The sequence below is a fragment of the Gordonia sp. NPDC003422 genome, assembly GCF_053588675.1.
Window position 1 is genome coordinate 1 of record NZ_JBSFQL010000025.1, and the last position, 91,472, is coordinate 91,472.

Genomic DNA, 91,472 nt, shown 5'->3' on the forward strand with positions numbered 1-91,472 from the left:
TACTCGGCAGGCACAGCAGACGGTTCAGTAGGGTTGTAGCGCGCACGGGTCAGCTCCCAAGGTTGGTTGTGTAGGAGCTTTCAACCCTACGAGCGCCCGTGCGCCCACCCGCCCACACCCGGCCCGTACGCCTAACTAACCATCCACATTCAGAGCAGAAGGGCCAAAATATGTGATGGCCGCCGGGCTGACGCTCATTGCGGTAGGCCTGCTGTGGATTTCGCGCTTGCACGTGGACTCCGGGTACGGCCCCTTTCTGGGCGGCCTGATCGTCGCCGGTCTCGGCATCGGTTTGGCCGGCTCCACTGGAACCAGCGCAATCGTCGGTTCCCTCTCGCGTAATCATCAAGGCGTCGCCTCGGCCATGAACGACACCACGCGCGAGGTTGGCTCGGCCGTCGGGATCGCGATCATGGGCTCGGTGTTCTCCAGCCAGTACAGCCAGCACCTGCCCGACCTCACCAGGCTCCCCGCCCAAGCTGCCGATGCAGTCCGCGACTCGGCCGCCGGCGGCCTGGCCGCCGCCGACCAGCTCGGCGGTCCACTTGGCGCCCAACTCGGCGCCGCGGTCCGCGGCGCCTTCATCGATGGCATGTCCGCGTCGATGATCTCGGTCGCTGTCGTTCTCCTCGTCGCTGCGATCGGATGCGCTCTCAAAGCTCCTCGACAACAACCCGACAGCGACGCCGCCGACAACCGGTGACTCACGCCGAGCCATCTGATACCCGAATCCAGCCGAGATTGTTCGATCTCGCCCTCGCCACACCACTTCACCCCCGAAAGGTCCAGAGTTGATGACTACAACCCCGAATCCATCCTCTCCCAGCAACATTGAGTCTCCGTCGGCCCTGAGCCGTCGATCACTACTCATCGGTGCCGGCGCGGTGGCTGCCGGGGCCGCAGTTGCGACGAGCGCTGCACCAGCGGGTGCTGCGCCTGCACCCTCGGGGCGGTACCGGATCGACCTCCACGCCCATTTCCTCCCACCGGAGTACCGTGCCGCACTGCTCGAACACGGCCACTTCACCATCGGTGGCTATCCCACCCCGCAGTGGTCGCCGGAATCAGCGATCGACTTCATGGACCGCTGGGGCATTCAATCCCAGGCACTCTCGGTGTCCGACCCGGGCGTGTCCTTCCTGCACGGCAAGGATGCCCGTGACCTCGCCCGCTACTGCAACACCTACGCCGCCCGACTGTTCCGAACACACCGCACCCGCTTCGGCGCGTTCGCCGTGCTCCCCATGCCCGACGTCGCAGCCTCGATCGCCGAACTCGAGTACGCACTCGACACCCTCCACCTCGACGGCGTGGTGCTGTTGTCCGCGTACGACGGCGTCTACCTCGGCGACCCACGATTCGAACCGCTCATGGCAGCGCTCAATCGCCGCAAGGCGTTCGTCTTCGTCCACCCCGCCGCCATCCCGGACAACGCCAAACCCTCACTCCCACTTCCGGACTTCCTCGAAGAATTCACCTTCGACACAACCCGTGCGGCAACCCTGATGCTCGCGGGCGGCACTCTGCGCCGCTACCCCGGCATCCGGTTCCAGCTGTCCCATGCCGGCGGCACGCTGCCATTCCTGTCGTGGCGCATCGGTGTACTTGCCGAAACGCCCGTCGGCAACCATTGGCCTGGCGGCGCTCCGCGTCCCTCGGCCCTCGATGTGCAACAACTGATCCGCACGTTCTACTTCGACACCGCCCTGAGCGCGTCCGAAGCCGCCATGCGGTCGGTACTGGCCGTCGCACCGCGCTCGCACATCGTCTTCGGCTCCGACTGGCCCTTCAGCCAGACCGTTTTCCTCGAAGGCGGCGGCGACCCCGCCCCCGGACTGAGTGACGTCTTCAACGCCCGCCAACGCTACGAGATCGAACACATCAACCCGTTGCAGCAACTCCCCCGCTTGCGCGCCGCCGTGAGCTGACGGGCTCGATCCGCACCCGGATCAGCCTGGACCAGCGCGGTCGTCGGCGCCCATTTACGCAGCGTCTCCGGCGTGGTGATGCCCAGCAACTCCGCGGCATGCCGGATCGCCCCTACTCCGTGGAATGCTCACCACGAACATTGGCGACCATCGTCACCGCCGGCTCCCGCACATGAGGCTCGTGTTGGCCGGGCGGCTTGCACCACCACGGAGGAAATCGTCGGCCTTCCGGTCACGATGGTGTCCCACAACCCACGACAGCCCTTTTCGTCACCGTGACGAACCCGGTAAGTGGCCGCCGAATCACAATCTTTCAGAGAACTTTCCGATCTCGATCAGTACCCGCCTGAAGGCGGCATAGTCGTCGGAACCCACGAGCCCGGTCCATTCGTCTTCGATGTCGGCAATTCTGCGGAGGCCGCGCATCAGCATGGACGAGCCTTTGCGCGTGAGCCGTAGCTTGCGGTTTCGGCGATCGCCGCTGTCCTCAGAGGCGACCAGGTAGCCGTCGTCGGTCAGCTTTGCGATGTGTTGTCCGGCACCCTGTTTCGTCATCCCCAATACACGGGCGACATCGACGCTGCGCGCAGATCCGCGGTCGATGGCCTCCAGGATCCGGAACTGCGACGGGCGCAGACCCCGCCACACCTCGTCGTCGAAGCTGTCGGCAATTCGTTCGATCGCCCGTCCCATCAGCGTCGCGATGTGTTCGTCGTCCGCTGATACTCTATTGACAAAACTGGACAAGTAACTTACCTTTCTTGGTAAAGCTGATTGTCTAAGGATAGCTCATGACGACCCCGACCTGGCCAGAAGAACTCGCGATCCAACCTCGCGAACTCGCCCAACTGCTGGGCGTCTCCGAGGTATCAGCCATCGAGGTGACCGAGCTCCCGTATGCGTTCCTTGCGCTCACCACCGGATCGCGATGGTGCGTGGACGTGACCACGCCAACGGGTCCACTCGCGCTTGTCGTCAAGGTCGCACGGGATGTCCGGCGCTCCCCCGTCTTCAGCCTGATCCCCGCCGAACTCGCCGAGGCCGCGGCGCGGGGCCTTCCCTGGGAGATCGAGCCCAATGTGTATCGATCAGAGTTGGGAAGTTCTCTGCCGCAAGGTATGTCGCTCCCCTGCTGCTATCACGTCCACCCGATCGACGACGCCTCGTCGGCAATCTGGATGGAGCGAATAGCTCACACCGAGACCTGGACACCACAGATCTACGCCGACGCCGCACTCATGCTCGGCCGCTTCGCGGCATCCTCGGAGGTCGGGCAGGTCGCCGACACGATCGGACACCCCTCGGGCCCACAGCAAGCTCGGGTCTACTACGAAGGCCGCCTGCGTCCCCAGTTCGTCGACGCGTTCACGGCAGGCGAGATCTGGGCGCATCCCGTCGTGTCACGCCACGTCGACTCGGCGCTGCGGGCGCGCCTGTTCGCACTCGTCGACCTCATGCCGACACTGATCGACGAGATCGAGGCGCTGCCGCTACTGAGCGCCCACGGCGACGCCTGTCCGAGCAATCTCCTCAGCACAGGCGAGGGAACGTTCACGGTGATCGACTGGGCATTCTTCGGTCGCGCGCGAATCGGCTTCGACCTCACCCAATTGGTCATCAGTGCCATCGACCTCGGCCAGATGTCCGCCGACCGGCTCCCCCAGTTGCAAGACGTGTGCGTGAGCCGGTATCGCAGCGGCTTGGCCGGCAACGGTTTTCACATCGATCGTGACAGTCTGGCGCGCGCCCACCGGATCCAGCTCGCCGCGTTCAGCGCGCTGTCGGCGATTCCACTGGAACAGCTTCCGCCGGGCGACTCTGCAGATCCGAGCCTTCATTCCTTGGTACACGAGCGAATGCGCGCGCTGGACCACATCCTGCGCGGCATAGGCATCTGACAAACACAAGACAGGAGACCACCATGACCTCGCCTACCCTCACCACCCGCATCGAAGCCGGCACGTGGATGATCGACCCCACCGACTGGCGCATCGGTTTCTCGGTGAGAGAACTCGGACTCGTCACCGTCAACGGAGAATTCACCAACTTTCGCGGGACTTTCACCCTCGACGACGATGGAAACCCTGCGATTCGCGTCGAGATCGACATCGACTCGATCGCCACTGGGAACGACCGACGCGATCGAGACCTGCGGTCGGGGACCTTCTTCGACACCGGCACCTACCCCACCGCCACATTTGTCAGCACTCAAGCAGCGGCGTGGGATGGGGACGACGACCTCGGGCAGACGCTCACTGGTGACCTGACGATCAAGGGCATCACTCGACCGGTGATGCTCACCGTCGCACCGATCTCCGACCTCCGACTCGGCCGCGACCTCGGCGACGTCGACCTTCGGGCGCGAACCACTGTGCGCCGCAGAGAGTTCAGGGTGGGACCTCGCAGTACCCTGATCATCGGCGACACAGTCACCGTCGCCCTTTCGGTTCGGCTGCAGCGAACCTGAGCGGAGGACCGCTCATTCGTGACCGAGCTGCACCTCTGCCGCGCTCATACAGGCGCTGGAGTGGATTCTTGCCTCGGGCGGCGGCGGTATCGTCAGAGGTCACGACCGTACGCGGGCGGCTGATGAACAAACCAGCGTGATACCACCGGTGGTACCATGTATGGCATGGCCAAGACCACGCTTTACCTCCCCGACGACCTGAAGCGGGCCATCGAACTCGAGGCGCGCCGACGCTCACTTCCCGAGGCCGAGATCGTGCGGCAAGCATTGCGAAAGGCTCTGAGCGACAACACACCTCGACCTCGTGGTGCATTGTTTTCGGGCAACGAACCCATTGCCGAGCGGGTCGACGAACTGCTCGAGGGCTTCGGCGAGTGATCGTCGACACCAGCGCACTTCTGGCCTACTTTGACGCAGCTGAGCCGCAGCATGAAGCCGTCGCGGAAGTGATCGATGCATCCAATGAACCCTTGGTCGTATCGCCCTACATCGTCGCTGAACTCGACTACCTCGTTCTGAGTCGCCATGGCTCTCACATCGAGCGCATCGTGCTCGACGAATTGAGTTCGGGTGCATGGGAACTCGCTGCCATGTCGCGCGAGCGGCTATCAGCCGCTTCGGTGATCGTTCGACAGTATTCCGATGTGCCGGTCGGTGTCGCCGACGCGTCGAACATCGTCTTGGCCGATGCATATCGGACCAGAACGATCGCCACTCTCGATCACCGACACTTCTCTGTCCTCCGGCTCGGCGACGGTTCTGCACCGTCCATCATCCCGTGAACCGGGCTGCCGAACGTCCACCATCGTCACGGGCAGCCTGGCCCGTCAGCTCCTCATCGACCGCCGTGCGACATCTGGCCGACGTCGTGCATTGCCTCCAAAGCACCCAGCATCCCGAATCTCATCCGAGATGGCGCGTCCGAGGTCAGCGTGCGTGGTCGCCTCAGATCGCGTCGACCTGAGGCATGATGTCGTTCTTCAGCCGCTTCATGTCGTCCATCGTCTTCGGGGTGGGCACATCCGCGAACGGTGGCCAGACCAGTAGCTTTGTCAGCCCCGCCTCGCGGTAGCGCTTGAGCATGTCCGTCACCTGACGTTCCGAGCCGACGAGCAGGTTTGAGGCCTTGCCGGCCGGCGTCTGGTCCATGGCGACGTCGGTGATCACGGTCCAGATCATGGTCGCGATGTCGAGGTCGTCGATCGTGCGAGCGGTGTCGAGCTCGGCGAGTTCGGTGGCGATCTCCGCGCGCCAGGTGGCGATCTCCTCGGGCGAATCCTGAATGCCGATCCACCCGTCAAGGCCGTACTTCGCAACGCGTTTCGCTGCTCGCTTCGCGTCTTTCAGGCCACTGAAGTACATGGGAGGTCGCGGCTGCTGCAGGGGCTTCATCCCGAACCCGCTCGGCCCGAAATCAGCGAACTCCCCGTGGTATTCAAAAGTGTCGTTCGCCCAGATACCTTGCATGATCTCGATGGATTCGCGCAGGTGCTGGTGACGCCGAGGGAAGATCTGGCTCGCGCTCGCAGCCGCGAACTCCTCGGGCATCCATCCCGATCCGACGGCGACGTTGAGCCGACCACCGCTGAGATGGTCGATGGTGGCGAGTTCGGCGGCGAGAACCCCCGGTGAGCGGTACGGCGTGTCGATGATGCTCATCCCGATCCGTACCTTCGAGGTCTTCGCGGCCAGCCATGGGAGCAGCGGAAAGCCCTGCAGGAAATCACCTTTCGACGAAACCGGCAGCTGCTTCGGGAGCTCGTGCATCATGCCGAACGCGTATTCCATCTCGGCACGGTCAGACGCCTCGGGGACGATGATGCGGTCGAGCGTCCAGACCGATTCGTAGTCCAGCTCCTCTGCGAGCTGTGTGAGGTCCTCGAGTTCGGCGACCGTGATCTTCTCGCGGAAGTTGGGGAGATACAGGGCGAGTTCGAGCATGGGTTCCTCCTCGGTGGGTTGGCAATGATTCAGTTGTCGGTGAGCGTCGCGCGGATGTCGGTCTTCAGGATCTTTCCGACGGTCGATCGCGGGAGGTCGTCCCAGGTCTCGATCTGTTTGGGGGCCTTGACGCTTCCGATCTTCTGCTTCACGAAGCGGATGAGGTCGTCGGGGTCGACGGACGTTTCGTCATGCAGCAGGACGACGGCGGTGACACGCTCGCCCCACTTGTCGTCGGGCAATCCGACGACGGCACAGTCGCGCACGGCCTCGTGCGCGATGAGCGCCTGCTCGACCTCAGCGGAGTAGACGTTGAATCCGCCGGTGATGATCATGTCCTTGGCTCGGTCGACGATGTACAGGAACCCGTCCTCGTCGAGGTAGCCGACGTCGCCGGTGTGATGCCACCCGTGTGCCGACGCCTCGGCGGTGGCTTCGGGGTTCCGGTAGTAGCCCGCCATGACGAGCGGCCCTCGGCCGTTGTATCGAGACGATGTCGGGCAATAGGTGTCGTCGTAAGTGCGGTGGCCATCGCAATCGCAGGCTGTTCGTCGTCATCGAGCTCACCTACGACCCCCTCGTCGGCGGTGTCCACCGCGATGGACGCGGCCACCACCGCAGCGCTGCAGAAGGTGCTCGACGACACCCGGGTCCGAACGGGGGCGCCCGGGGCGCTGGCCCGCATCATCTCGACGAACGGCACCTGGACCGGCGCATCGGGGACCACCGCGGCGAGCGGCACATCGAAGCCCGGTGCGACCGATCACACCCGCGTCGGGTCGCTGACCAAGACAATGACGGCGACGGTGCTGCTGCAGTTGGTGCAGGAAAGCAAGGTCTCGCTGGCCGACCCAATCGGCAAGTACGTGCCGGGCGCCCCGAACCCGTCGGCGACACTGCAGCAAGTCGCCGACATGAGCAGCGGCATCCCGTCCTACACCGCATCGAACGCCTTCACCGATACCTACTTCGCGCACCCCGAGAAACCTTGGCAGCCTCAACAACTCGTCGACATCGCCAAGTCCATGCCCGCGGTGTTCGCGCCCGGGCAGGGGTGGCAGTACTCCAACACCAATTACGGGCTGTTGGGCATGGTGATCGAGAAGGTGCTCGGCCAGCCGATCGGCGAGGTCTTCGGCAAACGGCTGTTCGGTCCATTGGGCATGGACAACACCAGCTTTCCCGGTGATTCGACCGCCATCCCGGCGCCATATCTATCTGGCCTGACCAACCAGGGCCAGCCGGCGGGGAGCAACGTCGACTCCACGCATTGGAATCCGTCGATGGCGTTCACCGCGGGCGCGGTGATCTCCACCCTCGACGACCCGCAGAAGTGGGGTGCCGCCCTGTTCACCGGCGCGGGCATCCTCGACGCGAGAACCCAACAGCTGCGCCGGGATTCGATCCTGCACTCGCCGCCACCGAACAGCCCGACGGCGGGTTACGGAATCGGCCTCGGCGACCGCGACGGGTGGTGGGGCCACGACGGCGACCTCCCCGGCTACAACAGTGTGCTGTTCCACAACTACACAACCAACACCACCGTCATCGTGCTGACCAACACCGACAACAGCACCACGATCGACGGCCGGCCGACACCGGCCGCGCAGGCAATCTTCGCGGGACTGGCAGCGGCGTTGCCGCAGTAGGCACTGACCTGACTTCAGCGAATCACTCGCTGTCAGTCGCGGGCCCCTCGTCGGTTGCACCGCCCTCGCCTGTCCAGTCGCCGGACTCGTCACCTGCGGCCGGGTCGGACTGAACGTCCGAGGCTGCGTCGTCTGGGCCGACGTCCGTCTCTTCGGTGTGCGGTTCGGACTCCCTTGACGTCATAAATCCTTGATACCAGGCGCGCAGCACACAGTTGCGGTTCCGGCAATTATGGTGGCGCTATGAGCAAGGCAACGCAGCTGAACAGCCCATCAGATCTGACCGTCGCCGACAGTGGCGTCGACATGAAGCCCCGCAGTCGGGACGTGACCGACGGCCTGGAGAAGACGGCGGCCCGAGGGATGCTTCGCGCCGTCGGAATGGGCGACGACGACTGGGCGAAACCGCAGATCGGCGTCGGATCGTCGTGGAACGAGATCACTCCCTGCAACCTCTCCTTGGACCGTCTCGCCAAGGCGGTCAAGGAAGGGGTGCACGCCGCCGGCGGCTACCCCCTCGAGTTCGGCACCATCTCAGTGTCCGACGGGATCTCCATGGGTCACGAAGGCATGCACTTTTCGCTGGTCTCCCGAGAGGTCATCGCCGACAGCGTTGAGACGGTGATGAGTGCCGAGCGACTCGACGGATCGGTTCTGCTCGCCGGCTGTGACAAGTCCCTGCCGGGGATGTTGATGGCGGCTGCGCGCCTTGACCTTTCCAACGTCTTTCTCTATGCCGGTTCGACGCTGCCCGGGTATGCGACATTGTCGGACGGGCAAGAGCGCCAAGTGACGATCATCGATGCGTTCGAAGCCGTCGGCGCGTGTTCGCGTGGCTTGATGAGTCGCGAGGACGTCGACACGATTGAACGTGCCATCTGTCCCGGCGAAGGTGCGTGCGGCGGGATGTACACGGCCAACACGATGGCCAGCGCGGCCGAGGCGATCGGGATGTCGTTGCCCGGTAGCGCGGCGCCGCCGGCGCCGGATCGTCGCCGGGACCGGTACGCCCACCAGAGCGGCGAAGCCGTCGTCGAACTCCTCCGACGTGGAATCACGGCACGCGACATCATGACCAAAGAGGCCTTCGAGAACGCGATCGCCGTGGTCATGGCGTTCGGCGGCTCCACCAACGCCGTACTGCATCTGCTCGCGATCGCGCACGAGGCCGAGGTGGAACTGTCCCTCGACGACTTCTCACGAGTCGGCGCTCGTGTTCCGCACCTGGCCGACGTCAAACCATTCGGCAGTCACGTGATGACCGACGTCGACCAGATCGGTGGGGTCCCGGTTGTGATGAAGGCATTGCTCGACGCCGGGTTGCTCCACGGCGACTGCCTGACCGTCACCGGGCGCACGGTCGCCGAGAACCTGTCCACCATCGCGCCGCCGGATCCCGACGGCAAGGTGCTGCGGGCAATCTCCGAACCGATCCATCCGACCGGGGGGATCACGATCCTCAAGGGCTCACTCGCGCCGGAAGGTGCGGTGGTGAAGTCTGCCGGATTCGACTCGGATGTGTTCGACGGTGTGGCAAGGGTTTTCGATCGAGAACGCGCTGCCATGGATGCGCTGGCCGATGGCACGATCACCGCCGGAGACGTGGTCGTGATCCGCTACGAGGGACCCAAGGGCGGGCCGGGGATGCGCGAGATGCTCGCGATCACCGGCGCCATCAAGGGTGCCGGTCTGGGCAAAGATGTCCTGCTGATGACCGATGGCAGATTCTCCGGCGGCACCACCGGACTCTGCGTCGGACACATCGCGCCCGAAGCGGTGGACGGCGGGCCGATCGCCCACGTCCGCGATGGTGATCGGATACGGCTCGACGTTGGTCGGGGCAGGCTCGACCTGTTGGTCGACGACGCCGAACTCGCCTCGCGCGCAGAGGGTTTTGTTCCGCTCCCCCCGCGCTACACCCGCGGGGTACTGGCCAAGTACTCCAAACTGGTCACCTCGGCGTCTCGTGGCGCCGTGTGCGGCTGACAGACGACATCCGCGATCGAGTCGCGCGGCTACGCTGGACGCGTGCCAGCAGTACCTGACTCCCCCACTCGTGCCAGTTCGGCGATTTCCGGCTTCGAACGAACGTTTGCCGACGCATTGGCACCGCTGACCGTTCCATGGCGCGGGGCGGATGCGCCCGAACCCACGCTCCTGGCGGTCAATCCGCAGCTCGCCGAGTCATTGGGTCTGGATATGGACACGCTCCGGTCCGACGACGGCCTCGCGCTGTTGTCCGGTGCCGCAACACCCGTCGACGCCACACCCGTTGCGACGGCCTACTCCGGACACCAGTTCGGCGGCTACGCACCACTCCTGGGCGACGGGCGAGCTTTGCTGATCGGTGAACTCGTCGACTCGACCGGATCTCGAGTCGACTTGCAGCTCAAGGGGTCCGGGCCGACGCCGTTCTCCCGCGGCGGCGATGGTTTCGCGGTAGTCGGCCCGATGCTTCGCGAGTACCTGGTGAGTGAGGCCATGTTCGCGCTGGGTATCCCGACGACGCGTTCGCTGTCTGTCGTCGCCACCGGGCGCGGTGTGCACCGCACCGAGGTCGAACGCGGCGCAGTGCTGGCCCGAGTCGCGGCGAGCCACCTTCGTGTCGGGACTTTTGAACTCGCCGCCCGCAATCCGGAATTGCTGCAGCCGCTCGCCGACTACGCGATCGCCCGCCATTTTCCCGAGCTCGTCGAACTCCCGGAGAACGGAAACGACAACAGGTACATAGGTTTCTTCGAGGCAGTGCTCGATCGGCAGGCCGCCCTGGTCGCCAAGTGGATGCTTGTCGGATTCGTCCACGGCGTCATGAACACCGACAACACCACGATCTCCGGCGAGACCATCGACTACGGCCCCTGTGCCTTCATCGACGCCTTTGATCCCTCGGCGGTGTTCAGTTCCATCGATCACGGCGGACGTTATGCATTCGGCAACCAGCCGACCGTCCTGAAATGGAATCTCGCACGCTTCGCCGAGACGCTGTTGACTCTCGTGAGCGATCAACCGCGGGCGGCGATCGACGCGGTGACCGAGGTACTCACCACCTTCGACGCTCGATACAACCGGTACTTCGACGAAGGGTTTCGGGCCAAGGTCGGGCTCCTGGGTGCCAGCGACGAGCACGAGTTGATCGACGATCTGCTGACCCTGATGAACGCCCACCGGTCCGATTGGACCGGGACCTTCCGCGCTCTGGCGGCTGAGTTGCGCGGTGAGAGCACACCGTTGGCGACGCTGATCCCCGCCGACGACAGGAACTCGTGGCTGAAGCGGTGGCGTGGCGCACTCGACCGTCTCGGCCACGACCATCAGCGGACCGCGGACCGGATGGACCGCATCAACCCGCTCTATATCCCACGCAACCACCACCTCGACGCCGCGTTGGCGGCAGCGGCCGACGCGGATCTGGCGCCCTTCGAGCAACTCCTGGCAGCGGTGACACAGCCGTTCGACCAGCTCGACGAGCGGGACCACTACGCCATGCCCGCCCCCGAATCATTCACAGCCTCATTCCAGACCTTCTGCGGCACATGAGCCTGATCAGAACGCGACTGTGTTCTCATCGGGTCACCGCGTGGTGGACATGCCCCCATCGACAGGGATCACGGCTCCGGTGAGGTAGCTACCCGCCCGACTGCTGAGGAAAACCACTGTGCCGACCACATCGTCGGCACGTCCGATCCGCCCCAACGGTGAACTCGCCTCGATCTCGTCGCGGAACTCATTGAGCATGTGTGCCATCATCTTTGATTCGAACGGACCCGGCGCAATCGCGTTGACCGTGACGTGACGTGGGCCGAGATCGCGAGCGAGGTGTCGGGTCATCTGATGAACGGCCGCCTTACTCGCCGAATAGGAGTACGACGCAGTACTCGGCACCCGAATTCCGTCGATGCTGCCGATCATGATCACGCGCGACGGATCGTCCTCGGTGGCCTTGGCCAACAACTATGGGAGCAACGCCTGTGTCAGGGTGAACGGCGCCTGCACGTTGAGATCGAGAACTCGATCCCACGCGGAGTCGGGAAACTCCTCCAAGGGCGCGCCCCAGGTGGCCCCGGCGTTGTTGACCAGAATGTCGAGGTGATCGAACTCCTCGGCGACCTGCGCCGCCAATGCTCGGCATGCATCAGGCGTCGACAAATTCGCTTGTAGCGCAACGAGACCCGCGTTACAGGCCTCCTCCAGCGCCTTCTCGTTTCGGCCTGTGATCACGACGTGGGCCCCGCGATCGGCGAGACCCCGCGCCAGCATCGCGCCGATCCCGCTTGTCCCACCGGTCACCAACGCGGTCTTGCCCTCCACGTCGAACAAGTTGGTTGTCATTGCCCTTGCCCCTCCGCCCGTCTGAACGAAGTGCACTCTACCGGCGCGGGACCGCCACGATCCCGAAATCCGACCGGCCGCCCGTCAGGTGATCCGCCCATCGCATAATGTGAGGCGAGCTGCGAAATTGACCTCTGTGACCCGGTGTGGTCACAATCGGCAGACAATCGTCCCCGACGCCTACTTGCGGAACCGGCCAACCCGGCACTGCGGGACGTACGCCCTACCTTCGCGGGAGTGACGATGGTGAGCAGCGAATACAAGTTTCTCGATCTGCATGGGGATCAGGTCGCGTATCGAGACGCCGGCAGCGGCGACACGCTGCTTCTCATTCATGGGATGGCAGGCAGTGCGCTCACCTGGGACGCAGTCTTTCCGGCGCTCTCCCGCACGCACAGGGTCATCGCGCCCGACCTCCCGGGTCACGGCGCGTCGGACAAGCCGCGCGGGGACTATTCGCTCGGCGCGTTCGCCGCCTTCCTGCGCGATCTTCTCGACGAACTGGGAATCGACAAGGTGACCGTGGTGGGTCAGTCACTCGGTGGCGGTATCGCGATGCAGTTCACCTACCAACATCCCGACCGCTGCGAACGGCTCGTACTGATGAGCAGCGGCGGTCTGGGCCCCGACGTCAGCTGGATCCTTCGACTGCTGGCCGCTCCCGGCGCCGAGTTCGTGTTGCCGCTGATCGCGCCGAATCCGATTCTGCGGGCCGGTGAGAAAGTGCGGTCCTGGGCGTCGTCGGCGGGCATTCATTCTCCGCGTGCCGATCAGACATGGCGTGCGTATTCGTCGCTCGCCGAGGCCGATACGCGCCGCGCATTCTTGCGGACGCTGCGCTCAGTGGTGGATCACCGTGGGCAGGCGGTCAGCGCACTCAACCGCTTGTACCTCAATGAAGAGTTGCCGACGCTACTGATCTGGGGCGACAAAGACGACATCATCCCGGTTGCGCACGGCATCGCCGCGCACGAGGCGATGCCCGGGAGCCGCCTCGAAATACTGCCCGGTGTGGGCCACTACCCGCACGCCGAGTCGCCGGAGGCTGTTGTCGGGATCCTTGACGAATTCCTCAGCACCGAACCAGCGCTCGCCCGCAAATCGGGGTGACCATCGGACGACGGCGCAGATTTGCCCTGACCACCAACTCTCGACGACGCATGTAACTCGGTCGAGATCTACTGTGACGGAAGGGAAAGGAAGTCCCTCAGCCACTGGTCGACTTCATCCATGGTCTCCCGGTCGACGGCGCCGATGACGTCGTGCAGTCGTTGGCGTGTGACTGTTCGTGGTTGCTCGGTCATTGCGAATGTGGGTCGCGTCGGTGTGAAGGCAGGCCCGCGAAGGCGTACATGGTTTGGCCATCCCCGCTCAATTGTCGTAGCGGGCAGGATGATTGCGAGTGTATCGGCTTGCTCTAGATACAGGTCGCTGGCAATGATGAGCGCGGGACGCCGGCCTGCCTGCTCGCGGCCACGAGTGGGATCCAACTCGGCCCATACGACCGTCCCCCGCCGCAGATCAGGCGGCATCGTCGCCGGGACTCAGGGTGGTGTCCCAGTCCCGGAACTCGTCCCAGTAGTCCGCGTCGGCCGCCCGCAATGCGTTGCCGAATGCTTCCATGCGTTGTCGGCGCTCGTATCCATCGAGCAGCTTCTCGATGAGTCCCGCTGCAGTGACGCCATGTGCTTCGGCATCGCGGTTGATGCGATCCCGAAGTTCGACGGACACCTTGATTGTCGTCGTCCCCATGGGTCGAGGCTACCTTAGGGTATACTGAACCGTCTACACGACTGGTGAGAATTCGGAGAGCCAGTTTCGACTCCCAGAGGGTGAGAGGAGCGACGTCGAGGTTGACGGGCCAACCCCAATCCACCGCGAAAAGCGCTGTGGCGTAGTCTGATCGCCCGTGCCTTCATCGACTGCCGACGCCCCTGTAACTGACGTCACTCTCCGTGAATGTGTGTGGTGCTCGTCGACCGACGACCTCGCGTATTTCCGCAATGAACCGCGCTGTGTGCGTTGCCGGACCGCGGAACAGACCATCGCTGAGGCTCGCGAGTTCGTTGACTTCTATGGGCTGCGGCCCTTGGGTGGGTCGTTGGAGTCCGACGACGAAGAGGAACGCGAGCACCGTGTTGCGGCTCGCGCGGCGCGGGCGGAGCTGAACCGTACCCGCACCGAGCCGTCGCAGCGTGAGAAATCCCGATCCGGGAAGCGTGGCGTCGTCGCGACCGCCCAGGCGGGTCGTACGCAGGCGGAGCGAGCAACGCCCACAGGCCAGTCGCGGACCGGCAGGTCGGCGATGACTCGGCCGTCAGATGTTTCCCAGCCGGACCATGCAGAACTCGCGCACCGGGCCGAGCAATTGCTGGCGCAACTTGCTGAGCTCGACGAGCGCCTCGCTGTCGCGCAGGACGACTCGGGTCTCAGCGGCAAGGCCAAGGTGTCGGACTTGAGTGCCAAACGTGAGTCTGTCCTGCGAACTCTGGCTGCGTTGGCGAAGGCCGCCCGGTCCTTGGAACCTGCCTGACGCCGTTCCTCCGCGGTCACGAACAGAATCGGCGGGTTGCTTCAGACGGAGACACGGTCGAGCATGCCGCCGAGACGATCGGTGATCAGATTCTCGGCCGCGGTGATGATACGTTCCACCAGTTCGCCGGCGGTGGGGATGTCGTGGATGAGGCCCTGGCAGGTGCCGGCACTCCAGATTCCCGCCTCAGGGTCGCCGAGTTCGAACACCTTCCGGCCTCTGGCACCGGCCACCAGTTCACGCACGTCCTCGAACTGTCCGCCGTTGTTGAGGATGTCGACCACTTCCCTGCTGATGCTGTTGCTCGCCACCCGAGCGGTGTTGCGCAGTGGCCGAAAGATGAGCTCGGTCTGGGTTTCGTCGGCAGCGACGATCTCTTCCTTGATCCGCTGGTGAATCGGCGACTCGACCGTGCACATGAATCGGGTGCCCATGTTGATGCCGTCGGCGCCGAGGGCGAGCGCTGCGAGGAGCCCGCGGGCGTCGGCGAAACCGCCGGAGGCGATCATCGGGATCGTGACCTTGTCGGCAGCGGCCGGTATCAGCACCAGTCCTGGGATGTCGTCCTCTCCGGGATGTCCGGCGCATTCGAATCCGTCGATGCTGATCCCGTCGACGCCGAGCTTCTGCGCTTTCACCGCATGCCGCACGCTGGTGCATTTGTGTAGGACTTTCACACCGGCATCGTGGAACATCGGCAGGTGTGGACCGGGGTTGGAGCCGGCCGTCTCCACGATCTTGACCCCTGATTCGACGATCACCTGTCGATACTCGTCATAGGGCGGCGGTGTGATGGACGGAAGGATCGTGAGGTTCACGCCAAACGGCTGGTCGGTCAGCTCTCGGCACCTGGCGATCTCGCGATCGAGATCCTCCGGCGTGGGCTGCGTCAGGGCGGTGATGAAACCCAGAGCACCAGCGTTGGCGACCGCCGCGACGAGCTCGGCCCGCCCGACCCACTGCATACCTCCCTGCACGATGGGGTGGCGAACTCCGAAGGTCTCGGTGAACCGGGTGGAAATCATGCGGATGCACTCCTCTGCTCGGTGACCATGCGCGGACGCCGACGACCCGTCTCGACCAACCGCGACGCAGTGCGCATAGTGTTGCGCGGCATCGAGTTCCGGCCACAACTCCATCGGTCGCGCGATCACCGTCATACGGACGATCGTCCGCAGCCCCGTGCAGCGCACCTTGTCGAAGGGTATCGACGCCCCCATATTTCATATATGTGAAGGCGATCGCGGCAAAGCTTGCCATGGAGGGCTGAGGCCCACGGCGGTTTTCGCCGTTTTCGCAGGCCGAGTTCGTTGCGGCTACTCATCTGCGCGGCGGGGCGCTCAACATGGCCAACCGGGCAGAATGGGGACATGACGACAGACGCATTCGATCGCGACTTCGACGCCGAGGTCACCATCAACGCAACCCCGGACCGGGTGTGGCAGTTGCTGAGCGATCCGCGCACCATGCCAGAGGCCAGCCCTGAGTTGTTCGCGCTGACCCGTCGCCGCAAGGGTCCGTTCGAGGCAGGTGAAACCTACATCGGATGGAACCGGCGCGGTTTCATCATCTGGCCGACCATCAACAACGTCGTCTCGGTTGTGCCAGGGCGAGAACTGTCCTGGCACACCAAGACCAGCGGTGCGATCTGGACGTACAGCGTGACGTCGGACGGCAGGTCGACGGTGTTGCGCGAACAACGTCACATGCCCGATGGGATGCCCCGGATCGCCCGCATGTTCGGCGGCCTACTCGGCGGCCCCGCGGCGCATGCCGACGAGCTCGAGTCGCATGTCTCCGACACCCTGCAGCACCTCAAGAATCGAGCCGAATCTGAGCGCTGAGGCCCGACCGTCAGACCAGAGCCCATAGATCCTCTCGCTCCCATACGCGTGGAAAGTGAAGCGGCACAGCACTATCGGCAGATAGTTCGCTGAGAACGCGCATCGTCGCGTTGAGGTCGTCCCCGGCGTATGCGGTAGCTCGTAGTGGTCGATCCAGTGAGCGGAAGAAGTCGTCCCAGTGAGTCAGCACGACGTGCCCGGCTCCGACGGCACGAACTGTGTGCGTCCAATAGTCGGCGATGTATTCGTGTGGGCGATGACCGAGCATCCCGACGCCCAGGTATGCGCAGGCAGCCGACCACCCGTCGAGTGCGCCGGGCACGAATCCAGCGCTCCCCTGCACCAGTGCCGACCGGCCGCCCACATGCTCGACCAGCACCGACCACGCTTCGCCACAGCGGTACGCCGACGCCCTGGCCGGCGGCACCAACGGCTCGGTGATCGCCCCGGGAAACCGATCGGGCGGACAGTGTTCGGACTCGGCGAACCGGAGCGTCCAGTTGCCGAAACTGACGGTATCGGCGTGGCCAACCACCTGAATCCGCTCCTCGGAAAGCCCGGCGCCGCGTCCGATGTTGGCGACGGACTCACCGCCGACCAACGTCGCGCCGGTACGTTCGGCTATGTGTGCCGAGTCGAGAGCATGGTCGAAGTGAGTGTGCACCGGCACCACCGCCGCAGGCCCCCGCCCGCCGAGCCCTAATCGATCCAACGCGTTCGAAATACGTTGACGGTTCGGGGCAATCTTGCCGAGCGCGACCGCAGCCAGCGAGGGCCTCGAGAAGAAGCCGTCGAAGAGTACTGCCGACTCACCGTCGTCGAAGAGCAGCGTCGAAACCCCTGCGAACGTGACGCTGCAGCGCCCGTCGGCGGCCCGTGGCAGGTGGAACTTGTGCCGATACGGCTCCAACGATGGACGACCGAGCTTGAGGTGCACGGCCACAGGAGGCCAACTGATAAACATGGTTGATTGTCGCAAGCCCGATGAGTTCTCCGCACTCGGCGAGTCCGTATCACCATGACCGCGCACATCCTCGAACTTCCCGACGTGGACCTCGCTTACGACGTCCACGGTCCACTCCCGACCGCCGACGGTCGTCCGCCGCTCCTCATGGTCGCCCAGCCCATGGATGCCAGCGGCTTCAGTGCGTTGGTGCCGTTGTTCGGCGACCGCACCGTCGTCACCTACGACCCACGTGGGTTCGCCCGCAGTACCCGCAAGGACGGACGCGTCCAGAACGAACCCGAGGTTCAGGCGGCTGACCTCCACGCCTTGATCGAGACGCTCGGCGTCGGACCTGTGGAGATGTTCGCGAGCAGCGGCGGCGCGGTGACTGCACTCGCCATGGTGGCGACATATCCGGCCGACCTGCTCACGCTTGTCGCCCACGAGCCGCCGCTCCTTAATGTTTTGCCCGACGCCGACGCCGCCGAACGTGCCACCAATGCATTCAAGGCTGTCTACACCGAGAAGGGTTGGGGCGCAGGCATGGCGGCGTTTCTCGCGATGACCTCGTGGCAGGGCGAGTTCACCGACGCCTACTTCGCCCAGCCCGCACCCGCCCCTGCTGCGTTCGGCATGCCGGCCGACGACGACGGATCGAGAGACGACCCTCTGCTCTCCGACCGATCCGTTGCCTTCCTCGACTACCTGCCGGACGTCGACGCGGTGACCGCCGCGCCGACCCGCGTGGTGATCGCCGTCGGCGAAGAGTCCCGCGACACATTCACCGGCCGGACCGCAGTAGCCACCGCCGCGCTGCTCGGCCAAGAGGCAGCAGTGTTCCCGAGTCACCACGGAGGTTTCATGGGCGGCGAATTCGGCTATGCCGGCCAGCCCGAGGCGTTCGCCCGGCGGTTGCACGAGATCCTCGATTAGCCGACCGCCACATACTCAACCGCGGCGGCAGCTATCGGCGCACCCGGAAGCGTAGGTGGAGTACGCGATCACCCTGGATCACCACGTCGGGATCGTCCAACATGTGCTGCGCGTCGAGCGACCCGAAGAACCGCTTACCGGCTCCCATCACGACGGGCACAACGTCCATGCGCACTTCGTCGATCATGCCCGCGGCGAGCACCTGGCCACCGACGTCTCCCGCAGCGACCTCCACGATGCGGTCACCGGCCAGTTCCTGCGCTGCCGCGAGGGCCGCCTCGATGTCGTCGACGAAAAGAAACGGCGCCTCGGGGTCCCAGCCCTCGGGCGCCGGCCGGTGCGACACGACCACCACATGGTCGATCCCGCTGGGAGGCTGTCCATCCCAGCCGTCGGTCATGTCGAACACGTGGCGGCCGACGATGGTCGTCCCGATCTGATCCCAGTACGGCCGGACGTAGTCGAACGACTCCTGCGACACCTTCAGCACACCACTCTCGTCGAGCGGGACGCTGCCGGTGGTCAACCAGTCGAATAGTGGTCCGGGATGGTCGTTTTCGTCCGCGATGAAGCCATCGACGGACACCGAGGCGTACATGACTACTTTTCCCACGAGATACCCCTCGAGTGTGATGGGCCGCCAACGGCATTCGCGCGCATGCCGTCAACGTAGCATCGAACGCCAAAGACCCCCGCCAAATCGGTGGACAGGACCACTACGATCGCGTGATCTCGGACAGCCTGTGTCGGTGGGCGTAGACCACGGCCTGGATTCGGTCGCGCACAACGAGTTTCGCCAGGATGTGTGACACATGCGTTTTGACGGTCTGCTCCCCGACGTACAACTTGCCTGCGATCTCGGCGTTGCTGAGTGCATCAGCCATCAGCAACATCACCTCGTACTCGCGCGTCGTCAGAGTCGCCACCTCCGGCGGCACCGGCACCTCTGCCAGGGTGTCGGCGACCCTTGCGGCGAGGCGCCGGGTCATGGCGGGATCGATCACCGAATCTCCGCGCGCGACCACGCGGATCGCAGCCACGAGTTCCTCCGGTGGCGACGATTTCAACAGAAACCCGCCTGCCCCGGCACCTAGTGCTTCCGCAAGCACTGTTTCGTTGTCGTAGGTCGTCAGCATCAGTATCCGAGCATTCGTTGAGCCGACGATCGGCCCGATGGCGCCGACACCGTCGAGTCTGGGCATCCGCACGTCGAGCACCACCACGTCGGGCCGGACCCGTTGCGCCTCTTCGATGGCGGAACGTCCGTCGGCGGCCTCCGCGACACAGACGGTGTCCGGGCTCGCGTCGATGATGGCCTTGAGCCCCGCACGGAACACCGCATGATCGTCGGCGACGAGCACGGTGATGGGTTGAGTCATGATGCTCCGATCGGGATCGCCACGCTGGTTTGCCAGCGGCCGGACGCGTCTGCACCACACTCGACATCTCCGTCGAACAGCTCTGCGCGCCTTCGCATGCCGTCGAGGCCGCGGTGCAGCGAACCGCCAAGGTAGGTCTCGGCGGCGATGGCGTTGGACTCTTCGATGACGATTCGCGAATGATTCACGCGCACATTGAGGCGGGCGCTTCCGTCGCCGTGGCGCAGCGCGTTTGTCAGCATCTCTTGAACGATTCGGTAGACGGTGACGTCAAGTGATGCAGGCAGTTCGACGGTGGCGCCGGTCATATCGAGCTCGACGTCGAGTCCCACTGCACCGACGGAGTCGACCAGTTCGGAGATGTTGGCGAGTCCGGGCTGACGGTCGCCGGCGGCGTCGCGCCCGTGCAGGAGATCGAGCTGGCGCCGCAGGTCCATCATTGCCGCGCGGCTGGACGACTCCACAGCTTCCAAGGACCGCGTCGAGGCCTCGACGTCCGATCCCATTGCCATCCGGGCGGCGCCCGCGTGGATTCCGATGGCGCTGACGTGGTGGGAGATGACGTCGTGGAGGTCACGTGCGATGGCCTCACGCTCGTCGGCGAGCGCCTTATCCATCACCGCGCGGTCGTTCTCCCGCTGCATCTCCAACTTGGTCACGTACGCGCCACCGGCAGCGGTGTATCTGCCTACGAGCCACGGAATCAACGCATTCGACACGCCGATCGCGGGGATCATCCACCACTCATCAGCCGTGCCGTTGATCAGTGCCGCGACGGCGACACCCACCATCAGAACCGGGAGGACGGTCGCCGAGGCCCGCGTGGGCAGCCAGGCTCCAGCTCGGTAGCCCGCAACCAGTACACCGACGTCCCCGATCCCGGAAGCCAGTCCGTAGTGGCCGAGAAGAAGGCACGCACAGATTCGAGTGACCACCTGGATGTAGGCCACCACTGCGGCGGTGCCGGGGCGAAGGGCCAGAGCAAGGTCGGCCGCGACCAGCATCATGGTCATCGTGAGCGCAGGCAGTAGTGCGGTCCCGAAGATCCCGGACGACGCGAAAATGGCCGCGTCGATGATCGCGGCAAGAATTGCCACCAACAACCGTCGAGGGTCACATCGACCGGCTTGTTGGGCAGCGCCCTGGGCGCACCGCGCCGATCATCGGATCCGGCTGCTGTGGGCAGCGCACAGCGTGCACCACTCCAGCAACTTCTTCAACATGTCGACCAATCTGCGGCTCCCCTGGTTCCAACCGGTGTCCTACACACTGCGCAGTCTCGCCTGGCTTCCTGCAGCGCTGTTGGGATTCCCGGTGTGGATGATCTTCCTGCTCAACACCGCCGGCCTGATCTTCCAGATTCCGTTCCACACCCAGCGCATCGGCAAGCTGTGGGCGCCTCTGGAGTTCATCTTCAACTCCCCGTCGCATCACCGCGTACACCACGGCTCCAACCAGCCCTACATCGACAAGAACTACGGCGGGGTGTTCATCATCTGGGATCGGCTGTTCGGGTCCTATGCCGAAGAGATCGAGCCCGTCCGCTACGGCCTGATCCACGACGTCGAAACCCAGAATCCGATCAAGTACAACTACATCGAGACCGTGGCCATGCTCCGCGACACGGCGAAGGCTCGCACTTGGCGCGGTCGCCTCGGCTACATCTTCGGCCCGCCCGGATACAGCGAGAGCAAGAAGGCCGAGGACCAACTCGTCTCTGCCTGAGCAGGAAAGAGGTGCCGCCTCCCACACCGGGAGGCGGCACCGTTGCGTTGCGTCGACGTCCGTCAGGTCCGACGGCGACGAGTGCGGTCCGTGTCAGAGATGTATCGATCCCCAGTCGAGTGAACCGTTGCTACTGCGACAACCGCCCACGGTGATCGACCGAGGCGTCCAGTACCCATACGCCTGCGTCTGGGGGCCGAGATAGACGCGATAGCGGATGGTGTATCTGCCGTTGACCGCGGCAGGCGGCGCCGGTGTCACCTTTCGCAGATCGAAAGTCACTGTCGTCTTGAACGGCTTCGTGAGCGCAGTCGGATTGAAGTTCGTGTAGATCCCGTTGTAGCCGTATCTATCCGCCTGCGGAAAACTCGCGGGCAGTGCGCCGCGAAGTGATCCGGTCGAGTCCGACGGGCTTGCAGGCGTATATCGAGCGACTGGTCGCTTCGCGCCGGAGACGATCCGCCAAGGTGTCGGCAGATTGTTGGGATCCCAGCCGCTCGAGTGCATCTCGGCATCCGGTGGCGCCCATGGCTGATCCTCCTGGGCGAACCAGTAGTCCATGGTGAACCAGTTGTGGGCATTCGTGTAGTTCAGCATGGTGAAGGTCACGGTGCAGCGCGCGTTGTTCGCCTTTGCGCTGAGGTGAAGGCCCGCATTGGCCGGCGGTGTTGCTGTTGCGGCACCGCCACCGCCGAGTGTCAGTGCGACGGCCGCGATCGCCACGACGAGTGTTCTCACATGTGTGTGCATGAGCGTCCTCTCCATCTGTTCGGGACGCTACGCCCAACATCGGGGCTTGGGGGCCGAATGCCGAGACCGACCCGTTCGGGTCAGCCGACGGCAGAGTCGGCGGCCCAGCTGTCACGTTGGTCAAACACGTTGTGTACAAGCAGTATTCCTACACTCTTGGCGAAACGTGACCACGTCGGCGGAGTCACTACCTATAGTCGCAACATGAGCAGCCCGCAGATCCGAACCGTCGTCTCCGGCATGTCGTTCACCGAATGTCCCCGGTGGCACGACGGGCGTCTGTGGTTCGTCGACTTCTACACTCACACCGTGAACTCGGTGAACGCCGACGGCTCCGATCTGCGCGCCGAACTCGAGGTTCCGGCACAGCCGTCGGGGCTCGGGTGGCTTCCCGATGGTCGGCTGCTCGTCGTCTCGATGCGGGACCGCACGATTCTGCGGGTGGAAGCCGACGGGACCACTGCCGTCCATGCGGACGTCAGTGAGTATGTCGGCGGCCACCCCAACGACATGGTCGTCGACGATCAAGGGCGCGCGTGGCTCGGCAACTTCGGCTTCGACCTGATGGCCGGCGCCGACCTCGACACCGCGGATCTGTTGCGCATCGATCCGGACGGAACCGTCACGGTGGTCGCCACCGGCCTCTGGTTTCCCAACGGCAGTGTCGTGACGCCCGACGGAGCCACTCTGCTGGTCGACGAGACCTTCGGCGATCGGATCAGCGCGTTCTCCATCGCGCCCGACGGGTCGCTGAGCGGCCGACGCGATTGGGCCAAGTTCGCCGAACCGCCAACGACCAGGGTGCTGGGTGAGGCGCTCGCCGGCGCGTCGGTCGGACCCGACGGGTGTGGCCTCGACGCCGACGGCTGCCTGTGGGTCGCCGACGCCCTGGGGAACCGAGTCATCCGAGTTCGTGAGGGCGGCGAGATCGTCGACGAGATCGCGGTCGGCACCGGCGTGTACGCCTGCATGCTCGGCGGCACCGACGGCAGGACCCTATTCATCTGCTGCGCACCGGATTTCAACGAGCATGCGCGGTCGGCCGCGCGGGAAGCGACGATCCGTGCCGTCGAGGTGACGGTCGGGCACGCCGGGAGACCCTGAGCGCCGACGATGGCGTCTTCGCGAGACGTCAGTCCGACTCAAACGCGCGCTGCATGGAAATCCCGCTGACTCGTCGGGCCATGCGCAGGAATCTGCGTTCGATGATGCTTTCCAGTCGCGCCATGAAGTGCTGGTCGCCGCTTCCGTACACCATGCGGGCGAGCATGTCGTCACTCGGCACATTGGTCATTTCTTACCCCCTGCATCCCCCGACTGTCGCTCCCCCGCCGTGAACACGGCTCCCTGCGACAGTGCACCCCGACGCCGGCGCGGCGTCGGTCATGGCGGGGATGGTACACGTGACCTGGTCATCTGCCAGTCGACGACCGTCCGACACACGCGCGTCGTACGCCTGTGACCCGGCCCTCGGCAGCAATCAATGACCCACCCGCCGCCTGCGGCGGCGATCGTGCAGGCGGGACGAGCGGAGCCGTCTGAAACGGTCCTCCTCAGTTGCCTCCGAGGGCATATTCGGGCTCGGTGACACGTCACGGCGACCGTTTCAGTGACCGTCGCCGTGGAACTCCTCGACCGAACACGATCGCGATCCGTGTGAAGTTGAGCCCGGAATCCGGGCTCAACTTCACACGATCAATGGCCAGTCGACTTCGTCCACGCGATGGGCGCACCGCGGCGGGATCTCATGTCCGTGGACTGGATGCGCCGCCGCACAAAAGTAGGGGGAAGAAACTTCTTCCCCGACCCTTGGAGTCCTCCCCCAGAAGATTCTCGCGGACGACTACGAACCCCGGGGAAGAAACTTCTTCCCCTAGATTTCGCGGGCACGGCACTAACGTATTTGCCCAGTTCAACGCTGTGGTCACCGAACTCTTCGAGTCAGTCAGGCTGGATCCAGGACGAAGATCGGTTTGTGGCCGCGTTCGGACCGGCGAGCACATCAGGGATCTGGTCCCACGCGTAGACGCCGCTGGTGACCAGTTCTGGGTGGAGGGTCCCGTCGGCGACGGCTTGCAGTGTCGGGGTCATGTTGGGTCGGGCCATCCCCTTACCGTTGTGGAAGCTGACGCCACGCTGGTACATCGCGAGCAGGGGCAACGACACGTCCTCGAAATAGATGCCGACACTGTTGATCGTGCCCTCCGGCACCACCGACAGCAACGCTTTGCGCAGTTTCGCAGGATCAGCGGACGCATCGACCGCAACGTGAAAGTCCCTGTCGCGCTTGCCCGCGATGTCATGAACCTCGGCGCCGAGTCTCGCCGCGACTTCCATGCGGACCGGGTCGTCGTCGTAGTAGACGGTGTGGGCGTTGGCGCAGTGCACGGCGACATCGACGGCGTACAGCCCGATAGAACCGGTGCCGCCGAAGACAGCAACCTTGGGATCGGTGATGCCCTCGACCGCCGGCATCACCGTCTCCCACCCCAGGGCGAAATTGTCGCCGATGGAGGCGAGGTGGATCGGATCGACGCCGTCGGGCAGCTGTGCCAGGTTGTAGTCCGCGAACGGGACACGGACCAGTTCGTCGAACGTGCCTCCCCACAACCCGTTGACGGGCAGACCGTATTGCGCGTCCCCATGCAGCAGGCAGCGGGCCGGATGCCCGAGCGCGCATTGAGCACAGGTTCCGCAGGCGATATGCCATGCCACACCAACCACATCGCCGACGGCGAACTCCGTGCACTCCTCACCCACCGCAACCACCCGACCGACACATTCGTGGCCCAGCGCGAAGGGTCCGAACAGCGAGAATGGCGTTCTGTCGGCGATCACGTGGTGGTCGAGGTCGCACGTCGTCGAGGCGATCGGCCGCACCAGCGCGTCGGTGGGATCAAGGATCGTCGGATCGTCCACCTCATCGAATCGCAACTCTCCCGGTTTGACGAACATCAAGCTCTTCACGTGTCAGATCCCCATCTGTCGATTTATAACGGTCGTCATACGATGGCACGGACGCTACGCTAGAACGACCGTCATAGGCAAGAGAGGGACCGATGGCAAAGCGAACTGCCCGCGAACAGCTCGTCGTGGGTGCCGCGGACATGCTCGGGCGGCGTGGCCTCCGTGCCACCAGCGTCCGGGAATTGGCCAAGCACTCAGGTGCACCACTGGGGTCGACGTACCACTACTTTCCCGGCGGCAAGACACAGGTCGCCGTCGAAGCGGTCGAGTTCGCAGATGCGCTGACCATGCGCGTCCTCGGCGACGCCATCTCCGCCGACGGACCTGTCGGCGGACTGGGGCGGTTCGTGAACATGTGGCGAGATGTGGTGGTCAACAGCGACTTTCGTGCCGGGTGTCCGGTGCTCGCGGTGTCGGTCGAAGAACCCGATGACGACGATGCTCCACTGCAGGCGGCCGCACGGGCCTTTGAGCGCTGGACCGACCTGCTCGCCGAATCGCTGAGAATGCACGGCGCCGAAGATGACACGGCTCAGCGAACCGCCATCCTCATCGTCGCGTCGATCGAGGGAACGGTGGCCATGTGCCGGGCGCAGCGGAGCACGGCACCCCTGGACCGCACCGCCGACGCACTGGAGCATCTCGTCCGGTCGATCATCGACTGAAGCGCGTCATCGAGCCACGCAAAGGTCCTACGCCAGCGGGTCAAAAGTCCCTCGTGCTCATTGGGGCGTGGGCGAATGCTGGAGGGGTCAGGAATACCGTCGCCACAAGGAGACTCACGATGGCCACCGTTGCAGCCCCCGCACTCGCATCCGACCACGAGAATCGGCACCCGATGAGCTGGGTTGCATACACCCTCGTCGTCCTCATCATCCCGGCACTCGGCCTGATGGTGACCTTCTCGGCACAGCACCAGACCGGTGCCGCCGTTGCGTCCGCGGTTGCCCTGCTCGCCATCATCGCCGGCGCCGCAACGGTTTACACCAAGATGTCGCGGCAACTGCACCACACTCCGCTCCTGCCCGAGGACACCGCAGCGGAGAAGGATCGCTACCTGGCGAAGTACCGACGCGCATAGTTCGCCGCGCGGCCCTCGCCACCCAATCCCGCGCACCGGTAGATTGGGAGCGTCGACAGGAGCCCCCATGACCGAACCCGATGTGCCCGGCTCTCGCAAGGTTTCGGTCGTGCTGTTCGAGGGTTTCGAACTCCTCGACGTGTTCGGACCGGTGGAAATCCTCAGCGTTCTCCCCGACCAGTTCCGCATTTCGATGGTCGCCCGCGAGGCCGGTCTGGTGGCGAGCTCCCAGGGCACCAGGGTGGAAGCAACCGAAGGCCTCTCCGACACCGCCGACGTGGACATCGTCCTGGTTCCCGCTGGTCTCGGATGGCTAAAGCTGTTGGACGACAAGGACTTCCTGAACCAACTACGTTCTTACGTCGCGGACGCCACCCTCGTCACTTCCGTGTGCACCGGCTCGGCCATCCTTGCCGCCGCCGGACTCTTGGAGGGCTACCGCGCGACATCCAACAAGCGCTCCTTTGATCGGGTGATCCGCCACGGCGACACGGTGCAATGGGAACGCCGAGCCCGATGGGTGCACGACCGTGATCGGTGGGCATCATCGGGGGTTGCCGCGGGTATCGACATGACCGCAGCGCTCATCGCCGACCTGTTCGGGCCGACGGCCGCCCGCCACGCCGGCGACGTCATCGAATACGACCCCCAGACCGATCCTGACCACGACATCTTCGCCGATCGATAGGCGCGGGTCGAGCGACCCTGGGGTATCACCGAACAGCTGTCGCCGCGGTGGCCCGTAGACGAACCAGTCGTCGTCGTGTGCGGTCGATCGCCACCGGGTCTGGCGGTTCCGCGTCGTCGGCCGCCGGCAGGATCGAGGTGATCTCGTCGACGATCTCCTCCAACTCCATTGCAAACGGCAGCATCTCGCGAGCCTGCGCGGGAACCGGGGGCGGTTCGGCATAGGCGGCCAGGCACGCCGAGCGCGCCCCGTGCGCACGCCGGTAGGCTTCATCGCGGCAACGCACGAACCTCCTGCGATCGCGATCTGTGACGCCTACCTCGGCCAGGTAGTCCTCGGCCGCACTCAGCCCGTCATCGATCCGTGCTTGCTGTGGAAGACGTCGAGCGCCCGGCCAGCAAACGTAGCCGAGCAGGACCGCGATCACTGCACCCAGCACGGTGTCCTGCATCCGGATCAGCGGTGCCACGGTATCCGGACCGCCGACCGAGGCGGCCAAGATCGCCGACAGCGTCACACCGACGACGCTCAGCCCGTACAGCTTGGGCGCAGTGAGCGCAGCGAATGCCAGACCAACCGACGCCGCAACCGCAACCGCGGATCCGCTGTCCCAGCATGCGAGCACGGCGGCCGCGATCAGTGCACCGACAAGGGTGCCGGCGACCCGATTCATCGTTCGCACGAAGATCGAGGCGTACTCCGGGCGGACTATCACCGCGACGGTCAGCGGCAGCCAGAACGAATGCTGCGGGTCGTGCAAGGCGACGGTGATCGCGGTGGCCACGCCCATGCACAGCGCCATGCGCACTGCGTTGTGCGCCGACTCTCGAGTCGCCAACGGATGCAGCACAGTTCGCCCGCCACGACGCTCGGGACCCGTCGGCGTGCGTCCGTCACCGGCCACGGCGCGCGACATCGCGCGCAATCCGGGTGTCGTCAACGGCCAGTCACCGGCAAGTTGTACGGTTCTTCCGGCGCGAATCAGCATTCCGGCGGTGCGCAGGGTGGTCACGACCGACACCGGGACAGGTTGCTTCTCCGCATAGAGCGCGGCGGTCGCGTGCGCGACACGCTCTGTCGTCGAGTCCCATCCGGCGTCGCGCGCCTGAGCCGATGCGGCGGCCATTCGCGTTCGTGCCGCACGGGCATCCCCCCGCCCGATCAACTCGCACAGGTCGGCGGCCGCGTCACACACGGTCGCCGCGTACCGCCGTTGGGCAGAGCCATGCCGGAACGGCCAGTCGGCCACGTGCACAACACCGATGGCGAGCGCGCCGATCACGTACCAAGCTGCCTGTTCAGCGGGGTCGAGCGTGGATCCCCCGAACTGCCCAAAGGCCACGCCGATGCTGAGCATCATCCCGAAGGCAGGCCCGGAAAGGGCGGCTGCGCCAACGAAGCCGGACGCCGAACCGGCAAGTGCCGCAACCACAATCATGACGAGGGGTGAACCGGCCGTCGATCCTCCGACCACCAGGCCGACGACGGCGCCCAACCCCTGCGCCGCCAGCGCTGTCAGGCGGCTGCGATACGAATCCCCGATGACGAAGGCAACAGAACAGGCCGCGCCCAGGTAGGCGACCCCGAGCTTGTCCCAGTCGCCGAGCCACAAACCGAGGAGCAGAAGCGCGCCGCCGGCCACCAGCGCGCGCACAGCGGACGACACGGCGAGCGGAGCGGTGGAAGGCCGGAAGGCCGCAGCCAGCGCACTTGCGGTCTCCGACATACCGCCAGCGTAACGCTCGACAATCCACCTTGACGTCACCTCGCACCAGGACCCGATATCGTTACCGTGGCGGTCGGATGGAGATTTGCAGTGCGACAGGAGTTGTCGATGGACAGCAAAATGCCCTCCGAGCGGCTTCGTAGGCTCGAATCCAACTGCGACAACGCCGGGCGCTGGGGTCCCGACGACGATCTCGGGACTCTGAACCTGATCACTCCCGCAGTGCGAATCCGAGCCGCCAGTCTGGTGTCCGAGGGAGTTACGGTTTCGCTCGCATCCGACCTGCAACTCCCGGCGACACAGCACAGCGACCTCCTCGTGTCGCATTCCATCGATTCAGAACCCGCCGTGCCGGATGCGATCGTCGACGAGGTCACGCTGAACGTCCACGGGTGGGGAACCCACATCGACGCGCTCGGGCATTTCCACCTCAACGGTACGACCTACAACAATCGCACCGTCGACGACATACTCGGACCCGAGGGCCTGAGGCGAAATGCGGTGACCGCCATGCGAGACGGCATCTTCACCAGAGGCGCGTTGCTCGATGTCGCGCGCACGCGCGGTGTTCCCTGGCTGGCTTCCGATGAATTCGTGACCGCCGCCGATCTCGACCGTGCGGAGGCAGCCACCGGGCTGACTGTCGAATCTGGTGATGCCGTCATCGTTCACGTGGGACTCGACGCGCGCCTGGCGGCGGCTCCCGATGCAGACCCGAACGTTCGCGCAGGCCTGGACACGTCCGCGGTTCTGTGGCTGTCCGAACGCGACGTCGCGATCTTCGGCGGAGACTGTATCGAGCGGCTCCCGTCCACCGACCCCGATCTCGCACTTCCGCTCCATCAACTCGGACTCGCGCGAATGGGCCTCACGTTCCTGGAGTGGCTTCGACTCGACGACCTGCTGCGGACCGTCGAGCGATTCGGCCGCAACACGTTCCTACTGACCGCCGCACCCCTCGCGATCACGTGCGGAACCGGATCCCCCCTCAATCCGATCGCCACCTTCTGAGGTGATCCAGGCTCAGACGTGTACCGACAACAGCACGATCGCGGCATGCTCGCGAATCGCGGACCATTGTGAGGACAACGCAGTCATGGCGGTCGGCACATCGGTCGCATCGATCGGGAACATGCGCTCAGCGGAGAATGTACTCCTGAGTGCGACATCGATATTCGGCCACACGCTCAACGCGTCCTCGAGCGGTGCATAGTCGAGCCCACACCATCGTTGCGATCCCGCATAGTGATCGGTCAACACGTCAAGGATCGTGGCCTCGGCGCGTTCGTCGGGTGCGCTTTCGGAAAGGACCGCGACGACGGTGGTGAGGTGGCCGCGCTGGGCCAATAGTTTGGCGGTGGCGGCAGTATCGCCGTGTGGGCACGATCTAAGGACAGCGATCAGATCGCTGGTTGCCGCGCCCCAATCGGGAGCGGCCGTCGCATCGGGATTCACATCATCGATGAAGAGACAACGAACACTGTTGTCCGGCATGGTGTTCTGTAATCGACCCTCGGCTTCGCAACATGCTGCGCGGACTGATCGTTCATACCCGTCGAAAACGTCGATCCAGGTCGAGCCACCGAGTCCGCCCGCCGCGGTGATCCGGGACGCGACGTGATCGCCGACTCGCGGTGTCTCGACCTCCCAATGCCGGTCACCTGTGACGATCACGGTGACCGTCGGCCAGAGCACCAGCATGTCGCGGGAATGCAGACCCCCGACCTCTACACGATCGATCGTCGTACCCGGACTACAGCGTTGGATCTTCTCCACCGCCGCGACCACCTGATCGGCCAGGAGACTCTGAACGCCGTGCCAATCGACCGACACGTCAGGCCAACGAGATGCCGAGCGCATCCGCGAGCACCCGCACCATGTGTTGCACACCAATCTCATTGCGCCCCAGCACCATGTGGTCGTGTTGACCGCGTCGGGCTCCTTGACTGCACTGCGGGAGCATCGCAAAGTCTTCGTCACGGACTGCCGCATGGACCTGCGCGAAGATGCCGTCGTACATTTCCCGCTGTTCGTCGGTGGTCGCCGGGTAGCGCGCCATCCAACTGTGCCGGACGGTGCATTTTCCGGCGGCTCCGTCGGGCAGGATGTCGATCACCTCGACCCCGACCGGACTGTTCGCGAGGATCAGATTGGGATAGATCCAGTAGATGAGGCCCATCTGTGCCGACGGCTCCCACATATCTCCGCCGGCCTCGGTGCCATCGAGGTCGGTGATCCACTTGAACGGGAACCCGATTCGGTGGTGGCGGCCGAACTCGTCGTAGACATGTGTGTTGGCAATGGTGTTCTGTCCAATCACGCTCTTGCCGTGCACGAACGGAAAGTGATATCCCTCGGCGAAAGCCTCAAGGGCACCCTTCCAGTTCACCTCCGAATTGAGCATCTTCTCGTCGTGGTACTGGAAGGCCCCGTAATTCCATTGCGCCAGTTCCATGTTCATGGGACCGAGATGAGCGTCGAGGTCCATCTGTGCGCCTGTGGTGAGGACCGCCCAGATCCATCCGTGGCGCTCTTCGGTCGGCAACTCGACCAACCCGTAGGAATCCAAATCGACGTCGTCGAACCCCGCCTTGCCCGGCACGCCCTTGAGTTTGCCGGTGTTGTCGTACACCCACGCGTGATACGGACAGGTGAACCGACGGGCATTGCCCGCACCGCACGCAGGCATGGCTCCGCGGTGTCTGCAGTAGTTGAGGAACACATGTGCCCGGCCGTCACGATCGCGGGTTATCAGCAGCGAGTCCTCCATCACCTGGCGCACGACATAGTCGTGCACATTCGAGATCTGCACCGACGCGAGCACCGCGATCGGCGTGCGCCGGAGGATCGTCGACTGCTCGATGTCGGTGAGTTTGTCGTCGGAGTAGTAGCTCAGCGGAACGCGCATTGTCGACGGTGCGACGTCTGTCGTCCCGGCGAGCGCCAGATCCAATCCACGACGAGTCAGTTCAGGTCCGAGGGGCGTGCAGTGGTCGAGTTGGGCTGTCATACCCTGCGACCATACACTCTTTGAGTTGACTGTCTAGTCGCATTCGCCTGGTCGATCGCGTCGACCAGTCCTGGTTGACTGGAGCGATGCGTACTCACGGTTGGGGCGGAAACACCCCTGCGTCCGACTCCGAAGCCATCGAGCGGATACTTCGTGCGACCTGTGAGCTCATGGACGAGGGCTCGCCCAATCCGTCAATTCTTCAAGTGGCAAAGCGAATCGGGGTCACTCGGCAGACGATCTACCGCTACTTCGCCAACAGCGATGAACTGGTTCGCGCCGCCGCGGAGCATTCGAGTGTCGAGTTTCTCGACGACCTCGCGTCGGCCTTGGCCGGTATCGGCAATGTCTCGGAGGCTGTCGTCGAGAGCATCGCGGTCACCCTCGAGATGCTTCGCTCGAGCAAACGCTTTGAACTTCTCTTCACCGCAGGCACCGATAACGTTGTCATCGCCGCAGTCACCTCGCCCGAGGCCGTCGCCCTGGGCCGGTCGATAGTCGACGGCTTCGATGTGGACTGGAGCGGATGGACCGAAGACGATCGAAACGAACTCGTCGAACACATGCTGCGTACGCTGCAGTCGTTCATCGTCAACCCGGGGCATCCACCGCGTGAGGGCACAGAACTCCGCGGCTACCTGCGTCGGTGGGTGGCACCCCGTTAGGTGACCGAGCCGCATTCACCGTCATCGGCGACGATACTGTGAACGGATGCATTCCGAACGACGTCAAGAGGTGCACCTCGTGAAAGCCATGCCGCGCAGAGTTCTTGGACCGTTGATCGCGGCTGCGCTCGTCACTCTCGGCAGCCTCGCACCTGCCGCCGGTTTCGGTGTTGCACAGGCTATTTCGCCTGACGAATCCCAGGGTCGGATCACCGATGCCAGTAGCGACGCCGAGGTTGCCGCTTATGGATACCGCGATCTCACGATGAACCGGATGACCCACGCTGCCGCGCGTGACTACTCGGCCGGCAGAAAGACCGCCGTGGCCGCCACGAAGGCGATCAGCAGCCATATCTCGGGAGGGCGATACTGTGCGGCAGCACAGATGGTCAGCCGGGCGTTGACGGAACAGGGTGCCACCAGCGGAGCAGTACAGACCTTCTACTTCCGAACTGGCTGCATCAGCGCGCCGGCTGTCACCCACGAGGGTCCGAGATCCTGACTCAGATCGCCGGATCCGGCGCACTGAGGTCGGAGACGAGCTGGCGTGCCTGCGAGTCAGCGACCCACCTGCCGACGTCGTCGGCGATCGTGGAGGTGGGAAGAGCGCGGCCGCGCTCAGGAAACCGCGTTTGTGGTAAGAAAACGCACATGCGGCCAGAAACCGCTGGCGCGCATCGGGTTTCTGACCCGACACGCAGTTTCTGGGTTCACGACACGCCGACGAGCACTCGGGCGAGGGTGGTCGTCCGGCCTTGGGCCGCACAAGAAGTAGGGGAAGAAGTTTCCTCCCCTACCCTTGGAGTCCTCCGCGCGAAATTTCGCGGGGAGGACTGGGAACTTAGGGGAGGAAGTTCTTCCCCTAGATTTTTCGGCACGACGCATGCGTATTTGCACAGGTCAGAGGCCCGGCTACCGAACTCTGCTGATCAGCCAGCAGCAGCCGCCAGTCGATTCAGAGTGTCCTCCAGTTGATCCTTCGAGACCAACGGGAAGCCGACCTGCTGCAGGAGATCCTTGTCGGTGACCTTCGACCAGTCGTAGGTGTGGCGGACGAGGGTGGCATCGGGTCCCTGCGATTCCAGCTCCCACAACCATTCCCACCCGGGTGGCTCGGTTCCCGCCGGCGCGGTCTTCCATGCCACGAGCTTGTCCTTCGCGTACCCCGTGACGTGGTTGTCGGTCTTGTACTCACCGCCCATGTGTGGCCCGTCCATGTTGACGGTGAACACCTCCCCGACCTCCTGTATCCGGTCGGCATGCTCGATGCTTCGCATGAAACCCGAGCCGTCGATCTCGAGGTGTCGGCGCGGATTGCTGATGACATCGAAGATTCGGTCGACGGGTGCGTCGATGACTCGTTCCACGGTGATACTCGTTGATTCGCTCATTCCTCCACCGTGCCCAAAGATCGGCGAATGGGCAACGATGCAGGTTGTGGGGGTCGAGCGGGCAAGCTCCACCCCGAAGCCCGACACCAAGACCGTCCGATCATCTGCCGCGAGCACGAGGCCCTACTCGGCCGGTTCCCAGAGTTCGATCGGTAGACCTTCGGGATCGTGAATCCGGGCGAACCGCCCGATCTCGCTGTCCCAGTCGGCATTTCGTTCCACTGCGATTCCCGCCGACTCGAGTCGGTCAACCAGATCGTCGAGATCGGTGACCCGAAGGTTCAGCATGAAGGGCTGTTCGACCGCGAAGTAGGTGCTGTCAGCAGGGAATGGAGCAAAGACCGTCATCCCCGACTCCTGTTGCCACACCGTCCCTTGGCCATCCTCGCCCGCGCCGATGCCGAGATGCTCGGAGTACCACGCGGCTCGAGCCTGCGGATCACGACTACGGAAGAACAGCCCGCCTATTCCAGTGACAGCCATGTCTCCGAGACTATCTCCACAGCACGCAGAGAGACCACGATCAGGTGACCGATGGGCCTGCGTCACGGACCTCGTCGACCTTGCTCATGGCCTCGCGCAGCTCGCCGAGCCAGGAATCCGTATGTTGCCCAACGAGCTTCACGCACCACGACAACGCGTCCGCGCGGCTACGGGCGACTCCCGCGGCGACCAATGTGTCCAAGACCTGGCGTTGTGGCTGCCGTAGTCGGGTCATCACCGGAACGGCGAGGTGAGTGAACAGTTCGGCGGAGTCGCCGCAGCGCACGCCCCAAGCCACCTTGCGGCCGAATCGGCGCTCAGCCTCCTGAGCAACCTCGATGCGCTTGTCCCGGGTCGATTCCCGGAACCGTGCAATCCGGCCGGCCTCCGCTTGTCGCTGATCGACAGGTTCGGCGCCGGACTCGACATCTGGCGGATCGATGGTTCCGATGATGGTGATCTCCTCGCGGTCCACCCGGACCTCGGGGGCGCTGGTGAACAGGTCGTCCGGCAAGCGTCCCGTAAGCCATCCGGATACCGCTGATTCACTGTCACTCATGGCGACCTCCTTGATTACTTGTAATCATTGATACCACGTAATCCACCAGCGAGCGAGCCTCGGACATGCCCTTCTTGACGCGCCGGGGCCATAGAGCAATACTTAGGTATATGACTAAGTATGACGAAGACGTCGACGCGTTGCTCCGCGCTCTCGCGGACCCGACGCGACGCGCCGTCGTCGAACGATTGGCCAAGGCCCCGGCCGTGGTGTCCGAGCTCGCGGCACCCTTCCCCATGGCCTTGCCGTCGTTCATGCAGCATCTGGGCATCCTCGAAAAGGCGGGAATCGTGCTGTCCCACAAGCAAGGTCGCGTTCGCACCGTCAGTCTGAGACCGGGCGCCCTTGACGCGTTGCATCTATGGCTCGGCGAACTGCGGACACCCGCAGAAGACCAGGCCGACCGACTCGGCATCCACCTGACCCGCACCGCCGGAAAAGAAGGAGATCTGACATGACAGTCGTTCGCGTCGATATGTTCACCTCGCTGGATGGCCGGACCGCCACGGCCGGCCTGTCCCCGGACAATCCGATGGGTGAGGACTGGGCGCGCCTCACCGCCGCCTGGGCTGCCACGCGCACGTTTCACGAGCGCGTTTTCGGTGACACCAGCGGTACCGGAACCACCGGAGTCGATGACTCCTACGCCCAAGCTCATTTCGAAGGGATCGGCGCCGAGATCATGGGTGCGGCCATGTTCGGCCTGCACACGTTCCCCGACGACCCGGACTGGAAAGGTTGGTGGGGCGACGAACCACCGTTCGGCACACCGGTCTACATCCTGACCCACACCGCACCCCGGCCGTCGATAACCATGCAGGGCGGAACCACCTTCCACTTCCGCAACGGCCCACTTGATGATGTCCTTGCCGAGGCATCTTCCGCTGCAGGAGGTTTGGATGTTCGCGTCGGCGGTGGCGTCGGCGTCATCCGCGATTTCGTGACGGCCGGACTCGTCGATCAGTTGCACCTCATGGTCGCACCGATCATCCTCGGTCGCGGAACTCACCTGTGGGATGACCTGCCGGGCCTCGACACCACCCACAAGGTGACAACGGAAGTGGCCGAGAGTGGCACGATCCACGTCACTTTCGCGCGGTAGGAGACGATCATGACCAGTGAACGTCGTCTGGCCCGTGCCGAGTTCACCCTGACGCGCGACTACCCTGCCCCCGTCGAGCGCGTGTGGAACGCGTTTGCCGTCGAGCAGGAGAAGCTCGCATGGTGGGGCGCCGGCGATGCCATCGAGCCCGGCGAATGGATCTTCGATTTCCGTGTCGGTGGACGCGACGTCGCCGAAGGCAAATTCCACGATGGCCCGGTATCCCGATACGAGGCGACCTACACCGACATCGTCGAGCACAACCGCATCGTGACCACCTACGACATGTGGATCGACGGGGTTCACATGTCGACGTCGGTGGCGTCGTTGGAGTTCGACCCGATTGGGGACCTCACCACGTTCACCCATGCAGAGCACGGCGTGTTCTTCGACCAGTTCTGGGCTGACGGACCCAACCGCGAAGTGGGCACCCGCGGACTGCTCGATGCCCTTGACCACTATCTCGGCGGACGGTGAGTTTCGTCCGATCCACTTATCTCTCACACGTGAGGTGGAAGAATCAGTGTCCGGGCCGGGCTCGAACAACTGGGAGCACAGATGAGAGCGATCACGCCCAGAAGGTCACGCACCCGCTGCATTGCCGCCATCGCATTCGGGAGTGCAGTGCTCCTGACCATCGCCGGGTGTTCGTCGGAATCGTCTGAGTCCACGCCGTCGTCGGTCACCGGCAGCACGACCGCCGACACCGCGGCGGACGTCCTCACCCCCGTGACCGCGAACGCGATCGACGATCCGATTCCGGTCGTCGGCTCCGATGGCAAGACCCACCTCGCCTACGAGTTGCTCCTGACCAACGTGATGTCGGACCCGGTCGCTGTTCGCTCGCTCGAGGTCAGCGCGTCCGGGCAGAAGCTGCTCGACCTTCAGGGCACCGCATTGACCGGAATCATGCGCAGGGGCAGTGGACAACCCGGCCTCGAACTCGCCGGCGGCGAATACGCCCGACTCACCCTCGACGTTGCGCTCCCAGACGGTACGGCCGCGCCGAGTTCGCTGTCCAACATTCTGACCGTGGCACCCACCAAGCCGCAGCCGCCGCTGGTGCCCGCGGTGATCGCCGAACCGATCACCGTGACTGTCGCGCAGCAGAAGGCCGTATTACTGGACCCGCCCCTTCACGGAGCCGGATGGCTCAACGGCGACGGCTGCTGCATACCCAGCGCACACCGGACGGCCGCCAACCCGATCAACGGAAGGCTCTGGCTTGCAGAACGTTTCGCGATCGACTGGGTACAACTCGACGCCGCGGGCAAGCTGTTCGTCGGCGACCGGTCAAATCTCGCGTCATAGCCGTACTACGGTGCCGAGATCCATTCGGTGGCTCAGAGCACGGTGGTCGGCGTGGTCGACGACCTCCCCGACCAAACACCCGGCGTCGATCCGACCGGTCTGCAACTCGATCAGTACGGGGGCAACCACGTCGTCGCCATGATCTCCGAGGGCGTCTACGCCTTCTACGCACATTTGAAGCCGGGAAGTGTGCGGGTCAAGGTCGGCGACAAACTGAGCGCCGGGCAAGTCATCGGCCTGCTCGGCAACAGCGGCAATTCGGACGCACCTCACCTGCACTTCCACACGATGAACGGACCAGATCCGTTGCGGTCCTCCGGCATTCCCTACGAGTTCAAGGAGTTCACGGTCGCTCATCGCCTGCAGTCCGACGAACAGCTGGAGGCGCTGGCGACGACCGGTGGGCCCGTCCCCTACGCGGCCGAACCGGTCAACAAGTCGGTCACCAATGCCATGCCCATCGATCTGGACGTCGTGAACTTCCCGGGGTCGTCCTGAAGTCAGAGTCCACAATCGGAGCTCTGTGCTCCTTGATCGGTGGCATAGTCTGTTATGGCCGATCACCGGTCTCGTCGTCGCACGTTGCGTGCCACCGCCCTTGCCGCAGCGCTGACGATCGGTGTCACAACCGTCGGGATCGCCACCACACCGGCCGCGGCCGCCCCGGCCGGCTGCGTACCGTTTGGAACCGCACAACTTCCTCCCGGGCCTGCCTCGACCGGCGGCCGCACGGGTTTGGCGGCCTTCCCGACTTATCGCGGGACCCACGCGCCGGTGCGGATCGACCTGCGCTCCAACCACACCCAGTTCAATCGGTACTGGGAGTTCGCGCTCGTCGATGCGCAGCTGCTGACCAGGCCGCGCAGCGCGACGAGCGGTTGGCGAGTCGTCCCGCTCCCCGGATGCCTGCGCGGAAACATCGTGGCCATCTCGGTCGACGACGACGAACTCGTCGGCGTCGGTCGCAGCGGATGGATCTACACGATGGACAACGTCACCAACGGGCCGGTGCTGTGGAATTGGACGTCGGCCTGGGGTTCGCCGCTGTGGTTGGGATCGGGTCGGACGCTGCCCGACGGCCGTGTCGGAGGTTGGGCACTGAGCGTCACGTCGCCGACGAACAACCGCGTGTACGCCGACATCGCCGGACGCGTGCATCCATCCGGTTCGGCAAAGATGACGATGATCCCGGCTCTCACCGGCGATGGCAGCCGTATCACCTACGCCGACCCGTGGTTGCCCAACGACGACAGCTACGAGATCGGCAGTCCGCTCGGTGGCCGGTTCCGGTCGGTGGCGCTCTCGGCCGCCGCGTCAACCACCTTCGTGATGAATCGCTACGGCGACATGTACACGCGGACTTTCGATTTCGACTCCTCAGGTTCGGATTCCGTATTCTTCCGGTACAGCTGGGAGCCTCAGACGGGCAAACCAAGCGCCGCGACACTCACGCAGGAGTATGTGGACCGGTCCACGGCCGCCGTCCAGCTACCCGCGCCGGGCTGGACCCATCAACCCAAGATCACCGGCGAGATCACCTCAGCGATCACCGTCTTCTCCCTCGGGCCTGGCGTCGAAGATCGTGAACTTCGCGTCGAAGGTCGGCGCAATGGGCGAAACGGATACTGGCGCAAGCACATCCACTCACCGTCTTGGATCTTTGTGGAGACGAACACGCCGTTGCTGGGACGGCCCATCGCGAATTCGGCCGGCGACCGATCGGCGTTCACCCTCGCACCACCGAGGCCGTGGAACCTGACCGCATCACTCCCCTCGCGACGTACCCTCGTCGACGGTCAACTCCTCATCGACATCGGTCTGCCGTACAGCGTTGTCGACCCACGATCGCTCGACCAACTCGGGATGCACGCGGCACCGTCGGAGTACCGCTTGGCGGTCACCCACTTCGACCCTGCCGTCACCACACGTGACGCCGTTGTCATCGCACCAGGCGGCAGGCGTATCCCCGTGCTGTTGCACACGGCCGACGGCATGCGGATGACCCCGAGTCTGCCCGGGCTGACGTCGACGCCCCGTCACCTCGTCGGCGCCATCGAGATACCGAAGCAGGCCTTTGCCCATCGGGCCGGGGATCCCGCTCTGAGGCGGTTTGTCGCCACCTGGATGCGCGGCAAGCCGATCGCGCCGATCACACTCAGTGCAACCACACATGATCTGGTGGTGCGCTGATGCTCGGACCCACGCGCGCGAGAACACTCGCTGCCCTCGTGGCGATCATCGCAGCAATGTCCGCGCAAATCATGATCGCAGGACCGTCGGCCGGCGCGGCCAGAACCTACAACTATGTGGCACTGGGTGATTCCTACACCGCGGCCACCGGATACGACCGTGGAAGCGACTCGACATTCGCCCCGCTCGGATGCTTCCAATCGAGAACCAACTACCCACGCCAACTCGTCGGCTTCCTGCGACGTCAACACCAGTTGGGCACCTTCGTCGACGCGTCATGCGGCGGAGCGACGACGGCCCATGCCACCAAGGCGCAGCGCACCCCGATAGGAATCAACCGGCCTCAGCTCAGCCGGATCACCAAAGAGATCAACCTGGTCACGATCGGCATCGGCGGCAACGACGCGGGGCTGATACCGCTCGCGCAGCAATGCGTCGAGTACGGATTGACCAACAGGTCCTGCAAAGCCGCACACGTCAGGGGCGGGGCCGACGACATCACCGCCGCCTTCGCTGTCGCCGAACCCAAGATCGAGGCAGTGATCACGGCGGTGCGCGCACGAGCCGCCCGTGACGTCCGCATTCTGATCGTCAACTACCTGGAGGCGGTCCCCGACAACGGCCGAGGCTGCTTCCCGACAGTCCCGGTCTTGCCGATGGACTCGGCCTGGTTCACTCAGAAGTTCCGACAACTCAACGCGATGCTGGCGACCGCGGCGCGACACCAGAACGCGCAACTCGTCGACACCTACACGCCCAGCATCGGACACAACGTGTGTACTCCGGCACCGACCCGCTACGTGGAGTTCGTGGGGGTTGTGTCGTCGAATCCGGCGTTCTCGCTCGCGGCGCCGCTGCACCCAAACATCGGTGGTGCGCACGCCCAGGCGAGGGCCGTCATCGCGGCAGTTGCCCGCCGGTGACAGCGCCGCGTCGACTGCGCCCGATCGCCAGCACAGTCGCAACGAACAGCCACAGGTAGCTGCCGCAAACGACGACGAACGCGATCGTCTGCCACCACGTCGGGTCCTCGGGTCGCGGCATCATGAACAGCCCGATGTCGTAGCCCCGCCCGCCGGACAGCGGGAACGGCCACGCTAAGGTGACCGCCAGCAGTCCCGCCAGCGCGAGCCAGACCCATGTGGGGCGGGTGCCGGTGGTCCACAGATGGTCCATCGTCACGAGCAGGAGCGGCACGATCCACACCCAGTGATGCCCCCAGGAGAACGGGGAGATTGCGCAACCCGTCATCCCGACCATCGACAGCGCAAGCAGTTCACGGCCTTGATCGTGCGCGACGCGTGCGGCATAGATGCCGGCCCCGCCGACCACTGCCGCGATCGGCAACCACATCCACCCCGGTGCGACGAAGGCTCCGCCGGCGTCGCGGTAGCTCTCGGCGTCGGCGAGCCGCAACATCTGGGACACGAAACCGTTCACCGACTGGTTGGCCATTCCGTCGATCACGCCGATCCGCTCGGAATGCATGACCTTGCCCGTCCAGTAGTGCCACGCGTCGACGGGCATCGCCGCGAATCCCACCACGACGGTGACGGCGAAAGTCGCGAGCGCGGTGGCGGCAGTGCGCCACTGCCGGGTCGCCAGCAGATAGACGACAAAGATCAACGGCGTGAGTTTGATGCCTGCGGCAAGCCCCACTCCGACACCTCGCAGTCGTCCGCTGCGTCGTCCGATATCGGAGATGATCAACGCCACGAGAAGGAGATTGATTTGACCGGCGGCGAAGGAGGTACGCACCGGTTCCAGCGACAGAAGTGCCACGCTTCCGGCAGCCATCAAGCATCCGCAGGAGGCGGACATCCGGTAGCCCAGCAGCCGCATCGAGAGTCCGATCACCGCGGCGATGAGGATCGCGTTGCCCAGGTAGGCAACCCAATCCAGGCCAAGGCTGCCCAGGGCGGCGAGCGGCAGAAACACCACCGCCGCGAAGGGTGTGTAGGTGAACAGCAATTCCAGGGGCCCGACGGTGACGAGTGGTCCGTCGTAGACGGCGTCACCGGACCAGAGTTGTTGCGCCCCGGCCCGGTAGACCTCGATGTCGGTCGCAGAACCGAAGAGTCCACTCGGTCCGCTCACGGTTCCGAGAACGAGGTTGTAGACGATTGTGACGACCGCACCGATGGCGGCTGCGATGACCATCGACCACGGCACGCTCTTGGTGTCACGATCCGGGTCGGATGTGACGGCCGTGCGGTCGACGACGCTCATGACCAGGACTTTAGTCTGTATGACGCGCACCTACGCGACACCCGACGCGTCAGGGTAGCTCGATGGTGGCGTACCCGCCTGCGTCGTCGACGATGAGGGCGCGGCGATGCTCGCCGGCCACAAATGCCGTGATGCCTTCGGGTTTCATCGACGGGTCGAAGTCGACGCCGAAGTCGATCAACGATTCCGAGATTCCGTCCCAGCGGCACAGCCTGAAGCGGCTGTCCTTGCGACGCACTGGTCCTCCGAGCAGAACCAGAAACTCGGAACGCGACGCATCGAAAGAAATATCCCGGACACCCTGTGCACCTTCGGCTTTCGATGTTTGCAGCCAGATGTCACCCCCAGCAGTCAGTGACGACGTGCTCCAGGATGAGGTCGGATCGAGCCCAACGCGCAACAGCCTGACCCGGTCGCGGTCGGCTGGTGATCGCAAGCCGAAGATGAGCGACTGCTCCTTCGAGTCCCACGCCAGCCCCTCAATGTTGAGACCACCATCGTCCAGTCTCGTTTCGGCGGCGTCGACCAGATCGGGATACGCGTCGAGCAGCCATTCACGAAAACCAGGCATCGCCTCCGATCGCAAGCCGCCATCCTCGGCGTAGTACACCCGGATCAGCCCGTCGTGTACGGACTTCTTGGTGCGTGCCAGCGACGATGCCACGATCACCTGCAGTTCGCCGTCGACGTCGATGCGGGCGAGACCCTCGGGATCGGAGAGGTCGTGGGCGGCCGATCCAGCAAGTGCACGCTCTTGGACTGGTCTGCTCTAGGGCCCGATGCGTCGAGGGTGATCTCGAACAGCGCCACCGGATCATGGTTGTCGACGAAGAGGAACCGTCCTGGTCCCACTTCGACGACCCCCGACGCGTTGAACACCGAACCATCGGGCCGCGGATCCAAGGGAACTGAGGTGATGCGGGAATGGGGCACGGCATCATTCTCCTCGGATCGATCGGAGGAGCCACCATGATTCCCGTGACGTATTACCCACCGGCCACGCAGCGCCAGGTGACGGTGAACCGACGACTGGTCGCGGACAAACCATATGCCCACTTCTTTCGCGACGAACTCTTTCTACCGGACCGGGCATTGCCCGCATTGAAGTTTCCAATGAACCCCGCGTACGCATTGTCAGTCGGCGACGACCTCAATCGGTTGCTCGAACCGGGCTACCTCGATGGGGAAACGGGATACTGCGCGTTTCCCGACGGTACCGGGTACACCGCGAGCCTCACCCACTTCCCGGGCGCCACCGCGCAGATGTTCCGGTGGTGGTTCTGGTGGCACTCGGTGGAACCTGCCCGCTACACCCTCTGGTACCCGTGGAACCACATCAGTGCGCTCGCGCAGAACCGCGACGTGCTGACCGCACCGGATCTCGGCGACGAGCAACGTTACGTCGGCAACACCCACCACGTCGACGAGTACATCGGTGCGGACCTGCAGAAGCTCGCGATCTCCTTCGTCGAACCGTCGGCGTTCGGAATCGACGTGAATGCCCTGCCCAGAGCCAACATTCATGCCCATGCGTGCGCGAACGTCTACCTGCGCACCCCGCGATTGCGAACCGCGTCGATGGTTCACCTCGCACGCGACACCGACGACGGATTCGAACTGCGGTCGCGCTACTGGATTGCCGATCACCTGGTCCTGGGCACCGGCAAGCGAACTGTCAGCATCGACCGGCTCGCCACCGCGACGGGCCTCAAGGCACGCCTCGCCGGAGAAAGTCTGGCATATGAACAATTGCTCCACGACCAGATCGAATTCACCCATCTGGCAAGCATCTTGCCCGATTTGTACCGGGAGTTCGGGCCTGGAGCGGAAGAGACCCACCCGCGATGAGTTTCGGCTCGTTGGCCAGTCGGACCCTGTAGCGCATCAGCCAAACGACACCAAAGGTGACAACATGCCTGCCACATACACATTCGACATCTTCGCCAGCCTCGACGGCTTCGGGTCGTTCAACGAGCACGGCGACTGGGGTGGCTATTGGGGCAAGGACGGTCCCGAGTTCATCGAGCATCGTCGGGCGATGTACGGAGCGCCACAACGAATGGTGTTCGGCGCGAACACGTATCGTGATTTCGCCGAGATGCTCGCGTCCGGCTTCGCCACTCTGCAGGACGACGACTGGTTTGCGCGAATGCGACGGTCTCCGACCACCGTGGTGTCGTCGACACTCAACGAGCCCCTCGACTGGCCGGACGCCACCCTCAAGAGCGGCGATGCCACCGACGTTGTCGCTCGGTTGAAGGCGGAGTCGCCGGTTCCGCTTCGATCGCACGGCAGCCTGTCAATGAATCGCTCACTGATGGCCGCCGGCCTCGTCGACCGCATCCAGTTGACGATCTTCCCGGCCATCACCGGTCAGACTGGAACGGAGCCGATCTTTGCCGGTGCGGCCGACTTCGACTTGGAGCTTCTCGAGAATCGGATCTTCGACGGTCGGACCTTGGAGCTGACCTACCGGCCGCGCCTACACGGTTGACGCCACCATGCCTTCTGGTGTCGCCTCCACAGTCGTAAAGCCCGTAGTCGGAGCGGTGAAGTGATAGAACCGCAGCACGGTTCCGTCGGGATCCGGTATGTCCGGCCTCGAGCCTTCGGGCCCGTCGGCAATCCCGCTGTGCGTCACGCCGAGACGGCTGCACCGCCCGGCCAGGACGTCGAGCGCAAACCTCGAGGAAGGAGTGAACGCGACGACGTCGAAACCCGTGAGGACCGGGTGGCCGGCGCAGCGTTGGCGTAGCCGGAGTGCGATGTTGAATGCGCCGCTGCGGTCGATGAGTCCGGCACCACACACCTCGCCCTCCTCGACAAACTCGATCCAGTGCCGCAGATCGAGTACCTCGCAGTACCAGGACACGCTGCGAGGAAGGTCGGTGACCGGCAGTTTGACCTGAGCGATTCCGGTGATCAATGGGTGTGTTTCCGTCTGAGTACTCATGTCAGCGACATTAAGGATTTGCACGCGCAGAATGAATGTGTGAACGTCCGGTATTGCTGTGAGTTCGTCCGGGGTTGATCGAGGCATGGATGCGTTGTCGGCTGTCGTGCGTGAGCGCGTTCAAGCGAGAGACCGGGGAGAGTCCGGGTGCCCTGCGTGACCGCGGCGCCGAGGCGAATCAGGAGTGAGCTCGCCTAGCCTCGAATCGCAGGTTCTAACGTAGAAGCCATGACCACACACACCGACCAGTCCGTCGTCATCATCGGTGCAGGACATGGCGGGGCCGGTCTGGCCGCGCTGCTGCGACAGTCCGGCTTCACCGGACCGATCACCATGATCGGCGACGAGCAGCATCTTCCCTACCATCGGCCCCCGCTGTCGAAGAAGTTCGACGGTCCCTCGGTGCAGCAGCTCCTGCGTCCCGCCGAGTTCTATGCCGAGAACCAGATCGAGATCCGCACCCGATCCCGAGCCACGGCGATCCGGCCTGACGACAAGATCGTCGTCCTCGCCGACGGCACCGAGATCGGCTACGACACCCTGGTGCTCGCGACCGGCTCTCACCCACGCGCACTGCCCGGCACACCCGAGGGCACAACCTCCGTGATGACGCTGCGCACCCTCGACGACGCAGCCACCCTCAACCGGTCGCTGACCCGTGGCGGCGAACTCGCGATCGTGGGTGGCGGCTACGTCGGCATGGAGGTGGCGGCCGTGGCCCGCAGCCGTGACATGCACGTCACCGTCATCGAACGGGAGAGTCGCATCCTCGCGCGCGTCGCCAGCGCCGAATTGTCGACGATGCTGACCGACTACCACCGTGAGCGAGGCACCACGATCCTCACCAACCGGTCGGTCTCAGATCTACGGACCGACGGCGCCGAAGTGACCGGCGTGGTTCTCGACGACGGCACCGTGGTCGATTGCGGCACCGTCCTCGTCGGCATCGGTGCGGCACCCGACGAGGAGCTCCCCCGATCGGCGGGCCTCGAGTACGACGACGGTGTGATCACCGATGAATACGGTCGCACCAGCGACCCGCACATCTTCGCGATCGGTGACGTCGCCCGACGTCCGGTCGCCGGACACCACGGCCTGCGCCGCCTCGAATCGATTCCGGCTGCAACCGAACACGCCCGGCACGCCGTGACTGCCATCCTCGGTCACGAACCCGAAGACCACGAGGTGCCATGGTTCTGGTCGGATCAGTTCGATCTCAAACTCAAGATCGCGGGTTTGACGACCCCGGACGTGACCGTCGTGACCCGTCCGACGCCGGGTAAGAACGCGGTGTCGTTCTTCCACATCCAACCGGGGAGCAATGTGGTCGCCGTCGAAGCGATCAATGCGCCGTCCGATTTCAACGCCGGCAAGAAGCTCATCCGCAGCGGCGCTCCGGTGGACCTTGATGCGCTGGCGGATCCTTCGGTCAAGTTGCGCGATCTCGTCGGACGGTCCGAGTCCAACTGACGGGAAGGCGCGACAAACACCCTGCGTCTTGGTGGAGAATCTCCACCGACAGATCGGAGTCATGGTGACACACTTCGACACAGTGGTTGTCGGTGCGGGAATCGCCGGACTGACAGCTGCCCGGCTCCTTGCTTCCGATGGACAGAGCGTCGTGGTTCTCGAGGCCCGAGATCGCGTTGGCGGCCGGGTCTGGACGTCGCGCATGGGCGATGGCCTGGTGGACCACGGCGCGTCGTGGATTCACGGAATCGACGACAATCCGCTCGCCGACCTGGTCAACGCATTAGGGATGCGCACCGTCGAATTCACGGTCGGCAGTTACCAACCCGATGGAAGGCCCATCGCCTACTACTCGGCCCAAGGCACCAGACTGACCGATGACGAAGCCACACGCTTCGCGGGGACGATCCACACCTTCAATGGACATCTCGCCAAGGCCATTGCCACGTCCCCACCGGGTAGCTCCTTTGCACAGGTGGTCGAAACCACTCTGACGCAGCTGGATTGGGATGAGCATCGCTCGATGCGAGTCCGCGAATTCATGCAGCATCGGACCGAAGAGCAGTACGGCGCGTGGTTCGACGACCTCGACGCGCACGGCCTCGACGACGACGCGATCGACGGTGACGAGGTGGTGTTCCCCGACGGCTACGACGTGCTCGCGACGCGGCTCGCCGACGGACTCGACGTCAGGCTCGGCCACGAGGTCACGCGGGTGCTCTGGGCAGACGACGGCGCTTCGGCCGAGACCGCACACGGCACGTTCGCGGCCGACCAGATTGTCGTCACGGTGCCGGTCGGAGTACTGAAATCCAGTGGGTTCACCATCGAGCCCCCACTACCCGACATTGTGTCGGACTCACTGGATCGACTGGAGATGAACGCCTTTGAGAAAGTCTTCCTCCGCTTTCCGCACAAGTTCTGGGACGACGGCGTTTACGCGATCCGCCAGCAGGGTGAGGCAGGCAGATGGTGGCACTCCTGGTACGACCTGAGCGCTGTACACGGAACGCCGACGCTACTGACCTTTGCCGCCGGCCCGTGCGCAAGGGCGGTCCGCGAGTGGTCGGACGCGCAAATCGTGGACTCTGTGCTCGTCGCGTTGCGCCGGCTCTTTGGCGAGCGGGTGGAGCAACCCGATCAGGTGCACGTCACACGTTGGCAGGATGATCCGTGCTCGCGGGGCTCATATGCGTACATGACTGTCGGCTCGGACCGCAACGACCACGATGCGCTGGCCACCCCGGTCGGCAACGTTCTCCATCTGGCCGGTGAGGCGACCTGGACCGAGGACCCGGCGACAGTGACGGGAGCTCTGAAATCGGGGCACCGTGCGGCCGAGAACATCGTGGGTCATGAAGTGCCTTATGACCACTTGTGGGTCCGCTGAGCGGTTCGACAGTTCGATCCTGATCGCCGGACCTGGGACGCCCATCCACTTTCCACGCGGCTCCGAATGCAGGATGTGTTGCCTACCGGAAGCCCACCGTCGCCCAGCCGAATCCATGACCGGGCGACGGATGTGTGCGCAGCCGACGACGCTGCGTCCGTCGACGCCGTGCTGCGCACCCACGTAGGGAGTCACACGGACCGACTGGCCGCGATCCACTCCGACGTCAATCCACTCGCGGACTACTTGAACTGCGCATTGACGGGCGGCAAGCGCCTGCGCGCTCTGCTGTGCCTGTGGGGCGCGCGGGGGGCTGCCGGTGGTGACCTGCCGGCCGGAGCGGTGGGGGTGGCGGCGGCGATCGAGCTCTTTCACCTGGCGGCCCTCATCCACGACGACGTCATGGACCACAGCGACCAGCGCCGGGGCATGCCCACGGCACATCGCCACTTTGCCGACCGCCACGTCACCGACCGGCTCGCGGGCGACCCGGAAGCGTTCGGGCAAGCCGTCGCCATACTGGCCGGAGACCTCTGCCTGACCTGGTCCGATGATCTATTCACCGACGCCGTCCGCACACTGTCACCGGCTGTTCGGGACCGTACCCGGGATGTGTGGTCGACCATGCGCGACGAAACGGTCGCCGGACAATATCTCGACGTCCTGGGTCAGACGCTGCCATCGACCTCCATGGCTCGTACCCGCGTCGTCTTGCACTACAAGAGCGCCAAATACACGGTGGCCCAGCCACTTCGCCTCGGTGGAGTGCTCGGCTGCGCGAGCGACGACTTGTTGATCGCGTACGAATCGCTCGGACTCGCAGCCGGTGAGGCATTCCAGCTGCGCGACGACCTTCTTGGCGTCTTCGGCGATGCCGCACAGACCGGTAAACCGGTTGTCGACGATATCCGGGAGGGCAAGCGCACGCTGCTGGTCGCCGTCGCAACCGACCGTGCGAACCGCACGCAACTCGCCGAAATCGAACGGTCCCTGGGCAATCCAGACATCACCGACGAGGACCTGCACGCCGTGTGTGACGTGCTCCGCCAGACGGGCGCGGTCGACCATGTCGAGCGGCGGATCGACGAACTCGCCGCCGACGCGTTGAGCGCAGTCGATGGGCTGCCGATCGACGACACAAGTCGAAGTGCGTTGCAGCAACTGATCTCTCGGTGCGTGTGGCGGACGTCGTGAACCGCCCGAGTCCACAGGTGGTCGAGTTCCGCATCTGGCGGGTCAACAGTGCGTTCGCCGCGATGCTGCGGATGGCCGGCAACGGACCGGCAGTGCGCCGACTCCCCGGCCTGCGATTCGGCAAGCTGATGGGAACGGGTAACGCTCGAACGTTCACCCCTCGCGACGCCGACCCGCACCACTGGGCGCTGCTCACCGTATGGGACGACGCCGCGGCAGCAGCTGCCGGCGCCACGTCGCGCCCACTTCGTTCGTGGACTGACAACTGCGCTGAAGAACTCGTTGTTCGACTGCGACCCCTGTCGAGCCGAGGACGGTGGGCCCGGCGCGAACCGTTCGAGGTGGGTCGCCGTCCGGTGATCGACTGGACCGGGCCCGTTGCAGCGATCACCCGCGCCCGGCTACGACCGACGCGGGCGATGTCGTTCTGGCGGGCCGTGCCACCGGTGGTCGCCGAACTCGCAGACGCCCGCGGTCTGCGGATGGCACTTGGTATCGGGGAGGCGCCGATCGGCCTGCAGGGAACATTCTCCATCTGGGAGTCGTCGCACGCGCTCAGTGAATTCGCCTATCGCACACCGGCACACGTATCTGCGATCCGGCGCACGACTCCGCAGCGCTGGTATGCGGAGGAACTCTTCGCGCGGTTCGCGGTCGTCGACATCGGTGGCACCTACCGGGGATACACCCCATGACCCGGTACATGTCATCACGCGTGGGAACGACAGGCGATACCCGCGGATCCGCCAGTGGCACCGGACGCGTCGTGTCGGTCGCCTGGTTGCTCTTCGCCGCGACCGTCGTCGTGCAAACCGTGTTCCCGTTCACCGATGGCGGGACACTGACACTGACGATGATGAGCGTCGCACTCCTCAGCGCAGCGGCACTGGTCCACGTGGCGTCGACTGTGAGCCCGTCGTCAGCGGTTGCGTTGGCGGCCGTCGCCGGCGCAGGCGGTCTGGCGGCCGAATCGGTCGGCGTCCACACGGGATTTCCGTTCGGCGGTTACGAGTACACGGGGACGCTGGGGCCCGAGCTGCTCGGTGTACCGGTGATCGTGCCGATGGCCTGGATCATGATGGCCTGGCCGGCTCTGGTGGTGGCTCGCCGCCTCACCTCGCGGCACCGGTGGGCGACTCCGATTGTCGGGGCGCTCGCACTCACCGCATGGGACGTGTTCCTCGACCCGCAGATGGTGGACCAGGGCTACTGGCGTTGGGAAAACACCGAACCGTCGATCCCGGGCGTCGACGGCATCCCGTTGACCAACTTTGCCGGTTGGATCCTCGTGTCGCTGGTGATCATGACACTTCTGGATCGACTGATCGGTCCGTCGAGCCTCGACGCGCTTCCCATCACGGTCTACCTGTGGACCTATTTCTCGTCGGTTGTCGCCCATGCCGTGTTCTTCGGTCGCCCGCCCGTAGCACTCGTCGGCGGAGTGCTGATGGGCGCAGTCGCCGTACCGTTGATCGTCACCCTGATCCGAGGGAACAACCGTGTGCGCAAGTGACTTATGGCACGGAGCCGTTACCATCGGCAGCGCTGCAGCTGTCGGATCGCTGGTGCTGACGGCATATAACGCCGTGACCGTTCGTCGGCCCAACCCGCACTCGGACCCGGCCCCCGAGCCGATCACTGTACTGCTCCCGGTCCGCGACGAAGTCGACCATGTCGCAGGATGCGTTGCGTCGATCTGCGCCGCGTTGGATCGGTGGCCCGGTCGCGGTCGCCTGATCGTGCTAGACGACGAATCCACGGACGGCACCGGCGAATTGGTTGCTGACGCTGCAGCGAACGACCCTCGCATCGAGGCAGTGAACGGCTCCGCCACGCCGCCCAACTGGCTTGGCAAACCGTGGGCGTGTGCACAGTTGGCGGCCCACGCCGTGGATTCGGACTCATATGCGCGCGACGGTGTTCTCGTCTTCGTCGACGCCGACGTCCGCGTCGAACCGGCCGCTTTCGTCGCCTCGATCGCGTTGATGCGCGATACCGGCCTCGACCTGATCAGTCCCTATCCCCGACAGCAAGCCGACACCGTGGCCGAGCGACTCGTGCAGCCGTTGCTGCAGTGGTCGTGGATGAGCACTTTGCCGCTTCGACTCGCCGAGAGAACTCCGCGCCCATCCCTGTCCGCGGCCAACGGACAGTTCTTGATCGTCGACGCCAACGCGTACCGACGCGCGGGTGGTCACCACGCGGTTCGTGGCGAGGTACTCGAAGACATAGCACTACTCCGCGCGATCAAGCGGTCCGGTGGGCGCGGGGTCGTCGTCGAGGGCAGTCGCGTCGCGACGTGCCGGATGTACGACGGTGGTCGAGAGCTGCGGCACGGTTACCGCAAGTCGTTGTGGTCGGCGTTCGGTTCGCCCGCCGGCGGTGTAGCCGTGACCTGTCTACTCGGGATGACCTACGTGCTGCCGGCGATCGCGATGATGTGCGGCTCACGCACCGGACTCGTCGGCTACCTTGCCGGAGTGGCGTCGAGGTCGATCGTCGCGACCACGACGCGCGGACGATGGTGGCCTGATGCTGCGGTGCATCCGATGTCCGTAGTCGTCCTTGCGGCGCTCACCGCCGATTCCCTTGTGGCGCAGCGACGAGGAGTGCTGCGCTGGAAGGGCCGAGCGGTGACGGCGAACAGATGACGGACGTCATCGTCGTCGGCGCCGGTGTCGGCGGTCTTGCGGCAGCGCTGCGCCTGCAAGCACTGGGTCATCGCGTCACGGTCCTCGAGCAGTCCGATCGGATCGGCGGCAAGCTCGGCGTGGAGGAACGAGACGGATTCGTCTTCGATACCGGACCGTCGCTGGTCACGATGCCACAGATCCTCCGAGATCTGTTCGCGGCCGGCGGCGCAGCCCTCGACGAGGTGCTGCCCCTGGCGCGCCTCGACATCGCAGCTCGATACCGATTTCCCGACGGAACGCAGCTCGATCTCCCTGGCGAGCTGTCGGCGATTCCCGACGCCCTCGACACCGCACTCGGACCGGGGCGTGGGGCCCAATGGATCGCATTTCTCCAACGTGCGCAATCGATCTGGGACCTCACCCACCACACCTTCCTCGAATCCCCGATCGGGGCGAGCACCATGCTGCGTGCGGCGAGACCTGCAGACGTCGCCACCATCGCACCGTGGCAGACGCTTCGCGGGCTGGGCCGGCAGTATCTCCACGACCCGCGTCTGCGAATGCTGTTGGACAGGTATGCGACGTACACCGGGTCGGATCCGCGGCGCGCACCTGCTGCGCTGGCGGCGGTGCCGTGGGCCGAGCAGGCCTGGGGATCATGGTATGTGCCAGGTGGATTGGGCCGAATCGCGACCGCCATCCGCGATCGGTTCGAACGACTCGGCGGGACTGTTGAGACAGGATGTGCCGTCACCGAGATCACGGTCGGTGATCGCGGCCACGTGAACGGGGTGATCCTGGCCGACGGCACGCACCGCCGTGCCGCTCTGGTGGTCGCCAACACCGATGCCGAGCAGATGTACGGGACACTACTTCGCACACGTTCGGCCTCGAAGATGCTGCGCCGCATACGTCGCGCGGCTCCGTCGCTGTCCGGTTTCGTCCTGATGCTCGCCGTCGACCACCCACCGGCCGACCAGCCCCACCACCATGTTCTCTTCGCCGAAGACTATGACGCCGAGTTCGATTCAGTGTTCGGACGCAACGGACCACCGCGGCTCGTCGAGCGACCAACGGTCTACCTGTCCGCTCCCGACGATCCGTCGACAGTTCCGCGCCCCGGAACCGGCGCATGGTTCGTCCTGGTCAACGCGGCGCGCCACGATCCGGGTGCCGGGATGGACTGGGATGCCGGCGGCGTCGCCCCCGAGTACGCCGAACACATCCTCACCCTCATGGCCGAGCGCGGGCTCGACATCCGGTCCGGGATAGGGCATTACGATGTTCTGACACCTGCGGACCTCGAACGCCGCACGTTGATCCCAGGCGGATCCATCTACGGCACGTCGTCCAACGGTCCCCGCGCAGCCTTTCTACGCCCACGCAACGCTTCGCCGGTTCCGGGTTTGTTCCTCGTCGGCGGCTCGGCCCACCCGGGAGGCGGGCTGCCGCTGGTGATGATGTCGGCGCGAATCGTCGCAGAGTTGATCGGTCCGGCGTGATCCACCACCCGATCCCCGAGGTGCGAGCCGAGCCTTCCCCGCTCCCTGAGGTGCTCGAGGCGCTAGCCGAGAGCCTCGAAGGGCTGGTGGGACAGGGCAATTGGGCGGCCAGGTAGCGACGGTCACCAGGCCTTCGAGGCTCAGCCGGCAGATGGGTGGTGAACGCGCTGATCGACCGGCGACGGCCCGACGGAGGTGTCCCCGCGCAGACGTTTGCGAACGAGTTCGGCACTGATGAGGCACATCGGCAGACCGATTCCCGGGGTGGTGCTGTGCCCGGCGTAGAAGAGTCCGTCAACCCTCCGGGACCGATTGCCGGCGCGGAAGAATGCACTCTGCCGCAAGGTATGTGCCGGCCCGAGCGCGCCACCCGACCATGCATTCACCTCGGTGACGAAGTCGGCCGGGCCGACGGTGCGGCGCACGACAACCCGATCGGCCAAGTCGGGAATCCCCGCCCACGAAGCGATCATGTCAATCGCTCTCTCCGCGATCCGCTCGATCGTCGGATCTCCGCGGCCATCCACGCCGCCCGCCCCGAGACCCGGATCGGCGGGGACCGGTACGAGGACGAAGATGTTCTCGTGGCCGGGGGGTGCCACGGTGGAGTCGGTCGCCGACGGCCGGCAGACGTAGAGAGACGCGGGGTCCGGGACTTGGGTCGGGGTCTCGAAGATGGCGTCGAAGTTGGTGGTCCAGTCCTCGGTGAAGAACAACGAGTGGTGTTCGAGTTCCGGCAGTTCGCCCTTTACGCCCAGGTAGACGAGCACCGCCCCGGGTCCGGAAACTGCGCGATCCCAACGTTTCTGCGGAAACGTCTGCAGTCGGCGCGGCAGAAGCTGCGTCTCCACATGGTGAAGATCTGCGGCGCCCACGACGACATCGGCATCGATGACGTGCTCGGCACCCTCCGCGTCCGAGACCCGAATACCGGTCACCTCGGCGCGTCGTCGTCTGCGGCGAGACCAAATGTCTGAGCGCACAGGCGGTCTGGTGTCGATGGCCAGTGCCGTGGTCGAGGTGTGGATCTGCACGCCGTGTTCGGTGGCAACGTCGGCGAGTGCATCCACCAGCGTCGTGAAGCCACCGGCCGGGTAGCGAACACCGTCGGCGAGGTCGAGCCAGCTCATCAGGTGATACATCGCGGGCGTTCGATCGGGCGACGACCCGAGGAAGACCGCCGGATATCCGAGAATCTGCCGGAGGCGACGGTCGGTGAATCTGTCGGCAACGTATCGGTCCAGGCTGCCCAGGAGCAGGCCGGTGAGTTCACGCACATTGCGTAGCACGTCGCGGCCCAGGAAGGCGGTGGGGGTATCGAAGTTGGTGTACAAGAAGTTCTGCACCGCAAGGTCATACGCGCGTCGTGCCGACTCCAGGTAATCCCCGAGTGCGACCCCCGCCCCCGGCTCTACCGCGTCGAAGATCTCACGGTTTCGGCTTTCGTCTCCCGTGATGTCGATCGGTGTGGAGTGATTCTCGAAGAACACACGGTATGCGGGGTCGAGGCGCCGAAGATCGAGGCGTTCGGAGGTGGACGTGCCGACCAGCGCGAAGAAGTGGTCGAACACGTCGGGCATCAGCCACCAGGATGGTCCGGTGTCGAAGCGAAACCCATCGCGCTCCCACGACCCAGCTCGACCACCCAAGCTGGGATTCTTCTCGACGACGTCGACGTGATGTCCGTCGGCGGCGAGTAACGCAGCGGTCGACAACCCCGCCACGCCACCGCCGATCACGACGACCCTTTTGCCCCCTCCGCTCACGAGACCGACTTCGCGGTGGCGGTGCGTGGTTGGCCACGACGTAATGCGGCGCCGGCGGCAATTCGCGCCTTGTCTGGTCCGGGTACGCGAATCCGTGTGCGACAGGCAATTTCCGGCGGCGTCGACCTCAGCCGTCTGGAGAGGTCCGCGAAGATGTCGTGCGCGGTACACACCGCCACTCGGGTTCCGTTGGGCAACAGCGGAATCGCCTTGGCCGCCACTGCCAGGTCGGTGTCGATGTCGTCGAGCCAATAGCGCCACGCATCTGCGGACGGCTTGTCCGGGTCGATCCCGATGAGGTATCGGCGTCCCAGTTGACCACTGTCCTCACCGAGATCACGGAGAAAGTTGACCTTCTGGAACGCGGCTCCCAGGCGCCGGGCACCTGGTGCAAGCTGGTCGTAGCGCGCCTTGCGGTGGGGGTGGTCGGCGAGGAACGCGTGAACACACATCAGTCCGACAACCTCGGCCGACCCGTAGATGTACTCGGTCAGGCTCGCCTCGCTGTGCTGTTGGCAGTCCAGGTCGGCCCGCATCGACGCAAAGAACGGCGTGACCAGAGCGGTGTCGATGCCCGAGCGCCGGGCAGTTCGGGCAAACGCGTGGACCACCAGGTTGGAGCTCGACCCGGTCTGCAGCGCCGTGGCCACCTCAGATTCGAGAGAGTCGAGCGCACTGCGGCGTTGGGCCTGCGTCTGCTCGGGGCGTGGGGCGTCGACGATTTCGTCGGCGACCCGCACCAGCGCGTAGATGTTTCGGACGTCCTGCCGTACCCCTTTGGCGAGCAGTCGGGACGCCAGTCCGAACGAGGATGAATACGAGCGGATGACCAGTGCCGCGCTCTGGTCGGCGACGTCGTCGTAGTGGTGATAGGGCCGGGCCGCATCACCATCCGGGGAATGGCGAACGGTGGCTGTCATGATGCCCACCGGACTGTGTCGAGCGGTCGCGAACCCAGTGCATGCACCTGTTCGACGAACCACGGGCTGAAGACCCAGGGCGTTCGGTTGGCGGCCGCCCAGACGTCCTCTATCGGGGCCCATACGAGATCCATCACCTCATCCGGATTGGGCACCGGCGTGCCCACGGGTCGGGCCCAGTACACGGGACAGATCTCGTTCTCCACGACTCCGCCGGCGTCGACGGCCCGATACTCGAAGTCGGGAAGAATGCAGGTCAGGTCGTCGATGTCGAGGCCGAGTTCGCGCGGGGCGTAGCGCCGGATCGCATCCTCGACGTGCTCGCCGGGGCGCGGATGGCCGCAGAACGAGTTGGTCCACACGCCCGGCCACGTTGGTTTCGAGAGGGCGCGCCGCGTCATCAGAATGCGCTCGGCCGAGTCCACGAGGTGACACGAGAACGCCAGGTGAAGTGGGGTCTCGGTGCCGTGCACGCTCGTGCGCGGCGCGGTCCCACACGGCTGTCGGTGGGCGTCTACGAGAACGACGAGGTCGTCGGTCATGTGGTCCTCCGTTCGGTGTGTGGCGGTCCCCTCCGGTCGCAGGCGAACCACTCTTGTCTGAATTCGTCGCCGTCCGCGATTCGGATGTGCCCGGCGGCGTCACAGACGTGCCTCGGGCTGATAGCGTACCGATCGCTTCCCGCAACACCCTCGCCCGAACCCCCGCACGACAGGCACCGCTAGGGAGGTCACGTGCGCAGAACACGCTTTGCCTTCGTCGGATGCTTTTCGAGTGCGCGACGGCGCGGACACGGGACCGGGATTGCTGTCTTCGAGGTGACGCCCGACGATGAGTGGCGCGCGATCCACACCGTGCCGACCGCCGAGAACCCGTCATTTCTCGTGGCCGACAACGACGGCCGTCACCTGTACGCGGCACACGGCGACAGCCCGCTGGTGTCCTCGTACGAGATCGAATCGACCGGGTGGCTGCGCGAGCTGGGCCGCTACGACACCGGCGGCAGTAACGGGGTGCACCTGGCGCTGTCACCGGACCAACGTCATCTCATCGTCGCCAGTTTCACGTCCGGATCGATCGCAGTCTTGCCGCGCAACCCCGACGGCACACTCGGTCCGCGCGTATGTTCGCTCGTACTCACCGGAGTACCCGGACCGATCGCCGGCGAGCAGACCGGACCACAGCCCCACGAGGTGTGTATCGACCCGAGCGGCCGGCACATCGTCGTGCCCGACCGGGGAACCGACCGGCTGCATCTGCTGGCCTTTGACCCGACGACTGCTCAACTGACCGTCGCCGGTCCGGCACACCTCAGCGCACCAGGTTCCGGGCCGCGTCACCTACTGTTCCACCCATCGCTGCCGTTCATGTACGTCGTCGACGAATTGTCGTCGCACTTGACGGTCTACAAACACGCGTCGGCCGACGCGGAGCTCTGCGTCGTGCAATCACTCTCGACGCTGCCCGACGGTGACGACACACCCAGCGCGGCGGCTGGGATCGATTTCTCGCGCGACACCCGGTTCGTTTACGTCTCCAATCGAGGGCACGACTCGGTGGCGTCCTTTCCCGTGCTCCCGAACGGAATGGCCGGCCCGCCGACCTTTACGAAATCCGGTGGTGCGATACCTCGTTTCCTGCGGTTCGCCCCCGACTCCGACACCTTGCTTGTCGCAAACCAGGTGAGCGACAACATCATTGCGTTTCACGCCGATGTAGGTACCGGTGCACTGACCCCGACCGGCCAGACGATCATCACCGGCAGCCCGTCGTGCATCGAGTTCGTCGTCGGCTGACACACCGGTCGAGGAGGGCGCGGACATCGCCGAATCGGTTGCGCCGACACCTCGGGACCGCAATGCTCATAGCCGACGCCTGAGGAGATTCTCCGACAGCACGACGAGGACATGGGGTACCAGATGAGTAGCACACGTTCACGCGGACGCCGGTCGCAATCGGGTCGCCGACATGGCTGACACCGGGTCCACGCCGTCGAGCATCGGAGTCCTGACCAGTGGCGGTGACGCGTCGGGGATGAACCCGGCGGTGCGGGCGGTGATTCGCACGGCCCTCCATCACGGCATCGATGCGTACGCGATCCATGAGGGCTACCAGGGGCTGGTCGACGGCGGTGACCTCATCCGCCGCATGGAACTCGCCGACACCGATGGGATTCTGCACAAGGGCGGAACCGAGATCGGAACTGCGCGCTCGAAGGAGTTCCGGACCCGCGAGGGCCGCCGCGCCGCCGCCCGCAACATGCTCGAGCGCGGAATCGACGCCCTGGTGGTGATCGGTGGCGACGGAAGCCTGACCGGTGCGAACATGTTCCGCGCGGAGTGGCCGGAGTTGCTCGCCGAACTCGTCGACGCCGGTGAGATCTCGGCCGCCGACGCCGAGTCCCACTCGTTTCTCCGCCTCGTCGGGTTGGTCGGATCGATCGACAACGACATGTCCGGTACCGACATGACGATCGGTGCGGACACGGCCCTGCACCGGATCGTCGAGGCGATGGATGCCCTGCGAAGCACGGCGTCGAGCCACCAACGCTCCTTCGTGGTCGAGGTGATGGGCCGGCACTGCGGGTACCTCGCGCTGATGGCGTCGCTGGCCACGGCGGCCAACTGGGTTCTCATTCCCGAACAGCCGCCGGCCGACGACTGGGCAGATCAGATGTGTCGGGACGTCCGGACGGGCCGCCAGATCGGACGCCGGCAGTCGGTGGTGGTGGTGGCCGAGGGTGCGCAGGACCGCGCCGGCAACCCGATCACCGCCGAACAGGTCAAGAAACTTCTCGAGGACGAACTCGGCGAGGACACCCGCATCACCACGCTCGGACACGTGCAACGTGGTGGTGCGCCGAGCGCCTTCGACCGCTTCCTGGCGACCCGGTTGGGATTCACCGCCGTCGAGCGACTACTCACCGACGCACCCGGCGCGCCCGCCCAGCTCGTCGGGCTGCGCGGCAATCGGGTGGTGACGTCGCCGCTGATGGAGTGTGTCGAACAGACCCACGCCGTTGCCGAACGTATCAAGGCCCAGGATTACGACGGCGCGATGTTGTTGCGCGGAGGAAGTTTTCGCCAATCGCACCGCATCCTGCAGACTGTTCAGCAAGCGGCTGCACGACCGACGCAGACGGGCCGACGCCGCTTCCGGCTGGCGATCGTGCACAGCGGAGGCCTTGCCCCCGGAATGAACGCCGCGGTGCGAGCGGCGGTCCGCCTCGGCCTGGATCGGGGTTACTCGGTCCTGGCGGTGAAGAACGGCTTCCGCGGGCTGCGTCGCGGGCAGATCCAGGAAATGGACTGGATGGATGTCAGTGGCTGGGTGTCCGACGGTGGTGCCGAACTCGGTACGGACCGGCACATTCCGACGACGGGCGCGGGGATCGAGCAGGTCGCCGAGCAAATCGCCGCACACCGGATCGACGGGCTGCTCATGGCGGGCGGCTGGACCGGCTACCAGTCGGCCTACGAACTCCACCGCCACCGCCAGCAATACCCGGCTCTCGACATCCCGATCGTGTGCCTTCCGATGACGATCACCAACGACGTGCCCGGAACGGAACTGAGCATCGGTAGTGACACGGCGCTGAACAGCATCGTGTCCGACGTGGACAAGATCCGGCAGGCTGCGGTGGCCACCCGTCGCGTCGCCGTGGTCGAGGTGATGGGACGCCACGCCGGATACCTCGCGCTCCTGTCCGGAATCGCCTCCGGGGCCGAACGGATCTACATGCCCGAGGACGGCATCACCATCGACGACCTGACCGCCGACATCCACTCGATGGCCGAGGGATTCCGCTCGGGCAAACGATTCGGGTTGATCATCCGCAGCGAAGGCGCCGACGCGGTCTACAACACGTGGTTCATCACCTCACTGTTCGAGAAGGAAGGCGGCGAGCTCTTCGATGCCCGGCAAGCTGTTCTCGGCCATGTGCAAGAGGGCGGCGACCCCTCGCCCTTCGACCGCATCCACGCCACCAGCCTCACTGCTCGATGCATCGAATTCCTTTCCGAACAACTGGAATCCGGCGGCCGAGCCAGCGCCATGATCGGATTCCAATCCGGGCGGGTCCAGTTCACCGACCTGACCTCCTACCCCGCTCTGATCGACGCCGAGGCCAAGCGGCCCGTCGAGCAACGCTGGATGGAGAGCAAGGACCTGGCGAAGATCATGCGCCGCTGACATCAGAAGTTGCGCGACACGACCGGACTCGTGGCGTACCGATCACCGCCACGTGCGTAGTTGAGGTGGACCTGTGCGTAGATCTCATCCGTCTCGTCGAAGGCGTTGTCGTCCTCGTTGAGGTACTCGCGAGGAACGTCCATCACCTTCAGGTAGCTCAACCCCTGGTCGGTCGCGACCAGGTGGCCGCCCGGCATGTAACCGGTGCCGGTGACGATCCGCTGAAACGCCACGTCGTCGCCGGTCCCGTAATCGTCGGCCCGCAGGGTGAAAGTCACGCCGCCGGTGCGGTTGTCGACCATGTACTTGATGATGGTGTCGGCATCGACGCGACTCATCTTGAACACACCGGAGATGGTGACCCGGATGTTGTACTGGTTCGGGGCGGAGACCGCCAGCTGCGCCCCGGTGGCTCGTGGTGCGGCGTCGGCGGATGACACCGCAGCACCGGTGGCGAGGCCGGCGGCAATGGCCACCGCCCCAAGTGTCGTCATGACCCGTGTGGTCCTCGAAGTGGTCTTCATGTTCGTGCTCCTGATCTGTGTCGGGCGAGCTCAAGGGGTTTGAGCCGCACCATCAGAATCGGCACACGAATCCTCGGGGGAATCGGGAGAACATCCCTAACTTTCGCGCGGCGGCCTCAGCGGCCATCAGTCGATGACGCCGGTCTCCCGGCCTCGCCGCACCGCGTCGCGTCGATTGGTGACCGCGAGGCGATCGAGGATCGCCGACACGTGATGGCCGACGGTCTTCTCCGACAGGTACAGGCGATCCGCTAGTTCCGCATTGGTGAGTCCCTCACCCATGAGTGCCAGCACCTCGGTTTGGCGTCGGGTGAGCCCCGCGGCGTTGGATCTCGTCGATGCTCGTCGACGCGACGGAACGGCCAGCGATCCCGCGGCTCGTAGATTTCGCCGGATTCGGTCCGCGGTCGCGAACGCTCCCAACCTGTCCAGCGCTGCCAAACCCCGACCGATGCTCGACGTGTCACCGGTCTCGGTCAAGGCGACCGCCGCATCGAACTCGAGCCCGGCATCGCCGAAAGCCTGTGCCGCCGAGCTCACATCACCGGCCAGATAGCGGGCAAACGGCGGAGCAACCGAGCCGGGAACCAGCTCGCCGGCACGGTTCCCATCACCCACCCGGCTCAGCCAGACAGCGAGATCACCTCTGGTCCACTGTAATCCGTCGGCGTCATCGACGATCAGACGGGCAAACCCGGAGATCCGGTCGTCGGGCAGGCCTGTCAACCACGCCTGCTCGACCAGCGCGGCCGCGACGGGCAACACCCGCAAGGGTTCGCCATAGCTCTGGCCGATTTCCCACGCGCGTTCGAGGTCGTCACGACCATCCGCCCCACGACGAAGGGCGGTCAATCCTCGAACCAGCAACGGCCACGTTCGCGCGAGTGGGGCAGACGGACCGTCGAGCACCGACGCGCTGTCGCCGAGTGCGTCATCCCACCGGCCGCGGAGAAATTCGAGCCTGGAACGGGTGGCGAGTTGCCACACGTGACAGACCGGAAGGTCGTTGTCGACGGTCATGTCGATGCTTCGGGCCAGGACTTCGGCGGCCGGAACGAAGCGACGCTGTTCGACGTCGAAATGAACCAGGTTGCTGTAGCCGCTGGAGAACAGTTCGTCGAGATGTGTCGGCGCCCGCGTGAGGACTTGCAACAGCCGACCACGACCCGACACCTCGCCGTCGACAATGTCGCAAATGGCTTCGACGATGTCGATCCGATCACGCAACGACTGGTCGCCGGTCAGAGCCGATACCCGTTTGGCCTGCTCCAGGTGCGCGCGTGCCTGCGTGACCGATCCCCCATGAAGCGCCAGAAACGCCGCCATCGCGTGCCCGTGTCCGAGCGGCGGCGTGGGCGAGCCCGACTCGAACACCGCGATCGACTGGGCGACATGATGATTGGCTGCAGGCCGGTTGGCGTTGTACCACTCGTATACGGCCAGCGACAGATGGTCGGCACTGACGGCATCCGTGTCTCCGGCGACGGTACGCAATTGCAGGGCCCGCTCGCCGGCGTCGATGGCCTCGTCGAGGTGGTCGGTCAGGTACGACTCGGCGGCAAGCAGTTCCAGCAGTTCGGCGTCGCCGGCGGGATCGTCGTCCGCCCCCACCGCAAGGGCCATCCGGAAGAACTCGGCGCTCTGGCGATGTGCACCAGACCGTGCCGAATTCCGGCCCGCGGCGATGGCCGACGACCGGACGCGGGCGGTGTCACCCGCCCGCGATGCGTGATAGGTGATGGTCGCCTGGTCTTGTTCTCCGACAGCGTCGTACGCGGCGATGAGCCGCTGATGCAACGGCGTCTTGGCACCAGGTGGCAGCACATCTGCCACGGCAAGCCGACACAGGTCATGCCAGAACGCGATCCCCCGCACGCTCCGGCGGATCAGGTGGGCGCGGCCCAAACGGGTCAGTGTGTCGGTGCCGATGCCGAGCACTCCCAGCAATCGGTCCGGGATTGCGGACGGTGAACACGCGAGCAGGTTGAGCACATCCCAACTCGCCGAGTCGAGTCCGACAGTTCGTGCCAGGATCGCATCACGAATGGTGGGCGGCAGCTCCCGACCATCGTGGTCCAGCAATTCGGTGACGTAGAACGCATTTCCGCCACTCACGCGGTGCAGCGCCACCGGGTCGAGTGCACGCGCACCAACCATGTGCGTGACCGCGTCGATCGAGAGTGGTTGCAGGGCAATCGATGTCGCCGACGACGACCGGGCGACGTCGCCACGGAGGTACTGCACCGGGTCGGCGTGATCGGACGCCTCGTCGCGCGTCGTGATCACCACCAGGGTGGTGCTGCGCCGAACGCGACGCAGAATGTGACGCAGGAAGTCGCTCGTACCCTGATCTGCCCAGTGCACGTCGTCGATGACGAGGATCGTCGGAACCGACGCGAGGTCGCGTGCCACCGTGTCGAAGATGTCGTAGGCGTGTTCGGCCCCCTGCAGTGTGCGCCGGGAGTCGGGCGAGAGGTCGTCGACGACGTCGAACAGCGGACCGAGCGGCCGCGGTGTGGTGAGTGGATCGCATTGGCCCCACAGGACCCGCATGTCGCCCGCGGATCGAGCGGTGAACTCCTCGACGAACGCGGTCTTGCCCGCACCGGCCTCACCGGTGACCATCACGACACTGCCATCTCCCGCACGCGCCCGATCGACGTGTGCTTCGAGCCTCGTCAGCTCCCGGTCCCGCTCCACGAGCGCCACCACCAGAGAATAGGCAGGCTTTTCCTGACCAGGCAAGACGGCCAAGATAGGGAGTTCTTCCCGATGCCCGGGAATTGGGTACGCGCGACTCTGAGCAGGCAAGAAATCATCCAGCAAGGAGAATTGACATGAAGACCTTCGTCATCGAACGCGACTTTCCCGGCGCCGCCGACCTCGACGCTCCCGCACTCGCCGACATCGCGCGCACGTCAAATGACACCGCCGCGTCGCTCGGCGTCCCCTACCGGTGGATCACGAGCTATGCCGCCGGCGACAAGATCGTCTGCGTCCACCAGGCCGACGACGAGTCGACCGTGTGGGAGCATTCGCGCCGCGCCGGATTCCCGTGCACCTCGGTCACCGAGGTCGCTTCCGAGTTCGGACCGCACAGTGCGAATCCCTGACCGGCGAATCCCTGACACGCCAGTGATTGCCGAACACCGCGGTGAACGCTCGTCGACCAGGACTCCGTCATGACCGACATCGCCACCGTCGCCGGGAGCCTGTCCACCGCGGTGTTCGTCCTCTCGACGCTGCCGATGCTCAGGAAGGCGGCCACCACCCGGGACCTGTCGTCGTACAGCATCGGAAACATCGTGCTCGCCAACCTCGGCAATCTGCTGTACGCGATCTATGTGGTCAGTCTGCCCCTGGGCCCCATCTGGGTGCTGCATGCATTCCACGGCACGTCGACCGGATTCATGTTGTTCTGGTACCTGCGCCACCGCGACGGAGAACGAGGCGTTGCGCCACCACAGGACGATCAGCGCGACCATCCCGTCCTGGTGACGAGTACACGGTCGGGCGTACAAAAGTTCAAGGAGGCGGGGGTGCGATGAGGCGGCGTCGACTCTCGACCGGATCATCGTGACCGCGCACGATGATCCGTCGCGGGACACGTTGCTCTCCGAACGGACACGGACACAGGAGCTGATCGACGCACTGACCGCACGATTGGCGGCCGTCATCGACGCGACCGCCGACGAGTCAGCCGACGACGAGCATGATCCCGAGGGTTCAACCCTCGCCGTCGAGCGAGGACACCTTGTTGCGCAGGTGGAACGGTCACGCGTGCGGCTGCACGAGATCGACGCCGCCCTCGAGCGCCTCGGACGCGGGTCGTACGGGCGTTGTGAAACCTGTGGGCGACAGATCGATCCGGAGCGTCTCGAGGTCCTGCCCGCGGCGCGACAATGCGTCGACTGTGCGCGTCGCAACCCGGCTCGACAGTGGTGATCTGCGACACCCACATCACCAAACGCACCCACGTTCCGACCGTGCATCGCTGAAAAACCTGTTGTGCGTGAGGTGTCGCCGGTGCCACAGTTGACCGCTGCCCGAAAGGAGGGCCATACCAAGGAAGTTGAGGACGATGATCGACGATGCGATGGGTACGCCGCTGGACGGTGAGGCACCCGTGGTCCGTCGTGCGTTGCTCGTTCTCGGCCAGATGTTGACCGGCACCGCCGAACCGAAGCCCACCGCAGATCGTCTGCTCGCGGCGCATCTGGGTGCACCTCGAAACGAATTGTCCACGCACTACCTGAGTTTGACGCCGTCGACGCTGATTGCGGCCGGACTGGTGCTCGCCGATCTGGTGGATCAGCACAACCCGGTGATCGGACCCGACGAGGATGACGATCCGCCGAGTTGGCGCGAGTTCACCCTGGGCGGTGTCGACTACTCGATTCCCACCGACGCCACTCTCTTCTTCGGTCCGCACAACCCCTTCGGTTCCGGACCTCTGGCGGTGCAGGCTGTGATCAATCCGCAGTACAACCACCATTCGATCGCGGTGATCGCACCTCCCGGTGGGCACGAGATGGCAAAGACCGCCGTCGCCCAGATCCGCCGACGCATGACAGCACGCAACCCGCTGCGTGGACGTGTCCTCAACGCCGGATTCGACGGCCGTCTCCAGCTTTCCGTGGAGGACGTCGAACTGGGTGCACGCCGCGACGATGTTGTCGTACCCGAAACGGTATGGCGCGAAGTGGATCTCGCGGTCGCTGCGGTGACCACGCGACATGAGACCCTGCGGGCCGCCGGGTTGGCCACGAGTCGAGGGATCATGCTCGCCGGCCCTCCCGGCGTCGGCAAGACGGCCGTGGCGCGTGTCGTCATGAGCGAGTTGGTCGGTTCCTTCACGGCGATCATCGCCGATCCCGCGTCAACCGCCCACGGTATCGGCGACATCTACCGTACTGCCGACGATCTCGGACCACTCGTCGTGCTTCTCGACGACATCGATCTGCACATCAAGCGGCGAGGCAGCGGTTCCGACTCGAGTCTGGGTTCGCTGCTATCGGCCCTCGACGGCGCGACCAAGCGAGACCGGGTGCTCACCATCGCGACCACCAACGATCCGAAGTCGCTGGACAATGCGGCGACGCGTGCCGCCCGGTTCGATTCGATCGTCGAGATGGGCTGGCCGACCGACGCGGCGGTGGCGGCGATGCTGCGATCCACGTTGCGGCGCCTTCCGTCGGCCGACGTCGACGTCGCGCGGGTGGTGGATGCGTTCCCGGCCGAACGGACTGGTGCCGATGTGTCCGAGGCGATTCGGCGAGCCGTTCTCGTCGACGGTGAAGCGGTCACCACGGCAACTCTGCTGAGCGTGATCGGTGAACGGGGATATGCCGCGACGGTGCCGATCGGGACCTACCTCTAGGCCCTGTCAGGCTGACCTTCCTACCACCCGCCGCGCACCGAGGTCGCGCATGCGCGCCGATCACCGGGCGGCCGAGGGCATCAGCCTCGCCGGGGCGCCCGACTTGGCAGCACTGCTCATCCGCAGCGCCTACCCTGAATCGATGCCTCTTCTTCTCGGCCCCATCCTGCGTCATGTCGGCGACACCACCGCGTCGATCTGGGTACAGACGTCGACCTCATGTGAGGTCACCGTGTTGGGGTGTCGTGCGCAGACCTTCGAGGTGCAGGGCCACCATTACGCGCTGGTACTCGTCGACGGCCTGTCCCCGGACTCGACCTACGACTACGAAGTCTCCATTGACGACGACGTCGTGTGGCCGGAAGCAGATTCGACCTTTCCGCGCAGCGTCATTCGTACCCAGGGCCCGCGCGGTGCCGTCCGCAAGAAGGTGATCTTCGGGTCATGTCGCTATCCGAAGACCGGCGAACCGAAGATCGATGAAAAGCTCGGCACCGATGCGCTCGATTCGTACGCCAAGCGCCTTGCCACCGTGCCCGTCGACCAATGGCCGGATGTCCTCATCCTCCTCGGCGACCAGGTGTACGCCGACGAGCTGACCCCGCAGGCCCGTGCTCACCTCGCCGGGCGGCGGCGAGGTTCGGTGCGCACCAAACGCCCGCCAGATGAAGTGGTGAGTTTTCGGGAGTACGAGAGCCTGTACCGCCACACCTGGAGTGATCCCGAGATCCGCTGGATCATGTCGACGATTTCCACGGCAATGATCTTCGACGACCACGACATCCGCGACGACTGGAACACGTCGGCGGTCTGGCGGGCCGAGATGGCGTCCATCCCATGGTGGCCCGATCGGATTCGTGCGGGTCTGGCGTCGTACTGGGTGTATCAGCACATCGGCAATCTCAGCGCCGACACGCTCCGTGACGATCCCGATTACCGCGCGATCGTCACGGGCACCGGTGATCGCTGGCCCGTCCTCGCCGACCTGGCCGATCGCGCCGACGCCGAGGTCGACGGCAGCAAGGGCGTGCGGTTCAGCTTCCGCTGGGATCTCGGACGAAGCCGGCTGCTCATGATCGACTCTCGCAACGGCCGCATTCTGACCGATGGACACAGATCCATGCTCGGGGAACGTGAATTCGATTGGCTGGCAGACCAGATCGCCGATGCACACGAGGATGTGGATCACCTGATGCTGGGGACGTCGTTGCCGTGGTTGTTGCCCTATGCGGTCAGTGACCTGCAGACGATCAACGAACTCGCCGCGGGCAGGCCCGGGTGGCGCGGTCGTCTGGGTGAAAAGATCCGTCAGGCAGCAGATTTCGAGCACTGGCCGGCCTTTTTCGACTCGTTCGTGCGCCTCACCGAGCTCATCGTCGGGGCGTCTGATCGCCCGGCACATCCGCTGGCGACCGTCACCGTGTTGTCCGGCGACGTCCACCACAGTTACGCGGCGCGCGTGGATCTGCCGACGACGACACAGACGAGCGTGTATCAGCTCGTCTGTTCGCCCGTCCACAACCACGTTCCTGCCTATGTGAGACCGGTGTTGACCTATGGATGGTCGAGCCGCGTGGGCAAGGCAACCCGGGCGTTTGCCCGACGCTGGGGATCAAAGCCTCTGCCCGTGCGATGGACCAACGTTGCCGGCCCGCTGTTCGGCAATACCATTGCGACGCTTGAGCTCGACGGACGCGATGCCAGGGTGACGTTCGACCAACCAGACGACCACGGCGACCTCGTCGACGCGGCGTCGGTGCGGCTCGACTGATCGGACGAGTACGGTGCCCCCCAATGGTCGTCGGCGTGTCGCGATCTCAGAAACCGCGTGTCTGGTCAGATACCCGAGGCGCAGCAGCGGTTTCTGACCACACCTGGGGTTTCTGGCGACAAGTGCGGTTTCTGCGACGAGGCCGCGCCCGTCGTGCCTCGGCCGTCGGGTGGAATTCAGTCCAGGCAGAACTCGTTGCCTTCGGGATCGGCCATGACGATGTGGCCGCCGGCCGTCGGTGGCGCCGGTTCGTGGCGCTCGAGTCGGGTCGCACCCCGGCTGATCAGGTGTTCGGCAGTCTCTTCCAAAGCTGCCATCCGGTCGGCGCCGGTCAATCCGGGCGCCGAGCGAACGTCGAGATGCACGCGGTTCTTGGCGGACTTTCCCTCGGGTACGCGCTGGAAGAAGATTCGGGGCCCCGAGCCGTCCGGGTCCACCAGCGCCGAAGCGTCGTTGCGCCGCTCGGCCGGCACGCCAACGGCCTCGAGAAACTCGTCCCAAGACGGGTGGCCGGCCGGCGGATCCTGAATCCGGTAACCGAGGACGTGGGCCCAGAACGCGGCGAGCGCAGCTGGATCGCCGCAGTCGAACGTCACCTGGATCTCGCTGGACATGACGCCACCTTTCGTTGCTTCGGAATACATCCACCATCACATGCATCGGGGACACCTGCGGTCCTCAATCGCACCGGACCGCCGAGGAACACACCACCGATCGGCGGTCGGTGCGCTCGGGTACGGTTCACCGCATGAGATCCCGCACCGCCAAGCGCCGACCGAGGTCGGCCGAAGTAGTCGCCCTGGCGATCATCGCCACCGTGATCGCAGTCTTCGCAGCGGGATGCAGCTCTGACGATCCCGCCGACCCGCCCAGTTGGACTTTCCAGGGCACGACCGGCACGGCCGAGGTGGTCGCTTCGACCGATACCGCGCCGCCGAAGATCACGATCACCGCGCCGTTCGCGGTGACCGAAACCCAGGTGCACACACTGGAAACCGGATCCGGCGCGGTGGTGTCCGAAACCAGCTATGTAACAGTCAATTACGAGGGTGTCAACGGCCGCGACGGCCGCACGTTCGACAGCTCCTACCAGCGCGGACAGCCGGCCCCCTTCGGGCTCGGTGAGGTGGTGCCCGGTTTCCGCAAGGCCATCGCCGGCCAAAAGGTTGGCTCGCGCGTCGCAGTGGCGATGGCACCCGCCGACGCCTATCCGAACGGGGCGCCAGACGCCGGAATCCAACCCGGTGACACGTTGGTCTTCGAGATCGCCATCATCTCTGCCGAGTGATCACTGCACGTCGCGTCGACTTTGAGACATTTGGTCAAGTCTGTGTCAATGTCGCGTACGATCCAAGGCATGCAGTTGCACGAATTGATGCCGACCGTACCGACCACCTTCGCTGAGGCGGCCGAACTGTTCGATGACTCGGCCGCCGTCGAACCCGATTTCATGATCGGCACCTGGCACGGTGCCGAGGTGCCGACCGGACATCCCATCGACGGATTGCTCGGTGCAAGCGGTTGGTGGGGCAAACAGTTCGTCGACGCCGAGACCGTGCACCCGTTGCTGTTCCGAACCCGCGATGGCAAAGCATTGTGGGCGATGAACCCTGCCCTCGCCTTCAGCGGTGTAGGAGTGTCGAAAGTGTTGCCGCAGGTCAAGAATCACACCTATGTGAAGCCCATCGCCGCCACCCGACTCCTGTCGCAGACACGATCCGCCAAGGCGCGCCTGCGAACCACTCGGTACCGCGGCGTCGACTCCGCGACCATGATCTACGACCAGTTGCCCATCAACGATGTCTTTCACCGCCTCTCCGACGACGCGGTGATCGGCGCCATGGATCTCAAGGGTTCAGACAAGCCCTACTTCTTCGTGCTTCGGCGCGACGACTCGCTGTCGTTGGTGTAGCCACAACGGTCATCGACGACAACGTCGGATCCCGGCGGATGCCAAGACGACTGCCACCGTTTCGATTGCTCGAGCACCGACTCCGAGGTCCACTGCACTCGAACCACCCTACGACGCGGAGTCGAGAAGCCCGATCCAAGCGTGTCCCGGATGGCTGTGAATGAGGAACTCCCGCAGCCTCTTCCGGGCGTGGTCGTCCAGCTGCGGAATCGCCCTGCGCAGGTCCGACAGATCCTTCGAACGATTGGCCTTCGCCTTGTACATCAACACGATCTCCGGATCGAGGTAGCGAATCTCGCCCGACCGCCAAGTCACTTCGTCGAGCGGGGCCGACGAACCGTCACGGCGATGGACCCAGCGACCATCATCGTCCGGGGTCAGCAGGACATCGAGCAGCCAGGGCGACGTCGCGTCGGCACGCAACCACAACTGCGTCGAGTCGCCGGGCAGCGGGTATTCACCCGTCACCGGCCACAGACTGCCCTGCAGGCCGGTCGCCCAGGCGTGCAATCGGCCGTCCAACGCGGCAAGCAACGCGTCCAGGTCGGTGCGGAATACACAGAGGTCCAGATCTTCGTGATCGCGCTCGGTGCCCGTGAACGCGTCGATTGCCCATCCGCCTGCCACCCACCATGGACGATCGAAATCACCCAGCACGTCCGACACATCGCCGGGTGTCACGTTCGCCCACGGCCGTATCGCGAGCGAAACGCCGCTTCCTCGCTCCCCTTCGCCGGCGACACGGCGAACTCCCTCACGCTTCCGCATCCCGACGCGCAGTGTGCACACGCTGTTCCGCGACCCGCAGCCGGGTCTGCGCATCTTCGCAGGCCTCACGCGCGGCGACCTGCTTGCGACGCGCAAACAGCAGTTCCTCGTCCGCGGCCGCCAGCTGGACTCGCAGCTCTTCGACCTTCGTCGACAGTCGATCGGTGCTCTCGGTGGCCTCGTCCACCGTGTCACCTGCGTGCTCGAGTTCGTCCCGGATACGTGCTGCTTCTTCGGTGGCGGCGGCGAGTTCGGCGCGCGCGGCTGCGCGGGGATCATCTGTTTCATCCGCATCGGCTTGCTCGAAGGAAGTCGAGGCGGCATCGGTGGGCGGTTCCGCGTCGGGAACGAGAAAGACACCCGCGGGACCAAACCCGCTGTACTCGACCGCAGTCACGAACCGTCCGGCGGTCAACACGGCCGCAACCGCCTCGTCGGCAATCGCTGCCCGCAACGACGCCGACACCTCACCGACAGCGCCACCCGATATCGGCAGGCCGCGATCGGTCGCGAGATCGGCCACCGCGGCTGCACTGTCGGAAACCACAGTCTGTCGCTGCTGCGACAACTCACGCACCCGGGCCATCTCACCACGTCGTTGGGCCGCGGCGAGTTCGGCAGCGAGCGTGGTCAGCGCCGCCACCCCATCCGGGTCGGACCGCACCCACTGATTGAGCGCCCATGCCGAATGTGTTGGCCGTCGTAGTCCGCGAATCGCCGACGACAACTCGGGGTCGCCGTCGGCCTTCGCCTGTTTGGCGAGTTCGTTTCGGCGCGAGACGAATTCAGCGGGCATCAGCCCAAAGAGCTCGTCCGCGGCGTCGTCGAGATCCATCGTCACCTCCGACCGGCGTCGACGAAGCAACACTTCGGCAGGATCTCGACGACGACCATGGCTCGATCATAGGACCGTCGGCTACCTTGCCGTCGCAGCCCCGACGCGCACCTGAGGTCGTCAGAGCCAGGAATTCGGGTAGCCGTCTACTCATGTTGTGCTCCAACGAGCGCCGGATACTCGTTGCATCGCGACAACTCAGCGACCCGAGGTGCCACCATGACCGTCGTCTCCCCCACCCCGTCCGCGCAGGGCGCGTTCGATTCCGAACACGACCTCCAGGTGGCGGCTGCCGCCCGACGCCTGCAGGACAGATCCACCAGTCGCCGGCAGCACGAGGAAGTGCTCGCCAGGTCGAACGGCCTCGCCGAGGCCGACGATCCGGAACGGATCAGAAAGCGCTTGGCGCGCATCGCGGACTACTACTCGCCGACCGCTCAGGCGCAACCGCAGCCGACAATCGAGCTCGGCGTCGAAGAAACGGCCGCGGCGGTTGCCGCACCGTCGGCCGAGCTCGAGCGCATCATCAACACCGCCGACTTCCTCGGTGTCAGATACCTCGATGACGGGGTACTGGCAGCGCGCGCCATCGGCCGGGTCCAGATCGGAGCGGCCTCAGGCCATCTGCAGGGATACGGTACGGGCTTTCTGGTGACCCCAGACCTCCTGCTCACCAACCATCACGTTCTGCCCGACGCACAAACGGCGCGCATCAGCCTCATCGAGTTCGACTATCAGGACGGCGCGGGCGGAACCGAGTTATCCTCGCACACTTACCAACTCAATCCTGACAAGTTCTTCGTCGCAGATCGTCAACGCGACTTCGCCCTGGTGGCCGTGACCGACGACAGCGGCACGCTGAAAGGCTACGGATTCAACCGTCTGACCGCCGCGCAGGGAACGGTGATCATCGGCGAGAACGTCACCATCGTCCAGCATCCGGGTGGCCGCAAGAAGCAGATCGTACTGCGCGAGAACAAACTCATCGACATCCCCGACGGATTCGTGCATTACAGCGCCGACACCGAACCGGGTTCGTCGGGCTCACCGGTGTTCAACGATCAATGGGAAGTGGTCGCGCTCCACCACGCCAGCGTGCCCGCCCCCGAGCGATCGGAGTTCGGCGGCTTCCTGAACGAGGGTGTCCGGATCAGCAGCATCCTGAATTACCTTCGCACACAATCCTTCACCACCGAACAGCAGGCCCTGCTCGACGTTCTGCTCGGTCCCGCGGGCAGCGGCCGCTCGGAGGCGGCGCCGACCGCTGCAGCAGCACCTGCCCGGCAACCGCGTCCGCCGGAACTCGCCGTCGACGTGCCCGACGGAGTGTCGACGATACGCCTGCCGCTCGAGATCACTTTCCGGGTCGCCGAGCCCACTCCCATCACGGTGAACAGCGTTGCTGCCGAAGCGATCTCCATCGATCCGGATTACAGCACCCGGGCCGGCTACGACCCCGGTTTCCTCGATCCGACACTTCGGGCGCCGTTGCCGACCGTCGGCCCCGGACTGGCTGCGTTGGCATCGAGTGAACTGCGGTATCACCACTTCAGCGTGGTGATGAACCGCGTTCGCCGGATGGCGATGTTCACCGCCGTCAACATCGACGGCAACCAACCCGCCGAGTTGCCCCGCGAATCCGATCGCTGGATCGCCGATCCTCGGCTACCCGCCGGTGAGCAGACCGACAAAGAGTTGTACCTCGCCAACAACCTCGATCGAGGTCACCTGGTCCGACGACTCGACCCGGCGTGGGGACCAAACGCCAAGGCCGCCAACGACGACACGTTCCACTTCACCAATTGCACACCGCAGCACCACGAATTCAATGCCGGTTCGACCCTGTGGCTCGGCCTCGAAGACTACGTCTTGCGCAACAGCGCCACTCACGGCCTCAAGGTCAGCGTCCTCACCGGTCCGGTGCTCGCCGCCGACGACCCGCCTTACCGCGGGGTGTCACTCCCCCGCCAGTTCTGGAAGGTGGTCACCATCGTCACCGACAGGCACACGTTGGCATCCACCGCGTACCTGCTCAGCCAGGCCGCGCTGCTGGACGAGTTCGCGGCCGGTCCGGAGTCGTTCTCCTACGGGGCCTATCGCACCTACCAGGTCCCCGTCCGTCGGATCGCAGACCTGACCGGACTCGAACTCTCGCCCTACATCGCGGCGGATCCGCTCGAACACGTCGAATCCACGGGCACACCACGCGAACTGATCCGCCCAGAAAACCTCATTCTCTGTTAGGAGTTGAACATGACCAGTACCGAACGCCCCGTACGTCACTGTGGCACGATGGCCGTCCATCGCCGATTGCTGACCGAATCCGCGGCCTACCGCAGCGCCCGCGCCGAACTCGAGAACGCGACCATTCGTCTGGTGAGCCTGGAACGCACGAGCACCGAGGTGGTCACCATTCCGGTTGTCGTGCACGTCGTGCACCGGATTCAGGCCGAGGACATCTCGGACGAACAGATCCGCAGCCAGATCGATGTCCTCAACCTCGACTATCGAGCCACCAATCCGGATGTCTCAACGGTTCCCGACGTCTTCGCCGACCTCGTCGCCGACGCCCGCGTGCAGTTCGAACTCGCGACCGTCGACCCCGACGGAAAGCCGACGGACGGCATCACGCGGACCAAGACAACCCGCAAGGACTTCACCGCAGACGACGCCGTCAAGTCTTCGGCCACGCGCGGCGCAGACGCATGGCCGACCGACCGCTACCTCAACATCTGGGTGTGCCGACTGGCCGGCGGGCTGCTGGGTTATGCGCAATTCCCCGGCGGACCCGCCGACACCGACGGCGTGGTCATCACCTACACCGCATTCGGCACTCTGGGTACCGCAAAGGAGCCATTTCACCTGGGCCGCACCGCGACTCACGAGGTAGGCCACTATCTGAACCTCTTTCACATCTGGGGCGACGACGGCAGCGGTTGCGGCGGAACCGACGAGGTCGATGACACACCGAACCAGGGGTCGGAGAACACCGGCAAACCGACCTTTCCCAAGCTGAGCTGTTCCAATGGACCCAACGGTGATCTGTTCATGGACTACATGGACTATGTCGACGATGATGTGATGGTGATGTTCACCACCGGCCAAGTCGCACGGATGCGTGCCTGCCTGGACGACGCGCGCAAAGCACTCTGGACGGGCGCCTGAGGCACCCATGGACGGGTTGAACCAGCGGTGGTGGCACTCCTTCGAGGAGGATCACGACCACGTTCGCGTCTACCGGCCGGATGGTTACGATTTCCCGGCGGCCCGCGGACGCCGCGGCATCGAACTCCATGACGACGGCAGTGTCACCGAGTTCGCCCTCGGGCGCGGTGACGCACCCGAGGCGCACGAGGCGACGTGGTCGGCCGACGCCGACCTCGAGAAGCTGCATATCCACGATGGTTCGGGCGCCATTCGGACCATGCGTCTGGTTCACCTGAGCCCCGAACGGCTCGAACTCGACGTCGGAGAGAGCACATGAGAAACCCGGATACGCTCCCGACAACACCGGTCCTGCATTCATGCCGACAGTCCAGGGGTCGTCGGATCGACGTCGAACTCGCGCACCCCGTGGTCACCGCGCGTGAACGCGACGAGTTCACCACGCAGCTCCTGGGACAGTTGTCGCGCGAGAAGTACCAAGACACGGTCGACACACTCACCGCCCCGCCGACCCGCCATTCGACCCGCCCCGAGTTCACCGCGACACTCTCGGCCGCAGCGGATGTGTTCACCTCGCTCGGGTATACCGTGACCCGCCAGCCGTTCTCGATTCCCGGCGGAGGCGACACAGTGAACTGCATAGCCGATCGCCGGGGGTCGTCGTCGGGTGAACGCGGACTCACGCTGATCACCGCTCATCTGGACTCCGTCAACCGAGGTGGCGCTGCGCTACCGGCTCCCGGTGCCGACGACAACGCGAGCGGCTCGGCGGGCGTGCTCGAACTCGCGCGGGTCCTGTCCACCGAGACCTGGTCCGGCGACCTGCGTCTGATCCTTTTCGGCGGCGAGGAGCAGGGCCTGTTAGGGAGCATCCACCATGTGCGGCAGTTGGACCCGCACGACCGCGCGCGGATAACCGCCGTCATCAACATGGACATGATCGCGCGGCGCAACACAGCGGACCCCGGCGTCATGGTCGAAGGCGGCGAACCCTCGCGAGATCTGATCGACGAACTCGTGGTGGCCGCGGCCACGTGGACCGACCTCGCCGTCACCACCTCCCTCAACCCGTTCGCCAGCGATCACGTCCCCTTCATCGACGCCGGACTGCCCGCCGTGCTCACCATCGAGGCCGACGATTCCGCGAACACCGATGTCCACACCGAGCACGATGTCGTCGCGAAGCTCGACCCCGATCTCGCGATCGAGATCCTTCGCATGAACCTCGCGGTCGCCGCCGGCCATCTGCGCTGACTCGAAGAGTGTGGTGACCAACGCTCTGAACTGGGTAAATACGACCCTGTCGTCGTTTGATCGGAGGTGCGACGGGCACCCTGTGTCTTGTTGGAGGATCTGTGTGCTGCAGCACACAGGTGAGCCGATTCGACACAGGGTGTGGCCAGAGCGAAGAGTTCGGTGACTAGCGCTCTGACCTGCACATAAGCGTCCACCACCCCACCGCTCTCTGAGGTGCCCGAGGCGCCGGCCGAGGGATACCTCGAAGGGCAGGTGAACGGGCCACGTCAGCGAGCCACCGGACCACGGAAAGTAGGGGAAGGTTCTTCCCCTACTTTCTGCCCCTGCTTGTTGAGTCGTCCGCGAGAAAATTCGCGGGGAGGACTCCAGGGATAGGGGACGAGTTTCTTTCCCTACTTTTCGTGGATCATCGTCGCCGCGCCGCGCTCCACGGCCTCTTCCCGCCTCCACGATCGCCGCCGCAGGCGGCGGGTGGGTCGCTGATCCGAAGAGTTCGGCGACCGCCGCGCTGACCTGGGTAAACGCGGCGGCCCGAGTGGTGTCGGGGCTGCAGAAAACAGGGTCTCGCGAGTAGCGGCTTCGAGGCTCGTCGCGCCTCAGCGGCAAAAGTGGAGGTCCTCCCGAGATCCACGATTATCCGTCGGCCGCATCCAACCGCTCGGCGACGTCGGCCGGGAAACCGCCGGTGGCCACCGGCCCCCAGCGCGTCGGGGTGATCCGGATGAGCGATTTGTTCTGCAGTCGCATCGCCGCTCGATACTCGTCCCAGTCGGAGTGCTCGCCCGCGATGCTGCGGAAGTAGTCGACCAGGGCGTCTTCGGCGTCGGGCATGTGCAGAACCTCAGCGTCTCCGTCGACCTGAACCCACCCGCCGTTCCATTCATCGGACAGCACGCACACACTCACCTTTGGGTTGCGCTGGGCGTTTCGGGTCTTCGCGCGGTTCGGGTAGGTCGCGATAACCAGGCGCCCATCGTCGTCGACGCCGCCGGAGACCGGCGATAGTTGAGGGCTTCCGTCGGCGCGAAAAGTGCTGAGCAGCATACGATGTCGGGGTCGGACGAAGTCCAGCAGTTCAGCGAGGTCGACGGTTTCTGAGGTTGCGACGGTGCGAGCCATGCTCTCCACGCTACGCGGCCGCGCATCGCGATCGATCACAAGAAATCTCGGCAAAACCTGAATCACTCCAGAAAACGATGGCATACTGACCGACATGCCCTCAGCAGCCGAGTACGCGGATCTCTTGCGTACCGCAGGTCTGCGCGTGACCCGACCACGCGTCGCGGTGATGGGCGCCGTACACGACCACCCCCACGCCGACACCGACACGATCTGCGGCGCCGCCCGCGCGCATCTCCCCGACGTGTCGCTACAGGCGATCTACGACGTACTCGGTGCCCTCACCACTGCCGGCCTGATCCGGCGCATCCAACCGGCGGGACATGTCGCCCGGTATGAGGCACGAGTCGGCGACAACCATCACCACGTCGTCTGCCGCAATTGCGGCGCCATCGGCGATGTGGACTGCGCGGTAGGCGACGCACCCTGCCTCACCGCATCCCATGACCACGGCTTTGTCCTCGATGAGGCCGAAGTCGTCTACTGGGGCCTGTGCCCCAGTTGTTCGGTAACCGTCAACACTTCGGGATCACAACCGTGATCACAGCCCGAATCACCAACTCCCGAAAGGAAAGTCAAAACCATGGCTGACGAAACCCCCGACCATCCCCCGATCGGAGAAGCGCAGACGGAGGCAGGCGAAAGCGGTTGTCCGATGCACATCAGGCCACCCGTCGAGGGCGGTGGCAACCAGCAGTGGTGGCCCGATCGTCTCAACCTGCGCATCCTCGCTCACAATCCCGACGTCATCCGGCCGCGTGACGCCGACTTCGACTACGACGCCGAACTCGAGAATCTCGATGCGAACGCGCTCGTGGCCGACCTCAAGGCGCTCATGAAGGACTCACAGCCCTGGTGGCCCGCCGACTTCGGCCACTACGGCCCCTTCTTCATCCGGATGTCCTGGCACGCAGCGGGTACCTACCGCGTCGAGGACGGCCGCGGTGGCGCAGGCACTGGAATGCAGCGTTTCGCCCCGCTGAACTCGTGGCCGGACAACGTGAGCCTGGACAAGGCGCGACGGCTGCTGTGGCCGGTGAAGAAGAAGTACGGCAAGGCACTGTCGTGGTCGGACCTGTTGGTGCTGGCCGGCAACGTGGCGATCGAGGACATGGGCCTGCCCACCAAGGGATTCGCGTTCGGCCGGCCCGACGAATGGGAGCCCGAAGAGGTGTACTGGGGTGCCGAATCCACGTGGCTGGGCACCAACCTGCGCTACTCCGGCGAGCGCAACCTGGAGAAGCCACTGGCTGCCACCACCATGGGTCTCATCTACGTGAACCCGGAGGGCCCCAACGCCAGCGCCGACTATCTCGCGGCCGCACAGGACATCCGCGACACCTTCGGCCGCATGGCGATGAACGACGTCGAGACCGCCGCGCTGATCGTCGGTGGCCACACCTTCGGCAAGACACACGGCAACGGTGACGCCGAACTGCTCGGCCCCGAGCCCGAGGCCGCGGGAATCGAAGAGATGGGTCTGGGCTGGATCAACCCGCAGGGCACCGGCAGCGGCAACGACGCCATCACCAGTGGCCTCGAGGTCACCTGGACGCACACGCCCACCAAGTGGGACAACTCGTTCCTGGAGATCCTCTACAGCAACGAGTGGGAGATGTACCACAGCCCGGCCGGTGCCCAGCAGTGGCGCCCGAAGGACAACGGCTGGGCGAACTCGGTGCCGATGGCGCAGGGCGATGGCAAGACGCATCCGGCGATGCTCACCACTGACCTCACCATGCGGTTCGATCCGGCGTTCGGCGAGATCACCCGGCGCTGGCTCGACCATCCGGAAGAACTCGCCGAGGAGTTCTCCAAGGCGTGGTTCAAACTGCTGCATCGCGACATGGGTCCGGCCATCCGTTATCGCGGTCCGCTCGTGCCGACCGAGACCTACGTCTGGCAGGACAACGTTCCCGCCCAGGACGGTGCGGTCATCTCCGATGCGGACATCGATTCGCTGAAGGCTCAGATCCTCGCCTCGGGACTGACTGTCGCACAATTGGTCTCGACGGCGTGGGCCGCCGCATCGACGTTCCGCGGCAGCGACTTCCGTGGTGGCGCGAACGGCGGGCGCATCCGTCTGCAGCCGCAGGTCGGGTGGGAGGTCAACCAGCCCGATGAACTGCGGCAGGTGATCTCGGCGCTGGAAGGCATCGCCGATTCCTTCAACGCAGAGGGCGGCACCAAGGTGTCGTTTGCCGACCTCGTGGTTCTCGGTGGTGTCGCCGCCATCGAGAAGGCCGCCGGAGACGCCGGACTCGATGTGTCGGTGCCTTTCACGCCCGGTCGTACCGACTCGACGCAGGAGTCGATCGACGCCGACTCGTTCGCTCACCTCGAGCCCAAGTACGACGGTTTCCGCAACTACGAGGGCAAGGGCAATGAGCTCTCCGCGGAGTACAACCTGGTCGACAAGGCGAACCTGCTGACGCTGTCGGCACCGGAGATGACCGTCCTCGTCGGTGGCCTTCGCGTGCTGGGAGCCAATTACCAGGCCTCGACGCACGGCGTGCTGACCGACAAGCCGGGACAGCTGACGAACGACTTCTTCGTCAACATTCTCGACATGGCCACCTCGTGGAAGCCGTCGCCGGCCGATGACGGGACCTACGTGGGCACCGACCTCGCGTCGGGCGAGCAGAAGTGGACCGGCACCCGCGCCGACCTGGTGTTCGGGTCGAACTCGGAACTCCGCGCACTCGCCGAGGTGTACGCCGAGGACGACGCCAAGGAGAAGTTCGTGTCGGACTTCATCGCCGCCTGGGACAAGGTGATGACGCTGGACCGCTACGACCTCGCCTGATCCAACCGCCTGATCCAACCGCCTGATCCACCTGGTAGACAACGACGCCCCGCGACCACGTCGCGGGGCGTCGTTGTATCCGGCGCGATCGGCGTTCGATGATTAAGCTGGCGATTTCTCCCCGTACAGCACGGAGAACGCAGCCACCCACAGTGAGGATCACGCAATGACGAGCTCACAACACCGATCACTCGGGCACATTCGGCTGACCTCGCACAGCGGCGGATTCGACGCCCCTGCCGTCGAGTGGGGTGCGCCGACCGCATCGCAGCGTGGTCCGATCATCGGCACCACCGGCACCCGCGCACACCGCAACGTCATCGGCACGCATAGCGGCTCCTACAGTGTCTATCGGGCGCTCGCGGTGGCCGCCGGGGCGTTGTCCCGCGATCACCGCGCCGACCTCACCAACACCTCGCCCACCGACCTCATCGGCCCGTATCCACAGTGGGGTGACGGTAATGCGATCGTCAGCCTCGACCCATGGGGTGCGGGCGTCGCCGAGTACTTCCCCGCCGCGATCGCCGACGGCTACGACATCCGGCCCACCATCGCGGTGACCAAGGCCCATGTCATTCTGCCCGAGGTCACCGAGGCCATCGGCAAGGGGCGACTGGTCCCCGATGGCACGGTGCTGCTCGACAACGGCGCTGCGCTCGTGACCAAGGCCGCGGTCGAACCGGTGTGGCACCTCCCGGGCGTCGCGGCCCGATTCGGTTGCAGCGAAGCCGAACTGCGCCGCGTCCTGTTCGAGGAGACCGGCGGCATGTACCCCGAACTCGTCACGCGAGCCGACCTCGAGGTGTTCCTGCCGCCGATCGGCGGCCAGACGATCTACATCTTCGGCGACCCCCGCGACCTGGCCAACCCCGCCGTCGAACTCACCGCCCGGGTACATGACGAGTGCAACGGCTCGGACGTGTTCGGCTCCGACATCTGTACATGCCGTCCATATCTCACTCACGCCATCGAGGAGTGCATCCAGGGCACCCAGCGTGGCGGCGTGGGCCTGGTGGCCTACTCCCGCAAGGAGGGCCGGGCACTGGGTGAGGTCACCAAGTTCCTCGTCTACAACGCGCGGAAACGACAAGAGGGTGGCGACACCGCCGACCAGTACTTCGCGCGCACCGAATGCGTGGCGGGTGTGCAGGACATGCGATTCCAGGAGTTGATGCCCGACGTTCTGCACTGGCTGGGCATCACCAAGATCCATCGACTCGTGTCGATGAGCAACATGAAGTACGACGCGATCACCGGATCGGGCATCGAGGTCGGCGAGCGGGTCAACATCCCCGATGAACTGGTCCCGGCCGATGCTCGTGTGGAGATCGACGCGAAGATGGCGGCCGGGTACTTCACTCCTGGTCCGGTCCCCGATGCCGACGAGTTGCGCAAGGTCAAGGGCCGGAGGCTGGGGTGATGGGGGCCGTCAACACCGACGTCCATATCGGTCTGCCGACCGCGGTCACCACGTTGCGGTCCACGACCGCGATTCGGCAACGGTCGGGCCAGTTGCTCGAGCGCGCACGCCAGGGCGATTCCCCGTGGTTCATCGTGCAGGACAACATGATTCCCGATGCCGCCGCGTTGGTTGCCGCGACAACCCGACAACGGTATCCCGACCTCGACATTCCCTTCCACAGCCGATGGCGTCACTTCGAAGCGGGTGGGATCGATCGCCTTGCCGGCGTCGGTGACGCGCTCGGGACCGACGCGGTCGATCATGCGCGAGCCCAGATCGACCTCGCGCTCGTGAGTGTGCTGCTCGACGCCGGCGCAGGAGCACAATGGCAGTTTCGGGAGCCGTCGACCGGGCTCGTGCTGCAGCGATCCGAAGGTCTCGGCGTCGCCAGTTGGCATGCATTCTTCGGCGGCCTCTTCTCCGGTGATCCCCGTCGACCCCACCAGGTCGACGCCGACGGCCTGGCAGCGCTCACGGTGGATGGTCTCGGCAACGCCTTCCAGGTCACCGCGGACAACCCGCTCGTCGGCCTCGCAGGTCGGGTGGAACTGCTTCACCGACTCGGGACCGCGATGGCCGCACAACCCGAGACATTCGGCACCACCGCGCGACCGGCCGGGCTCTATGATCGTCTCCGTGCGTCGATGGACGGAACGATTGCCGCCCATGACATCTTGGTCGCGATCCTCGACACACTGGGATCCGTCTGGCCGGCCGACAACGTGCTCGACGGCCACCACCTCGGCGACTGCTGGCACCACCGTGCGGTCAGCGGCACCGGTGACACAGCGGGCTGGATGCCCTTCCACAAACTCTCCCAATGGCTCACGTATTCGCTTCTCGAACCCATTGGCTGGTCAGGCATCGACGTGACCGGGCTCGATGCGCTCACCGGACTGCCGGAGTACCGCAACGGCGGTCTCCTGCTGGACACCGGTGTGCTGCGACTGCGCGACGACGACTGGTCCGCACAACAGTGGCGGGTCGGCGACGAGCTCATCGTGGAGTGGCGTGCACTCACCGTCGCTCTGCTCGATGAACTCGCCGATCATGTGCGCGGCGCTCTCGACCAGACCGCGGAGCAGATGCCGCTCGCCTGCGTACTCGAAGGCGGCACCTGGGCGACCGGCCGTGAGCTGGCAGAGAGCCTGAGGAGCGGCCTGCCACCGATCTCGATCATCAGCGACGGGACGGTCTTCTGACATGACCATCGAGTCGACCACCCACTTGGCAGCGACGCCGAGGAAGGACGCAATGGGCAGCGTGACCGTCATCGATCATCCTCTCGTACAGCACAAGCTGACACTGATGCGACGAAAAGAGACTTCCACCAACGACTTCCGACGTCTGCTCAACGAGATCTCCATGCTCATGGCCTACGACGTCCTGCACGACATCCCCATGCACGAGATCACCATCGACACGCCTCTCGAGACCACCACGGCCAGCGTGATCGACGGCAAGAAGCTGGTCTTCGCCGCCGTGCTGCGCGCAGGCACCGGAATTGCCGACGGAATGCTGTCGGTGGTCCCGGGCGCACGCGTCGGGCATATCGGGCTGTACCGCGACCCGAAGACCATGGTGGTGGTCGAGTACTACTTCAAGATGCCCAGCGATCTGCACGAACGTGACGTGGTGATCGTCGATCCCCTGCTCGCGACCGGCCACTCCGCGGTGGCCGCCGTCGATCGCATCAGCGAGTACGGACCCAAGTCGATCAAATTCGTCTGCCTGCTCGCGGCCCCGGAGGGCATCGACGTCCTGCACGGTGCGCATCCGGACATCCCCATCTACACCGCCGCCGTCGACCGCGGGCTCGACGACAACGGTTTCATCCGGCCGGGACTCGGGGATGCAGGCGATCGGATCTTCGGCACGGCGTGACGGCCAGACAACAGGTCACCTCACCAGGGGCTGATGGGGCTCGCTCCTGGCCGGGGACACCCGTCACGCACAATGGCGCCATGACCGAATCAGTCGCGTTCGTCGATCGACTCGAACGTGTGCAGGTACCGCTCTATCTGATGGCCATCGTCGTCGGGGTGCTGGTGGGACTCGCGGCGCCGAGGTTCACCGAATCGCTGGACGTGGCCATCAATCCGTTGCTCGCGGCACTGCTGTTCGTGACGTTTCTGCAGATTCCGGTTGCCGACCTGGCAAAGTTGCTGCGCGACAAGCGATTCCTCGGCGCGATCGTCGTCGTGAACTTCGCCGTCGTACCACTGGTCGTCTTCGGACTGTCGCAATTCCTTCCCGACGACCTCGCCATCCAGATCGGCGTGCTGCTCGTGCTGCTGTGCCCGTGCGTGGACTATGTGGTCGTGTTCACGGGTCTGGCCGGCGGATCCGCGAGCCGCCTGCTCGCGGCGACTCCCCTGCTCCTGATCATGCAGATGCTGCTCACTCCGCTCTACCTGCTCGCATTTCTGGGGCACGACGCGGTGGACGTGGTTGAACTCGAGCCGTTCGTCGAGGCGTTCGTCCTCCTGATCGTGATACCGCTGGCGTTGGCCTGGGCGACCCAGGCGTGGGCCTCGCGGGCCCGTCCAGGTGCGGTCTTCACGAAAGGCGCCACGGCGACGATGGTTCCGCTCATGATGGCGGTGCTCGCCGTCGTGACCTGTTCGCAGATTCCCCGCGTCGACGAGAACTTCGGTGATCTGGTCGCGATCATGCCGATCTATGCAGCGTTCCTGATCGTCATGGCGTTTGCGGGCATTGCCGTGGCACGCGCCTTCGGCCTCGACGTGGCATCGACCCGGGCCGTGGTGTTCTCGGGAGCCACCCGCAACTCACTGGTGGTGCTGCCGCTCGCGCTCGCACTGCCCGCCGGGTTCGAGGTTGCCGCCGCGGCAGTGGTGACCCAGACCCTGGTGGAACTCATCGGGATGGTCGCCTACGTGTGGCTGATCCCGGTCCTGCTTCCCGAAATCATCACGAGCGCTTGACCGCTCGTGTCACTTGTGTGGGACATCGGCACTGAGGCCCCCGTCCATCACGAACTCGGCACCCGTCGCATACGACGACTCGTCACTCGCGAGGAACACCACGAAGGTCGACACTTCGCTCGACTCGGCTGCCCGCCCCAGCGGCACCTTGACCATGTCCTCGGGCAGCCCCTCGGTCATCGGCGTCCGGATCAGGCCGGGGTGGATCGAGTTGACCCGAATGTTGTGTGGCGCAAGCTCCAAGGCCGCCGACTTCGCCAGGCCGCGCACACCCCACTTGGACGCCACATACCCGTGTGCCCAAGGACTTCCGCGCAGACCCTCCACCGACGACACATTGATGATCGATCCGCCGCCCGCAGCAATCATCGGGTCGGCGACGGTCTGGATACCGATGAAGGTTCCGGTGAGGTTGACGTCGAGGATCTGGCGCCACTTGTCGAGCCGGAACTTCTGCAGGGTGGAGCCGTTCACGATGCCGGCGTTGTTCACGAGCACATTGACCTTGCCGAAGTCGTCGACCGCCGTCGCGACCGCCGCCTGCCAGTCCTCGGGCGAGGTGACATCGAGATGCACATAGCGCGCCGCATCACCGAGTTCGTCGGCGAGCGCTTTGCCCTCATCGTCGAGGATGTCGCCGATCACCACCTTCGCACCTTCGGCCACGAGCGCCCGGGCATGCTCGGCACCCATCCCCCGTGAGCCACCGGTGATCACTGCAACTTTGTCGTCTACGCGTCCCATGGCGAGCAAGAGTACAGCGGTCAGAGCCAAATGAGAACACGTTCTACCGAAGTCGGGGCAAACGTGCTCTACTGATATGGACAGAAGTCCGGACAGCTGTACACCTGACCTCGGTCTTCCGGTCAAACGAGTGCAAGGAGGCACCTCTTCATGTCCGTCGCCACCCCGATTCGTGTCGGCCTCGTCGGCACCGGCAACGCTGGTCGACTCGCCCTGCGTCAGCTCATCGCGGATCCCCGATTCGAACTGACCGCCGTCGGCGTCTCCACCGCCACGAAGGTCGGACAAGACGCAGGCATCCTGGCGGGCGTGGACACCGTCACGGGAGTGCAAGCCACCGAAGGCCTCGACGGCGTGATCGCGTCGAATCCCGACTGTGTTGTGTACTGCGCCATGGGCGACACGCGTCCGATCGAGTCCTTCGACGACGTGCGGCGCCTCCTCGCCGCGGGTATCGATGTGGTCGGGTCGGCCCCCGGTACGTTGCAGTTTCCATGGGGCGTGATGCCCGAGAAGGCAATCACCAAGCTCGAGACGGTGGCGCGCGACAACGACACGAGCATCTTCATCACCGGCGTCGACCCGGGCTTCGCGAACGACCTGATTCCCTTCGCCTTCGCCAGTACGTGTCAGCGGATCGAGCAGATCAGGTGCATGGAGATTGCCGACTACGCGACGTATGACGGCGCAACCGTGATGTTCGACGTGATGGGTTTCGGCAAACCGCTCGACGAAACTCCGATGCTGTTCCTTCCGGGTGTCCTCGGCCTCGCGTGGGGAACCACCATTCGCCAGCTCGCCGCCGGTCTCGGGGTGGAGGTGGACGAGATCGAGGAGATCCACGAAAGTGAGCCCGCTCCTGAGGAATTCGAGATCGCTGCGGGCACGATTGCCAGGGGGAGCCGCGCCGCAGTGCGGTTCGAGATCATCGGCAAGGTGGACGGCAAACCCGTCATCGTCATCGAACACGTCAACCGCTTGCGCGAGGATCTGCGCCCCGACTGGGCGCAGCCCGCGCAACCCGGCGGGTGCTATCGCGTCGAGATCGTCGGCGAACCGAATTATCGGGTCGACATCTGCCCGACCAGCGAGCATGGCGACCACAATCACGCGGCAATCGTGGCAGCAGCGGGCCGGATCGTGAATGCCATCCCCGCGATCATCGACGCCCCCGCCGGGATCCGCACCACCGCCGACCTTCCGTTGGTCACCGGCAACTACACAGGTTGACCCGAGAACTCGAGTTGAATTGGAGAAGGCGAGTGCTGCAGCACTCGCCTTCTCCCATTCGGCGCCGGTTTGTCGCGGGTGCCGGCGAGTCCCGCCGGCCGAAAGGGCAAGAACGGTCGGGCCTGCGCGGCCGTTCGAGTCGCATACTCGATGCATGACGCCACCACCGCACGACCGGCTGCGCGAGCTCCTCGACGCTGTCCTCGCCGACGGCAACGACAGTCTCGACGAGATGGCGCGCGACGCGTACTCGTCGTCATTTCACTTCAGCCGCCAGGTGAATCGTGGCGCGGGTGAATCGCCGGTTGCATTGCGCCGGCGGGTGTTGCTCGAACGGGCAGCATGGGGGTTGCAGCGCGAAGAGTCGGTCACCGATGTCGCATTCGCGGCCGGTTACGAATCCGTCGACGGCTTCGCACGCGCCTTCACTCGTGCATATGGCCACAGTCCGAGCCGCATTCCCCCACTCGGCGAGCGCGGCCACTGGCTCGACGCGCCCAACGGCATCCACTTCCATTCCCCGACAGTGCTGTACGTCGACAACGGCACCGCGGTGACCGAGGGTGCCGGGAACGTCACCATGATGATGGTCCGACACGACCTCGACGACACCGCGATACTGCTCGACGCAGCGAAGGCTCTCGACGACACCGAGTACCGACGCAAGCGTCTGCCGGAACATCGTGTGCTCGCCTGGAGCGGACCTGAAGAACGACTGTGCGAGGTCATGTTTCACCTCGTCAGCGACAAGGCTCCGTGGTTGTCGAGTATCGAGGGTAGCGCGATGTCGACCGACACCCGTGACGATGTCGCAGCACTCACCGACCTCCATGAAGACATCGCTGCACGCTGGCTCGCCCTGATCCGGGACATCGACCGCCGTGGCGCATGGCAGGACCGTATCGTCGACGCCCTGTGCGAACCACCCGAGTCGTTCCTGCTGTCGCAGATCGTCGCCCACGTGCTGACGTTTTCCGCACACCGACGACAACTCGTCCGCTGGATGCTGCACGACGCAGGGGTCGACGTCTCCGGACTCGATCCAGACCCGATCATGTGGCACCGCAAGCAATCCGGAGGGTTCCGATGACGGCCGGGCCGCGTTGATCCGTAGCGTTTGACCATTCGGTGAGGTCAGCCCTCACCCACGGACTTGCGGAGTTGCTCGGAAACCCTGCCGCGCGCCCATTTCGGGAGTATGAAGATGCCCTCCGCCTCGGCGCAGACCCCGTCGGCGGTGCTCAGAGTCCCGGTCACGATCGACTTGACCCCCTCCACCCGATCAAGGCTGGCCTGGACCCGCACCTCGCCCAGCGGCGTGCCGCGAACGTAGCGGATGGTCAGGGTCCCGGTCATGCCCGGCGACCCGGCATGCTCGGCAGCCGAACCCAACACCTGGTCGAGGATCATGGCGATCACCCCGCCGTGCACCAGTCCCGCCGGCCCCTCGTACTGTGGGCCTAGCGCGAATTCTGCCCAGCTGCAATCGGTTTCGTGAACGAGCTCCACCGGAGGAGCTAACGGGTTGCGCTCCCCCACCACCGCGTTTCCCCAGGCCCGCTTGGTCGAGTCGGAGTTGAATCGAACCCCGAACGACCAGGGCAGTCGTCGGGCGGACAGGATCGCGGTGGCGGCCTCGATGTGACGCTGCGCGTCGTCGATCGCTGCGTCGTCGACGTCGGTGACGACGGTTGCCGACACGAGATCGCGAACTCGATCGGCAAGCGCTCGCGCTGTGTCGGTGCGGTGCCGCAACTCCTCCGGATCGATGTCCTCCTGGATATAGCCGCTCATACGGGCACTCCTCGTCGCCTCGAGCCGTATCACGCCGACTCACCAACGTCACTGACTCACCAAACCTCACTCGGTTGTAACAGGCCTTCTCGATCGACCGCGCGGGCGGTCCACCCATATGTAGGTCGCCATAGTGCGCCGGGTAGTCTCAGCCGCATGAGTGAACACGCGTGGAAAGCGTTCGAGGTCTCCGTTGCCGACCACATCGCCGAAGTCGCCCTGACCGGGCCGGGCAAGGGCAACGCCATGGGCCCGGACTTCTGGAGCGAGTTGCCTCAACTGTTCGGACAGCTCGACGCCGACGACGACGTCCGCGCGGTCATCCTCACCGGCTCTGGACGACACTTCTCGTACGGACTCGACCTCGTCGCCATGGGCGGCACGTTGTCGTCGGTGCTCGCCGACGGAGCCAAGGCGCGACCGCGGACCGAGTTCCTCGACAGCTTGCGCGGACTGCAGAACGCGATCACCGCGGTCGCCGACTGCCGCAAGCCGGTGATCGCCGCGATCTCCGGGTGGTGCATCGGTGGTGGTGTGGACCTCATCGCCGCTGCTGACATCCGGTATGCCAGCGCCGACGCCAGGTTCAGCGTTCGTGAGGTCAAGGTCGGCATGGTCGCCGACGTCGGCAGTTTGGCGCGTCTGCCGCTCATCCTCAACGACGGCCACCTGCGCGAACTGGCACTGACCGGCAAGGACATCGACGCTGCTCGCGCCGAGAAGATCGGACTCGTCAACGACGTGGCCGACGACCAGGACGCGGTTCTCGCGCTCGCCCGGGAGACCGCCGCCCAGATCGCCACGAATCCGCCCCTGGTGGTGCACGGCATCAAGGCGGTGCTCGACCACACGCGCAGTGCCGCCGTCCATGACAGCCTGCGCTATGTCGCGGCGTGGAACTCGGCATTCCTGCCGAGCAACGATCTGACCGAGGCCATCACCGCAGTCTTCGAGAAGCGCGCACCCGAGTTCACCGGCGAGTAACGCCGCTCAGGTGTGTTCCGCCGGCCGCAGTCGAAACACCGGGATTCGCCGGTCGGTGCGTTGCTCGTAGAGGTCGAAATTCGGCCATACCGCCCGCAACAGTTGCCATGCCTGTTCGCGGTCGGGGCCGTCGAGTTCGGTCGGAACCGCGGTCCAGGATCGTCGGTGCCTCGAGATCTCGACGGTGTCGGCGGCCCGCACGTTGAACACCCACTGCGGCATCTTCGGACCACCGAAGTACGACCCGGCGATCACCCAGTCGTCCCCGTCGGGTACCGCGAGCAGACGAGTCGTCCGGATGACCCCGCTCGATCTGCCGACGACCTCCATGGTGATGTTCGGCAAGGTGGCGATGTCGAGCAATCCCACACGATGCCCGGTGAGCTTCTGTAAAGCGCTGTCACACTTGACGATCTGCGGAAGATAAGTGGGCATCCACGGAATTGATCCGATCTTCACCGCGGTGGCGCGCAACGGGTTCACGGATACCAGTCTGGCATGCGCACGACCGACCGCTGGTCAACCCGACGTTCCACAGCGACTGCCTCCTGTGGATGGAGTTCTCGGGTTGGCGCCCTCGGGCCGTGAGGATCTGTCCATGACATTCACCGAACACACCCCGATTCCGCACATCGACACCGTCACCGAGCCGTTCCACGGCACCGAACAGCTTCGTCAACGTTGGCGAGCTCTGATGGGACCTCTGGGTTTCTCCGAGCGCCTGCTCTGGTTCGTGTTCGTCGACGACGACTGCCGGATCATTCCGGCCGCCAACAAGCTCGACCTGCCCGCCACGCCCGACGCCCGGCTCGCCGACCTCCTGATGAACCGATTGGGCGAGATCGCAACCGTCGACGGATCGGTGTCGGTGGCGTGTTTGCTGACGCGGCCCGGCGTCGACGGGATCAGCACGAGCGACGAGGGTTGGGCGCACATGCTGGCCGAGGCCGGCGCCCGCCATCGCGTGTCCTTGCATCCGATCCACCGCGCCAACGACGCGACCCTCGTGACGATGCCGAAGACGATCAGCGAGGTGGCCTGACACGCTAGCGTCGAGCCATGACTGCAGGCTCGCGCATCATCATCGACGCCGGGCAGACGGGCACGCGCGTACGTGTACACAGGTCCGACGGTCACGACGATCATGATGCCGAGCCGGTGTACACCGATCGGCCCGTCGTGGAGCAGGTCGCCGCCATCGCGCGAACGGTGCTGGCACCCTCGTCGGGCCCGGTGTCGGCACTCGCAGCGGGTGTATCGGGTCTGACACCCGATTACGCACGGCCGGATTCGCTACTCGCGATGGTGTCGGACCTCGGGATCACCGCCGTCGTCCTTGCACATGACTCGGTGTCGGCATATCTCGCCGCGAACCGCTTCGCCGACGGTGTGACCTGCGCGGTCGGCACCGGGGTCGTCGCACTCGGCGTCGGGCCGGCGGGCACGTGGCGCGTCGACGGCTGGGGTCACCTTGTCGGCGATGCCGGGAGCGCGTATTGGATCGGACGGGCGGGGATCGACGCCGCGTTGCGATCGTTCGACGGTCGGACTGAACCCTCACCGCTCGAGGACAGCGCGGTCGAGACCTTCGGGCCGCTGCCCGAGTTGTACATGAGCCTGCAGGGGGCGCCGGACCGGGTGGCGCGCATCGCCGGCTTCGCCACGCAGGTCGACGACGCGGCACGCGGCGGCGATGCGACGGCCATCGACATCTGTCGCCGGGCCGCCGCCGAACTGGCGACCTCCGCGTCGGCCGCACTGCACCGAAGCGGATGGTCGTCCGGGCGGGATGCACGGATCAGCTGGATGGGAAATGTGCTGTCGCACAACGACCTCATCCGCGAGACATTTGCCGACGAGATGATCCGGCGAGCACCCGGCGCCACCGTTGGCGCCCCGCTGGGCACCAGTCTCGATGGCGTCGACCTACTACTGGCGCTTCCTCCCGAACATGCCCTCACCGCGTCCGTTGCGCGGGCTGCAGCTTAGTGGTCCTGTCCACTCAGGACCCGGCAGTGTAGGTCGGCGGGTTCTGCGTGAGGTCCACCTTGCCGCTCATGTAGTCGCTCGACGTCGTGTTGCGCGGAGCGTCGTCGTAGGTGGGCACATAGGTGAGTCCCCACTCGACGATGCCCGACACCCTCACCTTGAGGTCGTTGTCATAACCCAGGCTGGCATCGAGGCGCGACAGGTCGGTGGGCTTGGTCCAGCGGACGGTACCGGGCTTGGCGCTCGAGTAGGACTCCTGCTCGCAACCCGGCTTATCGATGGATGCATCCATCTGACGCGATCCCGCGCAGTTGGTGAGGTAGGTGTTGACCGCGTTCGAGACGGCTGTCTTTCCGGATTCGCTCAGCGTCGCCTTGACCTCGGTACTGCTGATCGAGACGTAGCCCTCAGGTCCGAGCGGGAAATCGCCCGAGGCGGGGTTGCTCACGGCGATGTACTGGTTCTTCGAACCCCACACCAGCGGGCCCGGGAAGACGTACACCTTGCTGTCGTTCGAGACATCGACCCCGAACAACGTCGGCTGCGGAATCCGGAGGTAGGTGGTGTTGATCTCCAGCGCACCGTTGGTCAGCTGCCACTCGCCACCGGACTTGCTGACCAGGATGTCGACGTCGGCGTTCTTGGTGCCGAACTTGTACGTCGCCTTGACCAGGCCGCCGTTGCTGTCGAACACCTTGATGTCGGTGATCTTCGCGATGTCCTGCTGGCGCTTGAGTACCTCGTTGGTCAGCAGTGTGGTGGTCGGCGGGGTCTTGACCACGCTGAGTGCCTTCTCGGCGTCACCGTCGGCAAGAGCGTGCAGGTAGGTGCTGACCGCTTCCTTGAGCTTGTCAAGATGTCTGTGTAAGAACGTGACTCCTGGGTTTCCTGTGGTTGCTGGTTGGGTCTAGTTGAGGTGGGGTTCGATGCGGTCGGGGT

General features: G+C 65.0%; 95 protein-coding genes and 3 pseudogenes. 61 read left to right on the forward strand and 37 right to left on the reverse strand.

The window, feature by feature from the left end:
• The first annotated feature begins 175 nt into the window (after positions 1 to 175).
• Positions 176 to 703, forward strand: coding sequence for a hypothetical protein (locus ACWDTF_RS19265; RefSeq protein WP_433254558.1), 528 nt, complete (start codon positions 176 to 178; stop codon positions 701 to 703).
• 91 nt (positions 704 to 794) lie between these two features.
• Positions 795 to 1,928, forward strand: coding sequence for an amidohydrolase family protein (locus tag ACWDTF_RS19270; protein WP_355278349.1), 1,134 nt, complete (start codon positions 795 to 797; stop codon positions 1,926 to 1,928).
• Between the two features lie 303 nt (positions 1,929 to 2,231).
• Here the strand turns inward: ACWDTF_RS19270 and ACWDTF_RS19275 are convergent, their stop codons facing one another.
• Entirely contained in the window at positions 2,232 to 2,675 is a 444-nt protein-coding gene (locus tag ACWDTF_RS19275) for a MarR family winged helix-turn-helix transcriptional regulator (protein ID WP_240857049.1), read from the reverse strand.
• 44 nt (positions 2,676 to 2,719) lie between these two features.
• Between ACWDTF_RS19275 and ACWDTF_RS19280 the strand changes: the two genes are divergently transcribed.
• From ACWDTF_RS19280 to ACWDTF_RS19295, 4 genes are all read left to right on the forward strand, one after another.
• Entirely contained in the window at positions 2,720 to 3,826 is a 1,107-nt protein-coding gene (locus ACWDTF_RS19280; RefSeq protein WP_240857050.1) for a phosphotransferase, read from the forward strand.
• 23 nt (positions 3,827 to 3,849) lie between these two features.
• On the forward strand, positions 3,850 to 4,395 hold the full coding sequence (locus ACWDTF_RS19285; RefSeq protein ID WP_355278345.1) for a YceI family protein: 546 nt from the start codon (positions 3,850 to 3,852) through the stop codon (positions 4,393 to 4,395).
• A gap of 165 nt (positions 4,396 to 4,560) precedes the next feature.
• The gene (locus ACWDTF_RS19290) at positions 4,561 to 4,773 is read left to right on the forward strand and encodes a ribbon-helix-helix domain-containing protein (protein WP_240857052.1); all 213 of its coding nucleotides are present in this window, start codon (positions 4,561 to 4,563) and stop codon (positions 4,771 to 4,773) included.
• Entirely contained in the window at positions 4,770 to 5,177 is a 408-nt protein-coding gene (locus ACWDTF_RS19295) for a PIN domain-containing protein (RefSeq protein WP_433254564.1), read from the forward strand. Before ACWDTF_RS19290 ends, ACWDTF_RS19295 begins: the two co-directional genes overlap by 4 nt.
• A gap of 163 nt (positions 5,178 to 5,340) precedes the next feature.
• Here the strand turns inward: ACWDTF_RS19295 and ACWDTF_RS19300 are convergent, their stop codons facing one another.
• Together ACWDTF_RS19300 and ACWDTF_RS19305 are read right to left on the reverse strand one after the other, a co-directional pair.
• Positions 5,341 to 6,336, reverse strand: a complete 996-nt coding sequence (locus tag ACWDTF_RS19300; protein WP_355278340.1) for an LLM class flavin-dependent oxidoreductase — start codon at positions 6,334 to 6,336, stop codon at positions 5,341 to 5,343.
• 29 nt (positions 6,337 to 6,365) lie between these two features.
• Positions 6,366 to 6,812: pseudogene (locus ACWDTF_RS19305) on the reverse strand (AMP-binding enzyme); the annotation flags it as partial.
• Positions 6,813 to 6,923: 111 nt separating this feature from the next.
• Here ACWDTF_RS19305 and ACWDTF_RS19310 point away from each other — a divergent pair.
• Positions 6,924 to 7,985 (forward strand): serine hydrolase domain-containing protein, encoded by a 1,062-nt coding sequence (locus tag ACWDTF_RS19310; RefSeq protein WP_449754895.1) that lies wholly within the window; start codon positions 6,924 to 6,926, stop codon positions 7,983 to 7,985.
• A 22-nt stretch (positions 7,986 to 8,007) separates the two neighbouring features.
• On the opposite strand, the gene ACWDTF_RS19315 is transcribed toward ACWDTF_RS19310, so the two are convergent.
• On the reverse strand, positions 8,008 to 8,169 hold the full coding sequence (locus tag ACWDTF_RS19315; protein ID WP_240857056.1) for a hypothetical protein: 162 nt from the start codon (positions 8,167 to 8,169) through the stop codon (positions 8,008 to 8,010).
• 59 nt (positions 8,170 to 8,228) lie between these two features.
• Here ACWDTF_RS19315 and ilvD point away from each other — a divergent pair, with 59 nt between their 5' ends.
• The gene (gene ilvD, locus ACWDTF_RS19320; protein ID WP_240857057.1) at positions 8,229 to 9,971 is read left to right on the forward strand and encodes a dihydroxy-acid dehydratase; all 1,743 of its coding nucleotides are present in this window, start codon (positions 8,229 to 8,231) and stop codon (positions 9,969 to 9,971) included.
• 42 nt (positions 9,972 to 10,013) lie between these two features.
• The gene (locus ACWDTF_RS19325) at positions 10,014 to 11,522 is read left to right on the forward strand and encodes a protein adenylyltransferase SelO (protein WP_355278335.1); all 1,509 of its coding nucleotides are present in this window, start codon (positions 10,014 to 10,016) and stop codon (positions 11,520 to 11,522) included.
• Positions 11,523 to 11,555: 33 nt separating this feature from the next.
• On the opposite strand, the pseudogene ACWDTF_RS19330 reads toward ACWDTF_RS19325, so the two are convergent.
• Positions 11,556 to 12,314: pseudogene (locus tag ACWDTF_RS19330) on the reverse strand (SDR family oxidoreductase).
• Positions 12,315 to 12,557: 243 nt separating this feature from the next.
• On the opposite strand from ACWDTF_RS19330, the gene ACWDTF_RS19335 reads away from it, so the two are divergent.
• Complete coding sequence (locus ACWDTF_RS19335; RefSeq protein ID WP_355278331.1) at positions 12,558 to 13,424, forward strand: alpha/beta fold hydrolase; 867 nt, start codon at positions 12,558 to 12,560, stop codon at positions 13,422 to 13,424.
• Positions 13,425 to 13,492: 68 nt separating this feature from the next.
• On the opposite strand, the gene ACWDTF_RS19340 is transcribed toward ACWDTF_RS19335, so the two are convergent.
• The gene (locus ACWDTF_RS19340; RefSeq protein WP_240857060.1) at positions 13,493 to 13,846 is read right to left on the reverse strand and encodes a type II toxin-antitoxin system PemK/MazF family toxin; all 354 of its coding nucleotides are present in this window, start codon (positions 13,844 to 13,846) and stop codon (positions 13,493 to 13,495) included.
• A complete protein-coding gene (locus ACWDTF_RS19345) occupies positions 13,836 to 14,066 on the reverse strand; it encodes a toxin-antitoxin system protein (RefSeq protein WP_240857061.1) in 231 nt (76 codons plus the stop codon). Before ACWDTF_RS19345 ends, ACWDTF_RS19340 begins: the two co-directional genes overlap by 11 nt.
• Positions 14,067 to 14,223: 157 nt before the next feature.
• On the opposite strand from ACWDTF_RS19345, the gene ACWDTF_RS19350 reads away from it, so the two are divergent.
• A complete protein-coding gene (locus tag ACWDTF_RS19350; RefSeq protein WP_240857062.1) occupies positions 14,224 to 14,847 on the forward strand; it encodes a hypothetical protein in 624 nt (207 codons plus the stop codon).
• 41 nt (positions 14,848 to 14,888) lie between these two features.
• Here the strand turns inward: ACWDTF_RS19350 and ACWDTF_RS19355 are convergent, their stop codons facing one another.
• Complete coding sequence (locus ACWDTF_RS19355; RefSeq protein ID WP_449754921.1) at positions 14,889 to 15,872, reverse strand: NAD(P)H-dependent flavin oxidoreductase; 984 nt, start codon at positions 15,870 to 15,872, stop codon at positions 14,889 to 14,891.
• Positions 15,873 to 16,217: 345 nt separating this feature from the next.
• On the opposite strand from ACWDTF_RS19355, the gene ACWDTF_RS19360 reads away from it, so the two are divergent.
• On the forward strand, positions 16,218 to 16,691 hold the full coding sequence (locus ACWDTF_RS19360) for an SRPBCC family protein (RefSeq protein WP_240857063.1): 474 nt from the start codon (positions 16,218 to 16,220) through the stop codon (positions 16,689 to 16,691).
• Positions 16,692 to 16,701: 10 nt separating this feature from the next.
• On the opposite strand, the gene ACWDTF_RS19365 is transcribed toward ACWDTF_RS19360, so the two are convergent.
• Entirely contained in the window at positions 16,702 to 17,628 is a 927-nt protein-coding gene (locus tag ACWDTF_RS19365) for an MBL fold metallo-hydrolase (protein ID WP_449754922.1), read from the reverse strand.
• An 81-nt stretch (positions 17,629 to 17,709) separates the two neighbouring features.
• Between ACWDTF_RS19365 and ACWDTF_RS19370 the strand changes: the two genes are divergently transcribed.
• Positions 17,710 to 18,570, forward strand: coding sequence for an alpha/beta fold hydrolase (locus ACWDTF_RS19370; protein WP_240857064.1), 861 nt, complete (start codon positions 17,710 to 17,712; stop codon positions 18,568 to 18,570).
• Between the two features lie 31 nt (positions 18,571 to 18,601).
• Here ACWDTF_RS19370 and ACWDTF_RS19375 read toward each other — a convergent pair whose 3' ends face one another.
• From ACWDTF_RS19375 to ACWDTF_RS19385, 3 genes are all read right to left on the reverse strand, one after another.
• Positions 18,602 to 19,183 carry a dihydrofolate reductase family protein gene (locus ACWDTF_RS19375; RefSeq protein WP_240857065.1) on the reverse strand — a complete coding sequence of 194 codons (582 nt, stop codon included), beginning with the start codon at positions 19,181 to 19,183 and terminating at the stop codon, positions 18,602 to 18,604.
• 103 nt (positions 19,184 to 19,286) lie between these two features.
• The gene (locus ACWDTF_RS19380; RefSeq protein ID WP_449754896.1) at positions 19,287 to 19,949 is read right to left on the reverse strand and encodes a response regulator; all 663 of its coding nucleotides are present in this window, start codon (positions 19,947 to 19,949) and stop codon (positions 19,287 to 19,289) included.
• Positions 19,946 to 21,046: a sensor histidine kinase gene (locus ACWDTF_RS19385; RefSeq protein ID WP_449754897.1), complete on the reverse strand. Its 1,101-nt coding sequence runs from the start codon at positions 21,044 to 21,046 to the stop codon at positions 19,946 to 19,948. The genes ACWDTF_RS19380 and ACWDTF_RS19385 overlap by 4 nt, the downstream gene beginning before the upstream one ends.
• Between ACWDTF_RS19385 and ACWDTF_RS19390 the strand changes: the two genes are divergently transcribed.
• A complete protein-coding gene (locus tag ACWDTF_RS19390) occupies positions 21,024 to 21,674 on the forward strand; it encodes a sterol desaturase family protein (RefSeq protein ID WP_433259527.1) in 651 nt (216 codons plus the stop codon). The two genes, ACWDTF_RS19385 and ACWDTF_RS19390, sit on opposite strands and share 23 nt — an antisense overlap.
• Positions 21,675 to 21,767: 93 nt before the next feature.
• Here the strand turns inward: ACWDTF_RS19390 and ACWDTF_RS19395 are convergent, their stop codons facing one another.
• Positions 21,768 to 22,412, reverse strand: coding sequence for a hypothetical protein (locus tag ACWDTF_RS19395; RefSeq protein WP_355278313.1), 645 nt, complete (start codon positions 22,410 to 22,412; stop codon positions 21,768 to 21,770).
• Positions 22,413 to 22,628: 216 nt separating this feature from the next.
• Between ACWDTF_RS19395 and ACWDTF_RS19400 the strand changes: the two genes are divergently transcribed.
• Entirely contained in the window at positions 22,629 to 23,528 is a 900-nt protein-coding gene (locus tag ACWDTF_RS19400) for an SMP-30/gluconolactonase/LRE family protein (protein WP_449754898.1), read from the forward strand.
• Positions 23,529 to 23,556: 28 nt separating this feature from the next.
• Here the strand turns inward: ACWDTF_RS19400 and ACWDTF_RS19405 are convergent, their stop codons facing one another.
• Both ACWDTF_RS19405 and ACWDTF_RS19410 read right to left on the reverse strand, forming a co-directional pair.
• Entirely contained in the window at positions 23,557 to 23,718 is a 162-nt protein-coding gene (locus ACWDTF_RS19405; protein WP_355278311.1) for a hypothetical protein, read from the reverse strand.
• A 651-nt stretch (positions 23,719 to 24,369) separates the two neighbouring features.
• Positions 24,370 to 25,391, reverse strand: a pseudogene (locus ACWDTF_RS19410) (zinc-dependent alcohol dehydrogenase).
• Between the two features lie 92 nt (positions 25,392 to 25,483).
• Here ACWDTF_RS19410 and ACWDTF_RS19415 point away from each other — a divergent pair.
• The 3 genes from ACWDTF_RS19415 to ACWDTF_RS19425 all read left to right on the forward strand — a co-directional run bounded on the left by ACWDTF_RS19415 (position 25,484) and on the right by ACWDTF_RS19425 (position 27,160).
• Entirely contained in the window at positions 25,484 to 26,056 is a 573-nt protein-coding gene (locus tag ACWDTF_RS19415; RefSeq protein WP_449754899.1) for a TetR/AcrR family transcriptional regulator, read from the forward strand.
• A gap of 119 nt (positions 26,057 to 26,175) precedes the next feature.
• Entirely contained in the window at positions 26,176 to 26,472 is a 297-nt protein-coding gene (locus tag ACWDTF_RS19420) for a hypothetical protein (protein ID WP_449754900.1), read from the forward strand.
• Between the two features lie 67 nt (positions 26,473 to 26,539).
• Positions 26,540 to 27,160, forward strand: a complete 621-nt coding sequence (locus ACWDTF_RS19425) for a DJ-1/PfpI family protein (RefSeq protein ID WP_449754901.1) — start codon at positions 26,540 to 26,542, stop codon at positions 27,158 to 27,160.
• A 25-nt stretch (positions 27,161 to 27,185) separates the two neighbouring features.
• On the opposite strand, the gene ACWDTF_RS19430 is transcribed toward ACWDTF_RS19425, so the two are convergent.
• Positions 27,186 to 28,886, reverse strand: a complete 1,701-nt coding sequence (locus tag ACWDTF_RS19430; RefSeq protein WP_449754902.1) for an FUSC family protein — start codon at positions 28,884 to 28,886, stop codon at positions 27,186 to 27,188.
• Between the two features lie 108 nt (positions 28,887 to 28,994).
• On the opposite strand from ACWDTF_RS19430, the gene ACWDTF_RS19435 reads away from it, so the two are divergent.
• Positions 28,995 to 29,897, forward strand: a complete 903-nt coding sequence (locus tag ACWDTF_RS19435) for a cyclase family protein (protein WP_449754903.1) — start codon at positions 28,995 to 28,997, stop codon at positions 29,895 to 29,897.
• A gap of 12 nt (positions 29,898 to 29,909) precedes the next feature.
• On the opposite strand, the gene ACWDTF_RS19440 is transcribed toward ACWDTF_RS19435, so the two are convergent.
• Entirely contained in the window at positions 29,910 to 30,746 is an 837-nt protein-coding gene (locus ACWDTF_RS19440) for a hypothetical protein (RefSeq protein WP_355275611.1), read from the reverse strand.
• Positions 30,721 to 31,896, reverse strand: coding sequence for an aromatic ring-hydroxylating oxygenase subunit alpha (locus ACWDTF_RS19445; RefSeq protein WP_240857077.1), 1,176 nt, complete (start codon positions 31,894 to 31,896; stop codon positions 30,721 to 30,723). Before ACWDTF_RS19445 ends, ACWDTF_RS19440 begins: the two co-directional genes overlap by 26 nt.
• Positions 31,897 to 31,982: 86 nt before the next feature.
• On the opposite strand from ACWDTF_RS19445, the gene ACWDTF_RS19450 reads away from it, so the two are divergent.
• Together ACWDTF_RS19450 and ACWDTF_RS19455 are read left to right on the forward strand one after the other, a co-directional pair.
• Positions 31,983 to 32,561 (forward strand): TetR/AcrR family transcriptional regulator, encoded by a 579-nt coding sequence (locus ACWDTF_RS19450; protein WP_449754904.1) that lies wholly within the window; start codon positions 31,983 to 31,985, stop codon positions 32,559 to 32,561.
• Positions 32,562 to 32,607: 46 nt separating this feature from the next.
• The gene (locus ACWDTF_RS19455; RefSeq protein ID WP_240857079.1) at positions 32,608 to 33,063 is read left to right on the forward strand and encodes a hypothetical protein; all 456 of its coding nucleotides are present in this window, start codon (positions 32,608 to 32,610) and stop codon (positions 33,061 to 33,063) included.
• 427 nt (positions 33,064 to 33,490) lie between these two features.
• Here ACWDTF_RS19455 and ACWDTF_RS19460 read toward each other — a convergent pair whose 3' ends face one another.
• The 3 genes from ACWDTF_RS19460 to ACWDTF_RS19470 form a co-directional block, all read right to left on the reverse strand.
• Positions 33,491 to 33,952, reverse strand: a complete 462-nt coding sequence (locus ACWDTF_RS19460) for an SRPBCC family protein (protein WP_240857080.1) — start codon at positions 33,950 to 33,952, stop codon at positions 33,491 to 33,493.
• 123 nt (positions 33,953 to 34,075) lie between these two features.
• The gene (locus tag ACWDTF_RS19465; RefSeq protein WP_240857081.1) at positions 34,076 to 34,435 is read right to left on the reverse strand and encodes a VOC family protein; all 360 of its coding nucleotides are present in this window, start codon (positions 34,433 to 34,435) and stop codon (positions 34,076 to 34,078) included.
• Between the two features lie 40 nt (positions 34,436 to 34,475).
• Positions 34,476 to 34,994: a hypothetical protein gene (locus tag ACWDTF_RS19470; RefSeq protein ID WP_355275606.1), complete on the reverse strand. Its 519-nt coding sequence runs from the start codon at positions 34,992 to 34,994 to the stop codon at positions 34,476 to 34,478.
• A gap of 110 nt (positions 34,995 to 35,104) precedes the next feature.
• On the opposite strand from ACWDTF_RS19470, the gene ACWDTF_RS19475 reads away from it, so the two are divergent.
• The 7 genes from ACWDTF_RS19475 to ACWDTF_RS19505 all read left to right on the forward strand — a co-directional run bounded on the left by ACWDTF_RS19475 (position 35,105) and on the right by ACWDTF_RS19505 (position 40,520).
• Positions 35,105 to 35,452 (forward strand): ArsR/SmtB family transcription factor, encoded by a 348-nt coding sequence (locus ACWDTF_RS19475; protein WP_449754905.1) that lies wholly within the window; start codon positions 35,105 to 35,107, stop codon positions 35,450 to 35,452.
• Entirely contained in the window at positions 35,449 to 36,096 is a 648-nt protein-coding gene (locus tag ACWDTF_RS19480; protein WP_449754906.1) for a dihydrofolate reductase family protein, read from the forward strand. Before ACWDTF_RS19475 ends, ACWDTF_RS19480 begins: the two co-directional genes overlap by 4 nt.
• A 9-nt stretch (positions 36,097 to 36,105) precedes the next feature.
• The gene (locus ACWDTF_RS19485) at positions 36,106 to 36,573 is read left to right on the forward strand and encodes an SRPBCC domain-containing protein (RefSeq protein WP_355275601.1); all 468 of its coding nucleotides are present in this window, start codon (positions 36,106 to 36,108) and stop codon (positions 36,571 to 36,573) included.
• An 81-nt stretch (positions 36,574 to 36,654) separates the two neighbouring features.
• Positions 36,655 to 37,407 carry a hypothetical protein gene (locus ACWDTF_RS19490; RefSeq protein WP_449754907.1) on the forward strand — a complete coding sequence of 251 codons (753 nt, stop codon included), beginning with the start codon at positions 36,655 to 36,657 and terminating at the stop codon, positions 37,405 to 37,407.
• Between the two features lie 27 nt (positions 37,408 to 37,434).
• Positions 37,435 to 37,905, forward strand: coding sequence for a M23 family metallopeptidase (locus ACWDTF_RS19495; RefSeq protein WP_449754908.1), 471 nt, complete (start codon positions 37,435 to 37,437; stop codon positions 37,903 to 37,905).
• A 54-nt stretch (positions 37,906 to 37,959) separates the two neighbouring features.
• Positions 37,960 to 39,597 (forward strand): hypothetical protein, encoded by a 1,638-nt coding sequence (locus ACWDTF_RS19500; RefSeq protein ID WP_449754909.1) that lies wholly within the window; start codon positions 37,960 to 37,962, stop codon positions 39,595 to 39,597.
• Positions 39,598 to 39,653: 56 nt separating this feature from the next.
• A complete protein-coding gene (locus tag ACWDTF_RS19505; RefSeq protein ID WP_449754910.1) occupies positions 39,654 to 40,520 on the forward strand; it encodes an SGNH/GDSL hydrolase family protein in 867 nt (288 codons plus the stop codon).
• On the opposite strand, the gene ACWDTF_RS19510 is transcribed toward ACWDTF_RS19505, so the two are convergent.
• Both ACWDTF_RS19510 and ACWDTF_RS19515 read right to left on the reverse strand, forming a co-directional pair.
• Positions 40,495 to 41,826 carry a glycosyltransferase 87 family protein gene (locus ACWDTF_RS19510; RefSeq protein WP_240857089.1) on the reverse strand — a complete coding sequence of 444 codons (1,332 nt, stop codon included), beginning with the start codon at positions 41,824 to 41,826 and terminating at the stop codon, positions 40,495 to 40,497. The two genes, ACWDTF_RS19505 and ACWDTF_RS19510, sit on opposite strands and share 26 nt — an antisense overlap.
• A gap of 49 nt (positions 41,827 to 41,875) precedes the next feature.
• Positions 41,876 to 42,490 (reverse strand): DUF3616 domain-containing protein, encoded by a 615-nt coding sequence (locus ACWDTF_RS19515; RefSeq protein ID WP_449754911.1) that lies wholly within the window; start codon positions 42,488 to 42,490, stop codon positions 41,876 to 41,878.
• A 305-nt stretch (positions 42,491 to 42,795) separates the two neighbouring features.
• Between ACWDTF_RS19515 and ACWDTF_RS19520 the strand changes: the two genes are divergently transcribed.
• Positions 42,796 to 43,674: a DAPG hydrolase family protein gene (locus ACWDTF_RS19520; protein ID WP_240857091.1), complete on the forward strand. Its 879-nt coding sequence runs from the start codon at positions 42,796 to 42,798 to the stop codon at positions 43,672 to 43,674.
• 64 nt (positions 43,675 to 43,738) lie between these two features.
• Positions 43,739 to 44,320, forward strand: a complete 582-nt coding sequence (locus ACWDTF_RS19525) for a dihydrofolate reductase family protein (protein ID WP_355275587.1) — start codon at positions 43,739 to 43,741, stop codon at positions 44,318 to 44,320.
• On the opposite strand, the gene ACWDTF_RS19530 is transcribed toward ACWDTF_RS19525, so the two are convergent.
• Complete coding sequence (locus ACWDTF_RS19530; RefSeq protein WP_449754912.1) at positions 44,309 to 44,779, reverse strand: VOC family protein; 471 nt, start codon at positions 44,777 to 44,779, stop codon at positions 44,309 to 44,311. The genes ACWDTF_RS19525 and ACWDTF_RS19530 overlap by 12 nt on opposite strands.
• Positions 44,780 to 45,007: 228 nt before the next feature.
• Between ACWDTF_RS19530 and ACWDTF_RS19535 the strand changes: the two genes are divergently transcribed.
• The 7 genes from ACWDTF_RS19535 (at position 45,008) to ACWDTF_RS19565 (ending at position 52,968) form a co-directional block, all read left to right on the forward strand.
• A complete protein-coding gene (locus ACWDTF_RS19535; protein ID WP_355275585.1) occupies positions 45,008 to 46,249 on the forward strand; it encodes an NAD(P)/FAD-dependent oxidoreductase in 1,242 nt (413 codons plus the stop codon).
• A gap of 31 nt (positions 46,250 to 46,280) precedes the next feature.
• Entirely contained in the window at positions 46,281 to 47,639 is a 1,359-nt protein-coding gene (locus tag ACWDTF_RS19540) for an FAD-dependent oxidoreductase (protein ID WP_433254641.1), read from the forward strand.
• A gap of 66 nt (positions 47,640 to 47,705) precedes the next feature.
• Positions 47,706 to 48,833, forward strand: coding sequence for a polyprenyl synthetase family protein (locus tag ACWDTF_RS19545; protein ID WP_240857095.1), 1,128 nt, complete (start codon positions 47,706 to 47,708; stop codon positions 48,831 to 48,833).
• The gene (locus ACWDTF_RS19550) at positions 48,830 to 49,528 is read left to right on the forward strand and encodes a monooxygenase (protein WP_449754913.1); all 699 of its coding nucleotides are present in this window, start codon (positions 48,830 to 48,832) and stop codon (positions 49,526 to 49,528) included. The genes ACWDTF_RS19545 and ACWDTF_RS19550 overlap by 4 nt, the downstream gene beginning before the upstream one ends.
• Before the next feature lie 8 nt (positions 49,529 to 49,536).
• Positions 49,537 to 50,346, forward strand: coding sequence for a carotenoid biosynthesis protein (locus ACWDTF_RS19555; RefSeq protein WP_449754914.1), 810 nt, complete (start codon positions 49,537 to 49,539; stop codon positions 50,344 to 50,346).
• Positions 50,333 to 51,484 (forward strand): glycosyltransferase, encoded by a 1,152-nt coding sequence (locus ACWDTF_RS19560; RefSeq protein WP_355275577.1) that lies wholly within the window; start codon positions 50,333 to 50,335, stop codon positions 51,482 to 51,484. The genes ACWDTF_RS19555 and ACWDTF_RS19560 overlap by 14 nt, the downstream gene beginning before the upstream one ends.
• Positions 51,481 to 52,968 carry a phytoene desaturase family protein gene (locus tag ACWDTF_RS19565; protein ID WP_449754915.1) on the forward strand — a complete coding sequence of 496 codons (1,488 nt, stop codon included), beginning with the start codon at positions 51,481 to 51,483 and terminating at the stop codon, positions 52,966 to 52,968. Before ACWDTF_RS19560 ends, ACWDTF_RS19565 begins: the two co-directional genes overlap by 4 nt.
• A 140-nt stretch (positions 52,969 to 53,108) precedes the next feature.
• Here ACWDTF_RS19565 and crtI read toward each other — a convergent pair whose 3' ends face one another.
• The 3 genes from crtI to idi are packed head-to-tail and all read right to left on the reverse strand — an operon-like array spanning position 53,109 to position 56,196.
• On the reverse strand, positions 53,109 to 54,734 hold the full coding sequence (crtI, locus tag ACWDTF_RS19570; protein WP_433254656.1) for a phytoene desaturase family protein: 1,626 nt from the start codon (positions 54,732 to 54,734) through the stop codon (positions 53,109 to 53,111).
• Positions 54,731 to 55,654 carry a phytoene/squalene synthase family protein gene (locus ACWDTF_RS19575; RefSeq protein WP_449754916.1) on the reverse strand — a complete coding sequence of 308 codons (924 nt, stop codon included), beginning with the start codon at positions 55,652 to 55,654 and terminating at the stop codon, positions 54,731 to 54,733. The genes crtI and ACWDTF_RS19575 overlap by 4 nt, the downstream gene beginning before the upstream one ends.
• Entirely contained in the window at positions 55,651 to 56,196 is a 546-nt protein-coding gene (gene idi, locus ACWDTF_RS19580) for an isopentenyl-diphosphate Delta-isomerase (RefSeq protein ID WP_240857101.1), read from the reverse strand. Before idi ends, ACWDTF_RS19575 begins: the two co-directional genes overlap by 4 nt.
• 192 nt (positions 56,197 to 56,388) lie before the next feature.
• On the opposite strand from idi, the gene ACWDTF_RS19585 reads away from it, so the two are divergent.
• Complete coding sequence (locus ACWDTF_RS19585) at positions 56,389 to 57,450, forward strand: lactonase family protein (protein ID WP_240857102.1); 1,062 nt, start codon at positions 56,389 to 56,391, stop codon at positions 57,448 to 57,450.
• A 172-nt stretch (positions 57,451 to 57,622) separates the two neighbouring features.
• Positions 57,623 to 59,845, forward strand: a complete 2,223-nt coding sequence (locus ACWDTF_RS19590) for a 6-phosphofructokinase (protein ID WP_240857103.1) — start codon at positions 57,623 to 57,625, stop codon at positions 59,843 to 59,845.
• A gap of 2 nt (positions 59,846 to 59,847) precedes the next feature.
• Here ACWDTF_RS19590 and ACWDTF_RS19595 read toward each other — a convergent pair whose 3' ends face one another.
• Entirely contained in the window at positions 59,848 to 60,339 is a 492-nt protein-coding gene (locus ACWDTF_RS19595) for a hypothetical protein (RefSeq protein WP_240857104.1), read from the reverse strand.
• A gap of 156 nt (positions 60,340 to 60,495) precedes the next feature.
• Positions 60,496 to 63,078 (reverse strand): ATP-binding protein, encoded by a 2,583-nt coding sequence (locus tag ACWDTF_RS19600; RefSeq protein WP_240857105.1) that lies wholly within the window; start codon positions 63,076 to 63,078, stop codon positions 60,496 to 60,498.
• Between the two features lie 128 nt (positions 63,079 to 63,206).
• Between ACWDTF_RS19600 and ACWDTF_RS19605 the strand changes: the two genes are divergently transcribed.
• The 5 genes from ACWDTF_RS19605 to ACWDTF_RS19625 all read left to right on the forward strand — a co-directional run bounded on the left by ACWDTF_RS19605 (position 63,207) and on the right by ACWDTF_RS19625 (position 67,520).
• Positions 63,207 to 63,482 carry a nickel-binding protein gene (locus tag ACWDTF_RS19605; protein ID WP_240857106.1) on the forward strand — a complete coding sequence of 92 codons (276 nt, stop codon included), beginning with the start codon at positions 63,207 to 63,209 and terminating at the stop codon, positions 63,480 to 63,482.
• 69 nt (positions 63,483 to 63,551) lie between these two features.
• The gene (locus ACWDTF_RS19610) at positions 63,552 to 63,917 is read left to right on the forward strand and encodes a hypothetical protein (RefSeq protein WP_240857107.1); all 366 of its coding nucleotides are present in this window, start codon (positions 63,552 to 63,554) and stop codon (positions 63,915 to 63,917) included.
• 28 nt (positions 63,918 to 63,945) lie between these two features.
• Positions 63,946 to 64,314: a TraR/DksA family transcriptional regulator gene (locus ACWDTF_RS19615; RefSeq protein WP_240857108.1), complete on the forward strand. Its 369-nt coding sequence runs from the start codon at positions 63,946 to 63,948 to the stop codon at positions 64,312 to 64,314.
• Between the two features lie 136 nt (positions 64,315 to 64,450).
• Complete coding sequence (locus tag ACWDTF_RS19620; RefSeq protein ID WP_433254673.1) at positions 64,451 to 65,749, forward strand: AAA family ATPase; 1,299 nt, start codon at positions 64,451 to 64,453, stop codon at positions 65,747 to 65,749.
• A 142-nt stretch (positions 65,750 to 65,891) separates the two neighbouring features.
• Positions 65,892 to 67,520, forward strand: coding sequence for a DUF7800 domain-containing protein (locus ACWDTF_RS19625; RefSeq protein WP_433259529.1), 1,629 nt, complete (start codon positions 65,892 to 65,894; stop codon positions 67,518 to 67,520).
• 176 nt (positions 67,521 to 67,696) lie between these two features.
• Here ACWDTF_RS19625 and ACWDTF_RS19630 read toward each other — a convergent pair whose 3' ends face one another.
• Positions 67,697 to 68,134, reverse strand: a complete 438-nt coding sequence (locus tag ACWDTF_RS19630) for a VOC family protein (protein ID WP_449754917.1) — start codon at positions 68,132 to 68,134, stop codon at positions 67,697 to 67,699.
• A gap of 134 nt (positions 68,135 to 68,268) precedes the next feature.
• Between ACWDTF_RS19630 and ACWDTF_RS19635 the strand changes: the two genes are divergently transcribed.
• The gene (locus ACWDTF_RS19635; protein WP_240857110.1) at positions 68,269 to 68,808 is read left to right on the forward strand and encodes an FKBP-type peptidyl-prolyl cis-trans isomerase; all 540 of its coding nucleotides are present in this window, start codon (positions 68,269 to 68,271) and stop codon (positions 68,806 to 68,808) included.
• Between the two features lie 69 nt (positions 68,809 to 68,877).
• Positions 68,878 to 69,432, forward strand: coding sequence for a DUF4334 domain-containing protein (locus ACWDTF_RS19640; protein WP_240857111.1), 555 nt, complete (start codon positions 68,878 to 68,880; stop codon positions 69,430 to 69,432).
• A 108-nt stretch (positions 69,433 to 69,540) separates the two neighbouring features.
• Here the strand turns inward: ACWDTF_RS19640 and ACWDTF_RS19645 are convergent, their stop codons facing one another.
• Both ACWDTF_RS19645 and ACWDTF_RS19650 read right to left on the reverse strand, forming a co-directional pair.
• Complete coding sequence (locus ACWDTF_RS19645; RefSeq protein ID WP_449754918.1) at positions 69,541 to 70,113, reverse strand: nucleotidyltransferase domain-containing protein; 573 nt, start codon at positions 70,111 to 70,113, stop codon at positions 69,541 to 69,543.
• A 73-nt stretch (positions 70,114 to 70,186) separates the two neighbouring features.
• Complete coding sequence (locus tag ACWDTF_RS19650) at positions 70,187 to 71,035, reverse strand: hypothetical protein (protein WP_433254683.1); 849 nt, start codon at positions 71,033 to 71,035, stop codon at positions 70,187 to 70,189.
• A gap of 219 nt (positions 71,036 to 71,254) precedes the next feature.
• Here ACWDTF_RS19650 and ACWDTF_RS19655 point away from each other — a divergent pair, with 219 nt between their 5' ends.
• Genes ACWDTF_RS19655 through ACWDTF_RS19670 form a run of 4 tightly spaced genes read left to right on the forward strand, consistent with a single transcriptional unit; the run spans position 71,255 to position 75,454 of the window.
• Positions 71,255 to 73,279: a DNA/RNA non-specific endonuclease gene (locus ACWDTF_RS19655; RefSeq protein WP_240857114.1), complete on the forward strand. Its 2,025-nt coding sequence runs from the start codon at positions 71,255 to 71,257 to the stop codon at positions 73,277 to 73,279.
• A gap of 9 nt (positions 73,280 to 73,288) precedes the next feature.
• Positions 73,289 to 74,200 carry a M43 family zinc metalloprotease gene (locus ACWDTF_RS19660; protein ID WP_433254689.1) on the forward strand — a complete coding sequence of 304 codons (912 nt, stop codon included), beginning with the start codon at positions 73,289 to 73,291 and terminating at the stop codon, positions 74,198 to 74,200.
• Positions 74,201 to 74,207: 7 nt separating this feature from the next.
• A complete protein-coding gene (locus ACWDTF_RS19665; protein ID WP_240857116.1) occupies positions 74,208 to 74,519 on the forward strand; it encodes a hypothetical protein in 312 nt (103 codons plus the stop codon).
• Positions 74,516 to 75,454 carry a M28 family metallopeptidase gene (locus tag ACWDTF_RS19670; protein ID WP_240857117.1) on the forward strand — a complete coding sequence of 313 codons (939 nt, stop codon included), beginning with the start codon at positions 74,516 to 74,518 and terminating at the stop codon, positions 75,452 to 75,454. The genes ACWDTF_RS19665 and ACWDTF_RS19670 overlap by 4 nt, the downstream gene beginning before the upstream one ends.
• 636 nt (positions 75,455 to 76,090) lie before the next feature.
• Here ACWDTF_RS19670 and ACWDTF_RS19675 read toward each other — a convergent pair.
• Entirely contained in the window at positions 76,091 to 76,576 is a 486-nt protein-coding gene (locus tag ACWDTF_RS19675; protein WP_240857118.1) for a PPOX class F420-dependent oxidoreductase, read from the reverse strand.
• A 94-nt stretch (positions 76,577 to 76,670) separates the two neighbouring features.
• On the opposite strand from ACWDTF_RS19675, the gene ACWDTF_RS19680 reads away from it, so the two are divergent.
• From ACWDTF_RS19680 to ACWDTF_RS19705, 6 genes are all read left to right on the forward strand, one after another.
• Positions 76,671 to 77,117 carry a Fur family transcriptional regulator gene (locus tag ACWDTF_RS19680; protein ID WP_240857119.1) on the forward strand — a complete coding sequence of 149 codons (447 nt, stop codon included), beginning with the start codon at positions 76,671 to 76,673 and terminating at the stop codon, positions 77,115 to 77,117.
• Between the two features lie 42 nt (positions 77,118 to 77,159).
• Positions 77,160 to 79,382 carry a catalase/peroxidase HPI gene (katG, locus tag ACWDTF_RS19685; protein WP_240857120.1) on the forward strand — a complete coding sequence of 741 codons (2,223 nt, stop codon included), beginning with the start codon at positions 77,160 to 77,162 and terminating at the stop codon, positions 79,380 to 79,382.
• Between the two features lie 166 nt (positions 79,383 to 79,548).
• Positions 79,549 to 80,802, forward strand: a complete 1,254-nt coding sequence (locus ACWDTF_RS19690) for a GTP cyclohydrolase II (protein WP_240857121.1) — start codon at positions 79,549 to 79,551, stop codon at positions 80,800 to 80,802.
• Positions 80,802 to 82,046, forward strand: coding sequence for a URC4/urg3 family protein (locus tag ACWDTF_RS19695; RefSeq protein ID WP_240857122.1), 1,245 nt, complete (start codon positions 80,802 to 80,804; stop codon positions 82,044 to 82,046). Before ACWDTF_RS19690 ends, ACWDTF_RS19695 begins: the two co-directional genes overlap by 1 nt.
• A 52-nt stretch (positions 82,047 to 82,098) precedes the next feature.
• Complete coding sequence (upp, locus tag ACWDTF_RS19700) at positions 82,099 to 82,728, forward strand: uracil phosphoribosyltransferase (RefSeq protein WP_433259531.1); 630 nt, start codon at positions 82,099 to 82,101, stop codon at positions 82,726 to 82,728.
• An 80-nt stretch (positions 82,729 to 82,808) separates the two neighbouring features.
• Positions 82,809 to 83,792 (forward strand): arsenic resistance protein, encoded by a 984-nt coding sequence (locus ACWDTF_RS19705; RefSeq protein ID WP_449754919.1) that lies wholly within the window; start codon positions 82,809 to 82,811, stop codon positions 83,790 to 83,792.
• Between the two features lie 9 nt (positions 83,793 to 83,801).
• Here the strand turns inward: ACWDTF_RS19705 and ACWDTF_RS19710 are convergent, their stop codons facing one another.
• Positions 83,802 to 84,536, reverse strand: coding sequence for a glucose 1-dehydrogenase (locus tag ACWDTF_RS19710; protein WP_355275548.1), 735 nt, complete (start codon positions 84,534 to 84,536; stop codon positions 83,802 to 83,804).
• 150 nt (positions 84,537 to 84,686) lie between these two features.
• Between ACWDTF_RS19710 and ACWDTF_RS19715 the strand changes: the two genes are divergently transcribed.
• Complete coding sequence (locus ACWDTF_RS19715; protein ID WP_355275546.1) at positions 84,687 to 85,766, forward strand: NAD(P)H-dependent amine dehydrogenase family protein; 1,080 nt, start codon at positions 84,687 to 84,689, stop codon at positions 85,764 to 85,766.
• Positions 85,767 to 85,920: 154 nt separating this feature from the next.
• Positions 85,921 to 86,856 carry a helix-turn-helix domain-containing protein gene (locus ACWDTF_RS19720; protein ID WP_240857126.1) on the forward strand — a complete coding sequence of 312 codons (936 nt, stop codon included), beginning with the start codon at positions 85,921 to 85,923 and terminating at the stop codon, positions 86,854 to 86,856.
• 44 nt (positions 86,857 to 86,900) lie between these two features.
• Here the strand turns inward: ACWDTF_RS19720 and ACWDTF_RS19725 are convergent, their stop codons facing one another.
• Positions 86,901 to 87,560, reverse strand: a complete 660-nt coding sequence (locus tag ACWDTF_RS19725) for a hotdog domain-containing protein (RefSeq protein ID WP_433254706.1) — start codon at positions 87,558 to 87,560, stop codon at positions 86,901 to 86,903.
• Positions 87,561 to 87,716: 156 nt separating this feature from the next.
• Here ACWDTF_RS19725 and ACWDTF_RS19730 point away from each other — a divergent pair, with 156 nt between their 5' ends.
• Entirely contained in the window at positions 87,717 to 88,544 is an 828-nt protein-coding gene (locus ACWDTF_RS19730; RefSeq protein WP_240857128.1) for a crotonase/enoyl-CoA hydratase family protein, read from the forward strand.
• A gap of 6 nt (positions 88,545 to 88,550) precedes the next feature.
• Here ACWDTF_RS19730 and ACWDTF_RS19735 read toward each other — a convergent pair whose 3' ends face one another.
• Positions 88,551 to 89,027, reverse strand: a complete 477-nt coding sequence (locus ACWDTF_RS19735; RefSeq protein WP_433254709.1) for a nitroreductase family deazaflavin-dependent oxidoreductase — start codon at positions 89,025 to 89,027, stop codon at positions 88,551 to 88,553.
• A 115-nt stretch (positions 89,028 to 89,142) separates the two neighbouring features.
• Here ACWDTF_RS19735 and ACWDTF_RS19740 point away from each other — a divergent pair, with 115 nt between their 5' ends.
• Together ACWDTF_RS19740 and ACWDTF_RS19745 are read left to right on the forward strand one after the other, a co-directional pair.
• Complete coding sequence (locus ACWDTF_RS19740; protein ID WP_240857130.1) at positions 89,143 to 89,586, forward strand: hypothetical protein; 444 nt, start codon at positions 89,143 to 89,145, stop codon at positions 89,584 to 89,586.
• A 17-nt stretch (positions 89,587 to 89,603) separates the two neighbouring features.
• Positions 89,604 to 90,533 carry a BadF/BadG/BcrA/BcrD ATPase family protein gene (locus ACWDTF_RS19745; protein ID WP_433254712.1) on the forward strand — a complete coding sequence of 310 codons (930 nt, stop codon included), beginning with the start codon at positions 89,604 to 89,606 and terminating at the stop codon, positions 90,531 to 90,533.
• Positions 90,534 to 90,546: 13 nt separating this feature from the next.
• Here ACWDTF_RS19745 and ACWDTF_RS19750 read toward each other — a convergent pair whose 3' ends face one another.
• Positions 90,547 to 91,314: a hypothetical protein gene (locus tag ACWDTF_RS19750; RefSeq protein ID WP_449754920.1), complete on the reverse strand. Its 768-nt coding sequence runs from the start codon at positions 91,312 to 91,314 to the stop codon at positions 90,547 to 90,549.
• Positions 91,315 to 91,472: the final 158 nt, after the last annotated feature.

Coding starts and splice junctions, on each gene's coding strand:
- ACWDTF_RS19490 (WP_449754907.1), top strand. CDS start 36,655: ATGAGAGCGATCACGCCCAGAAGGTCACGCACCCGCTGCATTGCCGCC.
- ACWDTF_RS19480 (WP_449754906.1), top strand. CDS start 35,449: ATGACAGTCGTTCGCGTCGATATGTTCACCTCGCTGGATGGCCGGACC.
- ACWDTF_RS19435 (WP_449754903.1), top strand. CDS start 28,995: ATGGACAGCAAAATGCCCTCCGAGCGGCTTCGTAGGCTCGAATCCAAC.
- ACWDTF_RS19430 (WP_449754902.1), bottom strand. CDS start 28,886: ATGTCGGAGACCGCAAGTGCGCTGGCTGCGGCCTTCCGGCCTTCCACC.
- ACWDTF_RS19455 (WP_240857079.1), top strand. CDS start 32,608: ATGCATTCCGAACGACGTCAAGAGGTGCACCTCGTGAAAGCCATGCCG.
- ACWDTF_RS19420 (WP_449754900.1), top strand. CDS start 26,176: ATGGCCACCGTTGCAGCCCCCGCACTCGCATCCGACCACGAGAATCGG.
- ACWDTF_RS19300 (WP_355278340.1), bottom strand. CDS start 6,336: ATGCTCGAACTCGCCCTGTATCTCCCCAACTTCCGCGAGAAGATCACG.
- ACWDTF_RS19620 (WP_433254673.1), top strand. CDS start 64,451: ATGATCGACGATGCGATGGGTACGCCGCTGGACGGTGAGGCACCCGTG.
- ACWDTF_RS19665 (WP_240857116.1), top strand. CDS start 74,208: ATGGACGGGTTGAACCAGCGGTGGTGGCACTCCTTCGAGGAGGATCAC.
- ACWDTF_RS19355 (WP_449754921.1), bottom strand. CDS start 15,872: ATGATTTCCACCCGGTTCACCGAGACCTTCGGAGTTCGCCACCCCATC.
- ACWDTF_RS19370 (WP_240857064.1), top strand. CDS start 17,710: ATGACCGCGCACATCCTCGAACTTCCCGACGTGGACCTCGCTTACGAC.
- ACWDTF_RS19725 (WP_433254706.1), bottom strand. CDS start 87,560: ATGAGCGGCTATATCCAGGAGGACATCGATCCGGAGGAGTTGCGGCAC.
- ACWDTF_RS19405 (WP_355278311.1), bottom strand. CDS start 23,718: ATGACCAATGTGCCGAGTGACGACATGCTCGCCCGCATGGTGTACGGA.
- ACWDTF_RS19730 (WP_240857128.1), top strand. CDS start 87,717: ATGAGTGAACACGCGTGGAAAGCGTTCGAGGTCTCCGTTGCCGACCAC.
- ACWDTF_RS19525 (WP_355275587.1), top strand. CDS start 43,739: ATGCCTGCCACATACACATTCGACATCTTCGCCAGCCTCGACGGCTTC.
- ACWDTF_RS19565 (WP_449754915.1), top strand. CDS start 51,481: ATGACGGACGTCATCGTCGTCGGCGCCGGTGTCGGCGGTCTTGCGGCA.
- ilvD (WP_240857057.1), top strand. CDS start 8,229: ATGAGCAAGGCAACGCAGCTGAACAGCCCATCAGATCTGACCGTCGCC.
- ACWDTF_RS19590 (WP_240857103.1), top strand. CDS start 57,623: ATGGCTGACACCGGGTCCACGCCGTCGAGCATCGGAGTCCTGACCAGT.
- upp (WP_433259531.1), top strand. CDS start 82,099: ATGGGCAGCGTGACCGTCATCGATCATCCTCTCGTACAGCACAAGCTG.
- ACWDTF_RS19745 (WP_433254712.1), top strand. CDS start 89,604: ATGACTGCAGGCTCGCGCATCATCATCGACGCCGGGCAGACGGGCACG.
- ACWDTF_RS19265 (WP_433254558.1), top strand. CDS start 176: ATGGCCGCCGGGCTGACGCTCATTGCGGTAGGCCTGCTGTGGATTTCG.
- ACWDTF_RS19390 (WP_433259527.1), top strand. CDS start 21,024: ATGATCGCGGCAAGAATTGCCACCAACAACCGTCGAGGGTCACATCGA.
- ACWDTF_RS19445 (WP_240857077.1), bottom strand. CDS start 31,896: ATGACAGCCCAACTCGACCACTGCACGCCCCTCGGACCTGAACTGACT.
- ACWDTF_RS19555 (WP_449754914.1), top strand. CDS start 49,537: ATGTCATCACGCGTGGGAACGACAGGCGATACCCGCGGATCCGCCAGT.
- ACWDTF_RS19380 (WP_449754896.1), bottom strand. CDS start 19,949: ATGACTCAACCCATCACCGTGCTCGTCGCCGACGATCATGCGGTGTTC.
- ACWDTF_RS19640 (WP_240857111.1), top strand. CDS start 68,878: ATGCAGTTGCACGAATTGATGCCGACCGTACCGACCACCTTCGCTGAG.
- ACWDTF_RS19720 (WP_240857126.1), top strand. CDS start 85,921: ATGACGCCACCACCGCACGACCGGCTGCGCGAGCTCCTCGACGCTGTC.
- ACWDTF_RS19485 (WP_355275601.1), top strand. CDS start 36,106: ATGACCAGTGAACGTCGTCTGGCCCGTGCCGAGTTCACCCTGACGCGC.
- ACWDTF_RS19650 (WP_433254683.1), bottom strand. CDS start 71,035: ATGGATCTCGACGACGCCGCGGACGAGCTCTTTGGGCTGATGCCCGCT.
- ACWDTF_RS19530 (WP_449754912.1), bottom strand. CDS start 44,779: ATGAGTACTCAGACGGAAACACACCCATTGATCACCGGAATCGCTCAG.
- ACWDTF_RS19415 (WP_449754899.1), top strand. CDS start 25,484: ATGGCAAAGCGAACTGCCCGCGAACAGCTCGTCGTGGGTGCCGCGGAC.
- ACWDTF_RS19715 (WP_355275546.1), top strand. CDS start 84,687: ATGTCCGTCGCCACCCCGATTCGTGTCGGCCTCGTCGGCACCGGCAAC.
- ACWDTF_RS19595 (WP_240857104.1), bottom strand. CDS start 60,339: ATGACGACACTTGGGGCGGTGGCCATTGCCGCCGGCCTCGCCACCGGT.
- ACWDTF_RS19545 (WP_240857095.1), top strand. CDS start 47,706: ATGCAGGATGTGTTGCCTACCGGAAGCCCACCGTCGCCCAGCCGAATC.
- ACWDTF_RS19520 (WP_240857091.1), top strand. CDS start 42,796: ATGATTCCCGTGACGTATTACCCACCGGCCACGCAGCGCCAGGTGACG.
- katG (WP_240857120.1), top strand. CDS start 77,160: ATGGCTGACGAAACCCCCGACCATCCCCCGATCGGAGAAGCGCAGACG.
- ACWDTF_RS19535 (WP_355275585.1), top strand. CDS start 45,008: ATGACCACACACACCGACCAGTCCGTCGTCATCATCGGTGCAGGACAT.
- ACWDTF_RS19605 (WP_240857106.1), top strand. CDS start 63,207: ATGAAGACCTTCGTCATCGAACGCGACTTTCCCGGCGCCGCCGACCTC.
- ACWDTF_RS19285 (WP_355278345.1), top strand. CDS start 3,850: ATGACCTCGCCTACCCTCACCACCCGCATCGAAGCCGGCACGTGGATG.
- ACWDTF_RS19675 (WP_240857118.1), bottom strand. CDS start 76,576: ATGGCTCGCACCGTCGCAACCTCAGAAACCGTCGACCTCGCTGAACTG.
- ACWDTF_RS19450 (WP_449754904.1), top strand. CDS start 31,983: ATGCGTACTCACGGTTGGGGCGGAAACACCCCTGCGTCCGACTCCGAA.
- ACWDTF_RS19680 (WP_240857119.1), top strand. CDS start 76,671: ATGCCCTCAGCAGCCGAGTACGCGGATCTCTTGCGTACCGCAGGTCTG.
- ACWDTF_RS19690 (WP_240857121.1), top strand. CDS start 79,549: ATGACGAGCTCACAACACCGATCACTCGGGCACATTCGGCTGACCTCG.
- ACWDTF_RS19425 (WP_449754901.1), top strand. CDS start 26,540: ATGACCGAACCCGATGTGCCCGGCTCTCGCAAGGTTTCGGTCGTGCTG.
- ACWDTF_RS19740 (WP_240857130.1), top strand. CDS start 89,143: ATGACATTCACCGAACACACCCCGATTCCGCACATCGACACCGTCACC.
- idi (WP_240857101.1), bottom strand. CDS start 56,196: ATGACCGACGACCTCGTCGTTCTCGTAGACGCCCACCGACAGCCGTGT.
- ACWDTF_RS19710 (WP_355275548.1), bottom strand. CDS start 84,536: ATGGGACGCGTAGACGACAAAGTTGCAGTGATCACCGGTGGCTCACGG.
- ACWDTF_RS19505 (WP_449754910.1), top strand. CDS start 39,654: ATGTCCGCGCAAATCATGATCGCAGGACCGTCGGCCGGCGCGGCCAGA.
- ACWDTF_RS19610 (WP_240857107.1), top strand. CDS start 63,552: ATGACCGACATCGCCACCGTCGCCGGGAGCCTGTCCACCGCGGTGTTC.
- ACWDTF_RS19695 (WP_240857122.1), top strand. CDS start 80,802: ATGGGGGCCGTCAACACCGACGTCCATATCGGTCTGCCGACCGCGGTC.
- ACWDTF_RS19440 (WP_355275611.1), bottom strand. CDS start 30,746: ATGCGCTCGGCATCTCGTTGGCCTGACGTGTCGGTCGATTGGCACGGC.
- ACWDTF_RS19655 (WP_240857114.1), top strand. CDS start 71,255: ATGACCGTCGTCTCCCCCACCCCGTCCGCGCAGGGCGCGTTCGATTCC.
- ACWDTF_RS19315 (WP_240857056.1), bottom strand. CDS start 8,169: ATGACGTCAAGGGAGTCCGAACCGCACACCGAAGAGACGGACGTCGGC.
- ACWDTF_RS19335 (WP_355278331.1), top strand. CDS start 12,558: ATGGTGAGCAGCGAATACAAGTTTCTCGATCTGCATGGGGATCAGGTC.
- ACWDTF_RS19625 (WP_433259529.1), top strand. CDS start 65,892: ATGCCTCTTCTTCTCGGCCCCATCCTGCGTCATGTCGGCGACACCACC.
- ACWDTF_RS19345 (WP_240857061.1), bottom strand. CDS start 14,066: ATGGGGACGACGACAATCAAGGTGTCCGTCGAACTTCGGGATCGCATC.
- ACWDTF_RS19280 (WP_240857050.1), top strand. CDS start 2,720: ATGACGACCCCGACCTGGCCAGAAGAACTCGCGATCCAACCTCGCGAA.
- ACWDTF_RS19470 (WP_355275606.1), bottom strand. CDS start 34,994: ATGAGTGACAGTGAATCAGCGGTATCCGGATGGCTTACGGGACGCTTG.
- ACWDTF_RS19635 (WP_240857110.1), top strand. CDS start 68,269: ATGAGATCCCGCACCGCCAAGCGCCGACCGAGGTCGGCCGAAGTAGTC.
- ACWDTF_RS19290 (WP_240857052.1), top strand. CDS start 4,561: ATGGCCAAGACCACGCTTTACCTCCCCGACGACCTGAAGCGGGCCATC.
- ACWDTF_RS19465 (WP_240857081.1), bottom strand. CDS start 34,435: ATGGCTGTCACTGGAATAGGCGGGCTGTTCTTCCGTAGTCGTGATCCG.
- ACWDTF_RS19500 (WP_449754909.1), top strand. CDS start 37,960: ATGGCCGATCACCGGTCTCGTCGTCGCACGTTGCGTGCCACCGCCCTT.
- ACWDTF_RS19270 (WP_355278349.1), top strand. CDS start 795: ATGACTACAACCCCGAATCCATCCTCTCCCAGCAACATTGAGTCTCCG.
- ACWDTF_RS19400 (WP_449754898.1), top strand. CDS start 22,629: ATGAGCAGCCCGCAGATCCGAACCGTCGTCTCCGGCATGTCGTTCACC.
- ACWDTF_RS19670 (WP_240857117.1), top strand. CDS start 74,516: ATGAGAAACCCGGATACGCTCCCGACAACACCGGTCCTGCATTCATGC.
- ACWDTF_RS19510 (WP_240857089.1), bottom strand. CDS start 41,826: ATGAGCGTCGTCGACCGCACGGCCGTCACATCCGACCCGGATCGTGAC.
- ACWDTF_RS19705 (WP_449754919.1), top strand. CDS start 82,809: ATGACCGAATCAGTCGCGTTCGTCGATCGACTCGAACGTGTGCAGGTA.
- ACWDTF_RS19660 (WP_433254689.1), top strand. CDS start 73,289: ATGACCAGTACCGAACGCCCCGTACGTCACTGTGGCACGATGGCCGTC.
- ACWDTF_RS19475 (WP_449754905.1), top strand. CDS start 35,105: ATGACTAAGTATGACGAAGACGTCGACGCGTTGCTCCGCGCTCTCGCG.
- ACWDTF_RS19340 (WP_240857060.1), bottom strand. CDS start 13,846: ATGCCGCCTGATCTGCGGCGGGGGACGGTCGTATGGGCCGAGTTGGAT.
- ACWDTF_RS19460 (WP_240857080.1), bottom strand. CDS start 33,952: ATGAGCGAATCAACGAGTATCACCGTGGAACGAGTCATCGACGCACCC.
- ACWDTF_RS19630 (WP_449754917.1), bottom strand. CDS start 68,134: ATGTCCAGCGAGATCCAGGTGACGTTCGACTGCGGCGATCCAGCTGCG.
- ACWDTF_RS19575 (WP_449754916.1), bottom strand. CDS start 55,654: ATGACAGCCACCGTTCGCCATTCCCCGGATGGTGATGCGGCCCGGCCC.
- ACWDTF_RS19360 (WP_240857063.1), top strand. CDS start 16,218: ATGACGACAGACGCATTCGATCGCGACTTCGACGCCGAGGTCACCATC.